Raw genomic sequence first — 113825 nt, 5'->3', positions numbered from 1 at the left:
CGTCCACGCGGTCGGCACCCACTTCTGGGCAGCGGTGACGGGGTATGCCGTGTCGCCGCCCCGCGGGGAAGAGGCCGAGTTCACGACGCTCCTGCCACCGGTCGGCGACCCCTACCTCAAGATCCAGCGCACCGGGTGCGACGACGCGTCCGCGGCGGGACCGGGGCTGCACCTCGACCTGCACGTCGCGTCGGCGGACCACTCGGCAGCGGGCGCGCAGGGACTGGGCGCCACGGTCCTGCACCGATCGGAGCACGGCTACGTCGTGCTCCGCTCCCCCGGTGGCTTCACGTTCTGCTTCGTCCACGAGCAGCTCTCCGATCGCCCCCTGCCCACCCGGTGGCCGCAGCAGCACGAGAGCATCGTCGACCAGGTGGCCCTCGACATCCCCGCGGACGACTACGAGACGGAGTGCGGCTTCTGGGCCGCGCTCACCGGCTGGCCGGTGCGCGGCTCGGTGAGCCGGCCCGAGCTGCGGCACCTCGTGCGCCCGGACGGCATACCGATCCGGCTGCTGCTGCAGCGGCTGGGCGGCGAGGCCGTGGGGCCTGTCACCGGGCACCTCGACCTGGCCTGCGACGACCGGCCCACCGAGGTGTCCCGCCACCTCGGGCTCGGCGCGACGCTCGTGGCCGACCATGGGGGCGGGTGGACGACCCTGCGCGACCCCACGGGCGCGCTCTACTGCGTGACCGACCGTGACCCCAGGAGTGGGCTCGGCCGCTGACGCGAGCCGCCACGGCCGTGAGAGAGTGCCCACTCGACGGGCGATGACGTCGAGTGGGCACTTCGCCTCACGCCTGTGGGAAGCGACCGGGCGGCCGGGTCACCAGTTCCGCTCGTGGCGCGGCGGCCTCGGCCGCCGGTGCCGCTCCGGGTGGATGACGTAGACGATGCCGCCGCTGTGCGGCACCCACGCGTTCTCGAACTGCTCCCGGTCGTAGACGACGCGCACCTGCGAGTTGTCGCGGACTAGATGGGAGGCCGGGTCGTTGCACACGACGTCGCCCTGACGGGTGAAGCCGGCGACGACCATGAGGTGCCCGTTCGTGCCGTAGCCCGCGCCGTTGAGCTCGCCCTTCTTGAACGACACCGAGGTGATCAGCGGGATGCCGGCGGCGATGAACTCCTCGGCCTCGGTGAGCGACCGCAGTCGGGTGACGAAGGCGCGCATCCGCGGACGCGTCGCGGCGTAGGCGGTGTTGAAGGGCCAGTTGCCGGCGCCGTCGTAGGTGTAGTCGTAGACGTTGCGGGCCGCGAAGTCGACCTGCGGGTCGGGCTCCCTCGGCAGCGCCTCGGTCACCCAGGCCGTCTCGTCGCGCCGGGGCCCGGACCCCCAGTACGCGAGCACCATCGAGGTCGAGGTCGGCGAGCACCACGCCTCGCCGCCGTTGTCCCACTGCGGGAAGTGGCCGATGTGGGTCTCCTGCGAGAACGTCGGCACGCGGAGAACCCGGCCGAGGGCCCGCCCGTTCGGGCTGCGCGGGACCCGGGTCGTGTCGGGCAGCGCCGAGGCCATGGCGCCGACGGAGCGCAGGCGCGGCGTGTGCCGGGTGCCGGTGGGGCGCATCAGCCGGACGACGAGCTGCCACTGCTCCAGGACGTGGCCGCTGCGCGTGGCGAGGGTGTCGGTGTAGACGGTGGCGACGGTGTCGCCCTGCCCCCGCACCGAGGTGCGGTGGATGCCGCCACCCTGCGCCGGGTCGTAGCGGCACCAGCGGCCCAGCACGTACTCCTTGGTGGCCACGCCGCCGCTGCGTCCCCGGACCGAGACCTCGACCCACGATGCGCCGGGGGTGTCGGCGTTCCAGGAGGCGACGAGCTCGGTCAGGCCGAAGCCGGGCCGCACGACGGGCGAGACCCAGGTGGCGACGTCGTAGGACCGGGACCTCGCCGTGGGGTCGAACGGGTCGACGTAGTGGCGCCGCCCCGAGAAGCGACCGACGTGCAGCTCCCGCCCGCTCCACTCGCGGTAGGAGACGTGGCGGTCAACGGTCCGCCTGGACGGCGATGACAGCGGCGAGGTGGCGGGCGCGGCGGCCGCGCCGGCGGAGCCCGCGATGCCGACGAGGGCGGCTCCGGCCGCGGAGCCGAGGAGGAGGCGTCGGCTCGGCGAGCCGAGGGAGGGGACGGGGGAATGCGACATGGGCACACCTTCCGGACGTGGCTGGGCGCGGTCAGTCAACACCGAGCCGCCCGGGCGTGGGGCCCCTTGCCGTGTAAAATCTTCGTCAGGTCGGCCGTTGGCGAAGGATATTTACGAGGGCTTGACCTGTCTGCGACGGTCACGCCCAGTTGGGCTCCGCGGGCGGAGCCGGCAGCGTGATGTCGCGCGGGTGCATGACGTATGCGAGTCCCCCGTCGGTGCCCAGCCACACCTTCTCGAACTGGTCGCGGCGGTAGACCGTGCGCACCTCGTCGTTGCTCGCCACCCGGTGGGAGTTGGGGTCGTTGGAGATGACGTCGCCCTCGTCGGTGAAGCCGACGACGGTGAGCAGGTGTCCCTTCGTCGAGTAGCCGGCGCCGTCGAGCTGGTCCTCGTCGAAGGTCACCGACACCACGAGCGGCACGCCTGCCGCGACGAACGCCTCGACCTCGGTCAGGTCGCGCAGCCGCGTGACGTAGGCGCGCAGGCCGCGACCACCGGCGTATGCCGTGTTGAACGACCAGTTGCCGGCGCCCCCGTAGGCCCGGTCGAAGACGCGGCGCACGCCGTGCACCACCTCGGGGTCGGTGTCGTGCCCCACCCACGCCGACTCGGTCGCGGTCGGTGCCAGCCCCCAGTGCGCCAGGACCATCGTGGTCGAGGTCGGCGAGCACCACGACTGGCCGCCGTTGTCCCAGTGCGGGAACGAGTCGACGTGCAGCCGCTGCGAGTGCGTCGGCACCGGCACCTCGTGCCCGCGACCGACGCCGGGGGCGCTCGTCGGCTCGTCGGGGTCGATGCTGATCCGGGAGGCCACGGCGCCCACGAGCGACACCTCGGGCCAGGGCTGTTCGTCGGCGCCGCCTGCCAGCGCGGTGAGGCGCAGCTGCCACCGGTCGAACTGGTGGCCCGTCGCCGCCAGCCACGTGTCGGCGTCCACGTGACCGGCCTCGAAGGCCTGGCCCGTGAGTGAGGTCCGGGTGATCGGCGACTCCCCTGCGACGTCGTCCTCGGCCCACCGGGCGAAGGTGAACCACGGCGTCCAGCCCGAACCGTCGGCGACGCGGGCCTCGACCTGCAGCCACGTCGCGGGCGGGGTCGAGGCGTTCCACGAGGGGATCAGCTCCCTTGCCGCCCACGGAAGCTCGACGACCGGGGACTCCCACCGGCGGGCGCGGTAGGCGACCTCCGGGGCGTGCTCGACATGCACGTCGGCGTAGCGCACCTCCGGCGCCGCGGCCCACTCGAAGCCGTTCTCCCACACCCTCAGGACCGCGTGTCGCTCACTCACGCGAGCAGCATGCCATCTGAGGGCGTATGCCGCGGGGCCGGGTCCCGCGCGGAAGCGGGGGGTCCCACGCGCAAGCCGACGGGCCCCGCACGCCGCGCGATGCGGCGTACGGGGCCCGTCTGGCCGAGTGGGCGAAGGTCAGGCGCTCACGAGCGAGCGCAGGACGTACTGCAGGATGCCGCCGTTGCGGTAGTAGTCGGCCTCACCGGGGGTGTCGATGCGCACCACCGCGTCGAACTCGACCGTCTCGCCGGACTCCTTGGTGGCCACGACCTTGACGGTCTTGGGCGTCGTGCCCTCGTTGAGGGCCGTGATGCCGGTGATCGAGAAGGTCTCGGTGCCGTCGAGGCCGAGCGAGTCGGCGTTCTGGCCGGCGGGGTACTGCAGCGGGATGACGCCCATGCCGATGAGGTTGGAGCGGTGGATCCGCTCGTAGCTCTCGGCGATGACGGCCTTGACGCCGAGCAGGCTCGTGCCCTTGGCGGCCCAGTCGCGCGAGGAGCCGGAGCCGTACTCCTTGCCCGAGAGGATCACGAGCGGTGTGCCGGCAGCGGCGTAGCTCTGGGCGGCGTCGTAGATCGTCGTCTGCTCGCCACCCTTGGTGAAGTCGCGCGTGAAGCCGCCCTCGACGCCGTCGAGGAGGAGGTTCTTCAGGCGGATGTTGGCGAACGTGCCACGGATCATGACCTCGTGGTTGCCGCGGCGCGAGCCGTAGGAGTTGAAGTCCTTGCGCTCGATGCCGTGCTCGGCGAGGTACTTGCCCGCCGGGCTGTCGTTCTTGATGGCTCCAGCGGGGCTGATGTGGTCGGTCGTGACCGAGTCGCCGAGCTTGGCGAGCACGCGGGCGCCCTCGATGTCGGCGACCGGGGTCGTCTCCATCGACATGCCGTCGAAGTACGGGGGCTTGCGCACGTAGGTCGACTCGGCGTCCCACGCGAAGGTGTCGCCCTCGGGCGTCGGCAGCGACTGCCAGCGCTCGTCACCGGCGAAGACGTCGGCGTAGTCCTCGGTGAACATCTCCTGGCTGATCGACGCGGCGATGGTGCGCTCGACGTCGGCGGGAGCCGGCCAGATGTCCTCGAGGAAGACGTCGTTGCCGTCGGCATCCTGGCCGAGCGGCTGCGAGTCGAAGTCGAAGTCCATCGTGCCGGCGAGGGCGTACGCGATGACGAGCGGCGGGCTCGCCAGGTAGTTCATCTTCACGTCGGGGTTGATGCGCCCCTCGAAGTTGCGGTTGCCCGAGAGGACCGACGTGACGGCGAGGTCGTTGTCGTTGATCGCCTTGGAGATCTCCTCGTTGAGCGGGCCCGAGTTGCCGATGCACGTCGTGCAGCCGTAGCCGACGAGGTGGAAGCCGAGCTTCTCGAGGTAGGGCCACATGCCGGCCTTGTCGTAGTAGCCGGTGACGACCTTGGAGCCCGGTGCCATCGACGTCTTGACCCAGGGTGCGACCGACAGGCCCTTCTCGACGGCGTTCTTGGCCAGCATCGCGGCCGCCATCATGACCGACGGGTTGGACGTGTTGGTGCAGCTGGTGATCGAGGCGATCGAGACGATGCCGTGGTCGATCTCGAACTCCCGGCCCTCGGCGTCGGTGACGCTGACCTTCTTGGACGGACGGCCGTTGGTGGCGCCGTCGGCCGGCTTCTCGCCGCCGTCGTCGAGGCCGGGGTCGCTCGCGGGGAAGGACTCGACCCGGTCGGTGTCACCCTCGTCGTGCGAGACGTAGGTGGGCAGGACCTTGCGGAAGGCCTCCTTGGCGTCGCTGAGGGCGATGCGGTCCTGGGGGCGCTTCGGGCCGGCGATGGAGGGCACGACCGTCGACAGGTCGAGCTCGAGGTACTCGCTGTAGCGGGACTCGGGCTGGTCGGGACCGGCCTTGAGCCACATGCCCTGCTCCTTGGCGTAGGCCTCGACGAGGGCGACCTGCTCGTCGGAGCGGCCCGTGAGGCGCAGGTACTCGAGCGTCACGTCGTCGATCGGGAAGATCGCGCAGGTGGAGCCGAACTCGGGGCTCATGTTGCCGATGGTGGCGCGGTTGGCGAGCGGCACCTGCGAGACGCCCTCGCCGTAGAACTCGACGAACTTGCCGACGACGCCGTGCTTGCGCAGCATCTCGGTGATGGTGAGGACGACGTCGGTGGCGGTCGCGGCGGTCGGGATGGCCCCGCTCAGCTTGAAGCCGACGACCCGCGGGATGAGCATCGAGACGGGCTGGCCGAGCATGGCGGCCTCGGCCTCGATGCCGCCGACGCCCCAGCCGAGGACGCCGAGGCCGTTGACCATCGTCGTGTGCGAGTCGGTGCCGACGCAGGTGTCGGGGTAGGCGACCCGCTCGCCGTCGACCTCGCGGACCATGACGGTGCGGGCCAGGTGCTCGATGTTGACCTGGTGGACGATGCCGGTGCCCGGCGGGACGACCTTGAAGTCGTCGAAGGCGGTCTGGCCCCAGCGCAGGAACTGGTAGCGCTCGCGGTTGCGCTGGTACTCGATCTCGACGTTGCGCTCGAAGGCGTCCGAGCGGCCGAAGACGTCGATGATGACCGAGTGGTCGATGACGAGCTCGGCCGGGGCGAGCGGGTTGATGCGGGCCGCGTCGCCACCGAGCTCGGCGACGGCCTCACGCATCGTGGCGAGGTCGACGACGCACGGGACACCGGTGAAGTCCTGCATGATCACGCGGCCGGGGGTGAACTGGATCTCCGTGGACGGCTCGGCGTTCTCGTCCCAGGAGCCGATGGCACGGATGTGGTCGGCGGTGATGTTCGCGCCGTCCTCGGTGCGCAGGAGGTTCTCGAGGAGCACCTTGAGGCTGTACGGGAGGGTCTCGTGACCCTCGACCCCTGCCAGCCGGTAGATCTCGTAGGACTGGTCACCCACCTCGAGGGTTCCCTTGGCCTTGAAGCTGTCAACACTGCCCACGACGGGCTCCTTCCAGCAACTCTGGTGTCACGGTGCGCGATTTATCTTGACGTCAAGATATCTAACCACACCCACCGGTCCTTGTCAGTCCACCCCTACCCGCCAATCCTTCACCGGACCCGGCCGTCTGTCTCCCCCGGTCCCGGCGGCCCCGAGAGCCTCGCGGAACCCCGGGTCGAGGGACGCCTTGGCGGCGGCTTCGGTGTCGAACCAGACGTAGGTGATGACGCACGTCGCGGTGAGCAGGGGCGCCTCGCCGCGGCGCCAGATCTCGTGGCGCAGGGTGAACGACGACGTGCCGATCCGCTCGACGACGACCCTGATGTCGGCGTGGTCCAGGGGCTTGAGGCTGGCCGTCCAGTCGATCTCGGCGTGTCGCACCAGCGCGAGGCGGCCGTGCTCGCTGAACCAGTACGGCCCGAAGCCGATGTCGTCGAGGAAGGCCATCTTCGCGTCCTCGCACCACGTCAGGTAGTGCGAGTTGAAGACGACACCGGCCAGGTCGATCTCGGAGAACTTCACGGCGACGGGGTAGCTGAAGGACATCCCGCCATCGTCCCGGGCACCCTTGCGTGACACGTCACCGGGGCCTGCCGACGCCCGGGCTCGGCGCTCCCCGGCGCTCCCGGTCAGGCCCGGTCGACCGGCTCGAGCACCGCGATGCACTCGACGTGGTGCGTCATGGGAAAGGCGTCCCACGCCTCGAGGGACACGAGGGAGTACCCGCTCTCCCTCGCCGCCCGGACGTCTCGCGCCAGCGCCGCCGGGTCGCAGGCCACGTAGACGACCCGCCGCGGACCGAGTGACGAGAGCAGCGCCATGACCTCCTTGCCGGCTCCGGTGCGCGGCGGGTCGAGCACTGCGAGATCGGCCGTCACCCCCTGCCCGACGAGCGAGCGAAGCTCCCGGTCAACGCGGTTGGCGCGCCACTCGACGTTGTCGAGGTGCTCGGTGTTGCGGGCGCCGTTGTCGACCGCACGCCGGTCCCCCTCGACACCGAGGACGAAGCCGTCGGGCGCCACGAGCTCGCCGAGCCGCATGGTGAACAGGCCCGACCCGGCATACAGGTCGACGACCTTGTCGCCCGGTCGGGCGCCGAGCAGCGTCTCCACCCGGGACAGGAAGGTGGAGGCCGCTCCCGGGTGCACCTGCCAGAAGCCGCGCGCCGCGACGACGTACTCGCCCTCCCAGTCGCCGGACCGCGCGAGCTCACCGACGAGACCACCGCTTCCATCGGCCCCCTCGGGGACCGGGAGCGGCACGAGCACCGGCTCGTCGGGGTGCGCCGCGTCGATGACGTCGACCGCCTCGACATCGGGCCACTCGGTGTCGAGCACGCCGGAGTCGAGCACGCCCTGCGTCGCGATGAGGCAGGTGTCGACCGGCAGGATGTCGCGGGAGCGGTGCCGCCGCAGGCCGGCACGTCCCGCGTCGTCCACGGCGAACTCGACGCGGGTGCGCCAGCGCAGCCCCTCCTCGTCGCCGGGCACGGGGCGCACCTCCACCTCGACGTCGAGCCCCGCGACGCGCGCGAACTGCTCGCGCACGACTGCGCCCTTCAGCGCGCGCTGCGTCTCGAGGGAGGCGTGCTGGAAGTCGCAGCCCCCGCAGAGGCCCGGGCCGGCATACGGGCACGGCGCCTCGACCCGTCCGGTGGCTGCGTCGAGCACCTCCACCGCGTCCGCGCGCACGAAGCTGTCCCCGACGTGCCCCTCGGTGACGTGGGCCACGACGCGCTCCCCCGGCAGGGTGTGCCGGACGAAGACGACCTGCCCCTCGTGGCGCGCCACGCAGTGCCCGCCGTGCGCCACCGGCCCGACGTCGAGCGTCCACCGCTCGCCGACGAGGGAGGGGCCGCGCTCGGCTCGCTCGCGCGTACGCCGACCGCTCACAGGGCGCCGCCGCGCACCGAGCCGCTGATCGGCGGCTCGTCGATCCAGTCGCGCTCGGCCCCCTCGGAGGACTGCAGCTGCCACGGGACGCTGACGACCATGACACCGGGGGTGAAGAGCAGCCGGGCCTTGAGGCGCAGGGCGCTCTGGTTGTGCAGCACCTGCTCCCACCACTTCCCGAGGACGTACTCGGGCAGGTAGACGGTGACGATGTCGCGCGGGTTGCCGCTGCGGATCGAGCGGACGTAGTCGAGCACCGGCTTGGTGATCTGACGGTAGGGCGAGGCGAGCACCTTCAGCGGCACCGGGATCTCGCGCCTGTCCCACTCGTCGAGCAGCGCCTGGGTCTCCTCCGGGTCGACGTCGACGGTGACGGCCTCGAGGTACGACGGCCGGCTGGCCCGGGCGTACGCGAGGGCACGCATCGTCGGCTTGTGCACCTTGGAGATGCAGACGATCGCGTGGACGTGGCTGGGAAGCATGGGACGCTCGATGCTCCAGTCGATCTCGAGCTCGTCCCGCACGCGGGCGTAGTGCTTCTTGATGCCGAGCATCAGGACGAAGAGCACGATCATCGCGAGGATCGCGTACTTCGCGCCCGCCTGGAACTTCGTCAGCAGCACGACGATGAGGACGATCGCCGACATCGCTGCGCCCACACCGTTGATGATGCGCGAGCGCTGCATGCGGGCCCGCTCCTTGGCGTCGCGCTCGAGCCGGAGGTGCCGGGTCCAGTGCCGCACCATGCCGATCTGCGACGTCGTGAACGAGACGAACACTCCGACGATGTAGAGCTGGATCAGGGCGGTGACCTCGGCCTTGAACACGATGACGAGCACGATGGCGGCGCTGGAGAGGATGAGGATGCCGTTGCTGAAGGCCAGTCGGTCGCCGCGGGTGTGCAGCTGGCGCGGCAGGTAGCCGTCGCGGGCGAGGATGGAGCCGAGCACCGGGAACCCGTTGAACGCGGTGTTGGCCGCGAGGACGAGGATCAGCCCAGTCACGATCGACACGAAGGCGACCCCGGCGGGGAAGCTGGCGAACACCGCGTTCGCCAGCTGGCCGATGGCGGTGTGCTGGACGTAGCTATCACCGACCGGCTGGCCGTTGCGGAGCAGCTGCGTGGCGGGGTCCTCGGCGACCTTGATCCCGGTCCACTGGCTCAGGGCGATGATCGAGCCGAGCATGCAGACCGAGATGGTCCCCATCAGCAGCAGGGTCGCGGCCGCGTTGTCGCTCTTGGGTTTCTTGAAGGCCGGCACCCCGTTGGAGATGGCCTCCACGCCGGTGAGCGCGGCACAGCCCGAGGAGAAGGCCCGCAGCAGCAGGAACGCCGCGGCGAGCCCGGTGACCCCCTGCCCCTCCTGCGGCTCCAGGGTCAGGGACGAGCTCTCGGCGGGGGCCAGCGTCCCGGTGAAGTGCTGGATGAAGCCGTAGATGCCCATGCCGATGATCGCCAGCATGAAGGCGTAGACGGGCACCGCGAAGGCCTTGCCGGACTCGCGGACACCGCGCAGGTTCATCGCCGTGAGGAAGATGATCAGCGCCACGGCGACGATGACCTCGTGCCCGCGGACGAAGCCCAGCACCGTCGCGGCGTTCTGCACGCCCGAGGAGATCGAGACGGCGACGGTGAGGACGTAGTCGACGAGCAGCGCGCTCGCCACGGTGAGCCCGGCCTTGGGTCCGAGGTTCTCGGTGGCCACCTCGTAGTCGCCGCCCCCCGACGGGTAGGCGTGCACGTTCTGCCGGTACGACGCGACGACGACGACCATGACCAGGACCACGGCGATGGTGATCTGCCAGCTGTGCGTGGCCACGAAGGCGCCGCCGGCGAGACCGAGCATGAGCAGGATCTCGTCGGGCGCGTACGCCACGGACGAGAGCGCGTCGCTGGCGAAGATGGGCAGCGCGAGCCGCTTGGGCAGCAGCGTCTCGCCGAGCTTGTCGCTGCGCATCGCGCGACCGAGGAGGAGGCGCTTGAACAGCGAACCGGTACCGGGCACGACGACAGAGTATGACGGATCCGCAAGGTGCCATCACAGCCCCGCGCGCCCGCCGAGGACGTATGCCGCCCGCCCCCTTTCCCACGCATTGCGGGGTGGACATGGGGTGGGGTTGTCACGGTGTAGCGTCGCGTCCGTGCACTTCGTCATCATGGGATGCGGCCGCGTCGGCTCGACCCTCGCGCGCACCCTCGGCCGCGGCGGTCACGACGTCGCGATCATCGACTCCGACGCCTCTGCCTTCCGCCGTCTCGGCACCTCCTTCGAGGGGCAGACGGTCACCGGCATCGGCTTCGACCGCGACACGCTCATCGCCGCCGGCATCCGCGACGCCTACGCGTTCGCCGCCGTGAGCAGCGGTGACAACTCCAACATCCTGGCCGCACGGGTGGCCCGCGAGACCTTCGGCGTGGAGCACGTCGCGGCCCGCATCTACGACCCGCAGCGCGCCATGGTCTACCAGCGGCTCGGGATCCCGACGGTCGCGACGGTCCGGTGGACCTCCGACCAGATGATCCAGCGCCTGCTCCCGCAGGGCGCCGTGCCGGAGCTGACCGACCCCAGCGGCAAGATCGTCATCGCCGAGGTCCCGCTCGCCGAGACCTGGGTCGGTCGACACCTCACCGACCTCGAGGAGCAGACCGGCGCGCGCGTCGCCTACGTGACCCGCCTCGGTGAGGGGACCCTCCCCCGTACCGACATGGTCGTCCAGCAGGGCGACCTCGTGCACCTGGCCGTCCCCCGTGACGACCTTGCCCGGGTCGAGCGCCTCTGCGACCAGGCACCCGCCCCCCACTGACCGGCATCCAGGAGAGAACCCCATGCGCGTCGTCATCGCCGGAGCGGGTAGCGTCGGCCGCTCCATCGCCCGCGAGCTGCTCGGCAACGGCCACCAGGTGCTGCTCATCGACAAGGACGCCGACGACGTCCAGGCCTCCCGCGTCCCGGAGGCCTCGTGGCTGCTCGCCGACGCGTGCGAGCTCGCCGCCCTCGAGGAGGCCCGGCTCGAGGAGTCGGACGTGTGCGTCGCCGCCACCGGTGACGACAAGGCCAACCTCGTCCTGTCGCTGCTGGCCAAGACCGAGTTCGGGGTGCCGCGCACGGTCGCGCGTGTCAACAACCCCAAGAACGAGTGGATGTTCGACGAGTCGTGGGGCGTCGACGTGGCGGTGTCCACGCCGCGCCTGATGACGGCCCTCATCGAGGAGGCCGTGAGCATCGGCGACCTCGTCCGGATCTTCGAGTTCCAGCAGGGGCGCGCCTCGATGGTGGAGATCACCCTGCCGGAGGGCAGCCCGTTCGCCGGCCGCCGGGTCGGCGACGTCGAGTGGCCCACCGACACCGTGCTGGTGGCCATCATCCGCGAGGAGCGCCCGCTCGCCCCCACCACCGACGACGCGATGGAGGCCGGCGACGAGCTGCTCTTCATCACCACGACCGAGCAGGAGGACCGGCTCCAGGACCTCGTGGCCCCGGCCGAGCGGCACCACCTGGCCGCCGAGGGCTGACCGCCGGCGCAGGAGACTGCCCTCTGCGCTCCCGGACCGGGGCGTCAGGCGACGCGGCTGGGGTCGATCGGGGTGCGCCCGCGCAGCAGGATGGCCCCCATGGCGGTGAGAGCCACGAGGTAGGCCGGCCAGCCGAGCACCACCTTGGCGATGCCCAGGGCCGCGACCTGCTCCGCGAAGTAGAGCGGGACCATGATCGCGAGGCGCACGACGTTGAGCGCGATGAGCACCCACGCGAGCCGCGCCGCGACCATCACGATGCCGGAGTGGCGACGCCACCACGTGGGGTTCTCGGCGAAGGCCTCCGGCTCGGCGACACCGACGACGAAGCCGAAGAGCGGCCACCGGGTCAGGTTCGTGACGAGGAGCAGCACGAGCAGCCCGGCGTTCTGCAGCATCCCCGGGAGGAAGGCGTCCTCCGCGCGACCCGAGCGGAGCGCGAAGAACGCCGAGATGCCGACCCCCGCGGCGGCATACGCGACGAAGCGGGCGTCCTGGCGCTGGACGAGCCGCACGAGCAGCAGCACGGCGACGCAGGCGCCGGCGACCACGAGGGCGGTGCGGAGGTTCTCGGTGCGGGCCCACACGAGCGCGAAGGCCAGCGTGGGGACGGCGGACTCGACGGCCCCGCGCCACCCGCCCAGGGCCTCGGACAGCTTGTCCCGGAGCAGCTCCTCCACGAAGTCGTAGCGGCGCAGGTCGGCCTCGGAGCGGGCCACCCCGTCGTCGGCGGGAGCGTCGGGCACGGCCTCCTCGCGAGGCGCGTCAGCCATGGGCCTGGCCCGTCCTGCCGATGATCTCGTAGGCGGGGTTGTACATCACCCTCAGCTTGCGCTGGGTCGTGATGCGGCCGGTGGCGCGCACCTTGATGCCCGGGACGATGCCGGCGATGCGGCGGCGGCCGAGCCACACGAGGTGCAGCGACTCCGTGCCGTCCCACACCTCGACGTCGAGGGCCGGGGTCTCCTCACGGGGACGAAGCGTCACGGACCGGACCTCGCCGCAGATCGTCACCTTGGTGCGCAGCCGCGCCTGCCCGATGTGCACGACGCCGAGCAGGTCGGACGACTCGCGCCGCAGCTCGGCGGCCTCGAGGTCGTGGGAGGAGCGGGTCAGCCGTTCGGTCAGCCGGCGCAGCGCACCGGGGTGGCCGGCGCTCACGAGCGCGCCCCTCCCGGACAGGGGGCGGCGGACACCGCCACCGACACGCCCCGGCCGGTCATCAGCGGACCTCGGTGATCTCGGGGCCGCGTTCGAAGGGCTTGAGGTCGGACACGTTGCCCGGACCCTCGGCACCCGGCTCCGCCGGCTGGTCGACGGGCTCGGCGCTCTCGGCTTCCGGCAGTCGCAGGGGCAGCAGCTCGCGCGGCGGCATGGCCTCGTTGCCCCGGTCGATGACGGTGGTGCGGATGACCTCGTGGACGGCCTCGGCGGCAGCGGGCTCGATAGACGCGCGGCCCGACACGACGGCGCGCAGGAACCAGCGCGGACCGTCGATGCCGACGAAGCGGGCGGGCATGAAGACGGTGCGCCCGTCGGGGCCGGCCTGCGGCATCCGGGTCAGCAGCTCCTCGCCGAACTCTCCGGTCATGACCTCCGCGGTGCCGCCGGCCTCCACGATGCTCGCGGCGATCTCGTTGCGGATGTCGACCCAGACGCCCTCGGTGCGCGGCGCCGCGAAGGCCTGCAGCTGCACGGCCGACTCGCCGAGGACGGCCGTCACACCGGTGATCTGCTGCTCCTGCTCGTTGACCTCCAGGCGCAGCTCCATGCCCTGCTGGCCGCGCAGCCAGATGGCCCCGAGGTTGAGGTAGTCGCTGTCGTCCGCGACCTGCGAGCGGTCAAGGGGGCCTGCGGTGCCGTCACCACTCGGGTTCCGGTCCGCGCCGTCGTGCTCGACCTCGGCGGCGTCGATGTCGCGGTCGATGCCATGCTCCACGGCGGAGTCGATGTCGTCGTTGAGGTCGTCCGCGCCGTCCGCGTCCACGGCACTGGTGTCCGGGCGGTCCTTCGACTTGCCCCGGCTGAAGAGTCCCACGTCATCCCGTCCTTTGAAGTTCTGCGGCCCGGCGGGCGCCATGCCCGTCCGTGGTCGTCGTGGCGCTGACGCAGCGCCCGGCGAACCGTATCCGATGATGTCGCCCGTCGAGCGCCTAGCCCGCTGTCGCGGCGGTGTCCCCGCGGCCGAACCCTCCGGTCGACCCATGTCCAGTGTCACCCCGACTGGTCTCGTCGAGCGACTCCACGTCGAGAAATCGCACCCGCTCGACGCGTTGCACGACCAGCTGCGCGATGCGGTCGCCGCGCCGGACGGCGAACGGCTCCCGGGGGTCGAGGTTGACCAGGTTGACGAGGATCTCGCCTCGATAGCCCTCGTCGACCGTCCCGGGGGCGTTGACGATAGAGATGCCGTGCCGGGCCGCGAGCCCGGAGCGGGGGTGGACGAAACCGGCGTGGCCGGCCGGGAGGGCCAGGGCCACGCCCGTCGGCACCAGCACCCGCTCCCCCGGCTGGATCGTCACGTCGATGCGAGAGCAGAGATCGGCGCCGGCATCCCCGGGGTGGGCGTAGGACGGCAGGGGCAGGTCCGGGTCCAGCCGGCGGACCGGGACAGCACAAGGGTCGGTCACGAGGACCGACCCTACTTGCTCCTGAACCTGCCGCCGACGCGACCGGAGTGCGGTCAGGCTGCGCACTCCGTGCAGATCATCACGCCGTTGCTCTCCTTGGCGAGCTGGCTGCGGTGGTGGACGAGGAAACACCGTCCACACGTGAACTCGTCGGCCTGCTTGGGCAGGACCCGGACCGACAGCTCCTCACCGGAGAGGTCGGCGCCCGGGAGCTCGAAGCCCTCGGCCTGCTCGGTCTCGTCGACATCCACGCTCGACGACGTCTTGTCGACGCGGCGCGACTTGAGCTCCTCGATGGAGTCTTCGCTGAGGTCGTCGTCGGTCTTGCGTGGCGCGTCGTAATCGGTTGCCATCTGGTTCTTCTCGCTTCTACTCGTGATGCGCCTGCGGCCTGTGACGCCAGAACGCTCGTGGACCCGCGCTTGTTCCCACGTGGTTTCCCGGTGGGACGCATGCGGCGGAGGCGCTCGGGAGGGGTCCGGAACATGTCCGCGTGCGCGCATGATGCCTGATCGACAGGCCGTTGTCACTTCGCTCCAGCCGAGGCCTGAGACGGCGCCCTCCCGATGCGCCACACACCTACCCTTTCCGGACCAAGCGAACACCTGGGCTTTGCACTCCCCCGACCGACGTTGGTGCACATTGGGGTCGCACGGCGCGGTAGGGTCTCCGGACCCGACCGAACGACAACCCGAGCCCCGGAGGTGCATCCAATGACCGAGTTCGTCGACCAGATCAGGCAACGTGTCAACGACACACTGGGCGAGCTCGCCGAGGCGCGGCAGGCCGGTGACGACTACCGGGTGCAGGTGTGCACCGGTGAGCTCGAGTCCTACGCCCGCCTCGCAGCCGAGAACGGCGTGCGAGTCCCCGAGCTGGCCCGCTACGAGGCCGCCTGAACCTGCCGGCCGGGAGCCGAGGGCGTATGCCGCCGGCCCCCTTCGGGACGCAGAGCCCCACCCAGCACGGCTGGATGGGGCTCTGTGCGCGTCCCGGTCGCCAGGCGCCGGCGGTCCGGCTCACTCCTCGTCGCTGTCCTCCTGAGCGGTGTCCTCGGCTGTGTCGTCGCCCGAGACGAACAGGGTGCGGACCTGCTCCACGAGCGCGTGCCCTGCGGCGACGGTGAGGATCTTGCCGGGCGCGCTGTCCCGGTCCTCGCCCACGACCACGCCCCCGGCCTCCTCGACGATGAGCCAGCCGGCCGCCAGGTCCCACGCGTTGAGCCCGGACTCGGCGTACGCGTCGACGGACCCCTCGGCCACGCGTACGAGGTCGAGCGCCGCGCTGCCGATCCTCCGGATGTCGCGCACGAGCGGGAGGACCCGGAGCATCACCTGCGCCTGACGTGCCCGGACGTGCGCGGCATAGCCGAAGCCGGTCGCGAGCAGCGTGCGGCCCAGCCGCTCCTCGGCCGACACGGACAGCCGCACCGGAGAGCGGTCGTCCGACGGGTCCTCCGGGCTCGTCCAGGCCCCGGTGCCGCGCCCCGCGTGGTGCACGACGCGCAGCGAGGGGTCGGCGACCGCACCGGCCACCGGCGACCAGCCGCCCTGCGCGTGCGGGTCACCGACCACCACGGCGACGGACACGGCATACGCCGGCACCTCGTAGAGGTAGTTGACCGTGCCGTCGATGGGGTCGACGACCCACGTGAGGCCCGAGGTGCCGGCGACGTCGGCACCCTCCTCGCCGAGGATCCCGTCGTCCGGCCGGGCCTGCTGGATCAGGGCGTGCAGCAGCTCCTCCGAGCGACGGTCCATGACGGTGACGACGTCGGTCTCGCTCGACTTCGTCGCGGACACGCCCATCCTCGGTGGCCGCTCGTCACGGATGAAGCGACCGGCCTCGGCGGCGAAGGCGACGCAGAGCCGCTCGAGCTCGGCGACGGTGACGCCGTCGGGCAGCGCAGGGACGGGACGCGTGGTCATCGCCGCCTCAGTCGCTGCCGCACAGCGCCGGACGCGCCTGGCGCAGGTTCGGGCAGCACCCCGGGCCGCACACGGAGGGCATGCGCCCCTCGAACTGCGGCACGGCCTCGCCCCGCGCCTCGGCGGCGCGCTCGAGCAGCGCGTCGACGAGGTCGCGCACGAAGACGGCGTCCGTCCCGACGGTGGGCACGCGCACGTGGGTCAGGCCGAGCTCGTCGGCGGTCTCCTGCGCCTCCGTGTCGAGGTCGTAGACGACCTCCATGTGGTCGCTGACGAACCCGATCGGTGCCGTGACGACCGTCCGTATGCCGTCGGCCGCGAGCTCGCGCATGCGGTCGTTCACGTCGGGCTCGAGCCACGGCTGGCTGGGCGGCCCGGAGCGGGAGCAGAAGACGAGCTCGCCGGTGAGGTCGCGGCCCAGGACCCGGTTGGCCTCCTGGGTCAGCTGCGAGGCCAGCGCCAGGTGCTGGCGTCGGTAGAGGTTGCCGTCGCCGTCGCCGGGACCCGACGTGTCGTCCATCGCGTCGGGGATGGAGTGGGTCACGAAGAGCAGGGCGATCTCCGAGTCCGGTGCGCCGTCGAGGGCCCGGAGCGAGCGGACGAGCACGCCTGCGTTGGCCTCGGCGAAGCCGGGCCGGCGGGCGTACTGCGACACCTTGTCGATCTGCAGGTCGATGCCCTCCTCGGCCACCGTGGCCACGGCGTCGGCGAGGTTCTCGCGGTACTGACGGCAGGAGGAGTAGCAGGAGTAGGCGCTCGTCGTCAGGGCGACGACCCGGCGGTGGCCTGCGGCGTGGCTCTCGCGCAGCGCGTCGTCGATGAAGGGGGCGCTGTTGCGGTTGCCCCACACGATCGGCGTGTCGATGCCGCGCGAGTCGAGCTCGGAGCGCAGGGCGGCGATGAGCGCCCGGTTCTGGTCGTTGATCGGGCTCCGGCCGCCGAAGTGGTGGTAGTGCTCGCCCACCGCCTCGAGCCGCTCGTCCGGGATTCCGCGGCCCGCGGTCACCCGGCGCAGGAACGGCATGACCTCCTCCGGAGCCTCCGGGCCGCCGAAGCCCAGCAGGAGGACGGCGTCGTAGGGCGCGAGCGGCGGCTGCGACGCCTCGGGTGTCGGGGTTGCTTCAGGTGTCATGTCTCCGCCTCGGTGGATGGGCTGGGGCTGGCGTGCACGGGGTTCGCGACCGGTCTCAGGTCACGTTGGAGCGCAAGGGAGTCGGGGCGTTGAGGTCGAGCCGGACGGCGAGCATGCGCAGGGCGAAGACCAGACCGGCCGCGGTCCACAGCACCCAGTCCTGCAGCGAGCCCAGCTGCGCCGCGACGACGACGAGGACGGCGCCGAGCATCGCCGGCACGGCATACAGCTCCCGGCGCAGGACCTCGGGCACCTGGCCGGCCAGCAGGTCGCGCACGACGCCACCGCCGACCGCCGTGATGATGCCGACGAGGACGGCGGCGACCGGCGAGACCCCGAGGGTCGTCACGGCCTTGAGGCTGCCCGCGACGGCGAAGGCTCCGAGCCCGGCGGCGTCGAGCACGCGTACGAAGCGGGTGATCCTCTCGACCCCCGGGTGGTAGACGAACGTGACGAGGCCGCCCAGCGCCGCCGCAGTGAGCAGCCGCCAGTCACTGATGCCCACGGGTGGGACGGCGCCGATCAGCAGGTCGCGCACGATGCCGCCGCCCAGGGCCGCTGCGCAGGCCAGGACGAGCACGCCGAACAGGTCGAACCGCTTCTTGACGGCGACCAGGCCGCCCGAGAGCGCGAAGACGAACACGCCGACGAGGTCGAGGGCGAGCTGCGCGGACGCGAAGGAGGTAGGCATGCCAGGGCAAACGCTACCTCTGCGGCGTGGTCGCTTTGGTGCGTGCCCATGCCGGTGGCATGCTCGACTGCACGGCCCGCCCACCCGAACTGAGTTCGGGCACAACAGGAGCCATGCACCACCAGGAAACCGTGCCGGACCGCACGCACCAGCACGGCAGGCCCGCAGACTCGCTACCGGGAGACCCACCCATGCAGCACCTCAGGCTCGTCGGCGTCCACGAGGACGGACTGCACCTGCTGCTGGCCGACGACCAGGGCAACCGCTACTCCCTCCCACTCGACGAGGCGCTGCGCGCCGCGGCGCGACGGGACCGTCCGCGGCTGGGTCAGCTGCAGATCGAGACCAACGGAGGTCTGCGCCCCAAGGACGTCCAGGCCATGATCCGGGCAGGCATGACCGCCGAGGACGTGGCCGAGCGCGCCGGCTGGTCGGTGGAGAAGGTCCACCGCTACGAAGGACCGATCCTCGCCGAGCGCGAGCACGTCGCCGGTCTCGCCCGCCAGGTGCGGCTGCGCCCCCGCGGTGGGTCGCACGGAGGCGCGCCCACCCTCGAGGCTCGGGTGACCGAGCGGCTCCGTGCCCGTGAGATCGACGCCGGCAGCGCGCAGTGGGACTCCCGACGCACCGACAAGGGGGCCTGGACGATCGTCCTGCTCTTCAACGCCGGCGGTCGCCGGCGTGAGGCCCTCTGGCAGTTCGACCCCCTGGCTCGCACGGTCTCGGCCGTCGACGACGAGGCGCGCTGGCTCAGCGAGGACGAGGACCAACAGGCTCCTGGCCCGATCCCGGCCCCGCACCTGAGCGCCTCCACCCGCCCGAGCCGTGTCTACGACGTGGAGGCCGAGGGTGGCGTCGCTGCCTCCGCGACCCGGCGGCGCCAGGGCGAGACCGTCGACCTCATGGCGGCCATCCGGGAGCGCAGCTCCCAGCGCGGTCGTCGGCGTCGCCCCAAGTCCGCCGAGGTCCCGGGTCTCGACGAGGCCCCCGAGGAGGCGCTGCCCCTTGAGGAGCTGGCACGCGACCACCGCGAGCAGCTCCCGCCCCCGGCGCACACCCACCCCGAGGACGACCCGGGGGTCACGAAGACCGGCACGGTCGAGGCGCGCGTCGGTGCCGAGGCGGCCCGCCGAAAGGCTCGCCGTACCGAGCCCACGCAGCCCGTGCGCCAGGCGCCGAAACCCTCGTCCGGCAAGGCGACACCCGAGCCCACGCCGGAGGTCACGACCGAGTCCATGCCCGAAGCCGCGGACGAGATCGCCGACGACACCCGCAGCAGGCCCGCCGAGGACGCCCTCCAGGGGCAGGGCTCCGACGCCGTCGAGGCTGTCGAGGCCTCGGGCGCGACCGGCGGGACCGAGCCGACCGACACCGCGATCGACGACTCCGCGATCGACGACACCATCGACGAGGCCGCCGTCGGTGCGACGAACGAGGCGACGGACGAGGCGACCGACGAGGCGACCGACGAGGCGACCGACGAGGCGACCGACGAGGCGACCGACGAGGCGACCGACGAGGCAGTCGACCAGGCGACCGACGACGGGCCGGCGCTGCGGCCGGCAGGCCGTCGCCGCGAGGGCTCCCGGCCACTGTCGGGGTTGCCCGACGAGCACGGCCAGGGCAGCAGTCCAGGTCGACGCGACGAGGGCAGCCAGGGCAGGCGAGGCGACCACGCCGACGGCGATGGTGAGGGCTACGACGTGGTCGAGCAGCGCCCCTCGGCCGCAGCTCCCAAGCCGGCGCCCCGACCGACTCCCCGACCGACTCCCCGACCCGCTCCCCCGGCTCGCAAGTCGGGACGCCCCAGCGTGCCGAGCTGGGACGACATCATGTTCGGCCGCAAGAACGACTGAGCCCAACCGGCCGAAGGAATGCGTCGGCTTCGAGACGCGCTCAGTCGGCCTGGGTGATGGGCAGCGGCGGCACCGGGCACACGTCGAGGTCGAACGGCAGCACCTCCGGCGAGATGGCTGCGGCGCGCGCGGCGTGCGAGGTCATCCGGCGCATGTAGTGCCGGCGGCACAGCACCTCGTACTCCACGAGCCCTGAGCTGCCGGGGTTGGTGTCGCCGACGACGACCTGCTCACCCTCGACGACCATGACGCCGTCCATGACACGGGCGTTGGTGGTCGCGCGGCGCCCGCACCAGCACAGGGCCTCGACCTGGAGCACCTGGACCCGGTCGGCGAGCTCGATGAGCCGCTTGCTGCCGGGGAACAGCTCGGTGCGGAAGTCCGCGGTGATGCCGAAGGCGAAGACATCGACGTCCATCTCGTCGACGATGCGGGCCAGCTGCTCCACCTGGTCGCAGGTGTAGAACTGGGCCTCGTCGCAGATGAGGTAGTCGATGCGGGTCCCGGCCGTCGCCCGGTCGACGATGGCGTCCCAGAAGTCGAGGTCGTCCCGGACCTCCAGCGCGCCGGTCGAGAGGCCGAGCCGGGAGCTGAGGACGTTGGTGCCGGCGCGGTCCATCTTGGTGAAGATGAGCCCGACGCGACCGCGGGCCCCGTGGTTGTGGTTCATCTGGAGGGCCAGGGTCGACTTGCCGCAGTCCATGGTCCCGGAGAAGAAGACGAGCTCAGCCACGAGGGACCACCCTAGGCGTCCCGGCGCGGTGGCACCACGACCACCGGCACGGCGAGTTCCGCGTCGCTCGTGGAGCCGTGCAGGCCGAGCAGGGCCACCAGCTGCGGGCGCATGAGCTCCGAGTGGACGACGGCGAAGGAGCCGCGGGTGATGACGACGAGGTCGCCGACGCGGGCCTCCACTCCGGGGCGCACCGGGCCGATCCACCCCTCGTCGACCACCTGCTCACGGGTCAGCAGCCGGATGCGGTCACCGAGACGCGATGCCCACGCCGACGCGACCTCATCCGCGGCCCCCGGCTCGGTGTAGAGCTGCAGGTTGCGCGGCTCGCCGCCGAGGTGGCGCACTCCGGCCATCAGGGCCGGCTCGGCCACCAGGTCGACCCGGTCCTCGAAAGGGACGTCGGTCATGCCGTGGTCCGCGGTCACGACGATCGACGTGTCGTCGGGCACCCGCGCGGCGAGCTGGCGCAGGGCGGCATCGACGGCCTCGACCTCCTCGCCCCACTGCCAGGACTGGCAGCCGTGGACGTGACCCACCTTGTCGACGTCGCCCCAGTAGAGGTAGACGAGCGATCGCGGCGCGGCCCGCACGGCCGCGACGGCGGCGTCGACGCGGTCGTCGAGCGAGCGCCCCGCCCGGAACCGTCCCCCGCGCAGCGCTGCCGTCGTCAGCCCCGAGCCGTCGAAGTAGTGCGGCCCGACCATCGTCACCGACACGCCCGCGTTCTCGGCGGCCTCGAAGACCGTCTCGTTGGGCTGCCAGGCGCGCGCGTCGGGGCCGTCCTCCCAGGACAGCTCGTTTAGGAGCCGGTCGGTGGCCGGGTCGAGCACCTGCATGCCGACCAGGCCGTGCGCTCCCGGCGGGAGCCCCGTGCCGAAGGTCCCCATGGACGTGGCGGTCGTCGTCGGGAAGCCGCAGGGGACCCGGCTGGCCGTGCCGAGCAGGCTGCGCAGGAAGGGCGCGTGGCCGCTGCGCTGGCGCAGCAGGTCGTAGCCGAGCCCGTCGACGAGCACGACGACCGTGCGCGGCACCGCGGGCAGCCCGAAGACGTCGCGGCCGGCATACCGCTGCACCCCGAGCCGGTCGGCGACCGAGGGCAGCACGGACGCGAGCGTGCCGGCGGACCAGTCGGTGGGGCGCAGCTCGCCGTCCTGGGGGGCGGTGGTCACGGCGTCAGTGTGCCGTGCCGCCGCCGATGTTCGCCGAGAGCACCCGGGCGAAGTGCATGGCTCGTCCGACGGCGTCCTCGCCGTCGGCGGCGGAGCTGATGCGCAGCGAGATGTCGTCGGAGGCGATGGTGCCCTCGAAGCCGTGGTCGACGGTGCAGTCGGGATCTCCGCACTGGGCCGGGATCATGTCGACGCGGCTCACGGCGCCCCAGCCGAGGGTGAGCGTGAGGTCACGGCCGTGCGTGCCCGGCGAGAACGAGTCGGGCTGGGCCACGACGTGGGTGAGCATCACGCCGCGGACGGCCGCCAGCGGCACCGTCTCGGTGGTGGCGGTGGCCATCATCCGGTCCTCGGACTCGGCGTGGTCGTCGGCGTGCGCGATGACGAGGCGCAGCGGCGTGACGACGAGGACGGTGACGTGACGACGCACCGTCTCGTGGTCGAAGGTCGTCTCCTGGTGCACCAGGTGGGCGACGACCTCGTCGTCGGCGACGGCCGACTCCACGACGTCGCACACGAGAGAGGGGTAGTACCCGGCACGGGTGATCGCCTCGGTGAGGTCGTCGGGAAGGGTGTGGCTGGTGCCCGGTGTGGCGCGTCGCATGCCACCATCCTTGCACTCAGCCCGGGCTGCGCCCGCCAGCCGACCCACAGCGGCCTGCTCTGGCCGGCTCAGGTCATCGAGCGCCGGCCCGGGTCCTTGCGCACGAGCGCCGGCCGCACCACGACGTCGGCCCCGAGCACGTCCACCCCGCCGGTCCAGGCGTTGACGGGGTTGAGCTCGACGGACGCGAGCTCCGGGTGGTTGTCGGCCATGACCGACAGCCGCGCGATGAGGTCGGCGAGCGCGGCGCGGTGCACGGGCGCCGAGCCGCGGTGGCCGCTCAGCAGGGGCGCTGCCTTGACGCCGTCGATGAGGTCGGTGACGTCGACGTCGGTCAGCGGCGGGATGCGGTGGGCCACGTCGCCGAGCAGCTCGGTCGGTGGTCCCGCCACCGAGAAGCTGACGACCGGGCCGAAGAGCGGGTCCTCGCTCGCGCGGATGACGCACGACACCCCGGGCACCGCCATCCGTTGGACGACGAACCGGTCGGCGCCGAGGGGACCGAGGCGCTGGGTGAGCGACGCGTGCGCGTCCCGGACCGCCTCGGCGTCCACGAGGTCCCCGCGCACGCCCACGAGGCCCGGCTGGTGGCGTACGACCGGGGAGGTCGACTTGAGGATGACGGGGTAGGTCAGCTCCTCGGCCGCTGCCACCGCCTGGTCCACGCCGGTGACCTCGACGGCCGGCCACACGCGTATGCCGTAGGTCCCGAGCAGCTCGCGCGCCTCCTCGCGCGTCAGCGCGCGCCCCTCGGGGCTGCCGGCGAGGAGGGCCTCGATGATGGACTCCGCCCGGAGCCGGTCGATGCCCACCGGGGACACCTGGGTGCCGCGGTCACGCTGGCGCCACAGGGCGTACCTGGTGACCGCGTTGAGGGCACGGATGCCGTCTTCGGGCATGGAGTAGGCCGGCACCGACCGGCGCACGCCGCCCTGCTCGTAGGAGAGGCCGTCCCCGACACCCCGCATCCCGAGGAAGGTTGCGACACAAGGCTTTTCGTGGTTGGCGACGACCTCACGCACGGCCGCGTGCACCTCCTCGTCCTGCGTGACGAGGGGCGGGATGAAGGCCGCGGCGACGCTGTCGACGTTCGGGTCGGCGAAGGCCGCGTCGAGGGCGGCGGCGAACTCCTCGGCGGACGCCTGCGGCGGCAGCGAGACCGGGCCGTGCGTCACCTTCAGGCCCCAGCTCAGGCACGCGCTCGCGCTCAGCGCGCCGAGTGCGTCCGAGTTGCCGACGATCGCGACCCGGTCGCCCTTGGGCAGGGGTTGGTGGAGCGTCAGCTGGGCGACGTCGAAGAGCTGGTGGACGTTCTCGACACGGATGACGCCCGCCTGGCGCAGCAGTGCGCGGAACGCCTGCGGCGGCACGTTGGTCACCCGCGTGCGGTGCCCGGGTGGCGCCGCGAAGCTCGACACCCCGGAGCTGACGACGATGACGGGCTTGACCGACGCGAGGTGGCGGGCGATCCGCGAGAACTTGCGGGGGTTGCCCATCGACTCGAGGTAGAGCCCGACGGTGTCGGTCTCCTGGTCGTCGATCCAGTACTGCATGAGGTCGTTGCCCGAGACGTCGACGCGGTTGCCCGCCGAGGCGAAGACGGAGATGCCCAGCCCGCGCCGGGCCGCCGACGCCAGGACCGCGACCCCCAGCGCACCACTCTGGGCGAAGAGGCCGAGCCGTCCCGGGCCTGGGATGACCGAGGCCAGCGTCGCGTTGAGGCGCACCGAGGGGTCGCTGTTGACCAGGCCGAAGCTGTTGGGCCCCACGATCCGCATGCCGGCCCTGCGGACCCGGCGGCGCAGCTTCTCCTGCAGGCGCACGCCCTCCTCGCCCGCCTCGGCGAAGCCGGCCGACATCACGAGCAGCGCCTTGACGCCGGCCTTGCCGCAGTCCTTGACGACGTCGACGGCCTGCGCGGCCGGCACGACGATGATCGCCAGGTCGACGGGCGCCGGGACGTCGTGGATGCTCGGGTAGGTCCTGACGCCCTGGATCTGCTCGGCCTCCCGGTGGATCGGGTAGAGCTCGCCCTGGTAGCCGGCGGCCAGGATGTTGCGCATCACCAGGGCGCCGATCGACTCCTCCCGTCGGCTGGCGCCGATGATGGCGACCCGCTCGGGGAAGAGGATCGTGCGCATGCTGAGCGACTCGGCGCGGTGCTCGCGCGAGAGCTGCACCGCCTTGCTCTTCTCCGTCGGCGAGATGTCGAAGGACACCTCGACGACGCCGTCCTCGATGTGGTGCTTGACCTCGTAGCCGGCCTCCTTGAAGACCGCGAGCATCTTGCGGTTCTGGGGCAGCACCTCGGCGACGAAGCGGTTGATCCCCAGCTCCTGCGCGATGGCGGCCAGGTGCTCGAGCATCACCGAGCCGATGCCCTTGCCCTGGTAGTGGTCCGAGATGTTGAAGGCGACCTCGGCCGAGGTGGGGTCGATGCGGTCGTAGCGCCCGATCCCGATGATCTCGCCGTCGAGGGTCGCGACGAGGGCCACCCGGTCGTGGTGGTCGACGTGGGTGAAGCGGTGGATGTCGCGCTCGCTCAGCTCGCGCAGCGGCGCGAAGAAGCGCAGGTAGATCGACTCCGCCGACTGCCGGCTGTGGAACTGGCGTATGCCGTCAGCGTCGTCGGGCGTGATCGGCCGCACGTGCGCGACGGTGCCGTCGCGCAGGACGACATCCGCCTCCCACTCGACCGGGGCCCCGGCCGACCGCGCGGCGACCCGCTCGAGGACGCCGCTGTCGTCGCTGGGCTCGCCGCGCTCCATGCGCTCATGGTGCCACGTCACGGCCCGGGCCCCTCGCCGATGGGAGGGTGGTCGCATGGAGTTCACCGACGTCGTCCGCGCCCGTCGCATGGTCCGCCGCTACGACCCCGACAGGCCGGTGCCGAAGGAGGTGGTCGAGCGCTGCCTCGACAACGCGGTGCGCTCCCCCAGCGCCGGCTTCAGCCAGGGCTGGGACTTCCTCGTGCTCGCGACTTCCGCCGAGCGGGACGCCTTCTGGGCGGCGACGACGGAGCCGGGCGCTGCCCCCGACCCCTGGCTGGACGGCATACGTGCCGCCCCGGTGCTGGTCCTGTGCCTCTCGCACAAGGACGCCTACCTCGACCGCTACGCCGCGCCCGACAAGGGTTGGACCGACCGCGACGAGGCGCGCTGGCCGGTGCCCTACTGGCACGTCGACACCGGGATGGCCTCGCTCCTGATCCTGCTGACCGCGACCGACAAGGGCCTCGGCAGCCTCTTCTTCGGCGTCCCGCCAGAGCGGCATGTAGCCGTCCACGAGGCGTTCGCCATCCCCGACAGCCGCACGATCGTCGGGGTCGTGTCCATCGGGTATGCCGTCCCCGGGCCCAGGAGCCCGAGCCTGCGCCGGCACCGCCGTACCGGTCGCGAGGTGGCCCACTGGGGCCGTTTCGGCGTGGCAGGTGAGAACGCCTGACCGGCCTGCGGGATGATGGGGCGTTGACCCGCTAGCGGCAAGGAGCACCACCCGGCATGGCCCGTGGAAAGACCACCCCGCCTCCCCCGGAGGACTTCGAGGAGAAGATCGTCGGCATCGACGTCGAGGAGGAGATGCAGAACGCCTTCCTCGAGTACTCCTACAGCGTCATCTACTCTCGGGCGCTGCCCGACGCTCGCGATGGCCTGAAGCCCGTGCAGCGGCGGATCCTCTACGGCGCCAACGAGCTGGGCCTGCGGCCCGACCGTGGGCACGTCAAGAGCCAGCGCGTGGTCGGAGAGGTGATGGGCAAGTACCACCCGCACGGCGACCAGGCGATCTACGACGCCCTCGTACGCATGGCCCAGCCCTTCACCCTGCGCCTGCCGCTCATCGACGGGCACGGCAACTTCGGCTCGCTCGACGACGGCCCCGCTGCCGCGCGTTACACCGAGGCGCGGATGGCCGACGCCGCGCTGCTCATGGTGGGCGGGCTCGACGAGGACACCGTCGACTTCGTCCCGAACTACGACGACACGCAGCTCCAGCCCGGCGTGCTGCCGGCGGCCTACCCCAACCTGCTCGTCAACGGCGCGTCCGGCATCGCCGTCGGCATGGCCACCAACATGCCGCCCCACAACCTCGTCGAGGTGATCGGTGCGGCCCGGCACCTCATCGCCAACCCCTCGTGCTCGCTCGAGGACCTCATGAAGTTCGTCCCCGGGCCCGATCTGCCGTGCGGCGGCAAGATCGTCGGGCTCGAGGGCATCCGCGATGCCTACCTCACGGGGCGCGGCAGCTTCCGCACCCGGGCCACGGCCCGGATCGAGTCGCTCACCCCCCGACGCAAGGGCATCATCGTCACCGAGCTGCCCTACCTCGTCGGCCCCGAGAAGGTCATCGACAAGGTCAAGGACCTCGTCCAGGGCAAGAAGCTGCAGGGCATCGCCGACCTCAAGGACCTCTCCGACCGTCAGCACGGCCTGCGCCTCGTCATCGAGGTCAAGAACGGCTTCAACCCCGACGCCGTGCTCGAGCAGCTCTACAAGCTGACGCCGATGGAGGAGAACTTCGGCATCAACAACGTCGCGCTCGTCGAGGGCCAGCCGCGCACGATGGGGCTCAAGGAGCTGCTGCGGGTCTACGTCGACTTCCGCACCGACGTCGTGCGCCGCCGCACCGCGCACCGCCTCGCCAAGCGCGAGGAGCGGCTGCACCTCGTCGAGGGACTGCTCATCGCGATCCTCGACATCGACGAGGTCATCCAGGTCATCCGCTCCTCCGACGACGCCGCCACCGCGCGCGGGCGCCTCATGGACGTGTTCGACCTGACCGAGGTCCAGGCGACCTACATCCTCGACCTGCAGCTGCGCCGGCTGACGAAGTTCTCCCGCCTCGAGCTGGAGAACGAGAAGGGCGAGCTCGAGCGCGCCATCGAGGAGCTGCGCGCCCTGCTCGAGAACGAGAAGCTGCTCATGAAGCTCGTCTCGACCGAGCTGGCCGAGGTCGCCAAGGCGCACGGCACCCCGCGCCGCACCGTGCTGCTCGAAAGCTCGGGGGCGAGCGCTGCGGCGTCGGCCACCTCCCCGCTCGAGGTCGCCGACGACCCCTGCTGGGTGCTGCTCTCCTCCACCGGGCTGCTCGCACGCACGGGCACGGCCGACCCGGTGACGGCGGAGGGCTCGCGCTCCAAGCACGACGTCGTGATCGGGGCCGTCCTGACGAGCGCCCGCGGCGAGTTCGGGCTCGTGACCTCCGCCGGGCGCATGGTCCGGCTCTCGGCGCTCGACCTGCCCACGCTGCCGCCGACCAACGGCGCACCGACGCTGTCCGGCGGGGCCCCGCTCGCGGCATACGTCGACCTCGGCAAGGGCGAGGAGCCCATCACGATCGTGCCGATCGGCGAGAAAGCGCCCGTGGTGGCGCTCGGCACCGCCGGCGGCGTGGTCAAGCGGGTGACGCCCGACGCGCCGAAGAGCAACGACTGGGGCCTCATCGGCCTCAAGGACGGCGACCGCGTCGTCGGTGCCGGCGTCGCCGACCGTGACGACCTCGACCTCGTCTTCGTGACGAGCGACGCGCAGCTGCTGCGTTTCCGGGCCGGCACCGTGCGGCCACAGGGCCGCAGCGCGGGCGGCATGGCCGGCATCAAGCTGGCCGCCGGCGCCCGCGCCGCGTTCTTCGGCGTGGTCGACGCGTCCCGCGAGGGCGTGGTCGTCACGTCCGCCGGCTCGTCGGGCGCCTTGCCCGGCACGCAGGGCGGCTCGCTCAAGGTGACGCCCTATGCCGAGTACCCCGCCAAGGGGCGCGCCACCGGGGGTGTGCGCTGCCACCGCTTCCTCAAGGGCGAGGACGCCTTGGTGCTGGCCTTCGCCGGCAACACCCCGGCCCGCGCAGCGGCTGCCAACGGCGTCGCCATCGAGCTGCCGGCGGCGGACGGTCGGCGGGACGGGTCCGGGCTTCCCACGACCACGGTCATCGCCCACGTCGCCGGGCCACCGCCACAGGGTGCTCCGGCGGTGGCTGAGGCCACGGACGGGGCCGCGCCCGACGACGCGACGCTCGATGAGGCGGCCCCGGACGACACGACCCCTGACGACGGTGGCAGCGAGTGAGCGGCGCGGCTGAGGGCAACGCCCCCACGAACGGCGAGAGCCCCGACGAGCGCTCCGCTCCCGCCGGCGCCGGCGCGGTCCGGCGGGTCGCCACGGCGGCCGCCGAGGTCGCGTCGGCGAAGGCCTCCGAGCTGGTCGGGTCGCTGAAGGATGCGCTGGGCGCGACGACGTCCGAGCCTGGCGCCACCACAGCGACCGGTGAGACCCCGACGACGGGCGAGATCTCAGCCACCGGCGAAGCCCCCGCCACCGGCGAAGCGCCGGCGTCGGAGCCGGAGCACGCGTCGCACCCCGCGACCACGGGATACGGCACACCGTCCTCCGACGCCTGCTCGGTCCTGTGGGACAACGACGGCACCAGCGCCTTCGGCACCGCGGCGACGGCGCTCTTCTTCATCGCCGTCGAGCAGCCGGGCCCATGGGGCCGCGACGCCGCGCGTGAGTCCAGCCTCGATCGCGACCTCGGGGCCGAGCTCGACGCCCGGGTCAGTGCGGCCGGTGGCCGGTTCATGCTGATCCGCCGCCCGGGTGGTCACCCGGCGAAGCCCGGTCCACGGCGCGTACTCGTCGCCTACGCGGGGGCTCGTCCAGAGGACGCATGGCTCCTCACCGCGCTCGTCCCCGACGTGGGAGAGCTGCTCGGCCTCGACTGGGGCGCGCTCGCTCGCGGTAGCCGCGCGCTGGTCCAGGCGTCACTGCTGGGCTCGGAGCCGGCCGAGCCGGCCCTGCTCGTGTGCACCAACGGACGGCGCGACGTCTGCTGCGCCGTGCGCGGGCGGCCTCTGGCCGCCCATGCCGCGCGGGTCGCACCCGGTCGTGCGTGGGAGGTGTCGCACACCGGCGGACATCGTTTCGCGCCGACCGCGGTGCTCCTTCCGTGGGGGCAGACGTTCGCGCGGCTCGACGACCGCAGCTGCGAGTCGGTCCTGGCGGCCAGCGAGTCCGGGAACCTCCCGGCCGAACTGCTCGGTCCGACGCACGACCGCGGCCGGTCGGCGGTTCCCGGAGCCGCGCAGAGCGCCGAGTCGCACATCCGCGTGGAGATCGGTGAGACCCGGCTCGGGGCCTTGTGGGCCGCGGAGCCGGAGCCCGTCGACGGCGGGTCGCAGGTCATCGTCACCCACACGGACGGCCGGCGGTGGCGAGTGAAGGTGACGCGAGAACCCGTCGGCCTCGCACGCCCCGAGTCGTGCGGCAAGAAGCCGGTCGAGGTCCTCGAGCACAGGGCGACCACCCTCGAGGCCTGGTTCTAGCACCCGCTCAGTCGATCAGCGCACGCTCCCGCAGCTCGCACGACAGCGCAGCGGCGCCGGTGAAGTGGACCGCATCCATGCCGGCCGCGCGGGCCGCGTCGACGTTGGGCAGGGAGTCGTCGACGAACAGCACGCCGTCGAGCGGGTGCCCCAGTCGGCGGCCCAGCACCAGGAAGATCGCCGGGTCCGGCTTGGCGACGCCTTCCACCCCGGAGACGATGACGTCGTCGAAGAGGGCGAACACCTCGGGGAAGCGCTGCGGCGCGTGGGGGAAGGTCTCGGCCGACCAGTTGGTGAGGGCGACCAGTCGGTGCCCGCGCGAGCGCAGCGCGCCCAGGATCTCCGACGTGCCCGGGACCAGCTCTGGCAGCGCGAGCGGGAAGTTGCGCCGGTAGGCCGAGATCTCCGCGGCGAGGTGGGGATGGGCCTCGATGGCCGCGGCCTCGGCGTCGTCCCACGAGCGTCCCGCGTCCTGGGCGCGGTTCCACGCGGCGAAGTCGAACTCCCCACCGTGCACGAAATGCTCTGCGCGCTCCGGGCCGACGGCTGCCGCGATGGGCGCCACGGGATCCCACACCACGACGACGCCGCCGAGGTCGAACACCAGCGACTTCACACCGACCTCCTCACGACTGCGACGACGGCTCCGCGAGCCGTTCCGACGCCGAGCCGCCATGGGGTCGACCGTACTGCTCCCTACCGCTGGAGGGGCTCGTCGAGCAGGTCATCTGTAGCGGCACGCAGCTGCAGCCTCGGTGTGCTCACTCGTCCGCCGAGCAGCGGGTAGTCCCGCATGGGGCTCATCACTCTTCGCACCCGCGAGGGGCATCGGCGCCAGCCGTCCCGGGTGGCTGCCCCGTCCTCGCGAGCGGCGGCGGCGCCTGCCACCGGGTTTCGGGGGCCCGCCGCTGACAGTGTCGCGGACGCCGACGCCCTTCGCCCGGAACGACTACCGGTCCTGGAGCTGGTGCTCCTCGACGGCCGCCTCTCGGGTCGTCTCGTCGATGTAGGCCTGCGCCCGGTCGTCCGGCAGGCGCATCCGGTACGCCATGACGTAGATCGCCAGCGACACGACGAAGAGCACCGGGATGGCCGTGCCGAACCCGATGACCCCGAGGCCTCCGTCGTAGTCACCGAGCCACGACACGAGCGTCAGGGCTCCGAGCCAGGGCAGCACCCAGAAGCCGGCGCGAAGGTCGAGCGACTGCCCACGGAGCACGCCCGTGGCCGAGAAGACTCCGAGGAGGACGAAGCCGATGAGCACCGCGACCATCAGCTTCCAGTCGGTCTGCCAACCGGACCAGTAGACGATGAGGTTCGAGCCCCAGAACGCGAGGAACGGCACCGCGTGGCCACCGGGCAGTCGGAAGGGACGCTCGGCGTCAGGCACCTGCTTGCGCAGTGCAGCGAGCACGAGCGGACCGGACGCGAAGGACAGCACGGTGGCCGAGGTGATGAAGCCGACGAGCTGCTGCCAGCTCGGGAACGGCAGGAACGCGATGAGCCCGATGACGAAGGCCAGGACAAGGCCGATCACCGGGGCACCGCGCTCGCTCGTGCGTCCCAGCGCCTTGGGCGCGTTGCCGTTGCGGGCCATCGCGAAGGAGATGCGCGAGGTGACGGTGGTGTAGATCAGGCCGGTGTCGCCGGGAGAGACGATGGCGTCGATGTAGAGCAGCACCGCCAGCCAGCCCATGCCGAGAAGGGTCGCGAGCGCAGCGAGCGGCCCGAAGTCGTTCTCGAACGCCAGCTTCGCCCAGCCGCCCGAGGACGTGAGCGTCGAGGGCTGCAGTGCGCCGATGAACGCGACCTGCAGCAGGATGTAGATCACGGCCGTGATGAGGACCGACCCGATGACCGCCAGGGGCACGTTGCGCCTGGGGTTGTCGGTCTCGCCGGCCAGCTCGATGCCCTGCCGGAAACCGAGGTAGGAGAAGACGATTCCGCTCGTCGCGATCGCGGTGAAGACCCCGTGCCAGCCGGACGGGGTGAACCCGTGGCTCGTGAAGTTCTCGCCGTGGAACGCCGAGAGGAAGAACGCGACGATGACGAGCACGATGATGAACAGCTTCCACGAGACGAGCGCGTTGTTGATGCGCGCGAACCAGCGGACGCCGTAGTAGTTGATGACGACGAAGACGGCCATGAGCACGACCGCGGCCGCATACCCGAGCGGCGTCAGCGTGTAGACCGGCTCGCCGTCGATCATGTGCTTCGTGGTGAAGTCGGCGTACTGCGTGCCGTACTGCAGGGCCGCCTCGACCTCGATGGGAGCCGTGGTGCCCACCGCGACATAGGTGATCCAGCCACTCGTGAAGCTGGCGAAGTTGCCGAACGCCATGTGCGGGAAGCGGACCACGCCCCCCGACAGCGGGAACATCGTGCCGAGCTCGGCGTAGCAGAGCGCGATGAGCAGGATGAGGACCGCCCCGAACACCCACGAGATGATCGCCGCCGGCCCGGCCTCCTGCGAGGCGTTGAGAGCGCCGAAGAGCCAGCCCGAGCCGATGATCGAGCCGACGCTGGCGAAGAGCAGCCCGACGACTCCGACGTGTCTCTTCAGGACCGGTGTCTCCTGCTGCTGCGGTTTGGTCTCGACCGTGGCCATCGGCTGCCTCTCGTCGTGGGTCAGGTCGTTGCGCCGGTGCAACGATGCCAGCGACCCACCTACCCGGACCCGGACGAACCCAACCAAAGCCCCCACGGGCACTGCTGCTCCACCCCTGGGTGGAGATCCGCGGATCAACCCGTCGGTCGACGCGGCGCCACTGCCCCGATCCCTACCGTCCTTCTCAGCGCTCGTCACCCCGGCGGCGCGGAGAGGAAGGTATGTCGCTCGCCCAGTACGCCCTCAATCTCGGGCTCCTCGTGTTCATCCTCGCCAGCAACCTCGGCACGCGTCCGGTGACCCGCCGCCGGCTGGTGCAGCCCCTCGTGCTCGTCGTCGTCGCCGCGGCCGTGTTCCTGCGGGACGTGCCCACGCTCGGCAACGACGGCCGCCTCGAGGTCGTCGGCCTCGTGGCCGGTCTGCTGCTCGGCGTCCTCGCGGGCCTGCTGGTGACGGTCCGGGAGCGTTCGGGAACGGTCGTCATGACGGCCGGCGTCGCGTACGCCCTCCTGTGGATCGTCGTCATCGTGGGCCGCATCCTGTTCGCCTACGGAGCGGACCACTGGTTCACCGCGTGGATCCGACGGTTCTCCGTAGAGAACCGCATCACCGGTGCCGACGCCTGGACCGCCGCCTTCATCCTCATGGCGCTCGCCATGGTGGTCGCCCGGGTCGCCGTCACCTGGGTCCGGGCCGCCCGCGTCCGGCGGAACGCCTCCCAGGCGCCCGTGGCGGTGGCGGCATGACGCCGCTGCGCCGAGCCCTTGCGCTCTGGGTCGCGGTCCTGACCCTCGTTGCCGCCGGGGGCGTCCTCACCCTGGTCCTCCTGCCGGACGTCGGGGCGACGATGCGGGCGCTGCTGGTGACCGAGGTGCTCTTCGCGGCGGTCCTGATCGCGCGGGCCCGGTGGTGGAGCTGGGAGCAGGTCGGGATGACGCGCCCGGCACTGCGCTCCCACCGCGGCGTGCTGGCCTTCCTGACCGTCGTCGCCCTGAGCCCGCTGGTCGGGGGCATCCGGACTCCGGCGGACGGCATCCTCGTCCTGCTCGTCGGCTACGCCCTCACCGGGTTCACCGAGGAGCTGCTGTGGCGCGGCATCGTGCAGCACGAGCTCCGCCCGCTCGGGCCCGTCCGCAGCGTGCTCCTCACCGCTGCCCTCTTCGGGGCCTCGCACCTGGCGAACGTCTTCTTCCGCGACGGTGTCGTGATCGTCCTGGCCCAGTGCTGGGGAGCGTTCTGCTTCGGTGTCGCCTACGGCGCCGTGCGCAACCGCATCGGCAGCATCGTCCCGCTCATGGTCCTGCACGCGGTCACGGATCTCGCGGCCGCCGTCGGTGCGCTGCCCAAGATCCCCGTGCTCGTCGCCGAGGACGTCGTCCTGCTGACCTTCGGCCTCGTGCTGCTGGCACGCGACCGACGTGTTCTACATGACCGGGACCGGCACGGGGAGCTGGCCGTAGGGTGACCTCACGATGAGCACAGCGATGCCCGGCAGAGGCGCTCCGGCGCCGGTCGCCACCTCCATCGACGACCGGCGCTGGCGCCGTGGAGTACGCGCCCTGGGAGTCGTCGCGGCAGCTGCGACGGTGGGCGCCACCGTGCAGGACCTGCCGGGTTCCACTGCCACCGCGCTCCTGCTCGCGGCGGCTGCACTGTGGCTCGTGGAGCTGCTCGCCACGCCACGGGACATCCGCTTCGAGGCCGCCCTGCTGGTCCTCGTCGGGCTCGCCGGTGCCGCCCTCAACGCCGTCGCGGCCGACTCGGCCGGCTTCCTCTTCGCCTACTTCGCCGCCGCTGCGATCGGGTTGCGACTGCCCACCCGCATCGCCGTCATCACGATCGGCACCGTCGTCGCCGCCATGGCGATCGCGATCGTCGCCCGCGGCGGCGGCCACACGGCCTCGTCCCTCGCCGCCGACCTGCTGGGCGTCGCCTTCGCCGGCTCGGTTGCCGCCGCCACGCGCAGCGCCCGGCAGGCGCACGCTCGATCCGCCGCGCTGGTGGCCGCGCTCGAGGAGTCGAGGGCTGCGCAGGCCGAGACGGCCGCCCTCGCCGAGCGTGCCCGGCTCGCCCGCGAGATCCACGACATCCTCGCGCACTCCCTGTCCGGGCAGGTGATGTCCCTCGAGGCCGCGTCGCTGCTCGCGCAGCGCACCGGCGCCGACGAACGCGTACGCGTCCAGATCGACCGTGCCCACCAGCTGGCGCGCGCCGGGCTGGTCGAGACGCGGCAGGCGATCCACGCCTTGCGTGGCCAGGAGCTCCCCGGCACGCGGCGCATCGCCGAGCTCGTCAGCGAGGCCTCGCGGACCCACGGCCTGGACATCGACCTGACGACGACCGGGACACCACGCGACCTGGCAGCCGAGGCCGGGCTCACCCTCTACCGCGCCGTCCAGGAGGCACTCACCAACACCGCCAAGCACGCCGGTGCCGGAGCCCGCAGCAGCGTCCGCATCGACTGGGGCGAGCACGAGGTCGAGCTCACCGTCACCGACCGGCGGAGCACCGCAGAGCCAGCTCCCGTGGGGGTACCCGGGAGTGGCTACGGCCTCACCGGCCTGCGCGAACGAGCCGAGCTCGCCGGCGGCCGGCTCGACGCCCACCCGACGGCTGACGGGTTCGTGCTGCACCTGACGCTCCCCTGCACCGACACTGCGGCCGGTGCCGACCGTGCCCACGGTGCCGACCGAGCCCACGGTGCCGACCGTGCCGACGGGGCGGCATCATGACCGCCACCGCTCCGGTCCGGGTCCTCGTCGTCGACGACCAGCGCATCGTCCGCGAGGGCCTCACGACGCTCCTCGGCCTGCTCGACAGCCTGGCTGTCGTCGGCTCCGCAGGAGACGGCTACGCGGCGCTCGACCTGGTCGAGCAGGACGCGCCTGACGTCGTGCTCATGGACCTCGACATGCCGCGCCTGGACGGCATCGAGGCGACGCGCGTCCTGGCCGACCGCCACCCGGACCTGCCTGTCGTGGTCCTCACGACCTACTCCGACGACGAGCGGCTCCTTGCAGCACTGCGGGCGGGGGCACGCGGTTTCCTCACCAAGGACGCGGGCTGTTCGGAGATCGAGGCGGCGGTGCTGGCCGCCGCGGGCGGGAAAGCGGCCCTGGCTCCCGACGTGCAGCTGCGCCTGCTCGACGCACTTCGCTCCGGAGCGCACGCCGGTGTCCCCGAGCGACCCTCGACACCGCCGGTCGGTGACCTGTCCGACGACGTCCTCGAGGGTCTGACCCAACGCGAGAGGGACATCGTCGGGCTCGTCGCCGAGGGACTGTCCAACAGCGAGGTCGCCGAGCGGCTCTTCGTCTCGACCGCGACCGTCAAGACACACATCAACCACATCTTCGCCAAGACCGGCGTACGCGACCGCGCCCAGCTCGTCGCGCAGGCCCTTCGCCACGGGCGAGGCTGAACGGCGAACGAGCGCGGTCCTCAGCCGATGAGCGGCCGGCGCGTGGCGCCGACCCGCACGATCTGCTTGCCCAGCGGCATGAGCGAGACGGGGATCAGCTTGAAGTTGGCGATGCCGAACGGGATGCCGATGACCGTGATGCAGAGCGCGATGCCGGTGACGACGTGCGCGATCGCCAGCCAGATGCCGGCGAGCAGGACCCAGATGACGTTGCCCAGGAGGGAGCCGACACCCGCCGTGCCCTTGTCGACGACGGTGCGGCCGAACGGCCACAGCGCGTAGACGCCGATGCGGAAGGAGGCCACCGCCCACGGGATCGTGATGATCGGGATGCAGAGCAGGACGCCCGCGGCGACGTAGCCCAGGAACAGCCAGAACCCCGCCAGCACGACCCAGACGAGATTGAGCAGCGTGCGCATGCCCTCATCCTCCCACTCGTCGCGCGGGCTCCCCCGCGGTCACCAGGGTTTCGGGTAGGTGGACGAGCCGTCCCCGGGGACCGTGTTGTCGTTCCCCTGCTGCTGGTTGCGCTCGATGGTGTTGCGGCGCTGCTGCTCCTTCAGGTAGTCCTGCTCCTCCTGGCTGGGCGTCTTGCCCGGGTCGGGGGTCGGCGCCGGCTGCGTCGGTGCCGGCTGCGGCGCCGGCTGGCCCTGTTGCTGCTGGTCCTGCGGCGGCGCGTCCGAGCGCTTGGTCTCGAGGCGCTGCTGCGCCTGCTTGAGCTGCTCGCCGGTCTGACCGCCCTCGGGTGCCTCGCAGAGCGGCGGTCGCTCCTTCGTGATGGCGATTCCCTTGTCGTAGAACTGCTTCCACTCGTCGGTGCGCTCGCGCGCCTTGGCGGCGTCCCCGAGTGCTTCGTACGTGAGCCCGAGGTTGACCCTCACCTTGCAGTCGTCGATCCCGCCCTTGGGGACCTCGGCGAACGCCTGCTCGAACCATGGCCGGGCCAGGTCGAAGTGCCCCGAGAGCACGTGCGCGTCGCCGATCGCGAAGGGCGACCGGAACTGCTCCACGACGTTGACCCACCCCTGCCGCTCGCCCCACATGAGGGTGCGGGGCTTGTCACCGGCCTGGTATGCCGCGAGCGTCTGGGCGTGGACGAGGTTGAGTGTCATCAGGCGCGCCGCCACGAGCACCAGCAGCGCCACGAGCGGAGCCGAGGCGAGCAGCAGCCGGCGGCGTCGCCGTCGAAGGTGGGGTGGGAGGGGGCGGCGGCGCGCGCGGCCGGCGCGCGGGCGCAGTGCCAGGCGGCGGCGTACGCCCGTCTCGGTGGCGCCGCCACGCGCCGGCCGGGGCTCGTCGAGCAGGGTCACGGGCGGGCCTCCCTCCGTCGCCGGGTCTGGAGCAGGGCCGTGACGGCGGCGCCGACCTCCCAGGCGGCGATGCCGGCCAGGCCCAGGAGCAGCGGCCAGTAGAGCTCGCGGCGGGCGAGGACCTTCTGCCTCTCGATCTGCTGGCTCGTGCCGAAGCGCTCGAGGTCGATCCCGTCGACCGCTGGGCTGATGTCGTCGCCCTGCTGCCGGTGCAGGTAGGGCACCCCGAGCTGTCCCGCGATCGACCTCAAGGTGTCTTCGCTGATGACCGAGCGGGCGTCCTCACCGGTGCTCGGATCCTTGATGTAGCTGCCGCTCGTGTCGAACCGCGAGCGGGTGGCCTTCATCCGGCCGCCGCTGCTCGTGCCGTAACCCAGCACGGCCCCGCCGTTGACGAGGCGCTTGTCGATGTCGAAGGGCGCCGGCGGCTCGGCCGCGGTCTGCTCTCCGTCGCCGAAGTAGTAGACGACGCGTCCTCGCTCCGGGGCACGCGCGTCGGACTGCTGCAGCAGGGTCTTGAGCCGCTCGTTGGCCTCGGTGACCGACGAACCGCGTGACACCTCGTAGGACTCGGGCAGGAGGGTCTCGACAGCGGCGTCGAGGGCCGTGGTGTCGGTCGTCAGCGGCAGGCGCACGCGGGTGTCCTGGTCGAAGGTGACGACGCTGTAGCGGGCGCCGGGCAGGGCCGCGGCGATGGCCGAGATGTCGGCGGCGACGCCCTCGATGCGGGGACGGTCGTTGCCGTAGTCCTGGGCGATGATGCTGCTGGTCGTGTCGACGACGAAGTAGACGTTGAGGTTGGCGGCCGTCGTGTCCACCCGCTCGCCTGCCACGGCGGGCCGCAGGGCGGCGGTCGCCAGCAGGACGACCGCGGCCGTCAGCCGCCAGTGGGTCGCCCGGGACTCCCCTGGGACAGACCGCGACGCCGGGTTCCACCAGACCGCCGCCAGGGCGGCGATGGTCAGCACGAGCAGGACCGGCCACGGCGCAACGGGCAGCAGGGTCATGATGCCCACCTCCGGCTGGCGCCGATGACCCCGAGGAGCCCGAGGCCCGCGAGGGCGATGGGCAGCGTCGGGTTGTCCGAGTACAGGGAGCGCGACGCGGCGTCGATCAGGGTGGCCTCCTGCGCCTCGACCGAGTCGACGATGCCCCTGATGGCGGTCTGGTCGCTCATCGGGAAGTAGTGCCCGCCCGTGTCCGTGACCAGCTCCCTCATCTGCACGGCTTCCTCGTCGGGCCCGTTCTCCTCCGGGTTGAGGCCGTAGACCCGCACCCCCTTGGCCTTGGCCAGCTCGGTCGCCTGCTCGACGTCGATGATCGGCCGGCCGGCCAGGTGGTTGTCGGTGGCGAAGACGACCGAGCGCGCGCGTTGGGTGTCGACCTTGTCGAAGCTGGACACGCAGGTGGCGAGGCCGTCGCCGATGAGGGAGGTGCCGCGGCCGTTGAAGGTGCCGGCGAAGAACGACTCCGACTCGGGGTCCCCACCGAGGGCGCGGGCGGCGGTGTCGAGCTCGTCGTTGATGAAGTCGTAGTCATCTGTGAGGGGGAAGACCGTCGCGGCGGAGCTGTTGAAGATCACCAGCCCGATGCGCTCGCCCTCGAACCTCTTGACGAGCGTCTTGAAGGTGGACACCAGGGTCGCGTCATAGGCGGCCATCGAGCCGGAGATGTCGAGGCACAGCATGATGTCGCGGCTGCGGGTCTGGGGCTTGTCGATTGTCGTGTCCAGCGGTCGAGCCGCACCGACCAGGGCCGCCCCGCCGAGAAGCACCGCGCTCAGCGCCAGCACCGCCATCCGGACACGGTGCAGCCGCAGGGCACGCTGGTACTCGGGCAGCGAGGTCAGGGCCTCGGAGTTGGCGACGGGCGCCGCCGCCCGGGCCGACCTGCGCGACAGGCGCCGGTGCACGGCATACGCGCCCAGGATCGCGACGACGGTGCCGACGGCGAGGACGGCGGGCCACTCGAGGTCAGGGCCGTTCAGCTCCACCGGGCCACCACCTGCTTCGCCACCGTGCCCGCGCCGACGAGCGTGGCCGTCTCACGCGGACCGAACTCGCCCGGGTAGAGCGCGCCGACGACCTCGGAGACGGGGGTCAGCCGGGGGCCCCTCTCGCTGAGCTCGGTCAGGGTCATCGTCGGGGCCTCGATGCCCGACACCTCCTGCACGAAGTGGCGCACGAGGACGCTCAGCTGCTGGTGGGCCCGGCGCTGGCTGACCTGGCCGGCCGCCGCGCGGACCAGCACGGCGTCGATCCGATGGGTGTACTCGGCCCGCAGCTCGGCGAGGCGGTCGGCCGCGACCGGGGTTGCCTGCGCGACCTTCCGCTCGCGTGTCGACCACCACACGAAGGCGTACCAGAGGGCGACGAGCGCGAGGACCGCGATGCCGACCCACAGCCACCGGCCGGCATACGGGTCGGGGGCGTAGAAGCCCGGCGGCGGCGCGTCACCGGCGTGCACGACGCTGCCGTTCGAGCAGGGCGAAGACCGTCGACACGACCTCGTCGGACGACCCGAGCCGCGCGTGGTTGATGCCCCGTCGGTCGAGCAGGGCCGTTGTGCGCTGCACGCGCTCGGCCACCGAGGTGGCGTACGCCGCCCGCACCCTCGGGTCGAGCCGCACGAGCGTCGGGAGGGTGTACGTGTCGGCGACGTCGTATGCCGTCCGGTCTCCCCCGATGGCCGTGGGATCGGCGTCCTCCACCGTGAGCCAGAGGATCTCGTGCTGCACGTGCAGGCGGCGCAGGAGGTCGTCGAGCGCCGGGTCGAGCTCCTTGTCGTCGGCGACGACCAGCAGCACCAGGCGACGACGGACGTTCCGCACGACCCACCGCAGCTGCGTGGCCAGGTTGCTCTGGTCCCCGTCCAGGACGGTGGCCGCGTCGATGGCACGCAGCAGCAGCTCGAGGTGCGCCTCGCTCCCCCGCAGCTCGTGGGCCACCGTCGAGGCTGCGGTGCCGCGGACGAGGCCCACGAGGTCGCCGTGGCGCTCAGCCAGGTAGCCGACCAGCCCGGCGGCGGCGATGGCCACCGACTTCTTCGGCTCGCCGCTGCGCGTCGCCGCCGCCATGCCGCGCCCGGTGTCGACGACGAGCAAGACGTTCTGCTTGCGGGTGGCGACGTAGCGCTTGACGAGCGGCGCCTGGTGGCGGGCCGTGGCGCGCCAGTCGATGTCGCGCACCTCGTCGCCGGGCACGTAGTCGCGCAGGTCGTCGTAGTCGAGGCTGCGGCCGTGGAAGACCGACGAGTACTCGCCCTCGAGGAGGCTGCGCGACCGGCGCCGGGCGTGCACGAAGAGCTTGCTCTTCACCCTCGTCAGCAGCATCGTCGTCATCTCGGGTCCTCGTCCGGTCGCCGGTCAGGGCGTGCGGATCCCGCCGATCATGGCGTCGATCACGGTCTCGACGGCCACGTCGTCGGCAACCGCCTCGAAGCCCAGCGTGACCCGGTGCCGCAGCACGCGGTGCGTCAGCGCCTTCACGTCGTCGGGGACGACGTGGTTGCGCCCGTCGATGAGGGCGCGGGCACGGGCGGCGCTCGAGAAGGCGATGCTCGCGCGCGGGCTCGCGCCGAACCCGACGTATGCCGCGAGGCGCGGCTCGATGTAGTCGCGCGGGTGACGCGTGACGTAGCCGATGCCGACGATGTAGTTGACGATGGCGGGGTCGACGTAGACGCGACCGACGAGGCCCTGCAGGCGTCTGACGTCCTCGATGGACACCACCGGCTCGGATGCCGCCACGAAGACGCCGGAGTCGATGCGCCGCAGCACCTCCGCCTCCTCCGCCGGCGACGGGTAGTCGAGGATGTCCTTGAGCATGAAGCGGTCCATCTGGGCCTCGGGCAGCGGGTAGGTGCCCTCCTGCTCGATGGGGTTCTGCGTGGCCAGGACGAGGAACGGGTCGGGCAGGGCGTAGCTCTTGTCGCCGATCGAGGTCTGGCGCTCCTGCATCGCCTCGAGCATGGCCGACTGGGTCTTGGCGCTGCTGCGGTTGATCTCGTCGAGCAGCACGAAGTTGGCGTGGACCGGTCCGAGCTGGGTCTCGAAGGTGCCGGCGTGCTGGTTGTAGACCTGGGTGCCGACGATGTCGCTCGGCAGGAGGTCAGGGGTGCACTGGATCCGGTGGAAGCGCCCGCCGACGGCCTGCGCGATGGTCTGCGCTGCCGTGGTCTTGGCCAGTCCCGGCACGCTCTCGAGGAGGACGTGCCCTCCGGTCAGCAGGGCGATCAGCAGCGTCTCCTGCAGTCGCGACTGTCCGACCACCTTGGCGGCGTAGGCCTCGGAGATGGCGCCGACGGTGTCCTTCGCCCAGGCCAGCTCGTCGGTGGTGAGATAGCGAGCCGGTGCGGGCAGCGCGTCAGGCGAACCGTCAGGCTGGCCCGACGGCTGGACAGACGGCTGGCCCGACGGCTCGGGGAGGTCGACGGGGAACGAGGGCCCGTCCGGTGGCGCTGCAGGCGCGGCCCCATCGGTGTTCTCCGGCACGGTGAAGTGGTCGTCCGCGACCGACTCCTCGGCGTTGACGTTGGCCACCATCGACTCCCCTTCTCGACGTGCCGGTGAGGTGAGTCGCTCCGGCAGGGACTCATCGTAAGCACGGACGCTGTGGCGCAGGGGTGGTGTCAACAGTCCCGGGCCCCCTGCAGAGCGGCTGCCCGGCCGCGGCACCCGGCGTCAGGCGTCGATGCGCTCGCGGTCGACCTCGGCCGCGGACTCGATGATGAAGTCCTTGCGGGGCGCGACCTCGTTGCCCATGAGAAGCTCGAAGACGCGCTCGGCGGCCTCCAGGTCGCGCATCGTCACCTTGCGCAGGGTGCGGTGTCGCGGGTCCATCGTCGTGTCGGCGAGCTGGTCGGCGTCCATCTCACCGAGACCCTTGTAGCGCTGCATCGGCTGCTTGATCCGCTTGCCCGACTTCTCGAGGCGCGTGAGGGTGCGGCGCATCTCGGTCTCGTTGTAGGTGTAGATCAGCTCGTTCTTCTTCGCGCCCGCGTTGATGACCTCGAGGCGGTGCAGCGGCGGCATCGCGGCGAAGACCCGACCTGCCTCGACGAGCGGGCGCATGTAGCGGAAGAAGAGCGTCAGCAGCAGCGTGCGGATGTGGGCGCCGTCGACGTCGGCGTCCGTCATGATGATGACCTTGCCGTAGCGCGCGGCCTCGAGGTCGAAGCTGCGGCCGGAGCCGGCGCCGATGACCTGGATGATCGAGGCGCACTCGGCGTTCTTGAGCATGTCGGAGACCGACGCCTTCTGGACGTTGAGGATCTTGCCGCGGATCGGCAGCAGCGCCTGGAACTCGGAGTTGCGTGCCTCCTTGGCCGTGCCCATGGCCGAGTCGCCCTCGACGATGAACAGCTCGGAGCGCTCGACGTCGGAGGTACGGCAGTCGCGCAGCTTCGACGGCAGAGTCGAGCTCTCGAGGGCGTTCTTGCGACGCTGGGTCTCCTTGTGCAGGCGCGCGCTGATGCGCGACTTCATCTCCGAGACGACCTTCTCGAGCAGCAGCGCGGCCTGCGCCTTGTCGCCGCGCTTGGTCGAGGTGAGCCGCTCGGTGAGCTCCGTCTCGACGACCTTGGCGACGATGGCGCGCACCGCGTTGGTGCCGAGCACCTCCTTGGTCTGCCCCTCGAACTGGGGCTCGGCCAGGCGCACGGTCACGACTGCCGTCATGCCGGCGAGGATGTCGTCCTTCTCCGGCTTGTCGTTGCCGACCTTGAGCCGTCGGGCGTTGACCTCGAGCTGCTTGCGGAAGACCTTGAGGACGGCCTGCTCGAACCCGGTGACGTGGGTGCCGCCCTTGGGCGTGGTGATGATGTTGACGAAGGACTGGACCTTCGTGTCGTAGCCCTGGCCCCAGCGCAGCGCGACCTCGACACCGCACTCCCGCTCCAGCTCGGTCGGAGTCATGTGGCCGTTGACGTCGAGGACCGGGACCGTCTCGGTGAACGTGCCGGAGCCCTCGAGCCGCCACACGTCGGTGATCGGGGTATCGGGCGCGAGGAACTCGACGAAGTCGGTGATGCCGCCGTCGTGCTGGAAGACCTCCTCGATGGGTGCCTCCTCGCCGGGCGTGCCCTTGAGGCGCCGCTCGTCACGGATCGCGAGGCGCAGGCCGGGGACGAGGAACGAGGTCTGGCGGGCGCGGCCGAGGATGGCGTCGTAGTCGAGCTCGGCGTCCTTGAGGAAGATCTGGCGATCGGGCCAGAAGCGCACGCGCGAGCCGGTGATGCCGCGCTTGGCCTTGCCGACGACGGGCAGCGCGCTCTTGCGCTCGTAGGGGGTGAAGGGCGCCTCGGGCGAGTGCGGCCGGCCGGCGGCGTCGGCGAAGGTGCCGGGCTCGCCGCGGCGGAAGCTCATGCCGTACGTCTTGCCGGCGCGGTCGACCTCGACGTCGAGCCGGGCCGAGAGCGCGTTGACCACCGAGGCGCCGACGCCGTGGAGGCCACCCGTGGCGGCATACGACGCCCCGCCGAACTTGCCGCCCGCGTGCAGCTTGGTGAAGACGACCTCGACACCGGACAGCCCGGTGCGCGGCTCGATGTCGACCGGGATGCCGCGGCCGTTGTCGCGCACCTCGATGGAGCCGTCGCTGCTCAGGATCACCTGGATGTCGGTGCAGACGCCGGCGAGGGCCTCGTCGACGGCGTTGTCGATGATCTCCCAGAGGCAGTGCATGAGGCCGCGCTGGTCGGTCGACCCGATGTACATGCCGGGGCGCTTCCGGACCGCCTCGAGGCCCTCGAGGACCTGGAGATGGCGCGCGGTGTAGTCGCCGTTGCCGGAGGGAGCAGGTCGGGAGGCGGAGGCCACGGTATGTCGATCTCTTTCGGTCGGGAAGCGGCCAGCGGTCGGGCTGTGGAAGGGCTGGCAGGGGAAGCCTAGCCATGCGCACCGACGGCCTCGGTCAGGCTCGCGGCCGCGGGGTCCGGCGAGCCGGTGCCAGCCGGTGTGAGCCGGTGTCAGCCGGTGGACGTGGGTACGTTCGTCTCACTCAACGGGTACGAACAATCCAGACGGACCAGCGCCGCGAATCACCGACGCGTAACGATGTTGGTATGAGCGGCGTCTCAGCGACCGAGCCTGCTCTGCGGGAAGGTTTCAACATGGTTCACTGTTGGAACGTCCGCGAAGCGCGAAGGGTCCACCCACTGGACCGATCGAGCGTCGTAGGTACATGACAGGGTCTCTCGCGAGGAGGCCCCTGAGGGAGGAAAGAGGCGAAACACGATGACGACAGCACTGGCACCCGAGCTGACTGTTGCCGACCGCTGCGACCGATGTGGGGCCCAGGCCTACATCCGCGCCCGCCTCGTTTCCGGCGGAGAGCTGCTCTTCTGCGCACACCACGGTCGGGAGCACCTCCCGGCGCTGAAGGACAAGGCTCTCGACATCCGCGACGAGACGGACCGACTCAACGAAGTCCCGGGATCAGCTCCCGCCGACGAACGCTGAGTCCAGCAGACGACTCCGACCCGGCCCTTTCCTGACCTCACCCCGATCCTGACGCCACCGACGGCTACCCCGTGACCACCGCGACGGACGCTCTCGTCCTGCTCGCGATGCTCGTGGGGACCGTCGGTGTCGTTGTCCCGGTCCTGCCGGGACTGGTCGTGGTGTGGGGCGCGACGCTCGCGTGGGCGCTCGTGCGACAGGACGGGCCGGGTTGGCTCGTCTTCGGGGTCGCCACCGTGCTGTATGCCGTGGGCCTCGTGGCGAAGTACCTCCTGCCCGGGCGCCGGATGAAGAACGCCGGCGTCGACGGGGCCGTCGTCGCCGTCGCGCTCGCCGTGGCGGTCGTCGGCTTCTTCGTCGTTCCCGTCGTCGGCGCTCCGCTGGGGTTCGTCCTCACCGTCTACGTGCTCGAGCAGCTCAAGCACCGTGAGCACGCGGCGGCCTGGCGCGCGACGAGCCAGGCGATCCGCGCGGTCCTGCTCAATGTCGGGATCGAGCTCGGGACGGCGTTCGCGATCATCGCCGCATGGGGTGTCGGGGTCCTGGCGACCCGGTCGTGATCCCGTGATCGGCGCTGGCGATCCGGCGCCTTGAGCTCGGGTCGTCGACTCTGTCGTTGTCGAGCCCCGCGAGGGCCAGCCGCTCATGACGACACCGCATACGCGGAAGGACCCTGACGGCATCCGTCCGGGTCCTTCTCCGCTCGTGCTCGCGACTGCGCGTCAGCGCACGGTCACCACTGGTCGCGGCGCCGCTTGTCCCAGCGCTCCTCCAACCGCTCCATGAACGTGGCGGGCTTGCGGGTGCTGGCTGCCTTGGCCTTGCCGGGGCGTGGCTTGGGCTTGCCGTCCGCACCGACGGCGGCGAGCTTGGCCTTCGAGGGCGTGATGGCGTAGACGATGCCGGCGACCATGATCGCGAAGCCCACGGCACCGAGCCAGATGGAGCTGCTCATCGCTGAGAACACGACGAGGGCGAGACCTGCCACACCCGCAACGACACCGGCCACGACGCGGCCGCGGCCGAGGCCGCGCGACTTCGTCTTCTCGATGCGCGATGCGAATCGAGGGTCTTCGGCGTAGAGGGCTTCCTCCATCTGCTGGAGGAGTGCTTCCTCGTGTTCCGAGAGTGCCACCGGGCACCTCCCTGGTGCGAAATCGACTGTGCCCGAATCGTATGTCGGAACCGGTCTACGCGGACTTCTTTCCCTCAGGATAAGTCCCGCCGAGCACGTTGGGAACCCGAGGGGGGATCAGCCATGAGTGACGCTGGACGCACTGACCCGGCACCGAAACGCGCACTCGCCCGGTCGACGGCCCGGTCGGCCTCGCGCCACCCGTGCTCCGGCTCGTCGAGGGTTGCCTGGATGGGGGCGACGGCGGACGGGACGAGCCCTTCGAGCCGGACGCCGACGAGCCGGATGCGGGCGCGCTGGAGCCCCAGACGGTCGTAGAGCTCTCGGGCGGTGGCGAAGATGTCGCGTGAGACGTCGGTGTGGTGGCGCAGGGTCTTGGCTCGGGTGATCGTCGTGAAGTCGGCGAAGCGGACCTTGATGGAGACCGTGCGCCCCATCATCCCGGCGGACCGCGCGCGGGCGGCGGTGCGGTCCGAGAGCCGCAGCAGCTCGCGGTGGATGCGCTCGGGGTCGTCGATGTCGTAGGCGAAGGTCTCGTCGGCGCCGATGGACTTCTCCCGGCGCTCGGGTTTGACAGGCCGGGGGTCACGGCCCCAGGCGAGGTCGTGCAGGCTGCGACCCGCGACGTCGCCGAGGGCGCGCTGGAGCGTCTCGACCGGCGTGTGGGCGAGGTCGGCGACGGTGCGCAGGCCGAGCCGGTGCAGGTGCTCCTCGGTGCGGTCGCCCACCCCCCAGATGGCGCCGACGGGCAGCTGGTGCAGGAACGAGACCACCTCCTCGCGCGGCACGACGAGCAGGCCGTCGGGCTTGGCGAGGTTGGAGGCGAGCTTGGCCACGAACTTCGTCGAGGCGACCCCCACCGAGCAGGTGATGCCCTGCTCGTCGGCGATGGTGTCACGCAGCTGCGCGGCGATCCGGGTGGGACGGCCGAGCCGGCGTACGGCTCCGGACACGTCGAGGAACGCCTCGTCGAGCGAGAGCGGCTCGACGCTGTCGGTGATCGTCGCGAAGGTCGCCATGACGGCCTCGGAGATGGCGGCGTAGCGGCGGTGGTCCGGCTCGATGATGACCGCCTGCGGGCACAGCCGCTGCGCCCGCGCCATCGGCATGGCGGAGGTGACGCCGAAGGCGCGAGCCTCGTAGGTCGCCGACAGCACGACCGAGCGGCCGCTCGCACCGCCGATGATGACGGGCCGCCCGCGCAGCTCGGGCCGCGAGATGAGGGAGGCCGACGCGTAGAAGGCGTCCATGTCGACGTGGAGGACGGTGCAGCCGGTGTCGTCGGGAGGCTCGGCGCTCCCCCGTGTGGGTGCGGTGAACTGGCGGCGGCTCATCGCTGGGCCGCCTGTCGGGTCCGCGCCCGAGACGGCACGAGCTCGTCCGCCGCGAGCTCGTCCGTAGCGGGCTCAGCCCCGGCGCGCGACGACGTGCAGGGCACTGCCCAGGCTCCGGAGGAACTCACGCCCCGGACCGGTGACGAGCAGCTCGTCGAGCTCGGCCAGGGCGGCCCGGTCCGCGTCGGAGTCGACGAGCGAGGCCGGCACGAGGTGCCCGAGGATGTTGGTGCCCCGCACGTGGACGTCGGTGAAGCCGGCCTCGGTGAGGAGTGCCTCGAGCTGCTCGACGTCGAAGCGGCGCGGCAGGGGGTCGGTGCTCCCCCACCGGCCGAACGGGTCGACGAGGGCGGCGCGGGCCTGGCCGAACTCTCCGGCGATGGCCTTGGCGAAGACGACGGACAGCCGTCCCGAGACCAGGAGCGAGAGCATGCCGCCCTCGCCGAGCGCCCTTGCGATGGCGTGGAGGGTGGCGGCGGGGTCGTCGACGAACTCGAGGGTGCCGTGGCAGCAGGCGAGGTCGACGTGGCGGCCGGCGAGGATGGCATCGAGCGAGTCGCCGTCGCCCTGCACCCCGGTGACGCGGTCGACGATATCGGCCTCGCGAGCTCGGCGGGCCAACGAGGCGAGGGCGTCGGGACTCGGGTCGACGACGGTGACGCGGTGGCCGGCCTCGGCGAGCGGGACGGCGACGCCTCCTGTGCCTCCTCCGAGGTCGAGGACCTCGAGCGGTCGGCCGAGCCGGGCCCCGTAGTCGTCGGCGATGCGGCCCACCGCCGCGACGACGGCCGACGGGCGATGCCCTCCACGTCGCTGGGGGCGCTGCTCGTCGGGCACGGGATCCTCCGTCGGGGGGCGTGGTGCGCGTGGTGCTGCGCGTGGGTCATGTGGACGACTTTCACCCTAGTGCCCCGAGCTTCCCGGGCTGGCGTGCCACAGCTTGCGTGGCGGGCCGCCCAGGGTGTGGGTAGGCGTGTCGGTGGGCACCAGCCCGCTCGTGCCACGCGGCCCCCTGACGTCGTCGCCGGCCGGCTTGATGTCGGCGTACGGCGACTGCTTGAACCCGGAGGCGTGGACGAGCACCCGGCGCCCGTCCGGTCCCTCGCCGACCCCGGTCCTCGTGGTCCCGTCGGGCCCGGCCAGCGCGGTGGCCCGCTCCCAGGCTGCCCGGTCGGCCGCGTCGAGGGCGTCGCGGACGGCGGTGATGCCGCCGGAGGTCCACGCGTCCTGCAGTGCGGACAGCTCCCACGCCCCCGTGGCTCGGACGGAGACACCTCGGGGGCCGGTGCGGCGCACGACCCCTCGGCACAGCAGCAGCCACGAGTGGAAGACGGTGGCGGCATACGGGCCCTGGACATCCTCGAAGAAGGTGAGGTCGGCCGGGCCGGTGGCGTCGTCGAGGGTGAGGAAGACGACCCGGCGCCCGGTGCGGATCGGCGGGGTCTGGGTGGCGACCTTGACGCCGGCGACGAGGACCTCGCGGCCGCTGCGCCCGGAGAGCAGGTCACGCGCCCGGGTGACGCCGAGCGCGTCGAGCAGTGGGCGGTAGAACTCGACGACGTGACCGCTCGCGTCGAGCCCGAGCACCTCGAGCTCGGCCCGGACCCGTTCGGGGCCGGTCATCTCGGGCAGGCCGCTCGTCGCGGAGAGCCGTGGCGTGTCGCCGAGGTCGAGCGTCAGCTGGGTGGCGACGTGGGCGGGCGCGCCGGCGGAGGCCTGGGACTGGGCGGCCGCGAGCGCCCTGATGTCGCCGGTGGCCGAGACCGACGTGACCCGCCCCCGCATGGTGCCCGACCCGGAGGAGCGGCTCGCCGCGGACACTCGCCGGCGGGTCGAGCGCTGGGAGGCGGACCACCGGTCGAGCTCGGCGACGTGGAGCAGCAGGTCACGCCGGGTGACCTGCCCACGACGGCCGAGTCCGCCCCGGGTGCGGGCCACGACGCCGGTGGCGCCCTCGTCGAGCCGGGTGGGACCACCGAGGTCGATGCCGTGCAGGGAGTCGAAGGCCCCGGCGAGCACCAGCTTCTCGGCGACGGGCCGCGACACGTGCGCCCGCTGCCAGAAGTCGGACAGGCTCGAGTAGGGCTGTCCGGCGACGATCTGGGCGACCTCGGCCTCGCTGATGCCGTGGACGTCGGCGAGCGAGAGCCGGATCGCCTCGCCGCCGTCCTCGGTGCGCTCGAAGCGGTAGGCCCCGGTCGAGACGTTGACGTCGAGCCCGAGGATCGCGATGCCGAAGGTGCGTGCGTCGTCGAGGATGAGCCGCTTGGGGTACATGCCGGGGTCGTGGGTCAGCACCCCGGCGAGGAAGGCCGCCGGATGGTGGGTCTTGAGCCAGGCCGACTGGTAGGTCGGGAGCGCGAACGCGGCGGCGTGGGCCTTGCAGAAGCCGAACGACGCGAAGGCCTTGAGGACCTCCCAGATCTTGTCGGCGACCTCGGGGGCGTAGCCGCGAGCCTTCGCCGCCGGCCGCCACCACGCCTCGATCCGTTGCTGCCCGTCGGGGGTGCCGAGGGCGCGGCGCACCTCGTCGGCCTGGGCCAGCGTCACACCGGTCGTCTCGGCGACGATCATGAGCACCTGCTCGTGGAAGACGACGACCCCTTCGGTCTGCTCCAGCGCCGGCACGAGCGACGGGTGCAGGTAGGACGGGTCGTCCCAGCCCTGCCGCGCGTTGAGGAACGGGATGATCATGTCGCTCTTGACCGGGCCGGGCCGGAAGAGCGAGATGTCGATGATGAGGTCGTCGAAGCTGCGCGGCCCGAACTTGCCGATCAGCTCGCGCTGGCCCGGGCTCTCGATCTGGAAGCAGCCGAGGGTCTTGGTCGAGCGCACCAGCTCGAAGGTGGGCTCGTCGTCGAAGGGCACCTGGGACTCGTCGTCGAGGTCGACGTGCTCGCCGTCGACGCGCTCGACCTCGGCGACGGCGTGCGCCATCGCCGACTGCATGCGGATGCCGAGGACGTCGAGCTTGAGCAGCCCCATCTCCTCGACGTCGTCCTTGTCGAACTGGCTCATCGGGAAGCCGAGCCAGCTCGCCTCGACGGGGGTGCGGTCGAGCAGGACGGAGTCGGAGAGGACCACGCCGCACGGATGCAGGGCGATGTGCCGGGGCAGCCCGTCGAGCCGCTCGACGATGTCGAACATCAGCTGCAGGCGCGGCACGTCGAGGCCGCTGGCCCTCAGCTCCGGCAGCTCGGCGAGCGCGGCCCGCACGTTGCGCGCGGCGATGTGCGGGAAGGCCTTGGCCATCGCATCGATCTCGGGCGGCGGCAGCCCCAGGGCGGCGCCGGCGTCGCGGATCGCGTGGCGCACCCGGTAGGTGTCCATCATCGAGACGCAGGTGACGCGCTCGCCGCCGAAGTGGTCGAGGATGCGTTCGTAGATCTCGGTGCGGCGGGCCGACTCGACGTCGATGTCGATGTCGGGCAGCTCGGCCCGCAACGGCGAGCAGAAGCGCTCCATGAGCAGGCCGTGACGCATCGGGTCGACGCCGGAGATGCCGAGGAGGTAGTTGACGAGCGACCCCGCCCCGGAGCCTCGGGCCGCGACCCGCACCCGCATCTCCCGGATGAGGTCGCAGACCTGCGCGACGGTGAGGAAGTACGTCGCGTAGCCGAGGGTCTCGATGACGCCGAGCTCGTCCTCGAGACGGTCGCTGACGGCCGTGAGCTCGAGCTCGGAGCGCCCGGGGTAACGGGACGGGATGGCCTCGCGACACCGGCGGGCGAGGACGTGGTGGGGGTTGGTGCCGGGCCGGATGCCGAGGACGCCGGGCTCGGGAAGGTGCACCGAGCCGATGCCGAGGTCGGAGCGGGGATCCTGGACGCACTCGGCGGCAAGGGCCGTGGTGCGCGCCAGCAGCTCTCGGGCCTGCTCCCGGGCCAGCGACCCGCCACCGACGAGACCCGGCCCGGACACCTGCACGACGTCGAGGGCCAGTGCGTGCATCAGCGGCGTCGGCGAGAGGTGCCCGGCGGTGGTGACCCGGTCGAGGTGCCGGGCGTCGAGGGCGACGAGCCGCCGCGCCGCGTCGAGGACGTCGACGATGGCGGCGTCCTGAGGGTCGGTGTGGCGCACCGCGGCCGTGATGACGCTCGGCACGCCGACCTCTCGCGCGAGCGCGAGCATGCGCGCGGCCTGACCGAGGCTGCCGGGCTGGTGCTCCGGACCGCCGTGGCACACCACCTCGACCACGACGGCACCGCGCGGGAGCAGCGCGACCCATCGCTCGAGGGCTGCACGGGCGCGGTCGCGCCGCTTGGCGAGCACCGCACGGCCCACGTCGGAGTCGGGCCCGAGCAGCACGACGAGGCGCGAGGGACCGCCGTCGGTCACCGAGGGCGTATGCCGTCCCGGCCCTCCCCGCGCTGCGCTCCGTCCGCCCGCCGCGCCTGTCCGGGCGAGCGAGGTGGCCTCTGGCGAGCCGGGCTCGGGTCGGGCGCTCGCGTGCTCGGCGACGAGGCGGGCGGTGGTGACGGGATTGCCGCGCTCGCCGCGCAGGTGGGTCGCGGTCACGAGCCGGCAGAGCGCCGCCCATCCCTCGCCGGGTGCGAGGCCGCTGCCGCTGCCCCGGGCCAGCACCGTGACGCGAGGCAACCGCGGGTCGACGAGCGCCCCCCCGCGCACCGGCGTGCGCACCGGACGGGCGCGCTCGGGCTCTTCGGGCCCGAGGGCGAGGTCGACGCCGAGGATCGGGGCGACGTCGTGCTCCATGCACGAGCGTACGAACTTGACTGCGCCGTAGAGCCCGTCGCGGTCGGTCAGGGCGAGGGCCGGCTGACCGAACGCCGCGGCCCGCTCCACGAGCTCGTGCGGCTTGGCCGTGCCGTAGCGCATGGAGTAGCCCGAGGCGACGTGCAGGTGCACGAAGCTCTCACCGGAGGCACCGCCTGAGTTCATGGCTGCGGCGCCGGCCGTCTTCATGGCTGTGGTGATGGCTGTGGTGATGGCTGCGGTGATGGGTGTGGTGCTGGTGGTGGTCATGCCGGTCGTCACGCTCCGCTCGCCCGGCTCCTCGAGACGGGCGTGATCGACTGCGGCAGCGGCACCGTCAGCGGGATCCCGAGCAGGTCCTGGACGATCTCGAGGAACATCTCGGCCTGGCGCAGCAGGTCGTCGGACTCACGCGCGCCGACGAGCTCACCGCGGTCGATGGCCGACCGGTGGGCCGAGCAGGCCGCGAAGAAGGCGGCCCACTCCCCCAGCTCGGGCGCGACGCCGGGCAGGACCTGCCAGACGCTGCGCGGGCGCGCTCGCGGGGTGGGGATGGTTCGGGCCGCCACGAGTGCCGCGGCTGCACGGAGCGCCCCGAGGTGGGCGTCGCGGTAGCGCTCGGAGGCGTCACTGGTGTGGCAGGCGGACTCGAGCGTCGCGCGGGACCGCGCGAGCAGGTCGAGCACGGCGACCGAGATGGGCGGGCGCGAGACGGGTGCGCGCGAGACTGATGAGCGTGGCTGTGCGGCGGTCACGGTGGTCTCCTCTTCTCAGGACGGTCGGGCTGGGTCAGTCGGGCGCGGTCAGTCGGCGACCCGCACGAGCGACCACCGGTCGCCGCGCGGAGACTCGTCGTGGGCAAGGTCGTAGACCCCGGACGCGAACGACCATCCCGGGCTGGCCTCGACGCGCCAGACGTGCTGCTCGCTCGCTGCCGCGACGAGCGTCTCGCCGGGGCGAACCTGCCCCTCGTCCGCCTCGAGCGCGTCGTGCCACCAGGCGCGCCGCTCCCGCCACTGGGCGAGCACTCGACGCACGACGTAGAGCCGGCCACGCCAGATGAACGCCTCCGGCGGTGGTCCGGCGAGCCCGCCCTCGAAGGCCTCGGCCACACCAGCGCCGGGCGGCCCGACTCGACCGGCTGAGCCGAGCTGACCGGCCGGACCAACCGAACCGGCCGAACCGACGTGCTGGGTCACCCCGCACTGCTGACGCTCCCGCAGCCTCACCTGCACGGAGTCACTGAACCTACGCACCACGACACGTCTCCCTCGGACACGTCGAGGCCGACATCACGACCCAGGCCACCCGCGCCCCACACGGGCGGCCCGACACCAACCGACGACTGAACTGACAACCTGACTGTCTTCGAACATTTGTTCGATACTCAAAGCGTAACCCCTGCCGCCGACAGGCTGTCAAGAAGCCCCGAACTGCCCCGGACCTCAACCGACTCGCCCGCCTGAGACGAACTGAGTAGTGGTGCTCAGGTGTCCCGTCGGCGAGCGCCGGCAGAGTGGGCCTCGCGGGTTCGGTCCGCGAACGGAGGGGTGCAGGGGTCCCATCCGCTCGCGGATCGGGCCCGTACCGCTGCCCGTAGGAGGACCGCTCGAGAACGTCCCCCGGGCCGAGGGGCCGCAGGAGGAACGCTGCCAGCCCCGCCGACACCGGCTCCCAGCGCGCCCCGTTGCGCCGACCGGGGTAATGAGACAGCGTCAGGACATCCGAAACCCCTGCCCGGCCGTCGTCCGGGCACCATGCGCACCGGCGCACCAGCGGCGGAGCCGACCGAAGGAGCGCTCGTGGGCGCCGAGCTCATCCCCCTGGCCTTCACCTCCGGGTGGGGCAGCGGAATCAACGCGTACGCGGTCGTGCTCGTCCTCGGCCTCGCCGACCGGATCTTCGGCATCAGCCAGATCCCCGACGCCCTGGCCCGGACCGACGTGCTGGTCGGCGCCGCCCTCCTCTTCGTCGTCGAGATGGTCGCCGACAAGATCCCCTACGTCGACTCGGTCTGGGACTCCGTCCACACGGTCGTGCGGCCGGCCGTCGGGGCGACCATCGGCTACCTCATCGGCCACGAGACGGCCGGTCTCGACGCCGCCGTCGGTGCAGCCACCGGCGGTGTCACGGCGCTCGTCTCGCACGGCATCAAGGCCGGCCTGCGCGCCGCCGTCAACACCTCCCCCGAGCCGGCCAGCAACGTCGTCGTCAGCACCGCCGAGGACGTCACCGTCACGGGGGTCACCGCCCTTGCGATCGCCCATCCGTGGTGGGCGGCCTCCATCGCCCTGGTCCTGCTCGCGGCGGGTGCCTTCCTCGTCTACAAGGTCGCCGGCCGCATCCGTCGTCTCAAGCGGCGCTACGACGTCTGGGGTGAGCGCGTCGGCATCGCGAGTCCCGGCCGCCGCAGGTCTCCCGACCCCTCGGCACCTCTACCCCCACGACGCCGAAGGGTGGGAGCCGACGAGGTGCCCGACACCCCCTTCGACCAGGAGGCGTGAGGCCGGCCCGACCTCCACAGGTCTCCCCTGCTCTCAGCTCTCACCGGGCCTGCCGCGCAGCGGCTGAGCCGAAAGTGCCGGCCAGGCCGCCGGGTCGGAGGTTGCCGGGTCAGAGGCTGCCGGGTCAGAGGTTGCCGTAGACCTCGAGCGTGGCCGAGGAGCGGTTCATGGTGATGAAGTGGATGCCCGGCGCCCCCTCGTCGAGCAGCCGGCGCGACGACTCGGTGGCGATCGCCAGGCCCTCGGCGCGCACCGCGGCCTGGTCGTCGCCGTGGCGGTCGAGCCGCTCGGTGACGGCGGTCGGCATGGGCTGGCCCGCGAGCTGCGCCATGCGTATCACCTGGCGTGCGTTGGTGATCGGCATGATCGCCGGCACGACCGGCAGCCGCGAGCCGCGGCGCGCGAGCTCGTCGCGCAGGCGCAGGTAGTTGTCGACGTCGAAGACCATCTGGGTGATGGCGAACTCAGCGCCCGCCCGCTCCTTGCGGATCAGCGTCTCGGCGTCCTCGCCGACGCCGCGGGACTCGGGGTGCCCGTCGGGGAACGCCGCCACCCCGACGGTGAAGTCGCCGAGGCTGCGCACGAGGGCGACGAGCTCGTCGGCATGGTCCAGGCCTTCGGGGTGCGCGACCCACGGCTCGCCCAGCCCGCCCTGGGGGTCGCCGCGCAGGGCCAGGATGTTGCGGACTCCCGCGGCGGCATACGACCCGACGATGCCGCGCAGCTCGGTGACGGAGTGCCCGACGCACGTCAGGTGCGCCATCGGCGTGAGCGAGGTCTCCTCGAGTACGCGCTGCGTCAGGCGCACGGTGCGGTCGCGGGTGCCGCCCCCGGCGCCGTAGGTGATCGAGACAAAGCTCGGCGACAGCTTCTCCAGGCTGCGGATCGCGTTCCACAGCTGGGTCGCGGCGGCGTCGTCCTTCGGTGGGAAGAACTCGAAGCTGAAGGTGGGGGTGTCGGCCTCGATCATCGCGGGGATGGAGCGCGTGAACCGTTCCGCCCGCGCCATCGAGGATGCCGTGCCGTATGCCATGGGCAACACCCTAGGCGGACCACCGTCCACGGTGTGCGGGCTGCTCACGGGCCACACCTCGCGCCGCGTAGGCTGACCACGATTCCCGCGACTCGATGGAGGACCCCGTGCAGACCCCCACCGACCTGGACGTGCTGCGCCGTCGGGTGCAGCAGGCGATCGACGGGCAGATCTCCGGGGCCACGCAGTCGCTCGCCGCGATCGGTGAGGAGACCGCTCCCCTCGTCTCGGCCGTGTCCGGGCTCCTGACCGGCGGGAAGGGCCTGCGTGCCGGCTTCCTCTACTGGGGCTACCGCGCCGCCGGCGGCCCGGACTCCGACGAGCTGGTCCGCCTGGCCGCCAGCATGGAGTTCTTCCAGGCGGCCGCGCTGCTCCACGACGACGTGATGGACCGCAGCGACACCAGACGCGGTATGCCGTCCGCGCACCGGGCCGTCGCCTCGCTGCACCAGCAGCGTGGTTGGGCGGGCGACGCCGACCGTTTCGGCGAGGGCACCGCGATCCTCGCCGGCGACCTGTGCCTCACCTGGTGCGACGAGCTGTACGCGACGTGTGGCCTTCCCGGAGAGCAGCTCTCGCGCGGTCGCGGGCTCTTCGACGCCATGCGCACGCAGCTGATGGGCGGCCAGTTCCTGGACCTGCTCGAGTCGGCCCGCGGCTGGGACGGCCTGGACCTCGACGCCCGGATCGCCTCGGCCCGCAAGGTGATCCGCTTCAAGAGCGCCAAGTACACCATCGAGCACCCACTGCTCATCGGCGCCCTCGTGGGAGGAGCCTCCGAGGGGTCCCTGGCGCCGCTGTCCGACTACGGCCTCGCCCTGGGCGAGGCGTTCCAGCTGCGCGACGACCTCCTCGGCGTCTTCGGCGACCCCGAGGCCACGGGCAAGCCCGCCGGTGACGACCTGCGCGAGGGCAAGCGCACGGTGCTGGTGGCCCATGCCCTCGACGCCGCCTCCGACGACGACCGCAAGAGCGTCGAGGGCCTGCTCGGCCGTGACGACCTCGATCTCGTGGGGGTCGAGTCGATCCGCCAGGTGCTCGTCGACACCGGCGCCGTCGACCGCGTCGAGTCGCTCATCGAGGCTCTCGCGCTCGAGGCGCGGGAGGCGGTGGAGCGAGCGCGCGCGACGGGGTCCTACGACCCGTCGGCGCTCGACGTCCTCGAGGCGCTCGTCGCGGTCTCGACCGCGCGCCGCGCCTGACGCGAGCGCCTGCCCGGCAGGCGTGACCGCGAGCCTGACCGCAGTCACGCGACGAAGCGCACGGCATACGGCAACGGCATACGGCAAAGGCGCTGTTGGAGCGCCCCCTCGTCGAGGCGTCAGAAGGCGAGCTCCTGGGCGCGCCTCCTGATCTCGGTCTTGTGCCCGGCCCGGATGGCGTCGATCGGGGCGCCCTCGACGGGCAGCGTCGGGTCAGGCGTGAAGAGCCAGGCGATGATCTCCTCGTCGTCCATGCCCCCGTCGGCGAGCACGGTGAAGGTCCCCCGCAGCTCGGGTCGGGGACCCGACTGCTCGAAGAACTTGGCCGGGATGGCCGGAACGCGGCGCTCGCCGATACGAACGGCGAGGACCTCTCGGTCGGCGATCAGCTGGCGCACCCGCGTCAGCGGGACACCGAGCTGCTCTGCGGCGTCGGGCACCGTCAGCCACTGCCCCACCAGTGACTCGAGGGACTGGTGCGAGTCGGTGGGTTCGACGTCGCTGGTGGTCGGCTCGGCGGACTGCGGCACGGGGTTCTCGCTCACAGCACCAGAGTGTGCCACCGCCGCGGCGCGGCGGTGGACGGGACGCACCCGTCAGGTCGGCTCCGAAGACCCTCGCTCCTCGTCGCGAGAACCGGACAAAGGCCGCGAAATTACAGGGATGTAGTTATTCTTTAGTGCTCAAATTGTGCGCTATCGTCACAGCAGTCCCTCAACTCACAACCGTCACACAGCACTTCGCCCGTCACATCGCACCTTCCCCGAAGGCCCCTCCACGGCTCTGCTCAGCACCAGCTCGGGCTCCAGGAAAGGACTCCACCCCATGCCCCTCGCCGACGTCGCCGCGCTCGCCCTGCCCGCCCACGCGGCTGTTGCGCCAGTAGCCGCGACCTCCTGGAAGACCGTCTCGGTCCGGCCCGGCGACACCATCTGGGACCTCGCGATCGCCCACCGCACGACCGTCAGGGCGATCGTCGAGAAGAACCGGCTGGTCCGCGGTGGCGCCGTCATCAGGCCGGGACAGAAGCTGCTGGTGCCCGCCCCCGCGGCCGCACGTCCGAAGGCTGCTCCCCACCCCGTCCGCTCCGTCGCGCCGCACCGCACGACTGCCAGGGCGTCGGCGGGCGACCGCGTGCACGTGGTGGGCGCCGGTGACACCATGAGCGGCATCGCGCAGCGCTACGGCGTCTCACTGACGAAGCTGCTGGCCGCCAACCGGCTGCGCCACGCGGACATGATCTACGGAGGGCAGAAGATCATCGTGCCCGGCGTGGGATCCTCGACGAAGCCCGTGACCCCCGCGCCCAGGGCGACGCCCCCGACCGGCTACAGGTACCCCGACAAGACCGCCCGGGCGGTCGCCGCGAGCAAGGCAGCACTCGCCGCGAGGAGCGTGCCCTCCCGCACGGCGACCTCCGCCATGGTCCGTGCCACGGCGATCCGTCACGGGGTCGACCCCAAGCTGGCACTCGCGATCAGCTACCTGGAGTCCGGCTGGTACCAGCGTGCCGTCTCCTTCACCGACGCCGTGGGCGTCATGCAGATCATGCCGACGTCGCAGACCTGGGCGTCCGAGCTCGCCGGCCGCCGGCTCGACCGCCACGACACCCAGGACAACATCACCGCGGGGGTGCTGATCATCCGCGCCCTGCAGGCGGGCGCGGACTCGCGCGAGCAGGCCATCGCCGGCTACTACCAAGGCCTCTACTCCGTCCGCACCAAGGGCATGTACGACGACACGAAGGCCTACGTCGCCAGCGTCATGGCGATCTACAACCGCATGTGACCGCGTCGCGGTCGGCCTTTCACAGGTCCTCGCCGCAGTGCTCTTCGCGGTGAGGTGGACTCCCCCGCTCACGGGACACCGAACCGCATGCCGGGCGGCCTGCGCCGGATGAGCGGGAGCTGCCCGTAGACTCCGTGCGGTGACGTCCAGTGTGGCGGACGCCCTCGTCGGTCGCGTGATCGACGGCCGGTACCGCATCCTCTCCCACCTCGCGGACGGTGGCATGGCCTCCGTCTACGTGGCGCTGGACGGACGCCTCGACCGGGAGGTTGCGCTGAAGATCATGCGTCCCGGGCTGGCCGCCGACGAGGTCTTCGTCAACCGGTTCCGCGCCGAGGCCCGCTCGGCCGCCCGCCTCAGCCACCCCAACGTCGTGGCCGTCTTCGACCAGGGCGAGGACGCCGGTGAGGTCTTCCTCGCGATGGAGCTCGTCGAGGGCAAGACGCTGCGAGAGGTGATCCACGAGGAGGCGCCCCTCACCGCGCGGGAGGCGCTCGCCGTCCTGGAGCCGATCCTGCTCGCGCTGCGCGCCGCCCACGTGGCCGGCATGATCCACCGCGACGTCAAGCCCGAGAACGTCATCGTCCGTGGCGACGGCGAGGTCAAGGTCGCCGACTTCGGGCTCGCCAGGGCCATCACCAACCAGACCACCACGAGCCAGACCGGCGTGCTGCTCGGCACGGTCTCCTACCTCTCCCCCGAGCAGGTCGAGCGCGGAGTCGCCGACCCTCGCAGCGACGTGTACGCCGCAGGCCTGCTCCTGTTCGAGATGCTCACCGGGCGCAAGGCCGTCACCGGCGAGACCCCGATCCAGATCGCGTACAACCACGTCCACGGCAGCATCCCGGCCCCCTCCTCGGTCGTGCCCACGGTCCCGGACGCGCTGGACGAGCTCGTCGCCCGCGCGACGGCACCGCGGCCGGACGACCGGTTCGAGTCCGCGGCGGAGTTCGTGACGGCGCTGCGCGGAGTGCGGCGCGGCCTCTCCGGGGCGGAGCTGGACCGGCGTGGCCCGGCCGTCGTGCCCGACCCCGCCACGACCTCGGGACGGCGTCCGCTCGAACCGACCCAGCAGCACTCCGGCGTGTCCCGGCCCTCCCCCGATCGAGCCACGGAGGCGCGACGCGCCGCGCTCGCCGGCCTGCCCGTTCACGACGAGCCGGTCCTCGAGCACACCGCGGCCATGCCGGTCGCACACGACCGTCGCCGCGGTGCGCCAAGGCGCTGGCCGCTGTGGTTGGCAGCGACGCTGCTCGTCCTCTCGGGCGGGGCGGGAGGCTGGTGGTTCACCGCGGGGCCCGGTGGCTCGACGACGGTGCCCGGCGTCGTCGGGCAGCCGCTCGCCCAGGCCCGCGCGGCGCTCACGCGGGCCTCGCTGGAGGCGCAGGAGACCGAGCAGTTCTCGGAGACGAAGGCCAAGGGGGTCGTGCTCGCGGTCGACCCTGGCGCCGGCACGGAGCTGGGCAAGCAGTCGACCGTCCGCCTCGTCGTGTCCAAGGGCAAGGAGCGGTATGCCGTGCCCCAGCTCGTCGGGACCAAGGAGGGCGACCTCGGGGCAGCGCTGTCGCCGTTGACGCTGCGACTGGGTGAGACCTCCCGGGCCTGGAGCGAGACAGTTCCCGCAGGAGCCGTCGTCTCGCAGGACCCGGCGCCCGGGACCTCCGTCAAGCGCGGCTCCAGCGTGGCGGTGGTGGTCTCCAAGGGCCGCCAGCCGATCGAGGTACCCACGGTCACGGGCACCTCGTTCGACGCCGCGTCCGCCGCCGTCACCAAGGCCGGGCTGGTGGTCCGGCGCGGCGCCGACGTCAACAGCGACACCGTTCCGGCCGGTCAGGTCGTCTCGCAGTCCCCTGACAAGGGCACCCTGTACCGCGGCGACGCCGTCACGCTGGTCGTGTCCAAGGGTCCGGTCATGGTGCAGGTGCCCAACGTCGTGGGGCGCGCCTCGGGCAACGCGGAGAAGGCGCTCACCGACCTGGGGTTCGCGGTCAAGAAGGAGGCGGGCCTCTTCGGTCCCGTCTTCGACCTCGTCCAGCACCAGAGCGTCAAGGGCGGCGACTCGGCACCCAAGGGCAGCACCATCGTCCTGACCGTCGTCTGAGCCGCCCGTGGACCACTCGGCGCGCTCGCGCCTCGCGACGATCCTGCTCGTGTCCCTGACCGCGGTCTGGGGTTCGACGTTCTTCCTCATCCGCGACCTGGTGGTCCACGTCCCGCCCATCGACTTCCTCGCGGTGCGGTTCGCCATCGCCGCCGTCATCATGCTGGCGTTGTTCTGGCGCCCCGTCCGCGCGCTCACCTCGCGCCAGGTCCTCGTCGGCGTCGGACTCGGGGCGCTCTACGGCCTGGCCCAGATCGCCCAGACCGTCGGCCTCGCCACCACTCCGGCATCGGTGTCGGGCTTCATCACCGGGACCTACGTCGTGCTGACCCCGCTGCTCACGGCCCTGCTGCTGCGCGAGCGCGTCGCCGGCTCGACCTGGCTCGCCGTCGGCCTCGCCACGGCCGGGCTCGCCCTGCTCTCGCTGCGCGGCCTGTCGGTCGGTCCGGGCGAGGCGGTCACCCTCGTGTCGGCCCTGCTCTATGCCCTGCACATCGTCGGTCTCGGTCGCTACAGCGCCTCCGAGGTCGCCGTGGGGCTGTCGGTGGTGCAGATGGTCGTCATTGCCGTGCTGTGCGGCATCGGCGCCGTGCCGGACGGGATCGTGCTGCCCCAGACGGCCGGTCAGTGGGCCACCGTCCTCTACATGGTGCTCTTCGCCAGCATCCTCGCGCTCTGGGCCCAGACGTGGGCGCAGGCCCACCTGCCCGCGACCCGCGCCGCGATCGTCATGACGATGGAACCGGTCTTCGCCGCCTTCTTCGCCGTGGTCTTCGGCGGTGAGTCGCCGACGTGGCGCATGGTCGCTGGCGGCGCGATGGTGCTCACCGCGATGTATGCCGTCGAGCTCGTCGCGACGCGCCGCCGTCCCCGCGAGCTGCCGGCCGAGGCCCTCCACCACGAGGTCTGAGCCCCGTCGTCCTCGGGCGACGTCGGGAAGGAGACTGCCGGTCGCAGCCCGAGGGTCAGGCGGCCGGGCCCGACCGCAGCAGCGCGGTGAGGACGTCGACGGCGACGTCGGTGCCCGCGTCGTCGACGTCGAGGTGCCAGACGAGGCGCACGGCACCCGGCCCGACGGCATACGTGCGCACCCCACCGGCGAGGGCCGCCTCGACGAAGGCCGCCGAGGTCCACCCCGCTGCCGCGACGTCGGCGATGACGATGTTGGTCTCGACGGTTGCGAGATCGACCACCCCGGGAGCGGCCTCCGCCAGTGCCTCGGCCGCCCGACGCGCGCGAGCATGGTCCTCGGCGAGCCGCTCGACGTTGTGCTCGAGGGCGTAGAGCCCTGCGGCGGCGAGGATCCCGGCCTGGCGCATACCCCCGCCGAAGCGCTTGCGCCACACGCGCGACTCGGCCATGGCCTCGGCCGAGCCCACGAGCACACTCCCCACGGGCGCCCCGAGACCCTTGCTGAGGCAGACCGAGACGGTGTCGAACTCGCGGCCGTAGTCCCCGACCGGCACACCGGACGCCACGTGGGCGTTGAAGAGGCGCGCGCCGTCGAGGTGCATCGCGACGCCCCGCTCGCGGGTGAGAGCGCGGGCGCGTCGGATCTCCTCGAGCGACTGGACGGTGCCACCACCGAAGTTGTGGGTGTTCTCGACGACCACCAGCGAGGTGCACACCTGGTACGGACCGACGCCGGTGACCATCAGGGACGCGGCGTCGTCCGCACGGAAGCGCCCGCGCTCGGACGCCCACGTGCGCGACGAGATGCCGGACAGCACGGCGGCAGCGCCCAGCTCGGCGCGCACGACGTGCGCCAGCGAGTCGCCGATGAGCTCCTCACCCGGCTTGACGTGCAGACGCACGCCGAGCTGGTTGGCCATCGAGCCGGACGGCGTGAAGAGCCCTGCCTCGTGGCCGAGCAGGTCGGCGAGGCGCTCCTCGAGCGCGCGCAGCGTCGGGTCCTCGCCGAAGACGTCGTCGCCCACCTCGGCCCCGGCCATGGCTTCGCGCATCGCCTCGGACGGCCGCGTCAGGGTGTCGCTGAGCAGGTCCGCCTTGTACGGGCTGCCGGTGCCCGACGCCACCTCAGGCCTGGCCGAGCATCTCGGCGACGACGAACGCGAGCTCGAGCGACTGCTGGTGGTTCAGGCGCGGGTCGCACACCGACTCGTAGCGCTTCTCGAGGTCGGAGTCGATGATCTTCTCGGCGCCGCCGAGGCACTCGGTGACGTCGTTGCCGGTCAGCTCGACGTGGATGCCGCCGGGGATCGTGCCGAGCGACTGGTGCACCTCGAAGAAGCCGCGGACCTCCTCGACGATGTCCTCGAAGTCGCGTGTCTTGTAGCCGGAGGGGCTCTCGAAGGTGTTGCCGTGCATCGGGTCGCAGATCCACGTCACCGTCGCGCCGGACGCGGTCACCTTGTCGACGATGGCCGGCAGCGCGTCGCGGATCGTGCCCGCCCCCATCCGCGTGATGAAGGTGAGGCGTCCCGGGGTGCGGTTGGGGTCGACCTTGTCGATGAGCCGCAGCACCTCGTCGATGTCGGCCTTGGGGCCGAGCTTGACGCCGATCGGGTTGCTGATGCGCGAGACGAAGTCGACGTGGGCGCCGTCGAGCTGGCGGGTGCGCTCGCCGACCCACACGAAGTGGCCGGAGGTGTCGTAGAGGCGCCCGGAGCGCGAGTCGATGCGAGTCAGCGGCCGCTCGTAGTCCAGGAGCAGCGCCTCGTGCGCGGCGTAGAACTCGACGGTGCGCATGGCGTCGAAGTCGGCGCCACAGGCCCACATGAAGCGCATCGCCTTGTCGATGTCCTTGGCGATCTTCTCGTAGCGCTGGTTGGCCGAGTTGGCGACGAACCCGCGGTTCCAGTCGTGCACGTGGCGCAGGTCGGCGAATCCGCCTGTCGTGAAGGCGCGTACGAGGTTCAGGGTCGCCGAGCTCGCGTGGTAGGCGCGGACGAGGCGCTGCGGGTCGGGGACGCGCGCCGTCTCGTGGAAGGCGAAGTCGTTGACCATGTCGCCGCGGAAGGCGGGTAGCGTCACGCCCTCGCGGGTCTCGACGGTGGAGCTGCGGGGCTTGGCGTACTGGCCCGCCATCCGCCCGATCTTGACGACCGGCACGGAGGCGCCGTAGGTCAGGACCGCGGCCATCTGCAGGATGGTCTTGATGCGGTCGCGGATGTTGTCGGCCGTCGCGGACGCGAACGTCTCGGCGCAGTCTCCGCCCTGGAGCACGAACGCCTCGCCGACGGCAGCCTTGGCCATCCGGTCGGTGAGGATGTCGCACTCGCCGGCGAAGACGAGCGGCGGGTACGACGCGAGCGTCTCGATCACCTCGGCCAGGGCGGCCGTGTCGGGCCAGGCAGGCTGCTGCGCGGCCTCGAGCTCGCTGGCCGCAGCCGTGAGGGCGGCGAGGGCCTCGGACCCGTCACCGGGTGCAAGGCCGACATCGGCGGTGACAGACCTCGTGTTCACCCCGCAAGCGTAGACGCCGCAGGCGGCCGCCCCCGCCGGGGTCCGCATCCCGAAACCTCGAGCGACCCGAGGGCGTATGCCGCCCGGCCCGGTCGCGGGGGGCGCCGTCTCGTCCACGCGCCGGCGGGCCCAGGACAGCGGAGTCGCTCAGGAGGGGTCGGCGAGGTCGAGGCCGCGCTCCATCGCGAACCGGGCGAGCTCGACCCGGTTGTGCATCTGGAGCTTGCCGAAGATGTTCTGGACATGGTTCTGCACGGTGCGGTGCGAGAGGAAGAGGGTGGCCGCGATGTCCTTGTAGCCCATGCCGGTCGCGACGTACTTGAGGATCTCGGTCTCGCGGTCGGTGAGCTCGGGGATGGGGCGCTCGGGCGTGCCGCCGCCGGCCGCCTTGACGCGCCGGAACTCGCCGAGCACCAGCCCCGCGAGGCCCGCGGTGAAGACGGGCTCGCCGACGGCCGTGGCGCGCACAGCAGCGAGGAACTCCTCGCGGCCGGCCGACTTCACGAGGTAGCCGAGCGCTCCTGCCTTGACGGCGTCGAGGACGTCCTGGTGGTCGCCGCTCGCGGACAGGATGAGGATGCGGGTCGGCACCCCCGCCGCGGCCAGGGCGGCGCAGACCTGCGCGCCGCCGAGACCCGGGAGGTTGAGGTCCAGGACGAGCACGTCGGGCGTGGTCGCGCGGGTGCGGGCCAGCGCCGAGCGCCCGTCGTCCGCGGTCGCGACGACCTCGAAGCCGGCGTCGGCGAGGTCGCGGGCCACCGCGTCGCGCCACATGGGGTGGTCGTCGGCGACCACGACGCGGATCTGCTCCGCGCGGGCGAGCGGCTGCGGCGGGAGGGCGTCCTGCTGTCTCGTCACGATGCTCCTGGGACGTGGGTGCCGGGGTGGGGATGGGCAAGGCCGGGACGGCGGGCCGCCCCGGGTGCCCGGTGGTGGGGGACGCGCATCTCCACCGTGGTGCCACCGGTCGGCCCGGAGGTGACGGTGGCGGTCCCGCCGAGGTCGGCCAGCCGTCCCAGGATGCTCGAGGAGACGCCGAGACGGCCCTGGTCGGCCGCCTCCTCCAGACGCCCGGGAGGAACGCCGGCACCTGAGTCGCGCACCGTGACGGCCACCTCGTCGTCGTCCGCGTCGACGAGCACCCACGCCCGCGCCTCGGTGCCGGCGTGCTGGCGCACGTTGTCGAGCGCCGCCTCGACGGCGGCGACGAGCTCGTCGGCGACGCGCCGCGGCAGGAGCACCGGGTCGGCGGGCGAGACGAGCTGGACGCCCTCCCCCTCGACGTGGCGCAGCAGCGCCCGCAGGTCGGCGTCGCCGCTCACGGCCCGCCCCACCTCGGCGAGGTCCGTCTGGCTCACCAGCGTGCGCAGGATCCGCTCCTGCTCGCCGGCCATCGCCCCGAGCCTCGCCGCCTCGCCGCCGAGGTCGCCGGCGCGGCGGTTGATGAACGCGAGCGTCTGGAGCACGCCGTCGTGGACGGTCCGGGCCAGGCGGTCCCGCTCCGCCCGGGCGGCGTCGAGCCGCATCGACTCCGCGAGCGCCGCATGGCTCGCCCGTGCGAGGTCGACGCAGTAGCCAAGGCAGCCGCCGAGCATCAGGCCGAAGATCGAGTTGGTGACGGTGTTGGGCGTCGGCTCCACCACCTCGACGAAGGAGCACGCCGCCACCACGGCCGCCGCGACGAGCCCGCCGCGCCAGCCGCGGAGCACCGCGAAGCCGACGACAGCGGCCGTCGGCCAGATGGACGGGATGGTCTTGGCGCCCCCCGTGATGACGGTGGGGTCGTCGACCAGCCGCGTCGCGAGGATGGCGGCGCACCCGATCGCGAGCTCGACCGTGTAGGCCCGCACCTCCCGCACCGGGCGGAGGGTGACCGCCAGGGTCCAAGCGGCCAGGACCGCGAGGACCGCGACCGCCGCGGCGGGGTGCGCGATGCGGTCGTGCCGCTCCCAGGCCGCCCACACGGCATACGCGAGGGCCAGCCAGCGGAAGACGTCGATGACCCTCCACAGCCCCCGGACGACGGCGTGCTCGTCGGCCAGGACGCGGCCTGCCGACGAGGCGAGGACCTCGGGCTCAGCCCGGCCACCCGGCCCGGCGGAGCCGCGGCTGGGCGCCATGCCTCAGGAGGCCGCCACGACGGGGGTGTCCCCCTCGTCGTCGCGGTCGTCGGCCGCGCGCCCCTTGCCCTCGTCGGCTCGGGACTTGCCCTCGGCCGCGTCGAGAGCCGCCTCGAGCTCGGGCGCGGCCGTGCCCGGCTTGGCAGCCTCCTGCAGCTCCCGCGCCTTGGCCCGGGCGGCCGACATGAGCCGGTCCTTCATCGACGTCGCATACATGTCGACGTACTCCTGGCCCGAGAGGAGCATCAGCTCGTACATGATCTCGTCGGTGATCGAGCGCAGCACGAACCGGTCGTCCTCCATGCCCTCGTAACGCGAGAAGTCGAGCGGCTTGCCGACCCGCACCCCGACCCGCATGATCCGCGGGATGACCTTGCCCGTGGGCTGCGCCTTGTCCGTGCCGATCATGGCGACGGGGATGACGGGGACCTTGCCCTCGAGCGCCATCCGGGCGACGCCCGTGCGGCCGCGGTAGAGCCGTCCGTCGGGCGATCGGGTGCCCTCGGGGTAGATGCCGAGCAGCTCACCGCGGCGGAGGACCTTCAGGCCCGAGTTCAGGGCGGCGTTGCTCGCCTTGCCGCCGGAGCGGTCCACGGGCAGCTGCCCGACGCCCTTGAAGAAGGCCGCGGTCAGCCGGCCCTTGACGCCGCGGCCGGTGAAGTAGTCGCTCTTGGCCAGGAAGGTCACCCGGCGTGAGACGACCAGCGGCAGGAAGATGGAGTCGGAGAACGACAGGTGGTTGCTCGCGAAGATCGCGGCACCCTCATCGGGGATGTTCTCGTCGCCCTCGACCCACGGACGGAACAGGAGCTTGATGATCGGCCCGATGACGATCGTCTTGAGGAACCAGTAGAACAACCGTGTCCGCCTTCCGTCTGTGACCGGTCGAACTCTACGTCACTCGCGCGGGCCGGGCGCCGCATGCGAGGATCATCAAAACCAGTCGTTTCGCCCCAGGAGCCGTCGTGAGTGATCGTGACCTCGACGCCGAGTTCGCTCGCATCATCGCCGGCTGGGACGAGGAGGCGCCGGACCCGCAACCGCGCGCGCCGCGCCAGGCCGAGACGGAGGTCGCCGAACCCGATCAGGGCGACGCCACAGACCCCCACCCCGCGGGTGACGAGGGCGACGCAGACCAGCAGCCGCCGACCGCATCCGCGGTGCCGGAGACATCGGGCGCACCGGTTGCTCCGAGTGCTCCGAGCGCTCCGGGTGCTCCGGCTGCTCCCGGCTCCCCCACCTCCGCCGCCCCGTCCGCCCAGCTGGGGCTGCCCATCGCGCCGACGACGTCGCACTCCTGGCGCGGCAGCACCGCGCGCGACGGCGTCGACGGCACCGACGGCGCCCTCGACGCGGCAGACGCGGTCGACGACGACGAGCACTTCGTCCCGCCCTCGGAGATCGACCTGCCCTCCGCCGAGACCGACCCGATGTTCTGGGCCATCGTCGGCGGCCTCGTGGGCGGTCCGCTCCTGCTCCTCTACCTGCTCTTCTTCGACCGGGACGGCAGTGGCTGGTGGATCGCCACCGCGCTCGCCATGGTCGTCGTCGGCTTCGTCCTGCTCGTGCTGCGCGGCGGGACCGAGCGCGACCCGTTCGACGACGGCACCCGGCTCTAGCCGGTCGGCGGCTCGGGCGGCCAAGAGGTCGTATGCCGTCCCGCCGGCTCCGCGAAGGGCGGGACCTAGCTGCGTCGTCAGCCTCCTCGGCACCTCCTGCAGGCACAGCACGTCGGGGTCCACGGCGCGGATGACGCGTGCCACCGCAGCCCGGTCGTCCTGGAGGTCGCGCAGGTTCCAGCTCATCACCCGCAGGAGGTGCGGCGGAGTGCGCCGCACCATCGTCAGTGGCCGGCGCGGGCGAGCTCGGCCGCGCCGATCAGGCCGGCGTCACTGCCCAGCACGGCACGCACGATGCGCGCCTCGGGACGGTAGCCACGGCCCGGGAGCTGGCGGCGGAAGGCCTCGCGGGCCGGGCCGATCAGCATCTCGTCGGCCGCGCTGACACCACCGCCGATGACGAACAGCCCGGGGTCGAACGCCGACGCGAGGTTGGCCAGGCCCACGCCCAGCCACTCACCGATGTCGGCGAGCAGCTCCCGGGCGGTCGCGTCACCCTCCCGGGCCGCCTCGGTGATGAACGGGCCGGTGAGGCCGTTCGCGTCGCCGCGGAGGCGTGAGAGCAGGTCGGCCACGACCGGCGACCCCGCCTCGATCATGGCGCGGGCCTCGCGCACGAGGGCGTTGCCGCTCGCGTACTGCTCCCAGCAGCCGCGGTTGCCGCACTCGCAGCGCACCCCGCCCGGCATGATCTGCATGTGGCCGAACTCGCCGGCGATGCCGTAGCGGCCACGCTGGACCTTGCCGTCGATGATGAGCGCGCCACCGATCCCCGTGCCGAGGGTGATCACCACGACGTGCGACTCGCCCCGCGCCGCCCCGAAGGTCGCCTCGGCCCACGCCGCCGCGTTGGCGTCGTTGTCGACGGTGATCGGCAGGTCGATGCGCTGCGAGAGCGCCTCGCGCAGGGGTTCGTTGCGCCACGAGAGGTGCGGGGCGAACACGACGGTCGCCCGGTCCTCGGCGACGAAGCCGGCTGCCCCGATGCCGACGGCGACCACGTCACCGGGCTCGACCTGGCACAGCAGCTCCTCGACCGACTCGACGATCGTGTCCTCGACGACCGAGGGCGACGTCGACCGGTGCGGGGTGTCCCGACGGGTGCGGTGGACGATGACCCCCGACTCGTCGACGACACCACCGGCGACCTTCGTGCCGCCGATGTCGATGCCGATGGCAAGTCGCCTGCTCATGCCCTGCCTTCCGGTCCGGTCCCGTCGTCCTCGCCGGGTGATGCCTGCCGTTCGCGTTGCGCCGCAGCCAGCTCGCGCAGCGCGCCGGCCGCGAAGCCGACGAAGTCGGCCACTCTCTCGATCGTGTCCGGGCTCACCTGCTGGACGAGCGCGATCACCTGGCAGACCGGGCACACGCGGCAGGCGGCAGGCGTGGTCCCTCCGCAGGTGCACTCTCCCGGCCCCGCGTTCCCCGCCTGCTCGGCCTGCGCCGCCGGCCCGGCGCGCCCCGTGCCGTCCGAGCCCTCGGGACCGGGCGGGCTGCCGGCCGGCGCCGCCCTGCCCGACCCCGCTGCGTCACCGCGGCCTGCAGAGCTGCCGGACGGCATACCCGAGGACGCGGGCCAGCCGCGACGCGACAGCAGCTCGACGAGCTTGGCCGCCTCCTCCGCCACGCTGGCGTGCGGCGGCGCGTCGGCGCCTCCTCCTGCGGCGGGCGGGGGCGTGGGCTCGTCCGGCTGCGGGGGCTGCTCGGACCGGTCGGTGGGCGTCACGTGCGGTCGGAGGCCTCGACGCGCTTCTTCAGCTCCTTGAGGGCCGTGTCGACGATGACCTTCTCGGCCCGACGCTTGAGCAGCCCGATCATCGGGATCTTGACGTCGACGGCGAGACGGTAGGTCACCTTCGTACCGGTCCCGTCGGCCACCAGGGTGTAGGAGCCGTTCATCGTCTTGAGCACCTGGGCCGACACCAGCGACCAGGACACGACACCGGTGCCGTCCTCCACGACGTCCCAGTCGTAGTCGAGGACGTAGGTGTCCTTGATGGCGCCGGCGTCGAGGGTGAACTGCACCTGGTCGGCCCAGCCGTCGCCCTCCTCGGCGAGCACCGTCACGTCCTTGACCTCGCCGGCCCAACGGGGATATGCCTCGAAGTCCGCGATGACGTCGAGCACCTCGCCCGGGGGTGCGTCGATGACGATGGAGGACTCCGTGCGATCGGCCATGCGCGGAAGGCTATCGCGTCAGCGGCGCACCACACGTCGCGTCCCCGGCCCGCGCCGCAGTCACGCCGGGGGGCCGTCCCGCCCGCCCGTCTGCCGCGTCACGCCCGCGTCCACCGGCCACCGCCACCGCCGGTCCGCTGCGTGCCAAGATGGGGACGACGGCAGCCCTGCGCCGACGGACCCGTCTGCACCGGGACCCGACTGTGACCTTGCTGACGTGGCCCATGTGGGTTACCCGTCGGTATGGTGCAGCCCAGTTCCCGCCCCACGAGGAGTGACAGTTGAAGGACAACGTCGTCGCACCGCTTGCCCCGGTCACCACGGAGGGCAGCCTCGCGGACCTGCCCGCGCGCAACGCGGCCGAGGCACCGACCGAGACCGCGTTCTCGCGCAAGACGCCGTCGGGCGGGTGGACACACCTGACCTGGTCGCAGTTCGCCGAGGACGTGGCAGCCGTCGCCAAGGGCCTCGTCGCGGAGGGCGTCCAGCCCGGCGACCGGGTCGGCCTCATGTCGCGCACCCGCTACGAGTGGACGCTGGTCGACTTCGCCGCGTGGACGGCAGGGGCCGTGGTCGTTCCGATCTACGAGACTTCCTCCCCGGAGCAGGTCCAGTGGATCCTGTCCGACTCCGACGCCCAGCTCGTCGTCGTCGAGACACCCTCACACCGTGGTGTGGTCGACCAGCTCCGCGGCGACCTCCCCTCGCTGCGCCACGTCGTCACGATCGAGGACGGCGGGCTCGACGGGCTGCGGGAGAAGGGTCGAGCCGTGTCCGACGAGGAGCTCGCGTCCCGCAAGGCCGGCCTCGACCGCCGCTCGGTCGCCACGATCATCTACACCTCCGGCACCACCGGACGGCCCAAGGGCTGCGAGCTGACGCACGGCAACTTCCTCGACCTGGCCGAGAACGCCATCGAGAAGCTGGGACAGGTCGTCCTGACCGAGAACGCCTCGACCCTGCTCTTCCTGCCCCTGGCCCACGTCTTCGCCCGCTTCATCGAGGTGCTCTGCGTGACCGGCAAGGCGCGGATGGGCCACTCGGCCGACATCAAGACGCTCCTCGACGACTTCGCCGGGTTCCAGCCGACCTTCGTGCTCGCCGTGCCCCGCGTCTTCGAGAAGATCTTCAACTCCGCGGAGGCCAAGGCCTCGGCCGAGGGCAAGGGCAAGATCTTCCTCCGGGCCGCCACCGTGGCGATCGCCTACAGCGAGGCACTCGACGCGGGGGGTCCCGGCCTCTCGCTGCGCCTGCAGCACGCCCTCTTCGACCGGCTCGTCTACGGCAAGCTGCGGGCGGCCATGGGCGGCAAGGTGCGCTACGCCGTGTCGGGCGGCGCGCCCCTGGGCACCCGCCTGGGCCACTTCTACCGGGGCATCGGCGTGGTCATCCTCGAGGGCTACGGCCTGACGGAGACCACCGCCCCCGTCGCGGTCAACACCCCCGACAAGATCAAGATCGGAACCGTGGGGCCGCCGCTGCCGGGCACCGGCATCCGGATCGCCGACGACGGCGAGGTCCTGCTCAAGGGCGTCGGGGTCTTCACGAGCTACCACGGCAACGCGAGCGCCACCGCCGACGCCATCGTCGACGGCTGGTTCCACACCGGCGACGTCGGGGAGCTCGACGACGACGGCTACCTGCGGATCACCGGGCGCAAGAAGGAGATCCTCGTGACGGCCGGCGGCAAGAACGTCGCACCGGCCGTGCTCGAGGACCGCCTGCGTGCTCACCCCCTCGTCTCCCAGTGCATCGTCGTCGGCGACCAGAAGCCCTTCGTCGGCGTGCTGGTCACGCTCGACGAGGAGATGTGGCCGCTGTGGGCCAAGAGCCACGGGCTGGAGGGTGTGACGCTCGAGCAGGCGCGGACGCACCCGCACGTGCTCGAGGCGCTGCAGGAGGCGGTCGACCGCGCCAACGAGGCGGTGTCCAAGGCCGAGTCGATCCGCAAGTTCTCCGTGCTCTCCGGTGACTTCACCGAGGCCAACGGCTACCTCACGCCCTCGCTGAAGCTCAAGCGCAACGTGGTCATGAAGGACTTCAGCGACGAGGTCGACAAGCTCTACGCCTGAGGCGGGCGCCTGAGGGGTCAGCGCAGCAGCCGCTCGAGGCGCTGCTGCCACCTGCTGACCACCGCGGCGCGGCTCGTGTGCAGGACGCTCCCGAGCGCGTCGTCCACCGCTGCCTCGCTGTCGCCCAGGCGAGCGGTGGGCATGTCGCTCCCTCCTGCCGCCGCCCGGTAGAGGCGCACGACGGCCGGGGTGCCATGGACGTCGGCCAGGGTGCGCAGGGCCAGCAGGGAGAGCCCGTATGCCGCCGGGAGCGAGGCGGTGCCCGGCTCGAAGTCGGCGTCGGCGGGCAACCCAGACGGGAGCCGCGATGCGCGTACCTGCTGCAGGGCCGGGGCGACGATCGTCGCCTCGGGCAGGTCGATCGGCTCGTACGCGACGAGCTCAGCGAAGCCCTCCGAGAGCCAGAGCGGGACGGCTCGCGTCGTCGAGGCCCGGACCGTGACGTGGGTCAGCTCGTGCGTCATGACGACGTCCCGTCCTGCGGGGCGCAGGGCGGCCCAGGCGCCGGGGACGAGGACGATCCGGTCCGCACCCGCGCGCTGGCCGGGCGTCAGCGGGCCGTCGGTGGCGGCCGCCACCTCGCCGAGCCCGTCCGTGGTCCGCCCGAGCAGCGCGGCGGCGTCCGTGTCGGTCGCGGGCGCGACCCACACGGCCGGCCGTGCCGACCCCCAGACCGCGGCCACCCGGGTCGCGGCCGTGCGTGCGCGCGCGACGACCTCGTCGACCCGTGACGACCCACCGACGGCGAGCACGAGCGAGGTGGGCGACCTGCGCACGACCAGATCGGCGAGGTCCCAGGGCTGGGGGCGCCCTGAGGGGCTTGATCCCGACACCACGAGCCGGGCGGGGGCACCAGAGGGGGCCTTCAACGTCAGGTCGAGGTCGAAGGCTCGGGGTTGCGTGTCGAACCCACGCAGCCTGTAGGTGAGGCTCACCCTGGCGTCCCATTCCACGGGGACACCGGCGGGGGCGGGCACCGGCGGTGTCGTCTCGCGCAGGCCGGCCACGTGGAAGTCGCCGGCCCCCATCCGGGCCATGCGGTCGAACACGGCCGCCTGCGTCCCGCTCATGGACGCGTCAGGACGGTCGCCGAGGGCTCCCAACCAGCCGGCGCGGTCGGATCGTCCGACGGCGGTGTACCGGCGCTGCACCAGGTCCGTGACGGAGCGAATCCGCGCTCCCGCCCACTGCTCGGGAGCCACGGCGACGCTCGTGCCCGTGTCGTCGAGCGACGAGGAGGAACCGGCTCCGTCCGGGGCTGCGGCGGCGTGCCCGTCATGGGCGGAGGGCTGTGGGGACGGGTCTGCGGCGGTGCAGCCCGTCAGTGCGACGACGGTTGCGGCGGCAGCGAGTGCGCGCCGAGCCATTGAACGACGCGTCCGACTCCACACCGCGTCATGGTGTCACGCGACCTCGTTGGTGTTCCCATCGTCCCGTGGCCGGCGCGGCCTGCTGTCACACTGCGCGACGGGTCCGTGCGCGTCCGGCGCCGTGACCTGCGGCCGGTGCAAGCTCCGCTCGAGCCGCGTTGGCGGTGGCGGTGGTGACCAGCCCTGCCGCGAGCAGTGCGGAGACCGCACGCCGCTCGGCGCGGTCGAGCGGCGCCGTCAGCGTCTCCGGCGCCTCGGGTTCGTGAGCGTGGGAACCGGGCACGGAGGCGCCCGGCCGCAGCGGAATCGACGCCAGTGCGGTGACCACGCACTCAGCGCAGTGGACGTCCCGCACGGGGCAGGTCTGGCAGTCGACGAGCATCATCCTGGGTCCACCTCTCATCTCTCCTTGCGATCTGTCAGGAAAGACGCTAGGTCCCGCCACCGACAGTGGACGTCGGCTCTCCCGGGGTCCGGCCTGCTGCGGGGGTGGCGGGTGCCGGAGCCGTGGCCGCCGCCCGCCGCGCCTTCGCGCCGTTGTCGGCGGCGCGGCATACGGTCCAGGTCATGCAAGCGATCCAGGCCACGTTCGACGATCTCGGCACCCCTCTCGCCGACGTCACGTTCGTCGTCGTGGACCTCGAGACCACCGGCGGCACTCCCGCCCAGTGCGGCATCACCGAGATCGGCGCGGTCAAGGTCCGAGCCGGGGAGGTACTCGGCGAGTTCCAGACGCTGGTCAACCCGGCGGAGCCCATCCCGGCCTTCATCTCCGTGCTGACCGGCATCACCGACGCCATGGTCCGCGACGCCCCTCGCATCGAGAGCGCCCTGCCCGCCTTCCTCGAGTTTGCCGCCGGCAGCGTCCTCGTGGCGCACAACGCCGGCTTCGACATCGGCTTCCTCAAGGCCGCTGCAGCGCGGGTCGGCGCTTCCTGGCCGGGTTTCCCGGTCCTGGACACCCTGCACCTTGCTCGCCAGCTCGTCGTGCGCGACGAGTCGCCCAACCACCGGCTGTCCTCGCTCGCGCAGGTCTTCGGATCGTCGACGACGCCCGACCACCGCGCCCTGCACGACGCCCGCGCCACCGTGGACGTCCTCCACGGGCTCATCGAACGAGTGGGCAACCTCGGGGTGCACACCCTCGAGGAGCTCCGCAGCTACAGCTCCAGGGTGACGCCGTCCCAGCGACGCAAGCGGTTCCTGGCCGACCCCCTGCCCAGCGCCCCGGGCGTCTACCTCTTCAAGGACGGCAGCGACCGGGTCCTCTACGTCGGCACCAGCCGCGACATCCGCACGCGCGTGCGCACCTACTTCACCGCGTCCGAGCAGCGCAGCCGGATGGCCGAGATGGTGCGGCTCGCCCACGTCGTCCACCCGATCGTCTGCCAGACCTCGCTCGAGGCGCAGGTGCGCGAGCTGCGGCTCATCGACGAGCACAAGCCACGCTTCAACCGCCGCTCCAAGCACGGGCGGACAGGTGTGTGGGTCAGGCTGACGCAGGAACGCTTCCCGCGGCTGTCCATCGTCAAGAAGGTCAGCGACGACGGCGCCCATCACATCGGGCCATTTCGCTCCCGGGCCACCGCGCAGGCCGCGATCGACGCCGTCCACGAGGTCGTCCCGCTGCGGCAGTGCACCGGGCGGGTCACCGGCCGTGGCACGGCCTGCGCCCTGGCAGACATGGGCCGGTGCGGCGCCCCGTGCACCGGCGCGCAGAGCGAGGGTGACTACGCCGCCGTCGTCGAGGACTGCCGCGCCATCTTCTCCGGGGACGCGCGGCCGACGGCCGGACTGCTGCACGCGCGCCTCGAGGAGCTCGCCTCGCAGGAGCGTTTCGAGGACGCCTCCCGCGTGCGCGACCGCTTCCTGCAGCTCGTGCGCGGGGCCGCCCGGGCACAGCGACTGGCACCGCTGCTCCGCACCTCGGAGATCGTGGCCGCGCGCCGCAGCGACCTGGGCGGGTGGGAGCTGGTGTCCATCCGTCACGGCCGGCTCGCCGGCACCGTCGTGAGTCCCCGCGGGGCCGATCCGATGCCCTACGTGCACGCGATGCAGGCCACCGCCGAGGTCGTCCCGCCGCCCAGGCCCGGACACCCGGCGGCCCTGACCGAGGAGACCGAGATCCTGCTGCGCTGGCTCGAGTCCCCCGGCGTGCGCATCGTCGAGCTCGACGGGACGTGGACCTGCCCGGTCGGCGGCGCCGGGCTGATCCGCAGCCGGCTCGAGCCCGCCGTGGCCTCTGCGCAGGAGGTCGTCGGGTTCGACAACGACGTGCCTGCCGGTCGGGGCGCCACCCGCAAGCCGGTCGGGGGCCTGACGCGCACCGGCAACGGCCTGCGCCGAGCCGTGTAGGCACGGCTAGGGTGGCCTCGTGATCACCGCCATCGTCATGATCCGCTGCGAGGTCGACCGCATCCCCGAGGTCGCCGAGGCCGTCGCCGACATCCCCGCCGTCTCGGAGGTCTACTCCGTGACCGGTGACGCCGACCTCATCGCCATGGTGCGGGTGAAGGCCCACGAGGAGTTCGCCGACGTCATCGCCGACCGGCTCAACAAGGTCCAGGGGATCGTCGGGACCTCCACGCACATCGCCTTCCGCACCTACTCCTCGCACGACCTCGAGGCCGCCTTCAGCCTGGGTCTCGAGGGCGACTAGCGGGCACGACGGTCACGGGGGCACGCAGGCGCGACGAGACCGAGGCCTCGCGCAGGGAAGTTCGGTCGAGACGCCGGCGTTTCCAGCGGGAGAAAGCGGCGGTCAGCGACGGGTGGCCTCGACCCAGCGGTCGACGAGTCCGGTGGCCGCGCCGCTGTCGATGGCGTGGGCGGCTCGGTCCATCCCCGCCCGCACGTCCGCCTCGAAGTCCGCCTGGGTCGGCCCGGAGTCCGGCTGGGTCACCGCCAGCGCGATGCCGGCGTTGAGCAGCACTGCATCACGGACGGCACCGGTCGCCCCCGCGAAGACGTCGCGGACGACACCGGCGTTGTGCGCGGCGTCTCCCCCTCGCAGCGCCTCCACCGGGTGCAGGGACAGCCCGAGACGTGTCGGGTCGAGCGACCGCTCGGTCACGACCCCACCGCGCACCCACCAGACGTGCGTCGTCGTCGAGACCGTCACCTCGTCAAGGCCGTCGTCACCGCGGAAGACGGCGGCGTCCTTCCCGCGGTCCGCGAAGACCCCGGCCAGCAGCGGCGCCATGCGTGCGTCGGCGCAGCCCACGGCGGCATACGTCGGCTGGGCCGGGTTGGTGAGCGGACCGAGGAAGTTGAAGGCGGTCCCGATGCCGAGATCCCGGCGGGGCACCGCCGTGTGGCGGAAGGACGGGTGGAAGGTCTGGGCGAAGCAGAAGGTGATTCCCGCCTCGGACGCAACCTCGACCACCCGCTCGGGCGGCAGGGACAGGTCGACTCCCAGGGCCTCCAGCACGTCCGCGGAGCCCGAGGAGGAGGAGGCGGCGCGGTTGCCGTGCTTGACCAGGCGGACGCCCGCCGCGGCGGCCACCATCGAGGACATCGTGGAGATGTTGACGGTGTGTGCCCGGTCACCGCCGGTGCCGACGATGTCGAGGCTCGGCCCCGGCACCTCGATGCGGCGGGCGTGCGCCAGCATCTGCTCGGCGAGCCCCCGCATCTCCTCGACACTCTCCCCCTTCGCGCGAAGCGCCACGAGGAAACCCGAGACCTGGGAGGGCGTCGCCTCCCCGGTCATGATCTGGGCCATCGCCCACTCGGCCGTCCCCTGGTCGAGGTCGTGACCGGCGATCAGGGCGGTGAGGACGGCAGGCCAGGTCGCGGTTGCGTCCGCCGGCATGCTCAGGCCGTCGGCACGCCCGGGCGCGCGAGCGTGGCAACCGCCGACGTCAGCGCGATCGGGTCGAGCGGGTGCGGCACGGCGAGGTCCGCCTGGGACCAGGCGGCCAGCCAGCTGTCCTGCGGGCGGCCGGTCAGCACGATGATCGACGGGCACTCGAAGATCTCGTTCTTCAGCTGACGGGCGAGTCCGAGACCACCCACCTTGGCGGCCTCGCCGTCGAGGATCAGGATGTCGAACCGGTCGCTCTCGACGGAGCTGATGACGGCGTCTGCCGTGGCGCACTCGTGCCAGCGGACGACCTCGACGTCGCGAGCGGGGCGACGGCCGACCGCGGCACGGACGGCGTCGCGGGTGGTGAAGTCGTCGCTGTAGAGCAGCACGCTGACCCGGGCCACCGGGCGTCGCGACCCGGTCGAGCCGGTCGTCGCGAGGGTGGTGGACGTGCCCTGCGCTGCGCTGTCGTTCGAGGCGGTCATGCCGCCGATGCTACCGGGGTGCGCAGCGGCCTCCACACGCACCTCGCCGCTCGGACACCCGGGGCTTCGGCAGGCGTCCTCCTGCCCCGCCGCCGAGTTCAGGACTCCCGGGGTACGGGCTCGGACGGGCATGGGAGGGTTGGTCCTGGACGGCCTCGGCGGCTGTTCAGGGTTCGTGTCGAAACGGTCACGAACCCTCTACACCTGCGCGAGGAGCCGATCCCCCCGGGGGGGCGCTCGCGTAGCCGGACCTGAATGTGGGAATAATGTCCAACGTGGCGACAGCATCGGCAGTTCCTTCAAGCGCAGTGGCAAACCCGGCCCATCACGGGCCTGCGACCCGCCCCAACATGGTCGCCGTCGGCACCATCGTGTGGCTCTCCAGCGAGCTCATGTTCTTCGCGGGTCTCTTCGCCGTCTACTTCCAGCTGAAGTCGGTCCGTCCCGACCTCTGGGCGACGCACACCGAGAAGCTCAACGTGACCTTCGCGAGCATCAACACGCTCGTGCTCGTCATCTCCTCGGTGTGGTGCCAGCTGGGTGTCTGGAAGGCCGAGCGCGGCCAGAAGGCGCGCACCGGTGGCCTGCTCGACATCAAGGGCTGGGGCATGCGCGAGTGGTACGTCCTGACCTACCTCTTCGGCGCGTTCTTCATCGCCGGCCAGGTCATGGAGTACTCCGAGCTGACCCGCGACAACATCACGCTGAGCTCCGACGCGTACGGCTCGGTCTTCTACATGGCGACCGGCTTCCACGGTCTGCACGTGACCGGTGGCCTGATCGCCTTCCTCCTCATCATCGCCCGCACCTTCACCACGCGGCGCTACACCCACGCCAACGCCACCGGCGCTGTCGTGACCTCGTACTACTGGCACTTCGTCGACGTCGTGTGGATCGCGCTCTTCGCGACGATCTACATCCTGCGCTGAGCCGGCGCATGAGCAACCGGACGAACCCGAACCACCTCTCCATGGACGACAGGAACCAACAGTGAACGCCTTGGCCGCCCGACGCCGACACCCCGCCGCCATCGCGGTGCTGCTGCTGCTCGGCCTGCTCGTGACCGGTGGCGCCTACTCCTTCCTCGCCCCGAAGGACGCCAACGCCGCTGCTCCGACTGCGACGGCCGACGCCGTCGCGCAGGGCAAGGACCTCTTCGTCGCCAACTGCGCCTCCTGCCACGGCGTCCAGGCCCAGGGCACCAAGTCGGGCCCCTCGCTCGTCGGTGTCGGTGCCGCGTCGGTCGACTTCCAGGTCGGCACCGGCCGTATGCCGCTGGCGGGCCCGAACGTCCAGGCCCCCAAGAACGAGATCAAGTTCGACGACCAGCAGATCGCCGCGCTGGCCGCGTACGTCGCCTCGCTGGGCCCCGGCCCCTCGGTCCCGGACGAGAAGTACACGAAGGTGCTCGAGCCGGGTACCCCGGAGAACAACAAGGCGATCGCCGAGGGCGGCCAGATCTTCCGCGTCAACTGCGCCATGTGCCACAACTTCGCCGGTGCCGGCGGCGCGCTGACGCGCGGCAAGTACGCCCCGTCGCTGCAGGAGACCACGCCGAAGCACATCTACGAGGCCATGGTCACCGGGCCGCAGTCGATGCCCGTCTTCAACGACATGAACATCTCGCCCGAGGCGAAGCAGAAGGTCATCTCCTACCTCAAGGCGCAGGAGGGGGAGACCAACGTCGGCGGCCTCACGCTGGGCAACCTCGGCCCCGTCTCCGAGGGCCTGTTCGCGTGGGTGTTCGGCCTCGGCATCCTCATCGGCTGCGCCGTGTGGCTCGGCAAGAAGGCCGCATGAGCCCCCGCTGCGACGGCCCGCTCACGAACGACGACAGGACCACTTCCCGATGAACGACCACGAGACCACGGACCCGACACAGGGCACCTCCCTCGTCCCGGCGAGCAGCCACGACCAGGAGGTCCTGCCGGCGTCGCTGCTGCCCGGCCCCGACCACTTCGAGAACCCCGGGCTGCCGCCGCACGTCCACCGCGCCGCCGACGACGACCCGGCCGCCGCCCGGCGCGCCGAGCGCCAGGTCGCAACCATGTTCGGCCTGTCGATGCTGGCCACGGTCGTCTTCCTCGTGAGCTACTTCGCGATCCCGGACGAGGCGACCTTCTTCTTCCCGGGCATCGGCGTGGCCAAGACGCAGAACGTCGTACTGGGCCTCTCGCTCGGCATCGCCATCTTCCTCATCGGCATCGGCGCGGTCCACTGGGCCAAGACGCTCATGTCCGACGTCGAGGTGGTCGAGGAGCGTCACGCGCAGGCGTCCACGCCCGAGCAGCGCGCGAAGGCCGTCGCCACCGTCAGCGACGGTGTCGCCTCCACGCAGATCTCCCGTCGCCCGCTCATCAAGTACTCCCTGGGCGGGGCCCTCGGCCTGTTCGCCCTCCCCCTTGGCCTGCAGGTCGTCGGTTCGCTCGGTCCTGTCAACGTCGAGGAGCTGAGGGAGACGATCTGGGACCCCATCAAGTACAACAACGGCAAGCCGGTCCGCCTCATGCGTGACCCGGAGATGACGCCGATCCGCCTCGACGAGGTCACCAACGGGTCCGTCTTCCACGTCATGCCCGAGACGCTGCAGAAGTTCATGGACGAGGGCAAGGGCGTGCTCGAGGCCAAAGCCAAGGCCGCCGTCATCCTGATGCGCCTCGACCCCAGCCTGATCACCGTGCAGAAGGCCAAGGACTGGGGCGTCGACGGCACCCTCGCCTACTCGAAGATCTGCACGCACGTCGGGTGTGCCGTGGGCCTCTACGAGCAGCAGACGCACCACCTGCTGTGCCCGTGCCACCAGTCGACCTTCGACGTCACTGAGGACTGCAAGGTCATCTTCGGCCCGGCCCGACGGCCGCTGCCGCAACTCAAGATCACCGTCGACGACGCGGGCTACCTCGTCGCCCCCCAGGGCTTCTTGGAGCCCGTGGGACCGAGTTTCTGGGAGCGTGCCCGATGAGCACCATTCACGAGTCCCGACCTGCCGACGCCCTGCGCGCCGGCGACCGCCAGGCCGACGAACGAGCCTCAGCCCAGAAGCCCCTCGGTGGCATCGCGGGTTGGATGGACGACCGTCTGGGGGCCGCCAAGGGCGTCTCCTTCCTGGCCAAGAAGGTCTTCCCCGACCACTGGTCGTTCATGCTCGGCGAGATCGCGATGTACTCTATGATCGTCTGCCTGCTGACCGGTGCGTTCCTCACCTTCTGGTTCGTCCCGAGCGCCACCCCGGTGGTCTACGACGGGTCCTACGTCCCCCTGCAGGGCGTGACCATGTCGGACGCCTACCGCTCCACCCTCGGGATCTCCTTCGACATCCGCGGCGGTCTGCTCATCCGGCAGATCCACCACTGGGCGGCCCTGATCTTCATCGTCTCGGTCTTCGTCCACATGGCCCGCGTGTTCTTCACCGGAGCCTTCCGCAAGCCGCGCGAGATCAACTGGGTGTTCGGCACCATCCTGTCGATGCTCGCCTGCATCGAGGGCTTCGCCGGCTACTCGCTCCCCGACGACCTGCTCTCGGGCACCGGCATCCGCGCCATGAACGGCTTCGTCCAGTCGGTGCCGATCATCGGCTCGTACATGGCCTACTTCATCTTCGGCGGCGCCTTCCCGGGCGAGGCGATCATCCCGCGCCTCTACTCGGCGCACGTGCTGCTCATCCCGGCCATCCTCGTGGGCCTCTTCACGGCGCACATCCTGCTGGTGTTCGTGCACAAGCACACCCAGTTCCCCGGACCGGGCCGCACCAACCGCAACGTCGTCGGCTACCCGCTGCTCCCCGTCTACATCGCCAAGGCCGGTGGCTTCTTCTTCATCGTCTTCGGTGTCATCGCGCTGATCTCCGCCGTCGTGACGATCAACCCGATCTGGGCGTACGGCCCGTACGACCCGTCGGCCATCACCGCCGGCTCCCAGCCTGACTGGTACATGGGCTTCGCCGACGGTGCGCTGCGCCTGCTGCCGGGGTGGCTCGAGTTCGAGACGTTCGGCTTCACGTGGAGCATGAACATCTTCCCGGGCTCGATCCTGCTCCTGCCGATCATGTGGGGCATCATCGGCGCCTACCCGTTCGTGGAGTCCTGGGTCACCGGTGACAAGCGCGAGCACCACCTGCTCGACCGCCCGCGCAACGCACCCACGCGCACCGCGATCGGCGTGGCCGGCATCTCGATGTACCTCGTGCTCTTCATGGCGGCCGGCAACGACCTCATGGCGATCAAGCTGCACCTGTCGATCAACGACATCACCCAGGTGCTGCGGCTGCTCTTCTTCATCGCGCCCCCGATCAGCTTCTGGATCACCAAGCGCATCTGCCTGAGCCTGCAGCGCGCGGACCGCAACAAGGTCCTGCACGGCCGCGAGACCGGCACCATCTGGCGCTACGCCGACGGCCGGTTCGAGGAGATCCACGCTCCGCTCACCCCCGAGGAGCGCTGGGTCCTCGTGCAGCACGAGGCGCCCGCTCCCCTGCAGCTGTCGGCGTCCAAGGACGCCAACGGGGTCGACAACCCGGTCGCACGCAAGCAGCGGCTGCGCGCGAAGTTCTCGCACTTCTACTTCGCCGACCGCGTCCCCCCCGCGACGCCAGCCGAGCTGGAGGCCGCTCACCACGAGCACGACCACACGGCTGCTCCCACGGGAGAGCACGAGGCGATCGAGGCGGCCGGTGCCGGCCAGGAGCGCGAGACCATCAAGGCCGACAAGCACCACGGCTGACGCGGCACCTGCCTTCGACAGCACGAGAGGGACTCCCTGGAAGGGGGGTCCCTCTCGTCGTTCCGCAGGTGCGGCGGCGGTTTCGGCGGCCTTTGTGAGAAGTGTCTGGGACGCGCCCGCCGGCCTCGGCCGAGACGTCTCTCGACCCCTCGACAGGCGGGTGGCCGTGTGCCACGCCATCCTCGGCCTGCCGGCCCACCAGCGCCTGCTGCCCCGGGGCATCGGCCCCGGCCGTCGTGGCCGTGGCGCTGTGTGCCGCCGGCGTGAACGGGTCGGACCCCGTGTCGCAGACGCCCGCCCCGACGCCCGCGGGCGGAGACGGCGACAGCAGGTGAGCTCGCCGCGCCGGGCCGTCTCGCATGACACACTCGCCCCATGCAGCACCTGTCCGATGCCGAGTTCGAGGAGGCTGTGGGCGATGCCCTCGACTCCATCCCGGCGGACCTGGCCCGGGCGATGGACAACGTCGTGGTGCTCGTCGAGCAGGAGCCCCCGGGCGACGAGCCGGACCTGCTCGGCGTCTATGACGGGACCCCGTTGACCGACCGTGACGGCTGGTGGAGCGCGGGGGCCCTTCCGGACCGCATCACGATCTTCCGGGGACCGCTCGAACGGATGTGCGCCACCGTCGAGGAGCTGCGCGAGGAGATCGCCATCACCGTGGTCCACGAGGTGGCGCACCACTTCGGGATCGACGACGCGCACCTGCACGAGCTGGGTTGGGGTTGAGGGGCCGTTGTCTCCGATTCGGGACGGTTTCGACACTCCGGTCGTCGCACCTCTTCCCATCGCCCGCGGCGAGGGTTAACGTCGAAGAACCGTCAACCGATCGGATGGAGGTGCGCGAAGATGTTCTCTCCCACACGATCGCACTGTGAGCCGCTCGGCCCGTGAAGGTACACGACTGATCGAAGGGGAAGGCCAGTGGGCCTTCCCCTTCGCGTTGCCGGCGCCTCGGTTCGGGGCCACTGCGCGCTGTGCAGGCGCCTCCCTCGGGCTGTGGCTGCGGGCGCCACTAGGGTTCTGGGATGACGACTTCCTCCGACAAGATCGTGGTGACCGGTGCGGCCGGGAAGGCGGGCCGCGCCGCCGTCACCGAGCTGCTCGAGCACGGCTACGACGTGACGGCCACGGATGTGAGTGCTGCCCCCGCAGGCCTGGGCGCCCCCTTCCTGCGCGCCGACCTGACGGACCACGGCCAGGTCGTCGACGTCCTCGACGGCGCGGACGCCGTGGTCCACCTGGCCAACATCCCGGCCCCCGGGCTGCGGCCGGCCGCGCGCACGCTCACCGACAACACGACCATGAACGCGCACGTCTTCCTGGCCGCCCGGACGCTCGGGCTCCGAAAGGTGGTCTGGGCCTCCAGCGAGACCACGCTGGGGCTCGCGTTCGGACCGGAGACTCCCCCGCGCTACGTGCCGGTGGACGAGGACCACTACCCGCACCCCGAGTCGACGTACGCCCTCTCGAAGGTGCTCTCCGAGACCATGGCAGCGCACATCAGCGCCTGGAGCGGCATCCCGTTCATCGGCCTGCGGTTCAGCAACATCTTCACGGACGAGGACTACCGCGCGGTCCCCACGTTCCAGTCGGACGCGACGAGCCGGATGTGGAACCTGTGGGGCTACATCGACGTGCGTGACGCCGCGGCCTCCTGCCGCAACGCGCTCGAGGCCGAGGCCACCGGCTCCGTCAACGTCATCATCGCCAATGACGACACCATCATGGAGCGGCCGAGCGCCGAGCTGCTCGCCGAGGTCTTCCCCGGCGTCGAGATCAGGGGCCGGCTCACCGGTCACGAGACCCTGCTGTCGAACGCGCTGGCCCGTCAGGTCCTCGGCTTCGAGCCCCGGCACAGCTGGCGGCGCGGTCTATCGGCCTGACGCAGGTCGCCGGACACGCAGAAGGGCCCGGTCGTCGACCGGGCCCTTCCAGGCCATGTGTGCCGCGGAGCGCTCAGATGGAGTACTCGCCGGAGAAGGACTCGAAGACCCACAGGCAGACGGCGACGATGCCGACGAAGGCGCCGATGATGAAGAGCCACCAGCCGACCGCGAGGCCGGCGAACATGATGGCGCCGGAACCGGCGAGCCACAGCGGCGTCCAGGAGCTGGCGACGAAGTAGCCGTAGTTGCCCTCGGCGTCCTCGATCTCGCCACTTGCGTTGTCCTCGGGGCGCAGCGGCAGCTTCTTGCCCGTCATGTACAGGTAGAAGCCCGTGAGTGCGAAGAGCAACGCGCTGAGGGTCAGCGCCGTGGTGCCGATCGGCTCCCACTTCGACCAGAAGCCGTAGATGAGGGTGACCGGGACGAAGAACCCGAGGAGGTAGAGGAAGAGCTTGGTCTCGATGCGCATCGGGTCAGTGCTCCCGCTTCTCGTTCTCGGAGGTGGCACGGTGCGCACCGCTTGCTTCATGCTCCCCGCGGACGTCGGCCGGCCCCATGACCTGCACGAGGGTGCCCTGGTCGGCGACCGGCGCCTGTCCTGCGGCTGACTCCGGGTGGTGCAGGTCGAAGGCGGGCCGCTCGGAGCGGATCCGCGGCAGCGAGGTGAAGTTGTGCCGCGGCGGCGGGCAGGAGGTGGCCCACTCGAGCGAGGCGCCGTAGCCCCACGGGTCGTCGGACTCGACGAGCGGGGCGTGCCGCCAGGTCTTCCACACGTTGTACATGAACGGGATCATCGAGGCGCCGAGCAGGAAGGCACCGAGGCTCGAGACGATGTTGGCCGCCTGGAACCCCTCCTCCGGCAGGTAGTCGGCGTAACGACGGGCCATGCCCTCGACGCCCAGCCAGTGCTGGATGAGGAAGGTGGTGTGGAAGCCGATGAACAGCATCCAGAAGTGGATCTTGCCGAGCTTCTCGTCGAGCATCCGACCGGTCAGCTTGGGCCACCAGAAGTAGAAGCCGGAGAACATCGCGAACACCACGGTCCCGAAGACGGTGTAGTGGAAGTGCGCGACGACGAAGTAGCTGTCGTTGAGGTGGAAGTCCAGGGCCGGGCTGGACAGGATGATGCCGGTCAGGCCACCGAAGAGGAAGGTCACGAGGAAGCCGATCGCCCACAGCATCGGGGTCGCCAGGACGACCTTGCCGCCCCACATCGTGCCGATCCAGTTGAAGAACTTCACACCGGTGGGCACGGCGATGAGCATCGTCATGACGGCGAAGAAGGGTAGGAGCACCTGCCCGGTCGCGTACATGTGGTGGGCCCAGACGCTGGCCGAGAGCGCTGCGATGGCGATCGTGGCGAAGACGAGGGTCTTGTAGCCGAAGATCGGCTTGCGGGAGAAGACCGGCATGACCTCGCTGATGATCCCGAAGAACGGCAGCGCGATGATGTAGACCTCCGGGTGCCCGAAGAACCAGAACAGGTGCTGCCAGAGCATCGCCCCGTTGTTCTGCGGGTCGAAGATGTGCATCCCGAACCGCCGGTCGCCGCCGAGGGCGAACAGGGCCGCTGCGAGGATCGGGAAGACGAGGATCGCCAGCAGCGAGGTGACGAGCACGGTCCACGTGAAGACCGGCATGCGGAACATCGTCATGCCGGGGGCGCGCAGGCAGATGATCGTGGTGATGAAGTTGACGGCGCCGAGGATGGTGCCGAAGCCGGCGAGCGCGAGGCCGAAGACCCACAGGTCACCGCCGAGACCCGGCGTGTAGCTCGCGTCGGACAGCGGCGCGTAGGCGTACCAGCCGAACGACGCCGCACCCTGCGGCGTCAGGAAGCCGGCAGAGGCGATGAGGCCGCCGAAGAGGTAGAGCCAGTACGCGAGCATGTTGAGCCGCGGGAACGCGACGTCGGGCGCCCCGATCTGCAGCGGCATGACGGCGTTGGCGAACCCGGCGAACAGCGGCGTCGCGAAGAGCAGCAGCATGATCGTGCCGTGCATCGTGAACAGCTGGTTGTACTGGTCGACGTTGTCGACGACCTGGAGCCCGGGCGACATGAGCTCGGCCCGGATGAGCAGGGCCAGGACGCCGCCGAACAGGAAGAAGACGAACGAGGTGATGAAGTAGAGGTTGCCGATGACCTTGTGGTCGGTCGTGGTCACCCACTTGACGAAGGTCTGGCCCTTGGACAGGCGCGGCCGGGCAGGCCGCACGCCCGTGACGGTGGCCTCGCGGTTGAGGGTTGCTGATGTCATCGGTTGCTCTCAGTCCGGGCAGGTGCGGGGATCTTCTGGATGTCGCCGGAGACCATCGACTCACGGCTGACGTCGACGGGGATGAGGCCTTCCTGGCCGATGGACCGGAGGCGCGCCATCTCCTGGTCGTACTCGTTCTGCGGGACGACCTTGACCATGAACAGCATCTGCGAGTGGTAGGCACCGCAGAACTCGGCGCACTTGCCCTGGAAGGTGCCGACCTGGGTGGGCGTGACCTGGAAGCCGTTGGTCTTGCCCGGGATGATGTCCATCTTCATGATGAAGGCGGGGATCCAGAAGCTGTGGACCACGTCGCGGGAGTTGAGCACGAACTGCACCCGCTTGTTGACCGGCAGGTAGAGGACCGGCATCTGGGCCCGCTTGCCGGTGGTGCCGTCGAGCTCGGTGTGGACGCCGGTCTCGTGGACGTTGGAGTCGACGTAGTTGAAGTCCCAGCTCCACTGCTTGGCGACGACGCTGACCGTCAGGTCCTTCTTCGTGTTCGTGTCCACGAGGGCGGCCTCGTCACGGGCCGTGTACCAGAAGAACACGGCGATCATGAAGACCGGGATGACGGTGTAGAGCAGCTCGAGCGGGACGTTGTAGCGAAGCTGGACGGGCAGCGAGCCGTCGTCGTCCTTGCGCCTGCGATAGCGCACGGCGGCGAAGATGATGAGGCCCCACGTCAGCGCACCCACAGCGAGCACCGCGATCCAGCTCGGGATCCAGAGTGAGGTGACGAGCCGTCCGGTGTCGGAGACCGCCGGTGGCAGGAAGCCGTCGGACGCCTGCGTCTGGCAGCCCCCGAGGGCGAGCGTCGCGAGTCCAGCGATGCCGGCGGTGCCGACCAGGCGGCGGCGCCCGGTCCGTGCCACCACCGACGTCACCACGGGCGTGGCCGCTGGGGTGTCTTCGTGCTCAGGCACCAGGTGCACCTTTCGTTCAAGTACATGGGCGCGCGTGGCGCGCAACGAGCTAGTTCACGTCAATCCGTAGGGCCGGCAAGGCCCACGGCGCAACCCTACCGCCCCATTCGTGACGCTGTCCGTAGGGGGCGGCTAACGTTGCGGGGTGGCCAGTCACGATCCGGGAACGAACCTTGGACCCGCTGTGCCGGCCTCCACGCAGACCCCCTTACCCACGCCGGGAGCGCCGCCGCATCCATCGGCTGACGGGTCCGCGCAGCAGTCCCGCCGCCTCCTCGACGCGGCCGCCGGACCGCTGCACCCGGTCGCTCGCGAGACCCTGCGCGCCGCCGTCGAGGTCGGCTGGGCGGACCCCGACCGCCTGCACGCGGAGGGGCGCCGTGCCCGCTCGCTGCTCGACCGCTCACGCGAGGTCCTAGCCGCTGGGCTGGGGGTCCGTCCCGCGGAGGTGAGCTTCCTGCCCAGCGGCCCCGCGGCGCTGGCTCGGGCCGTGGACGGGGTGGCGTATGCCGCCCGCCACCGCGGAGCGAGGATCGTGGCCTCCGCGGTGGAGCACTCCGCCGTGCTCGTGCCCGCCCGTGCGGGCGCTGCCCGGGCTGACGACCCCTCGCTGCTCGCCGAGGTGCGCGTCGACGGGACGGGACGGCTCGACCTCGACGCCTGGCGCGAGGCTCTGGCCGTGCCCGGGACGGTCGTGGCCGCACTGCAGAGCGCCAACGGCGAGGTGGGCACCCGCCAGCCGCTCGCCGCGGCCCGGGATCTGTCCGCAGCCCACGGCATACCCCTGGTCGTCGACGCCATGGCCTCCCTCGGGCGCGACGACGTCCCGACCGACTGGGACGTGCTGGTCGGCGACGCCCGCTCGTGGGGCGGACCGCCGCTCGGCGTCCTCGTCGTCCGCGAGGGCGTCCGGTGGCAGTGGGCCGACGCGAGGGCCCACGTGGAGCACGGGCGGGCGGACGTCACGCCGTGGGTGCCGCTCGCCCTCGCCGCGGCGGAGGCCTGGCAGCAGGCCGCCGCCAGCCGGCCCGACGACGCACGCACGACACGGGCGCTCGTGGCGTCGATCCGCGAGGCCGCCTCTGCTGTGCCCGACACCCAGGTCGTCGGGGACCCCGACGACCGTCTCCCCCACGTCGTGACGTTCTCGAGCCTCTACGTCGACGGCGAGGCCGTCGTCGGTGCGTTCGACCGGCGCGGTTTCGCCGTCGCCAGCGGGTCGGCCTGCACGTCCAGCACCCTGGAGCCGAGCCACGTCCTCGCCGCCATGGGGGTGCTGACCCACGGCAACGTCCGCGTCACGCTGCCCCTGCCCGCTGTCTCCCCCACCGTCGCCGAGGACGTCGCGGCGTTCACGACCGCTCTGGCGCCCACCGTCGCCGGCGTGCGCGCCGAGCTGGGCGTGGCGGGGCTGTGACCGCCGAGACCGTGGTCGACGCGCGCGGCGAGCGGTGCCCGCTGCCGGTGATCCGCCTGGCCCGGCTCGTGCAGGAGACGCCCGACGTGGGTGTCGTCGTCCTGCTCGCCACCGACCCGGCCGCCGCGCACGACGTGCCCGCCTGGTGCCGGATGCGGGGGCACCGCTACGTCGGCGCGCGTCCGCACGCCGACCACACGGCCTACGTCGTCGAGGTGGTCACGCCCAGCACGCCGGAAGAGGCGCGCTGAGCACCGTCGGCAGGATCGCGAGGTACTCGTCCCTCGGGACCTCGCGGACCCCGAGGGTGGCCAGGTGCGGCGTCTGCCACTGGACGTCGACGAGGCGACGCGGGTCGCCGTCGGCCAGCAGCAGGTCGCGCAGGCCCACGAGGGCGACCTTGGAGGCGTCGCGCACGTGGTGGAACATCGACTCGCCGGCGAAGAGACCGCCGATCGCGACGCCGTAGAGCCCGCCGACGAGCGTGCCGTCCTGCCACGCCTCGACCGAGTGCGCCCACCCGGCCCGGTGCAGCTCGACGTAGGCGTCGATGATCGCCGGGGTGATCCAGCGACCGTCCCGGTCCGGTGCCGCGCACCCCTCGATGACGCCGAGGAAGTCGGTGTCGACCCGCACCTCGAAGTGCCGGAGCGTCTTGCGCAGCGAACGACTCACGTTGAGCTCGCGCGGGCGCAGCACCCCGCGCGGGTCGGGCGACCACCACCCGATCGGCTCCGACCCGTGGTCGCCGATGCCCATGGGGAACACCCCGACCGAGTACGCCTCGAAGAGCGTGGCGACCTCGAGGTCCGCACCGATGCCCACGAGGTCCTCCCCCGCGGGGACGCGGTCGAGCGCGAAGTCCCACGACGTCGACGGCGGTGGTGTGGGCACTGGCGGGCTCCCGGCTCTCGTCACGGCTGCTTCACGCGGTGGTGCGCGTCCCCGGTGGTCGTGGGGACCTCAGGGCCGAGGGCAGGAGATGTGCGGCTCGATCTCGTCGGCGGACTCGGGGCCGTACGCCTCTGCCAGGCGCTCGAGGAAGCGCTTCTTGCCGAGGGCGTACTCCTGGGTGCCCACCGTCTCGATGACGTAGGTGGCGAGCATGGAACCGAGCTCGGCGCAGCGCTGGACGGGAAGCCCGACGGCCAGGCCGGTGAGGTAGCCGGCCCGGAACGCGTCGCCGACCCCCGTGGGGTCGGCCTTGCGCACCTCGCGCGCCACCTTGACCTCGACGGGCTCCTCGCCGCGCACGCGTACCGTCACGCCGTCCTTGCCGCGGGTCTTGACCTGGACGCGTACGCGCTCGGCGAGCTCCTCCTCGCTCCAGCCGGTCTTCTGGCAGGCGAGGTGGCTCTCGTACTCGTTGGTGAAGAGGTAGTCGGCGCCGTCGATGAGCCGCTCGATGGTCGGTCCGTCGCAGAAGGCCAGCTGCTGCGACGGGTCGGCCGCGAAGGGGATGTCCCGGGAGCGGCACTCGTCGGTGTGGCGCAGCATCGCCTCCGGGTCGTTGGCCCCGATGACGACGAGGTCGAGGCCTCCGACGCGCTCGGCGACCGGGGCCAGCTCGATGTCACGCGCCTCGGTCATGGCGCCCGCGTAGAACGTCGCGATCTGTGCCATGTCACGATCGGTCGTGCAGATGAAGCGGGCGGTGTGCTGGGACTCGGAGTAGTGGACGGCACCGCAGTCGACCCCGTGCCGCTCGAGCCAGCTGCGGTAGTCGGTGAAGTCCTCGCCGACCGCGCCGACCAGCAGTGGCCGTTGCCCCAGGTTGGCCATGCCGAAGGCGATGTTCGCCGCCACGCCCCCACGCCGGACCTGCAGGTCGGAGGTGAGGAACGACAGGGAGATCTTGTCGAGCTGCTCGACCACGAGCGAGTCGGCGAAGAGACCGTCGAAGGTCATGAGGTGGTCGGTGGCTATGGAACCGGTGATCGCGATCTGCACGGGACGAACCTACCCGTCCCAGGGGCAGCCCCGACCACCGCGCGACCGGGGAGGGCGGCCGGGCACGCAGAAGGGCCCGACCATGGTGGTCGGGCCCTCCCGGACGTGCTGGAGGCCAGGCGGCTCAGCTGAAGGAGTCACCGCACGCGCAGCTGCTGCCGGCGTTCGGGTTGTCGATCGTGAAGCCCTGCTTCTCGATCGTGTCGGCGAAGTCGATCGTGGCGCCCTCGAGGTAGGGGGAGCTCATCCGGTCGACGACGACCTCGACACCGTCGAAGTCGCGGACGAGGTCACCGTCGAGGCTGCGCTCGTCGAAGTAGAGCTGGTAGATCAGGCCCGAGCAGCCGCCGGGCTGGACGCCCACACGCAGGCGCAGGTCGTCGCGACCCTCCTGCTCGAGCAGGCTCTTGACCTTCGCGGCCGCGACGTCCGTCAGGACGACGCCGTGGGCGGGAGCCTCGGTCTGAGCCTCGGCGGGAGATGCGTTCGTCTCGACACTCATGTGTTGGTCCTTCACGTCGTGGAGCATGGGTCTGGAGTGACAACCCATGCGGCGCCGGATGTGTTCCCGGACGCCTTACCACCATACGTCCGGGGTGGGGGTCAGGAGTGCACCTCCCCTCCGGGAAGCGCAGCCGGCGTCACGAGGCGGACGGCGACCAGGTGCGTGCGACGCGGGCGCTCCGGTCGGCGAGCCGTGCGGCGGGGTCGGTTAGCGCGGCCGCCACCTGCTCCGGGCGCTCCGCGACGGCATACACCCCCGAGAGCCCGGCCGACATGGCTTCGCGGCGGCCGACGAGCGACTGGCCCGGCACCGCGATGACCGGGACGCCGACGCGCCCTGCCGCCTCCGCGACCCCGACGACCACCTTGCCGCGGAGGGACTGCCAGTCGAAGCTGCCCTCCCCCGTGACGACCAGGTCGGCGGAGGCGACGAGGTCGGTGAACCCGACGGCATCGAGCACCGCCTCCACTCCCGAGACCCGCCGCGCACCGAGCAGGTGCAGCGCGTAGCCGAGGCCCCCGGCGGCGCCGGCTCCCGGCTCCCGCTCGGGCCTGAGCAGGGTGCCGGTCAGCAGGTCCTTGGCCGGCGGCCGGACGCGGGCCACGACGCTCGCGAAGTGCCCGAGCGCGTTCTCGAGCCGCTGCGCGTCCTCCTCGGACGCGCCCTTCTGCGGGCCGAAGACGGCGCTCGCCCCCTTGAGCCCCAGCAGGGGGGAGTCGACGTCGCTCGCGATGACGAGGTCGATCCCCCGCAGGCGGTCGCGAGCGGCGTCGAGGCCGGCGACGTCGGCCGGCGTGGTGGCGCCGAGCGCCAGGCCCCCGCGGCCGAGCCGTTCCGCAGGCCCGACCCCGAGCGTGGCCAGCAGTCCCGCCCCCGCGTCGTTGGTGCCGGAGCCGCCGAGGCCGATGACGACGCGCCGGGCGCCGGCGTCCAGCGCCGCCACCACGAGCGTGCCCACGCCCGTGGTCGTGGTCCGGGTGGGGTCGCGCTCGTCGGGAGCGAGCAGGTGCAGGCCCGCGGCCTGGGCGGACTCCACGTATGCCGTCCGCCCCCCGGCGCCGGTCGTCAGCAGGATCGACCCGGGCACCTCGCGGCCCAGCGGGTCGGTGGTCACGACCGCGTGCACCTCTCCCTCGAGGTTCTCGGCCAGGACGTCGATGAAGCCGGGACCGCCGTCGGAGAGGGGCACCAGGGTGAGCCGGTCGGCCGGCGCGGTGCGGCGCCATCCCTCGGCGATCGCCGCGGCGGCCTGGCCCGCCGTGAGGGTGCCGGTGTAGCAGTCGGGGGCGATGATGACGTGCACGGCCGCATCCTGCCACTGCCGGTCGGGGCAGTCGGTGCGGCGGCATACGATTTGGCCATGACCACCGACATGGCAGCGGCGGCTCCCGCCCCGCTCCCCCTCCTCGTGCTCGGCCACGGCAGCGACCTGCACACCGAGCGTGGCGTCGAGTGCCCGGGCGAGCTGCCCTCGCCCTCCGACCCAGACCTCGTCGAGCGGGCCCGTGCCGCCAAGGCCGCGCTCGGTGACCGGGTCTTCGTCCTCGGGCACCACTACCAGCGCGACGAGGTGATCGAGTTCGCCGACGTCACCGGCGACTCGTTCAAGCTGGCCCGCGACGCCGCGGCGCGTCCCGACGCGCCCTTCATCGTCTTCTGCGGCGTCCACTTCATGGCCGAGTCCGCCGACATCCTCACGAGCGACGAGCAGACCGTGATCCTGCCGGACCTCGCCGCCGGGTGCTCGATGGCCGACATGGCCGCCATCGCGCAGGTCGAGGACTGCTGGGAGCAGCTCTCCGCGGCCGGCGTCGCCGAGCAGACCGTCCCGGTCACCTACATGAACTCCTCGGCCGCCATCAAGGCGTTCACCGGGCGCCACGGCGGCACCATCTGCACGTCGTCCAACGCCCGCACGGCCCTCGACTGGGCCTTCGAGCAGGTCGGCGGCATCGGCCTGGACGGAACCGGCACCGGCAAGGTGCTCTTCCTGCCCGACCAGCACCTCGGCCGCAACACCGCCGTGCGCGAGCTCGGCCTCTCGCTCGACGACTGCGTCGTGTGGGACCCGCACCGCCCGGGCGGTGGCCTGACCCGTGAGCAGCTCGAGCGCGCCCGGATGATCCTGTGGCGCGGGCACTGCTCCGTGCACGGCCGCTTCTCCGTCGAGGCCGTCGAGGCGGCACGCCGCGAGATCCCGGGCGTGAAGGTGATCGTGCACCCCGAGTGCCGCTACGAGGTCGTCGAGCTGGCCGACGAGGTCGGGTCCACCGAGAAGATCATCCAGACGATCGCCGCCGCACCCGCCGGCACCTCCTGGGTCGTGGGCACCGAGCTCAACCTCGTGCGCCGCCTCGCGCGGGAGTTCCCCGAGCAGCGCATCGCCTTCCTCGAGAAGAACGTCTGCTACTGCTCGACGATGAACCGCATCGACCTGCCCCACCTCGTCTGGGCCCTCGAGTCTCTGGTCGAGGGGCGCGTCGTCAACCCGATCCACGTCGACCCCACCGTCGCGGCCCAGGCCCGGGCGGCGCTCGACCGGATGCTCGCCCTGCCCGGCAAGACCCACAAGGACTGACACCGGGTGCCCCAGCCCGGTCGCAGCCCGCACCTTCCGGACCGCGTGGCCGTCATTTCCGACGTGCACGGCAACGTCACGGCCCTGCGCGCCGTCCTCGCCGACATCGAGGCGTGCGGGATCGAGCGCGTCGTCAACCTCGGCGACGTCGTGGGCAAGGGCCCGCGGGGGGCCGAGGCGGTCAAGCTGTGTCGCGAGGCGTGCGAGGCCACCGTGCGCGGCAACTGGGACACCTTCATCTCCGCGAAGGAACGGCAGCCCTGGGAGCACGGCCAGTGGGTCCGTGACTCGCTCGGCGACAACGAGATCGCCTGGCTCGCAGGGCTGCCGGGCACCCACGAGCTGGTGATGAGCGGGCGCCGCATCCGGCTCTTCCACGCCTCGCAGACGAGCGAGTTCCACCGCGTCCACGTCCACCACACGCACGAGCAGTTCCGAGGAATGTTCACCAACACCGACTTCACCGGCGACTTCTCGGCCGGGAGGCAGGAGCCCGGGGCCACCCCGGACGTCGTCGGCTACGGCGACATCCACAGCGCGTACCTGGAGGTCGACGAGGGCCTGACCCTCTTCAACGCGGGAGCCGTCGGCAACCACCTCGACGCCCCGACCGCACCGTACGCCGTCCTCGAGGGCCGGCTCGACACCGCCGAGCCGGCGCCCTTCTCGGTCTCGTTCCGCCGGGTGCCCTACGACATCGAGGCCGAGGTGGCGGTGGCGCACGAGCTGGGCATGCCCGAGGCCGACGCCTACGCGCTCGAGCTGCGCGACGGCGTCTTCCGGGGGTCGGCGAAGAAGCCCGACTGACCGGGGCTCCGTCGCGCCCGAGGTGCGATTTCAGCCGTTTCGCCCTAGTTTCTACGGGCCGGGGGGCTGACGAAACGGAGGACCTCGATGACCACCGAGACGAACTCGGGCCCGGGCCACGCCGGCGCCGTCGCCGACGAGGCGGCGCCACGGACCGCACGCACCGGCACGAGCGAGACGGGCTCCGACCTCTCCACGGGGCTCAAGAACCGCCACCTGACGATGATCTCGATCGCGGGCGTCATCGGCGCCGGCCTCTTCGTGGGCTCGGCCACCGCCATCGCGGACGCCGGGCCGGCGGTGCTGCTCAGCTACCTCGCAGCGGGCACGCTCGTCGTCCTCGTCATGCGGATGCTCGGCGAGATGGCGACCGCCAACCCCGACACCGGCTCGTTCTCCACGTATGCCGACCGCGCCCTGGGCCGCTGGGCCGGATTCTCCGTCGGCTGGCTCTACTGGTGGTTCTGGGTGCTGGTCATCCCGTGGGAGTCCATCGTCGCCGGGCGCGTCGCCCACGGGTTCTTCCCCGGAGTGCCCGAGTGGGCCTTCGCCGCCGGCATCCTCGTCGTCCTCGTGGCCACCAACCTCGCCTCGGTGAAGAACTACGGGGAGTTCGAGTTCTGGTTCGCGCTCATCAAGGCGGCGGCCATCGCGGTCTTCATCGTCGTCGGCGTCCTCGCCATCGCAGGCGTGCTCCCCGGCAACGGCGCGAGCGGGCTGCGCCAGCTGACCGCCGAGGGTTTCGCGCCCAACGGCTGGAGCGCCGTCATCACGGCGATCGCCATCACGATGTTCTCGTTCATGGGGACCGAGATCGTCACGATCGCGGCCACGGAGTCCAAGGACCCGGTGCAGGGCATCCACCGAGCGACCAACAGCGTCATCTGGCGCATCGGCACGTTCTACCTCGCGTCGATCTTCATCGTCGTCTCGCTCGTGCCGCACTCGGTCTTCGCCTCCGGCAAGGGAGCCGGCGGCCACGAGATCGGCACCTACGGCGAGGCGCTGACCGCCATGGGCCTCGCCCCCGACACCGCCTACACGGTCGTCAACATCATCGTCCTCACCGCCGTGTCCAGCTGCCTGAACTCCGCCCTCTACACCGCTTCGCGGATGGCGTTCTCCCTGGCCGTGCGCGGTGATGCGCCGACGTCCTGGGCGCGGGTCAGCGGCTCGAAGGTGCCCTCCCGCGCGGTCCTCGCCTCGAGCGCGGTGGCGGTGGCGTGCCTGGTGCTGCACTACGGCTTCTCCGACACCGGCCTGTTCGACTTCCTGCTGCTCACCTCCGGTGGGGTCGCCCTCGTCATCTACCTCGTCATCGCGCTGTCGCAGCTGGTGGAGCGACGCCGCTCCGACTCGGCCGGCCACCGGCCGCCGGTGCGCATGTGGCTCTACCCCGGCCTGACCTGGGCGACGATCGCCTTCATCGTCGTCGTCATGGCCGTGATGGCGTTCGGCCCGTCGAGGCTCGAGCTCTACTGGACCCTCGCCCTGGCCGCCGTCACCGTGACCGCGGGCGTGGTCGTGCAGCGCCGGCACCGCGGCGAGCTCGGCCGGCTCGACGAGCGCGAGGCCGCCCGCACGGGCGCGGGACGCGGCGGTCACTGACACCCGCGAGGCGGCGTGACGGCATACGCGACGCCCGGGAGCCAGAGCGGCCCCCGGGCGTCTCGTGTTCGTATGCCGTCGGCTCAGTGGGCGGTTCGCAGCGCTCCCAGCCGGGCGAGGAAGACCGCCTCGGCGACGCAGACCTTCTCGAACTCGCCCAGGTGGAGCGACTCGTTCGCGCCGTGCGCCCGCGTGTCGGGGTCCTCGACGCCCGTCACGATGATCGAGGCGTCGGGGAAGCGGGCCACGAAGTCGGAGATGAACGGGATGGACCCGCCGACGCCCATGTCGACCGGCGCGGTGCCCCAGGCGTCGGCGAAGGACGCGCGCGCCTCGTCGTAGATCGGCCCGTCGGCGTCGGCTGCGAAGCCGGAGCCGTGCTCCTCGAGCTCGACGGTCACCTTGGCTCCCCACGGCGCGTGGTCGAGCAGGTGCTGCTTCAGCAGCTCGAAGGCCGCGCCCGGGTCCTGGGTCGGGGCGAGGCGCATGGACACCTTCGCGGCGGCGCGCGCGGCGAGCGTGTTCGACGCCTTGTCGACCGACGTGACGTCCATGCCGATCGTCGTGATGGACGGCTTGTTCCAGAGGCGGGTCAGGATCGAGCCGGTGCCGATGAGGTCGACACCGTCGAGCAGCCCGGACTCCTCGCGGAACCGCGCCTCGTCGTAGTCGAGGTCGGCGGCCGTTCCCTCGTCGAGGCCCTTGACGGCCACGCTGCCGTCGTCGTCGTGCAGGCTGGCGAGGAGGCGGTTGAGGGCCGTGACCGCGTCCGGTGCTGCGCCGCCGTACATCCCCGAGTGCACGGAGTGGTCCAGGGTCTGCACCCGGACCACGGCTCGCACCCCGCCGCGCAGCGTCGTCGTGAGCGCCGGCTCGCCGATGGCCCAGTTGCCCGAGTCGGCGATGACGATGGCGTCGGCCGAGAGCCGGTGCCCGTGCTTCTCGAGGATCTGCGGCAGCGAGGCCGACCCGAACTCCTCCTCGCCCTCGACGAAGACCGTGACACCGACCGGCAGGTTGCCGGAGTGGGCGCGCAGGGCGGCGACGTGCGCCATGACGCCCGCCTTGTCGTCGGCGGCGCCGCGGCCGTAGAGGCGGCCACCGCGCTCCTCGGGCTCGAACGGGGCACTGTCCCAGTCGGTCTCGTCGCCGGGCGGCTGTACGTCGTGGTGCGCATAGAGCGTGACCGTGGGCGCGCCCTCGGGCCCGTCGATGTGCCCGATGACAGCCGGACGGCCGCCCTCGACGACGATCTCGACGTCGAGGCCCTCGCGGCGGAGCAGATCGGCGACCGCCTCCGCGCTGCGCGCCACCTGGCTCTGGTCGAAGGAGGACGCCGAGACGCTCGGGATGCGCACGAGCTGCTCGAGGTCGGCCCGGACCTGGGGCATGAGGCCTGCCACACGGTCGCGGATCTGCTGGATCTGGTCGGGGGTGAGCGCGTCGTCAGTCACCTGCCCGACCCTACCGACGCGCTGCGCCAGGGCGTGGCTCCGGTTCGCTCGGATGGTGACCTGGACCGTGGGGGCGTGCTTGGCTCGACGCATGGACGGGTCCGACAGGGTGCGCGAGGCCCTCGAGGCCGTCCCCCGAGCGGGGTTCCTGCCCCGGGGCGCCCGCTCGCGGGCCCTCGACGACGTACCGATCCTGATCGGACACGGGCAGACCAGCTCGCAGCCGAGCACCGTGTCGGACATGCTGCGCCTGCTGGACGTCCGGCACGGCCACCGGGTGCTCGACATCGGGTCCGGCTCGGGCTGGACGACCGCACTCCTCGCGTACCTCACCGGGCCCGCCGGGGAGGTGCTCGGTCTCGAGCTCGAGCCGTCGCTCGCCCAGTGGGGCGCCGCAAACCTCGCCGACACGCGTATGCCGTGGGCGACGATCCGCGAGCCGGTGCCGGGCGTGCTCGGTGACCCCGAACACGCTCCGTGGGACCGCATCCTCGTCTCCGCGGGCGCAGAGGTCCTGCCCCGCACCCTCGTGGACCAGCTGACGCCCGACGGCGTCCTCGTGATCCCCGTCCAGGGACGGATGACACGTGTGGCGCTCGAGGCAGGACGGCCCCGGACCACCGAGCACGGCACCTACCGGTTCGTCCCCCTGCGCTGACCGGCGCAGCGTCGGGGTGTGAACCGTCATTCGCCGGCAAACCCGTTCCCAGTGACCCAAACCCGGGCCAAAGTGACTCTCCGACTTTCGAATTCGCTGTGCCGAGTTCGGGAATACCCTGAACCTCAGGTGCCAGCAATGGGGTGGTTGTATGGACGTCTCCGCGGTTGCTACGACTGGGCGCAGGACGGGTGCACAGACCTCCTGTGAGGGCCGTGCCGCGCGCACCGGATCCGTGGCGTCGACCACCCCGTCAACAGTGGCAGGAGGTCGGCACGATGAACCACGTCCCTGAACCGGCGGCCGGCAGCCGGACCGAGATACTCGCCGCCGAGGACCTGCGGAAGACCTACGGTGAACGAGTGGCCCTCAAGGGCCTCACTTTCTCCCTCGACGCCGGCAAGGTCCTGGGCTTCCTGGGCCCGAACGGCGCCGGCAAGACCACCTCGATCCGGATCCTCACCACCATTCTCCGCCCGTCATCCGGCCGCTTCGTCGTGGACGGCATCAGCTCGGAGCATCCCGTGGCGATTCGTCGGCGCATCGGCGTCCTGCCCGAAGGGCTGGGATTCCCCAGGCAGATGACGGCACACGGCTACCTGACGTACTTCGCCCAGCTCTACGGCCGACCAGCTGCCGAGGCCCGACGCGTCGCCTCGGACCTGCTCGAGGACGTGGGCCTGCAGAACCGGATGGACTCGAGCATCGGCTCCTTCAGCCACGGCATGCGTCAGCGGCTCGGCATCGCACGGGCGCTCGTGAATGATCCTGCCGTGGTCTTCCTGGACGAGCCCACGCTGGGACTCGATCCGCGCGGGCAGCGAGAGCTGTTGCGGCTGATCCAGCGGATTGCCAGGGAGCGCGGGACGGGCGTCGTGCTGTGCAGCCACCTCCTGTCCGAGATCGAGGGGGTCTGCGACGAGGTGGTGATCCTGAGTGCTGGGACGGTCGTCGCCAAGGGCACCGTTGCGGAGGTCGTCGGAGCCTCCCGTCCGGAGCTCGACCACGTCGTGCGGATCCGTGTCCCGGCTGAGTCGCTCGCCAAGACCCAGTCGCTCCTGGAGGTGCTGCCCGGCATCGAGAACGCAGCGCTCGCCGAGGAGTCGCCTGGATGGCTCGACGTGAAGCTGCAGGCCTCCAACGGATCCGGACCGCAGGAGTCGCAGGTCAGGAACAACCTCCTCGAGACCCTCATCCGTGCGGACGTGCCCATCCTGGGTTTCGACACCGGTGGTGGGCGGCTGGAGGACGTCTTCCTCAGGTTGACCGCGGAGGCCATCCGATGAGCCAGGACCTCACACTGGCCGGCAGGAGCGCGATGGCGTCCGGTCGAACCGCTGCCCCATGGTGGCTGATCTTCAAGCAGGAGTGCGTGGAGATGTGGGCAGGAGGACGCGTCCTGAGGTTCCTCGCGCTCTACGCGGTCCTCATGTCGGTCACGGCCTACCTGCTGGCCACGAACAACGACCTGAAGCTCGTCACCATGAAGGCGTCCGTCGTGGTCGCGGTCACGTCGACCATCACCTTCGGGCTGTTCATGGGCCTGGTCATCGGCGCGGAGAGCATCAGCGGCGAGCGGGAACGCGCCACGCTGGAGCCGCTGCTCCTCACTCCGTCCGGTTCCCGGCAGATCGTGTTGGGCAAGTTCCTGGCCGCCCTCTCCCCCTGGCCCGCTGCATTTGTCCTCTCGGTGCCGTACCTTGCGACGCTCTCGCACTGGGACCCCGTGCTGTGGACCGCCCTCTTCTGGTGTGCGGTGCTGGGCAGCCTGCTGGCCGTGGCCTTCGTGGGTTTCGGCATGCTGGTGAGCATCTGGTCCGACTCGAGCAAGGTCAGCCTCTTCATCTGCCTGCTCGTCTACGCCGGGTTGCTCATCCCGGCTCAGCTCCCCACGGAGTTCCTCAACTCATCCGGTGGCGTGGTCGTCTCGGCCATCGATCCCCTGGAGTCGGCGAGCCGGCTGCTGACCATGGTGGTGGACGAGAACAGGCCGCTGAGCCAGGCCTGGGTCTACCTCGTCGCCCCTGCTGTGATGACAGCGGTCATCGTGGGCGTCCTCTTCCTCCACTCCGCGCGGCGCGTTCGTCTCGCGGCGGAGTGACACGGCCGCCGCCTCGCGACGGCACACCGCATCAGGCACCAGCCAGGAAAGGCATTGTCATGAGCGTGGCACAGGAGCGACGCAGTGAGCGGGTCAAGGTGGCGGAGCGTCACGGGATCGCTCCCCCGGTGTGGTGGTTGGTCTTCAGGCGCGAGTTCATCGACCTGTGGACCGGCGGGCGCGTGATGCTGCTGCTGATCCTCTTCAGCCTCGTGATGTCCGTGACCTCGGCACTGCGGCAGTTCGAGAGCGAGCTCAGCCTGATCCCGCCGGTGGAGATGGCGTTCCTGACCATCCTCAGCGGCATCTCCTTCGGGCTCTTCGTCGGACTGGTCATCGGAGCGGACAGCATCAGCGGTGAGCGGGAGCGAGCAACCCTGGAGCCGCTGCTGCTGACGCCGGCCCGCCCCCGGCAGGTCGTGTTCGGCAAGTTCCTCGCCGCGATGTCCCCGTGGCCGGTGACCTTCCTGCTCACGATCCCCTACGTCGTAGTCCTCGCCCAGGGGAACGACGTCGTGAAGGAGGGTCTCCTGCTCGGGGCACTCCTCGGCGGTCTGCTCGCCATCGCGTTCACCGGGTTCGCGATGATCCTCAGCATCTGGGCCAGGTCGAACAGGGCGAGCCTCTTCGCCAGCCTGGTCGTCTATCTCGTCTTCCTCATCCCCACCCAGTGGCCGGGCAGCGCCCAGAAGGGCGACCTCGGCTACCTGATCCAGCAGTTCAACCCCCTGCAGGCCTCGAGCGAGTTCCTGGAGAAGGTCCTCGTGAACAACCGGACCGTCGCGGAGAAGATGCCCTACCTGCTGGCGGCCATCTTCGCCGCCGTCGGTGCGCTGGCCGTGCTCTTCCTGTACGCCGCCCCCCGGCTGCGTCTCGACCGGGACGGCACCCGGTCGGCCCTTGCCAGACCCGGGCGCCTGGCGGGCCTCCTTCTCGTGGGCGGCATCGCGGCAGCGCTGGTCGCCATGCCCGCCGGTCGGGCACAGGCGGCGTCCACGGTAGCCGGGCAGGGGCTGCAGATCTCTGTCAACCTGCAGTACAAGACGGTCAACGCCGGTGACGAGGTCGAGTTCACCACGGTCACGACCAACACAGGTGGGGCGGCGACGGCGCCGCTCAACGTGGCGATGAACATCGTCAAGACGGGCAAGGGCGACCCGGTCGACCCCGAGGACTGGTCGCCGGAGCGGACCCAGCAGGTCGCCTCCCTCGCCCCCGGTGAGTCCAGCGAGCAGTCGTGGACGGTGGAGGCGATCCTGGAGGGCGACTACATGGTCTACATGACGGTCCTGCCCCAGCCAAGTGGACGGAACGCGACATCCCAACCGGTCTCCAGCTCGGGCATTCACCTCACCGTCAGGGCCTTCGAGAAGGCGAACCCGGGCGGGGTACTTCCCGTGGCCATCGCGACCCCGGTCGCTCTGATGCTGATCGCCGTCGTGCCGATAGTGCGCCGCCGACGGGCGGACAGCACGGCGCCTCCGGACGACATGTGACGGTCGCCGCCCGGACACCCTCGAGGCCACCCTTCGCGACCACCTGCAGACGAGGAGAGGAAGGTCCACATGGCCACTGCACGCTGTTCGATCCTGACGCGACGGCGTCTCCCCCTGATGACGGGCATCGCCGCCTGCAGCCTCCTGCTGGCTGCGTGCAGCGGCACCGCACAGCAGACCGCGCCCCCCGGGGACGCATCGGCGGCCGCCTCGTCGACCGGTCCGGCCGCCCCCGGCGAGGTCGGGACGGCGACGCAGAACCCGGGTGCCGCCCCGGCGGCCACCGCCGGAACGATCACGCTCGAGGTCGGCTCGGCCACGGGAGCCAAGGAGTTCCACTACGACAAGACGACCATAACGGAGCCCGCGGGCCACAAGATCAAGCTGAAGTTCGTCAACCACACCGACCCCAAGGACGAGGTCGGTCACAACTGGGTCCTCGTCAAGGCCGGCCAGGAAGCCGCCGTGGTCGCCAGTGGCCAAGCGGCCGGTGACGACAAGGACTGGCTGAACGTGGACGACCCGCACATCGTCGCGCACACCCAGCTGATCGAGGGAAACCAGAGCAACACGGTCACCTTCACCGCCGCACCGGGCACCTACACCTACCTGTGCACCTTCCCCGGGCACTACGCGGCGGGCGAGAAGGGCACGCTCGTCATCAAGTAGGCGGGGAGCCGACGGGGTCACGGTCGGGGACGTCTCCCCTACCGCCACCTTCGCCGGTGCTCGGTCTGAGGTGGTCCCGCGTCCCCTTAGACTGGCCGGGTGTTCGGACGCAAGAAGACCCTCAACGACGAGCTCGCCCCCACGGCGCCGGCGGACCCGGCCCGCCCGGGCGCGAAGAACCGGCCCACGCCGAAGCGGCGCGAGCAGGAGGCCCTCAACAAGCGTCCGCTCATCGTCACCGACCGCAAGGCAGCGAGCGCGCAGGACAAGGCGGCTCGACGTGAGGCGATGGCCAAGCAGCGCGCCGGCATGATGACCGGCAACGAGAAGTACCTGCCGGAGCGCGACAAGGGCCCGCGTCGCCGGTTCATCCGCGACTCGGTCGACTCCCGCTGGAACATCGGCGAGTTCATGCTCCCCGTCATGCTCATCGTGCTGCTGCTCAGCTTCGTCCGGCAGAGCTGGGCGCTGCTGCTCGTCTTCGTGATGGTCTACGGCCTCATCCTCGTGGCCATCGGCGACGCCCTCCTGATGTGGCGACGCACGCGACGCAAGGTCGAGGACAAGTTCGGCTCGGCCGAGCGCGGCGACGCGTGGTACGCGATCATGCGCGCCTTCCAGATGCGCCGCACGCGGATGCCGAAGCCGCAGGTCGCCCGCGGCGAGCACCCGGCCTGACCGACCGCCCGACACCCGGGCCGGTCCTCCGACCGGCCCGGACCAGCCTGGCCGGCCAGTGGGCCGCCCACTGCCCCGGCCAGGCTTCTCCCTGCTCAGGCCTGCAGGTCGGCGAAGGCGAGCGGCGCCCGCGTGACGGCATACGTGGCGAAGTACAGCTTGTCCACCGACCCGTCCGCGTCCCGCACGACCTCGAGAAGCTCCCCGCGCTCGCGCCCCTCGACGGCACGGAACCGGTCGGCGCCCTCGGCTGCGTACCGCGTCTCGGACAGTGGGTCGTCCTCGGACAGACGTGACCACAGCTGCCCGTCGCGAACGTAGAACGTGATGGGCGACCCCTCGGACCACCACAGGCCGAGCAGCTCCGTGAGCTCGGGCTGCGGAGCCTCCGGGACCCACGGCGCAGCCAGGGACGGCTCGGCGCCGAGGACCGCCTCCACGAGGTCGGTGGCGAGCTTGAGCGTGAGGGCCCCCGAAGTGGCGTTGGCGAGGACGACGGCACCGACGCCCTCCTTGCGGCGCACCCGCAGCCCGGTCAGGAAGCCCGGCATGGCCCCGCCGTGACCGACGTAGACCCGGTCGCCGCGGCGGCCCATGCCGAAGCCGAGGCCGTAGGCGCCGCTCCACCCGTCGACGTCGGTCATGATGATCGGCCTGCACATCTCCTCGACGGTCTCGGGACGGACCACCCGGTCGTCGGGCGCAGCGACGTAGGCGGCGTAACGGCCGAGGTCGGCCACAGTCGACCACAGCCCACCGAACGGTGCCGTCGCGCCGAGCGCGAAGAGCGGCTCCTCGCGGGCGGTCCCGGCGTAGGGGTCTACTTGGTAGCCGAGGGCCCGGTCCTCGGCCGGCGTCAGACCGGTCCGGGTCATGCCGAGCGGCGTGAGCACCCGCTCGCGCACGACCTGCTCCCAGTCCTTGCCCGTGACGCGCTTGACGACCTCGCCGAGCAGGCCGTACGCGAGGTTGGAGTAGTGGAAGGCGTGGTGCGGCGGGAGCACCTGCTCGGCCTTCTCGACACCGGCGAGGAACTCCTCGCGCTCCGGCGCGGCCAGGCTCTCCCAGATGTTGCCCACCGGCTCGCGCTGCAGGCCGGAGGCGTGCGCCAGCATCTGGCGCAGCGGGACTCGTGCGTGCGTGGTGCCCGGCAGGTACGTCTCGAGGGTGTCGTCGAGCGAGAGCAGGCCCTCGTCGCGCAGCGACATGACCGCCAGCGCGGTGAACGTCTTCGTGACCGAGCCGATCATGAACTGGGTGTCGTCGTCGGCAGGCACCGCCGCCGGCGCCAGGCGCGCCGAGCCGACGTGCGCGGACCAGACGAGGCGGCCGTCCCGGACGACCCCGACGCTCACGCCGGGGGCGCGCCACGAGCGCTGCGCGGCGACGACGCGGCCGAGGAGGTCCCGCGCCAGCCCCGCCGACAGGCCCTCCTGGTCTCCTGCGGTGCTGGGACCCGGCCCGCCGCTCACTCCGCCGCCCGCAGGCTCATCGGGCCGTAGACGACGGAGTCGTTCTGGCGCAGGGTGACCGCCTCGACCCCGGCCGCGAGCAGCTCACGCCAGGACTCGCCGAGGTAGCTCTCGGCATCGCTCTGGGTGGGGAAGCCCGCAGTCGCGAGTCCCTCCCCCTGCATCGGGTTCCCGTGGGCGTCGAGGAAGAGCCAGGACCAGTCAGCACTCATGCCCGCCACCCTAGTTGGCGGCGCGTTTGACGCGCGGCGGGCGCGCGTGCGACGGTTCGCCTTAACCGAAGGACGATGGGGCAAGCCGGTGAGAATCCGGCGCTGACCCGCAACCGTTACTCCTCCCGAGACGCCGGTCGTCTCGAGTGGCAAGCCGGAAAACCCGCGTCCGAACGGCTCCTTTGTCAGTCTGTCGTGGAATGCGGACCGGAGTCACCCCGCCGGGCCGGCTCCAGCCAGCGACCCGACATGGTGTCCGACCGCGAGGAGGGAACCATGTCCACCGTTCGTCGTGCCCCCATCCGGGTGCTGCTCGCCGCCGTCGTCGCGGCCTGTCTCTCGGCCCTGACGCTCGCGCCGGCCCAGGCCGCCGCCTACCGCTACTGGGGCTTCTTCCAGCTCACCGGCACGACCTGGGCCTTCGCCCAGAAAGGCCCGGACCAGACGGTCCCCAAGGACGGCACCGTCGAGGGCTGGCGCTTCGCCGTCGCCGACGAGTCCTCGACGCGCTTCCCGCGTGCGGTCCTGACCTTCGACCAGCTGTGCGGCGCGACGCCGGCCCAGGCCGGCAAGAAGCGCGTCGGCCTCGTCCTCGACTTCGGCCGTCCGGCCGACGCGGCCGACGGCGCCACCCCGCCCCAGCCCAAGGCCTCGTGTGCCGTCGTGCCCACCGACGCGACCAGCTCGGCCGTGCTCGCGACGGCGGGCGAGGTGCGGGCCGAGAAGGGCCTGGTCTGCGCGATCGCCGGCTACCCGGCCACCGACTGCGGTGGCGCGGTCAAGGAGGTCAGCCCCGAGGCGAAGGCCAAGGACCAGCCCATCTCCATCGCCGGCCCGGCGGCCAGCGCCTCCACCCCGTCAGCCACGCCCGGTGCCTCCGACATCGCGTCGTCCTCCACGTCGGCGACGTCCTCGACGTCAGGGGCCAACGTGGCGGCCTACGTCATCGTCGGTCTGCTCCTGCTCGCCCTCGTCGGCTACCTGCTGGTGCGCTCGCGCGCCCGCCGGAACGCCTGAGGGGGCGACGCCGGGCGTGCGCCAGCTCCGTGCGAGGCTCCAGCACCCCGCAGCCTGGTGGCTGTGGGGGCTGGGCCTTGCCACGGCGGCCTCCCGCACCACCAACCCGCTGCTGCTGCTCCTCGTGATCGGCGTGTGCGTCCTCGTGGTCAGTGAGCGCCGGGACACGGCCACACCCAACCCGCTGCCCGCCTTCCTCGCCATCGGCGCCGTCGTGGTGGCCTTCCGCGTGGTCGTCACGGCCGTGCTCGGCAACGGCGTCGCCGGCACCACGGTGGTCGTGACCCTGCCCAGCGTGCCGCTACCGGGGTGGGCCGCGGGCATCCGCCTCGGCGGCCCGGTGACGCTCGAGTCGCTGCTGTATGCCGCCTACGACGCCCTGCGCCTCGCTGCAGTCCTCGCGTGCCTCGGCGCCGCCAACGCGCTCGCGAGCCCTCGACGGCTGCTGCGCTACCTACCCGCGACCCTTTACGACGTCGGCACCGCGGTCGTCGTCGGCCTGACGTTCGCTCCCCAGCTGCTCAGCGACGCCCGGGACGTCCGCGCCGCGCGCACGCTGCGCGGGCGGGACAGCCGGGGACTGCGCGAGATGGCGCGGCTGGCGGTGCCGGTGCTCGAGACGGCGTTCGAGCGCTCCCTCGGCCTGGCGGCGTCCATGGAGTCGCGTGGCTACGGCCGAGCGGTGACCTCGACCCCGACGAGCCGGCGCGCCGCCACCAGCTTGGCGCTGGCCGGCCTCGTCGGCGTGCTCGCCGGGCTCTACGGCCTGCTCGACGCGTCGGCCGGTGGTGTGCTCGGGCTGCCCGTCCTCGTCCTCGGGGCCCTCCTCGCGGCGGCCAGCCTCGTCGTCGGGGCCTCGCGCGACCCGCGCTCGCGGCACCGGCGCGACCGCTGGACCTGGACCGAGACCGTCACCGTCGTCACCGGCGCCGTGCCGGCCGCCGTCCTCCTCGTGGCCTCCGCGCGAGGCTGGGCGGGAGTGACCCCGGCCCAGCGCGCCGAGCTGCCCGTGGTGCCCCTGGTCGCCGTTCTCGCCATCGCCCTTGCGGCCGTGCCCGCCTGGGTCACGCCGCGTCCCCGGGAGACCACCGCATGATCACCTTCGAGCACGTCTCGGTGCAGTATGCCGACGCCCCGGCAGCCAGCCTCCACGACGTCAGCCTCGAGATCCCCGAGGGCGAGCTCGTCCTCGTCGTGGGCCCGACCGGGAGCGGCAAGTCGACGCTGCTGCGCACGATCAACGGCCTGGTGCCCCACTTCAGCGGGGGCACCCTCAGCGGTCGAGTCCTCGTCGACGGCCTCGACACCGCCGAGCACCGTCCCCGCGACCTCGCCACCGTCGTGGGCCTGGTCGAGCAGAACCCCTCGTCCACCTTCGTCACGGACGTCGTCGAGGACGAGGTCGCGTACGGCATGGAGACGATGGGCCTGGACCCCACGACGATCCGCCGACGCGTCGAGGAGACCCTCGACCTCTTCGGCCTGACGCCCTTGCGGGCACGGTCGCTGCGCGCGCTGTCGGGAGGCCAGCAGCAGCGCGTCGCCATCGCGGCGCTGTTCGCCGCCGGGCCTCGGGTGCTCGTCCTCGACGAGCCCACCTCCGCCCTGGACCCCGTCGCCGCGGAGGAGGTGCTCGCGTCACTGCACCGCATCGTCCACGACCTGGGCGTCACGGTCGTGCTCGCCGAGCACCGCCTCGAGCGCGTCGTGCACCACGCCGACCGCGTCCTGCTCATCGACGACGGACACGTCTCCGACCTGCTCGACCCGTCGGACGCCATGCTGAGCTCGCAGATCTACCCGCCGGTCGTGGGCCTCTCGCGGCTCGTGGGGTGGTCGCCGACACCCCTGTCGATCCGCGACGCCCGGCGACGGGCCGCGGGCCTGCGAGAGGCGCTGGGCGCCACCGCCCCCGGCGCCGTGGCCGGCGGACGGGCCATCGGACCCGACGACGCGGTCAGCATCTCGGGCATCCGGGTGTCGCGAGGCGGCCGCGTGGTGGTCGAGGGACTCGACCTGACGGTCGCCCGCGGCTCGGTCACCACGCTGATGGGCCGCAACGGGGCCGGCAAGTCGACTCTCCTCGGCGCCATCACCGCCCAGCTCCCGCTCGCGGGCGGCAACGTGCGCGTCGGGAGCGACCGCGTGGACCCGCACGCCACGCCTGCCCGCCAGCGGGTCCACCGGGTGGGACTGGTGCCGCAGCACCCGGAGCTGCTCCTCTACACCGACTCGGTGGGCGCCGAGTGCGCCGCCGCCGACGCAGACTTCGGGGCCGCACCCGGAACCGCCAGGACGTTGCTCGACCGCATCTCCGGGGGCATCCCTGCAGCCACACACCCGCGTGACCTCTCGGAGGGACAGCGCCTGGAGCTGGCCCTGGCCGTCATCCTGGCCGGCTCCCCCGAGGTGCTCCTGCTCGACGAGCCGACCCGCGGCCTCGACTACGGCGCCAAGAAGCGGCTCGGCGAGCTGCTCGTCGCCCTCGCGCAGGACGGCACGACGGTCGTCCTGGCCACCCACGACGTCGAGCTGGCCGCCGAGGTCGCCGACCGGGTCGTCATCCTTGCCGACGGTGAGGTGGTGACCGACGGCCCGGCACGCGAGGTCCTCGCCTCGTCCCCGGCCTTCGCGCCACAGGTGACGAAGGTGCTCCTCCCCCAGACGTGGCTCACCGTCGCCGAGGTGGCCGGAGCGCTGGAGAGGATCGCGTGACCGCGCGGCGCGTCATCCCGCTGCGGTGGCCGGCCGTCGTGTCGGTGGCCGTCGTGGGCCTGGTGGGTCTCGTCGCCTTCACCTGGCCGTTCTTCGTCAGCGGCGAGGTCGCCCGCGACCACGGCAACGACGCACCGTGGCTCTTCGCCGTCCTGCTCGGCCTGCTCGCGATCGTGTGCCTGGCCGAGGTCACGGCCGGCCGCCTCGAGCCCAAGACCATCGCCGTCCTCGGGGTGGCCGCCGCCGCGGGCGGCGGGCTGCGGCTGCTGAGCGCCGGCACCGCCGGCCTCGAGCCGATGTTCTTCATCGTCATCGTCGCCGGCTGCGTGCTCGGCCCGGGGGTCGGCTTCGTCGCAGGGGCCCTGGCCGTCACGACGGGCGCCCTGCTCACCGGCGGCGTGGGCCCCTGGCTGCCCTTCCAGATGATCTGCGCCGGAGGCATCGGTCTCGGGGCCGGGCTGCTGCCGGTCCGGCCGGGCAGCCGGGCCGAGCGTTGGGTGATCGCCGGCTACGCCCTCGTGACGGGCCTCGCCTTCGGGATCTTCATGAACCTGTGGTTCTGGCCCTTCGTCGGCGCCGGCGGACCGGAGGGGATGAGCTTCGTGCCCGGCGCCCCGCTCTCGGAGAACCTCGCCCACTACGCCGTGTTCTACCTCGCGACCTCGCTCGGTTGGGACCTGCCGCGGGGATTCCTGAACGCCCTGCTCGTCCTGCTCGCCGGTCCGGCGCTGCTGCGGGTGTTCCGCCGCGGGGCCCGGCGCGCGGCCTTCGGCGTGCCGGTCGTGTTCGGGCCCGCCGCCCCCGAGACCACGCCCGGCAGCCCCGAGGGCACCCGCGGGCGCACCCCCGACAGCACTGCGGCGTCCTCCGTGCCGCGAGGCCGCCGATGAGCGACGAGCCGGAGCACCAGGCCACCGGAGGCTCCCTGGCGGCGACGACGACGCTCGTGACCGGACCCGTGCGCAGCGGCAAGAGCCGGCACGCCGAGGACCTCCTCTCCCACCATTCCGACGTCACGTACGTGGCCACCGGGCCCTCCGTCGACGACCCCGTCTCACCGCTCCCGGCCGACGTCGGCGACGCGGAGTGGCGACGCCGGGTCGAGGGCCATCGGGAACGCCGCCCTTCGTCCTGGCGGACCCTCGAGACCACCGACGTGGCAGGCGTCCTCGCCGCAGCGAAGGGGCCTGTCCTCGTCGACTGCCTGGGCACGTGGCTCACGGCTGTCGTCGACGCCACCGGCTGGGACGACCTCGAGACCGCCGCCGCGGCGGCGCGCCAGGAGTCCGACCGCTTGGTCGAGTCGCTCTGCCGCGCAACGGTCCCGGTCGTGGTCGTCACCAACGAGGTCGGCTGGTCACTGGTGCCCCTGACCGCGTCCGGTCGGCTCTTCCAGGACGAGCTCGGGCGCCTCAACGCCCGCGTCTCCGCCGTGGCCCGGCACGTGCATCTCGTCGTCGCCGGCCGCGTCCTCGACCTCGACGACGCGCCCGTCGTCCCACGGGACCCCGGCCCTCGGACGCCGGATGCGTGAGGCCTGGCGTCTGGCCGTCGGCACGTTCACGGCGCTACCGGTCCGCCACCCGCAGCGGGTCGAGCGACGTGTCGCCGGCCTGGCGATGCTCCTCGCACCGGCCACGACCCTGCCGGCCGCGCTGGCCTGGTGCGCCGTCGCGGCCGCCGTGGCCGTCGAACTGGTCCCCGCTGGAGTGGGTGCCGTCGTCGCCTTGCTCGTCACCGCTCTGGTGTCCCGGGCCCTGCACCTCGACGGCCTTGCCGACCTGGCCGACGGCCTCACGTCCGGCCACGACCGCGACCGGTCCCTGGACGTCATGCGCCGAGGGAACACCGGACCGGCCGGCGCTGCGGCCCTGGTCCTCGTCCTGCTCCTCGACGCCGCCTGTCTCACAGTGCTGCTCGGTGACCCCGCGGGGACCGCGCTGGCCGTCGTGGCGCTCGCCGCGAGCCGTCTCGCGTGCGCCGTCTGCGCGCGGGACGGCATACCACCCGCTCGTGCCCAAGGTCTCGGTCAGGGCGTCGCCGGGACGGTCAGCCGAGCGGCTCTCGCCTCCGTGGCTGTCGTCGTGCCGGCGCTCGCCGCCGCGCTCGGGCTGCTGGCGCACCGGCTGACGGGCGACGGCAGCGGTGTCACCTGGCTGCCGGCGACGGCCTACCCGGCGGCGGTCGTGCTCGTGGCGCTTGGGGCGGCACTGGCAACGCGTCGACATGCCGTGCGCCGGCTGGGCGGGATCACCGGCGACGTCATCGGTGCGGCGATCGAGGTCTCCCTCGCTGCCGCCCTGGTCGCGTCGACGATCGCCCTGCCCCACGTCTGAGGGCGGGCGTCAGCCGCCCCGGCGCCATCGGGAACGCCGGGGCGACACACCGCTCAGGGCTGGCGGACCTGCACCTGCACGAACGGCGGCTTGACGACCGTGGCCTCCAGCGCGCGACCGCGCACGTCGACCTGGACGGTCTCCCCGTCGGCGATCTCGGGGGCGAGCAGCGCCAGGGCGATGCCCTGCTTGAGCGTCGGCGAGAAGGTGCCCGAGGTGACCTCGCCGGCCGCGGCGCCCTCGAAGGACACCGTGCAGTGGGCACGCGGGATGCCCCGGCCGGTCACGAGCAGGCCGCGCATGAGGCGCGTCGGGTTGGCGCGCTCGGACTCGAGGGCAGCCTTGCCCCAGAAGGTGTCCTTCTTCCAGCCGACGGCCCAGCCGGCGCGCGCCTGCACGGGCGAGATCTGCAGCGAGAGGTCCTGGCCGTGGAGCGGGTAGCCCATCTCGGTGCGAAGGGTGTCGCGGGCACCGAGGCCGCACGGCTTGCCGTCGAAGGGCGCCATCGCCTCGAGGAGGGCGTCCCAGAGCGCCGGGGCGTCGTCCCACCGCGGCACCAGTTCGTAGCCGCGCTCGCCGGTGTAGCCGGTGCGGCACACGATGACCGGCCGCCCCTGCCAGTCCGCCTCCACGAAGGACATGTAGTCGTGACCCGTCGGCAGGCCGAGCGACTGCAGCACCTCGTCGCTCCGACGGCCCTGGACGGCGATGACGCCGTAGTCTCGGTGCAGGTTGGTGACCGTGATCCCCTCCGGCGCTGCCTCCTGCAGCCGGCGCACGACCTCGGCCGTGTTGGCAGCGTTCGGGATGAGGAAGACGTCGTCGTCGGACTTGAGGTAGACGATGAGGTCGTCGACCACGCCGCCGGACTCGTCGCAGCAGAGGGTGTACTGCGCCGAGCCGGGCTGGATGCGGCGCACGTCGTTGGTGAAGCAGGAGTTGACGAAGTCGGCCGCGCCCGGGCCCGTCACCGACGCCTTGCCGAGGTGGCTGACGTCGAAGACGCCCACCCGCTCACGCACGGCCGTGTGCTCGGCGACGACGCCCCCGCCGGGGTACTCGATCGGCATGTCCCAGCCGCCGAAGTCGGCCATCTTGGCGCCGAGGGCGACGTGGCGGTCGTGCAGAGGTGAGGTCAGCGGGGAGGTCGTCCCCGACGTCGCTGTCGTCATGGCCGTCAACCTACCGCCACCGGGTATGCCGTTCGCGCTCGTTAGTATCGAACGCCGGCACCCGCGCCACCCCGCACCACCCCGCACCACCCGCACTGCGGACGCGCTGCGACGTGCGCCCGGAAGCACCTGACACCCAAGGAGTCCTTCGTGGCCAACCTCACCATCTCCAACCGCTCGGCTGCGGACACTGCCGCCGACGCACTCGTCGTGGCGGTCGTCGCCGCCGACCCGACCGGTGGCGGCACCGCCGCCCTGGCGCCCGGTCACGACCTGCCGCGCAAGGCGCTCTCGCACCTGACGTCCGTCATCGCCGACCTCGAGCTGGCCGGCAAGATCGGCGAGGTGACGACCCTGGCGGCGGTGCCCGACGTGGCTGCCCGGCTCGTCGTGCTGGCCGGTGTGGGCGAGCTGGCGACCGACCCCTCGGGCCTCGAGAACGTCCGCAAGGGCATCGGCGCGGCGATCCGCTCGCTGAGCAAGAAGAAGAAGGTCGCCGTCGTGGTGCCCGGCACCTCGGTCGAGCTCGTCTCGGCCGTGGCGGACGGTGCGGCGCTCGGGGCGTACGCCGTCTCCAAGGCAGGCACGACGAGCACCGACGCGGTCGAGACCGTCACCCTCGTCGGTCCTGCCGACTCGGCCTCGCGCAAGGCGGTCAAGCGGGCCGCCGCCATCGGCGAGGCCGTCGCCTACACCCGCGACCTCGTCAACCTGCCCCCGAACCTGCTCTACCCCGAGACGTTCGTCGAGTCGCTCACCGCCCGGGTCAAGGGCACGAAGGTCAAGCTCAAGTCCTACGACATGAAGGCGCTGCGCGCCGGCGGCTTCGGCGGCACGGTGGGCGTCGGCCAGGGATCGGCCAACGAGCCGCGGATCGCCGTCCTCAGCTACGCCCCCTCGCGCCCGAAGGCCTCGATCGCCTTCGTGGGCAAGGGGATCACCTTCGACTCGGGCGGCCTGTGCATCAAGCCCGCCAACGGCATGCTCACGATGAAGTGCGACATGGCCGGTGCGGCGGCCGTCGCCGGCGCCGTCCTCGCCATCGCCGAGCTCGGCCTGCCCATCGCCGTCACCGGCTACCTCGGCCTGGCCGAGAACATGCCGAGCGCGACGGCGCAGCGCCCGAGCGACGTGGTCACGATGCGCGGCGGCAAGACGGTCGAGGTCCTCAACACCGACGCCGAGGGTCGCATGGTCCTCGGCGACTGCATCGCCCTGGCCTCCGAGTCGTCGCCCGACGCCATCGTCGACGTCGCCACGCTGACCGGAGCGCAGGTCGTGGCGCTCGCCAACACCGCTGCCGTCATGGGCAACGACGACGCCTTCCGCACGCGGGTGCTCGAGGCCGCCTCCACGGTCGGTGAGGCGATGTGGCCGATGCCGCTGCCCAAGGAGCTGCGGCCGACCCTCGAGTCGATCAACGCCGACATCGCCCACAAGGGCGGCGCCGAGGGCGGCATGCTGACGGCCGGCATCTTCCTCAGCGAGTTCGTCGGCGAGGGCATCCCGTGGAGTCACCTCGACATCGCGGGTCCGGCCTTCAACGACAAGGCGCCGACAGGCTACTGGCCCAAGGGCGGCACCGGCTTCGGTGTGCGCACCCTCGTGGGGCTCGCCGAGTCCTACGCCTGAGACCTACGCCTGGGTCCCACGCCTGGCTGCCACGCCTGGGGCCA

General features: G+C 71.8%; 106 protein-coding genes, 1 pseudogene and 1 riboswitch (1 of these 108 only partly in view). Of the genes and pseudogenes, 47 read left to right on the top strand and 60 right to left on the bottom strand.

Going from position 1 to position 113825, the window contains the following annotated elements; all coding sequences use genetic code 11:
* Positions 1-727: the 3' portion of a VOC family protein gene (locus ABD241_RS05960; protein ID WP_344059396.1), read on the top strand. Its footprint begins 47 nt before the window's first position; the window shows 727 of its 774 coding nt (coding positions 48-774); its start codon lies off the left edge, out of view; the stop codon is at positions 725-727.
* A 99-nt stretch (positions 728-826) separates the two neighbouring features.
* Here ABD241_RS05960 and ABD241_RS05955 read toward each other — a convergent pair whose 3' ends face one another.
* The 6 genes from ABD241_RS05955 to ABD241_RS05930 all read right to left on the bottom strand — a co-directional run bounded on the left by ABD241_RS05955 (position 827) and on the right by ABD241_RS05930 (position 10209).
* Positions 827-2146 carry a peptidase C39 family protein gene (locus ABD241_RS05955; RefSeq protein WP_344059394.1) on the bottom strand — a complete coding sequence of 440 codons (1320 nt, stop codon included), beginning with the start codon at positions 2144-2146 and terminating at the stop codon, positions 827-829.
* A gap of 139 nt (positions 2147-2285) precedes the next feature.
* Positions 2286-3437, bottom strand: coding sequence for a peptidase C39 family protein (locus tag ABD241_RS05950; RefSeq protein ID WP_344059392.1), 1152 nt, complete (start codon positions 3435-3437; stop codon positions 2286-2288).
* Between the two features lie 138 nt (positions 3438-3575).
* Positions 3576-6359: an aconitate hydratase AcnA gene (gene acnA / locus ABD241_RS05945; protein ID WP_344059391.1), complete on the bottom strand. Its 2784-nt coding sequence runs from the start codon at positions 6357-6359 to the stop codon at positions 3576-3578.
* Between the two features lie 84 nt (positions 6360-6443).
* A complete protein-coding gene (locus ABD241_RS05940; protein ID WP_344059389.1) occupies positions 6444-6905 on the bottom strand; it encodes an acyl-CoA thioesterase in 462 nt (153 codons plus the stop codon).
* 83 nt (positions 6906-6988) lie between these two features.
* A complete protein-coding gene (locus ABD241_RS05935) occupies positions 6989-8251 on the bottom strand; it encodes a class I SAM-dependent RNA methyltransferase (protein WP_344059387.1) in 1263 nt (420 codons plus the stop codon).
* Positions 8248-10209, bottom strand: a complete 1962-nt coding sequence (locus ABD241_RS05930) for an APC family permease (RefSeq protein ID WP_344059542.1) — start codon at positions 10207-10209, stop codon at positions 8248-8250. Before ABD241_RS05930 ends, ABD241_RS05935 begins: the two co-directional genes overlap by 4 nt.
* 184 nt (positions 10210-10393) lie before the next feature.
* On the opposite strand from ABD241_RS05930, the gene ABD241_RS05925 reads away from it, so the two are divergent.
* Both ABD241_RS05925 and ABD241_RS05920 read left to right on the top strand, forming a co-directional pair.
* Positions 10394-11056: a potassium channel family protein gene (locus ABD241_RS05925; protein ID WP_344059385.1), complete on the top strand. Its 663-nt coding sequence runs from the start codon at positions 10394-10396 to the stop codon at positions 11054-11056.
* A gap of 22 nt (positions 11057-11078) precedes the next feature.
* Positions 11079-11765, top strand: a complete 687-nt coding sequence (locus ABD241_RS05920) for an NAD-binding protein (protein ID WP_142222822.1) — start codon at positions 11079-11081, stop codon at positions 11763-11765.
* Positions 11766-11809: 44 nt separating this feature from the next.
* Here ABD241_RS05920 and ABD241_RS05915 read toward each other — a convergent pair whose 3' ends face one another.
* From ABD241_RS05915 to ABD241_RS05895, 5 genes are all read right to left on the bottom strand, one after another.
* Entirely contained in the window at positions 11810-12538 is a 729-nt protein-coding gene (locus tag ABD241_RS05915) for a DUF3159 domain-containing protein (protein ID WP_344059381.1), read from the bottom strand.
* Positions 12531-12926: a single stranded DNA-binding domain-containing protein gene (locus ABD241_RS05910; RefSeq protein WP_221627722.1), complete on the bottom strand. Its 396-nt coding sequence runs from the start codon at positions 12924-12926 to the stop codon at positions 12531-12533. The genes ABD241_RS05915 and ABD241_RS05910 overlap by 8 nt, the downstream gene beginning before the upstream one ends.
* 61 nt (positions 12927-12987) lie before the next feature.
* Positions 12988-13803: a DUF3710 domain-containing protein gene (locus ABD241_RS05905; RefSeq protein ID WP_344059376.1), complete on the bottom strand. Its 816-nt coding sequence runs from the start codon at positions 13801-13803 to the stop codon at positions 12988-12990.
* A gap of 115 nt (positions 13804-13918) precedes the next feature.
* Positions 13919-14395, bottom strand: coding sequence for a dUTP diphosphatase (gene dut / locus ABD241_RS05900; RefSeq protein WP_344059374.1), 477 nt, complete (start codon positions 14393-14395; stop codon positions 13919-13921).
* Positions 14396-14448: 53 nt separating this feature from the next.
* Positions 14449-14748: a DUF4193 family protein gene (locus tag ABD241_RS05895; protein ID WP_142186733.1), complete on the bottom strand. Its 300-nt coding sequence runs from the start codon at positions 14746-14748 to the stop codon at positions 14449-14451.
* A gap of 360 nt (positions 14749-15108) precedes the next feature.
* Between ABD241_RS05895 and ABD241_RS05890 the strand changes: the two genes are divergently transcribed.
* The gene (locus ABD241_RS05890; protein WP_142186735.1) at positions 15109-15294 is read left to right on the top strand and encodes a hypothetical protein; all 186 of its coding nucleotides are present in this window, start codon (positions 15109-15111) and stop codon (positions 15292-15294) included.
* A gap of 120 nt (positions 15295-15414) precedes the next feature.
* On the opposite strand, the gene ABD241_RS05885 is transcribed toward ABD241_RS05890, so the two are convergent.
* From ABD241_RS05885 to ABD241_RS05875, 3 genes are read right to left on the bottom strand one after another with little or no spacing between them, the layout of a single operon-like run.
* Positions 15415-16323 (bottom strand): inositol monophosphatase family protein, encoded by a 909-nt coding sequence (locus ABD241_RS05885; RefSeq protein WP_344059372.1) that lies wholly within the window; start codon positions 16321-16323, stop codon positions 15415-15417.
* A gap of 7 nt (positions 16324-16330) precedes the next feature.
* Complete coding sequence (locus tag ABD241_RS05880; protein ID WP_344059370.1) at positions 16331-17455, bottom strand: ferrochelatase; 1125 nt, start codon at positions 17453-17455, stop codon at positions 16331-16333.
* Positions 17456-17510: 55 nt separating this feature from the next.
* Positions 17511-18146: a trimeric intracellular cation channel family protein gene (locus ABD241_RS05875; RefSeq protein WP_344059368.1), complete on the bottom strand. Its 636-nt coding sequence runs from the start codon at positions 18144-18146 to the stop codon at positions 17511-17513.
* Positions 18147-18337: 191 nt separating this feature from the next.
* On the opposite strand from ABD241_RS05875, the gene sepH reads away from it, so the two are divergent.
* Positions 18338-20002, top strand: coding sequence for a septation protein SepH (gene sepH / locus ABD241_RS05870; RefSeq protein ID WP_344059366.1), 1665 nt, complete (start codon positions 18338-18340; stop codon positions 20000-20002).
* Positions 20003-20042: 40 nt separating this feature from the next.
* On the opposite strand, the gene ABD241_RS05865 is transcribed toward sepH, so the two are convergent.
* The 4 genes from ABD241_RS05865 to ABD241_RS05850 all read right to left on the bottom strand — a co-directional run bounded on the left by ABD241_RS05865 (position 20043) and on the right by ABD241_RS05850 (position 25279).
* Complete coding sequence (locus ABD241_RS05865; protein ID WP_142186746.1) at positions 20043-20735, bottom strand: thymidine kinase; 693 nt, start codon at positions 20733-20735, stop codon at positions 20043-20045.
* 11 nt (positions 20736-20746) lie between these two features.
* Positions 20747-21907 carry an alkaline phosphatase family protein gene (locus ABD241_RS05860; protein WP_344059364.1) on the bottom strand — a complete coding sequence of 387 codons (1161 nt, stop codon included), beginning with the start codon at positions 21905-21907 and terminating at the stop codon, positions 20747-20749.
* A 4-nt stretch (positions 21908-21911) separates the two neighbouring features.
* The gene (locus ABD241_RS05855; protein WP_344059362.1) at positions 21912-22511 is read right to left on the bottom strand and encodes a DUF5998 family protein; all 600 of its coding nucleotides are present in this window, start codon (positions 22509-22511) and stop codon (positions 21912-21914) included.
* Positions 22512-22579: 68 nt separating this feature from the next.
* Entirely contained in the window at positions 22580-25279 is a 2700-nt protein-coding gene (locus tag ABD241_RS05850; RefSeq protein WP_344059360.1) for a bifunctional acetate--CoA ligase family protein/GNAT family N-acetyltransferase, read from the bottom strand.
* A gap of 55 nt (positions 25280-25334) precedes the next feature.
* Here ABD241_RS05850 and ABD241_RS05845 point away from each other — a divergent pair, with 55 nt between their 5' ends.
* From ABD241_RS05845 to ABD241_RS05835, 3 genes are read left to right on the top strand one after another with little or no spacing between them, the layout of a single operon-like run.
* Positions 25335-25955, top strand: a complete 621-nt coding sequence (locus tag ABD241_RS05845) for a nitroreductase family protein (protein WP_344059358.1) — start codon at positions 25335-25337, stop codon at positions 25953-25955.
* Between the two features lie 56 nt (positions 25956-26011).
* A complete protein-coding gene (locus ABD241_RS05840; RefSeq protein WP_344059357.1) occupies positions 26012-28570 on the top strand; it encodes a DNA gyrase/topoisomerase IV subunit A in 2559 nt (852 codons plus the stop codon).
* Positions 28567-29823, top strand: coding sequence for a ferredoxin family protein (locus tag ABD241_RS05835; protein WP_344059355.1), 1257 nt, complete (start codon positions 28567-28569; stop codon positions 29821-29823). Before ABD241_RS05840 ends, ABD241_RS05835 begins: the two co-directional genes overlap by 4 nt.
* A gap of 7 nt (positions 29824-29830) precedes the next feature.
* Here the strand turns inward: ABD241_RS05835 and ABD241_RS05830 are convergent, their stop codons facing one another.
* The gene (locus tag ABD241_RS05830; RefSeq protein ID WP_344059353.1) at positions 29831-30439 is read right to left on the bottom strand and encodes an HAD family hydrolase; all 609 of its coding nucleotides are present in this window, start codon (positions 30437-30439) and stop codon (positions 29831-29833) included.
* 333 nt (positions 30440-30772) lie between these two features.
* On the bottom strand, positions 30773-32431 hold the full coding sequence (locus ABD241_RS05825; RefSeq protein ID WP_344059351.1) for an APC family permease: 1659 nt from the start codon (positions 32429-32431) through the stop codon (positions 30773-30775).
* Between the two features lie 221 nt (positions 32432-32652).
* Between ABD241_RS05825 and ABD241_RS05820 the strand changes: the two genes are divergently transcribed.
* The 4 genes from ABD241_RS05820 to ABD241_RS05805 are packed head-to-tail and all read left to right on the top strand — an operon-like array spanning position 32653 to position 35852.
* Positions 32653-33177, top strand: coding sequence for a hypothetical protein (locus ABD241_RS05820; protein WP_344059349.1), 525 nt, complete (start codon positions 32653-32655; stop codon positions 33175-33177).
* Positions 33174-33896: a CPBP family intramembrane glutamic endopeptidase gene (locus ABD241_RS05815; protein ID WP_344059347.1), complete on the top strand. Its 723-nt coding sequence runs from the start codon at positions 33174-33176 to the stop codon at positions 33894-33896. Before ABD241_RS05820 ends, ABD241_RS05815 begins: the two co-directional genes overlap by 4 nt.
* 7 nt (positions 33897-33903) lie before the next feature.
* On the top strand, positions 33904-35163 hold the full coding sequence (locus tag ABD241_RS05810) for a sensor histidine kinase (RefSeq protein ID WP_344059345.1): 1260 nt from the start codon (positions 33904-33906) through the stop codon (positions 35161-35163).
* Entirely contained in the window at positions 35160-35852 is a 693-nt protein-coding gene (locus tag ABD241_RS05805; RefSeq protein WP_344059343.1) for a response regulator transcription factor, read from the top strand. The genes ABD241_RS05810 and ABD241_RS05805 overlap by 4 nt, the downstream gene beginning before the upstream one ends.
* A 20-nt stretch (positions 35853-35872) precedes the next feature.
* On the opposite strand, the gene ABD241_RS05800 is transcribed toward ABD241_RS05805, so the two are convergent.
* From ABD241_RS05800 to ABD241_RS05765, 8 genes are all read right to left on the bottom strand, one after another.
* Positions 35873-36271: a YccF domain-containing protein gene (locus ABD241_RS05800; RefSeq protein ID WP_344059341.1), complete on the bottom strand. Its 399-nt coding sequence runs from the start codon at positions 36269-36271 to the stop codon at positions 35873-35875.
* A gap of 39 nt (positions 36272-36310) precedes the next feature.
* Positions 36311-37162 carry a tetratricopeptide repeat protein gene (locus ABD241_RS05795; protein ID WP_344059339.1) on the bottom strand — a complete coding sequence of 284 codons (852 nt, stop codon included), beginning with the start codon at positions 37160-37162 and terminating at the stop codon, positions 36311-36313.
* Complete coding sequence (locus ABD241_RS05790; protein WP_344059337.1) at positions 37159-38169, bottom strand: VWA domain-containing protein; 1011 nt, start codon at positions 38167-38169, stop codon at positions 37159-37161. The genes ABD241_RS05795 and ABD241_RS05790 overlap by 4 nt, the downstream gene beginning before the upstream one ends.
* Positions 38166-39155, bottom strand: coding sequence for a VWA domain-containing protein (locus ABD241_RS05785; RefSeq protein ID WP_344059334.1), 990 nt, complete (start codon positions 39153-39155; stop codon positions 38166-38168). Before ABD241_RS05785 ends, ABD241_RS05790 begins: the two co-directional genes overlap by 4 nt.
* Positions 39146-39628, bottom strand: coding sequence for a hypothetical protein (locus ABD241_RS05780; protein ID WP_344059332.1), 483 nt, complete (start codon positions 39626-39628; stop codon positions 39146-39148). Before ABD241_RS05780 ends, ABD241_RS05785 begins: the two co-directional genes overlap by 10 nt.
* On the bottom strand, positions 39615-40502 hold the full coding sequence (locus ABD241_RS05775; RefSeq protein ID WP_344059330.1) for a DUF58 domain-containing protein: 888 nt from the start codon (positions 40500-40502) through the stop codon (positions 39615-39617). Before ABD241_RS05775 ends, ABD241_RS05780 begins: the two co-directional genes overlap by 14 nt.
* Before the next feature lie 24 nt (positions 40503-40526).
* The gene (locus tag ABD241_RS05770) at positions 40527-41705 is read right to left on the bottom strand and encodes an AAA family ATPase (protein ID WP_344059328.1); all 1179 of its coding nucleotides are present in this window, start codon (positions 41703-41705) and stop codon (positions 40527-40529) included.
* Between the two features lie 138 nt (positions 41706-41843).
* The gene (locus tag ABD241_RS05765; protein ID WP_344059326.1) at positions 41844-43979 is read right to left on the bottom strand and encodes a DNA gyrase/topoisomerase IV subunit B; all 2136 of its coding nucleotides are present in this window, start codon (positions 43977-43979) and stop codon (positions 41844-41846) included.
* A gap of 417 nt (positions 43980-44396) precedes the next feature.
* Here ABD241_RS05765 and ABD241_RS05760 point away from each other — a divergent pair, with 417 nt between their 5' ends.
* Entirely contained in the window at positions 44397-44621 is a 225-nt protein-coding gene (locus tag ABD241_RS05760; RefSeq protein WP_344059324.1) for a DUF7455 domain-containing protein, read from the top strand.
* A gap of 71 nt (positions 44622-44692) precedes the next feature.
* Entirely contained in the window at positions 44693-45181 is a 489-nt protein-coding gene (locus ABD241_RS05755) for a DUF456 domain-containing protein (protein ID WP_344059322.1), read from the top strand.
* Between the two features lie 173 nt (positions 45182-45354).
* Here the strand turns inward: ABD241_RS05755 and ABD241_RS05750 are convergent, their stop codons facing one another.
* The 6 genes from ABD241_RS05750 to ABD241_RS05725 all read right to left on the bottom strand — a co-directional run bounded on the left by ABD241_RS05750 (position 45355) and on the right by ABD241_RS05725 (position 53005).
* On the bottom strand, positions 45355-45756 hold the full coding sequence (locus ABD241_RS05750) for a DUF3040 domain-containing protein (protein ID WP_142186777.1): 402 nt from the start codon (positions 45754-45756) through the stop codon (positions 45355-45357).
* A gap of 74 nt (positions 45757-45830) precedes the next feature.
* The gene (gene dinB, locus ABD241_RS05745; RefSeq protein ID WP_344059319.1) at positions 45831-47090 is read right to left on the bottom strand and encodes a DNA polymerase IV; all 1260 of its coding nucleotides are present in this window, start codon (positions 47088-47090) and stop codon (positions 45831-45833) included.
* A gap of 72 nt (positions 47091-47162) precedes the next feature.
* A complete protein-coding gene (locus ABD241_RS05740) occupies positions 47163-47927 on the bottom strand; it encodes a class I SAM-dependent methyltransferase (RefSeq protein ID WP_344059317.1) in 765 nt (254 codons plus the stop codon).
* Positions 47928-47993: 66 nt separating this feature from the next.
* Positions 47994-51992, bottom strand: coding sequence for a DNA polymerase III subunit alpha (locus tag ABD241_RS05735; RefSeq protein ID WP_344059540.1), 3999 nt, complete (start codon positions 51990-51992; stop codon positions 47994-47996).
* 92 nt (positions 51993-52084) lie between these two features.
* Positions 52085-52561 (bottom strand): SAV_6107 family HEPN domain-containing protein, encoded by a 477-nt coding sequence (locus ABD241_RS05730; protein WP_142186783.1) that lies wholly within the window; start codon positions 52559-52561, stop codon positions 52085-52087.
* Between the two features lie 48 nt (positions 52562-52609).
* Entirely contained in the window at positions 52610-53005 is a 396-nt protein-coding gene (locus ABD241_RS05725) for a DUF6504 family protein (RefSeq protein ID WP_344059313.1), read from the bottom strand.
* Between the two features lie 603 nt (positions 53006-53608).
* Here ABD241_RS05725 and ABD241_RS05720 point away from each other — a divergent pair.
* Positions 53609-54310 carry a DUF4126 domain-containing protein gene (locus ABD241_RS05720; RefSeq protein ID WP_344059311.1) on the top strand — a complete coding sequence of 234 codons (702 nt, stop codon included), beginning with the start codon at positions 53609-53611 and terminating at the stop codon, positions 54308-54310.
* A 124-nt stretch (positions 54311-54434) separates the two neighbouring features.
* On the opposite strand, the gene metF is transcribed toward ABD241_RS05720, so the two are convergent.
* Positions 54435-55343 carry a methylenetetrahydrofolate reductase [NAD(P)H] gene (gene metF, locus ABD241_RS05715; RefSeq protein WP_344059309.1) on the bottom strand — a complete coding sequence of 303 codons (909 nt, stop codon included), beginning with the start codon at positions 55341-55343 and terminating at the stop codon, positions 54435-54437.
* Positions 55344-55450: 107 nt separating this feature from the next.
* On the opposite strand from metF, the gene ABD241_RS05710 reads away from it, so the two are divergent.
* Entirely contained in the window at positions 55451-56545 is a 1095-nt protein-coding gene (locus ABD241_RS05710; protein ID WP_344059307.1) for a polyprenyl synthetase family protein, read from the top strand.
* A 119-nt stretch (positions 56546-56664) separates the two neighbouring features.
* On the opposite strand, the gene ABD241_RS05705 is transcribed toward ABD241_RS05710, so the two are convergent.
* Positions 56665-57090, bottom strand: coding sequence for an Rv2175c family DNA-binding protein (locus ABD241_RS05705; protein WP_425580697.1), 426 nt, complete (start codon positions 57088-57090; stop codon positions 56665-56667).
* Positions 57091-57370: 280 nt separating this feature from the next.
* On the opposite strand from ABD241_RS05705, the gene ABD241_RS05700 reads away from it, so the two are divergent.
* The 3 genes from ABD241_RS05700 (at position 57371) to ABD241_RS05690 (ending at position 61344) form a co-directional block, all read left to right on the top strand.
* Complete coding sequence (locus ABD241_RS05700; protein ID WP_344059305.1) at positions 57371-58333, top strand: lytic transglycosylase; 963 nt, start codon at positions 57371-57373, stop codon at positions 58331-58333.
* Between the two features lie 139 nt (positions 58334-58472).
* Entirely contained in the window at positions 58473-60434 is a 1962-nt protein-coding gene (gene pknB / locus ABD241_RS05695) for a Stk1 family PASTA domain-containing Ser/Thr kinase (protein ID WP_344059303.1), read from the top strand.
* A gap of 7 nt (positions 60435-60441) precedes the next feature.
* The gene (locus ABD241_RS05690; RefSeq protein ID WP_344059301.1) at positions 60442-61344 is read left to right on the top strand and encodes a DMT family transporter; all 903 of its coding nucleotides are present in this window, start codon (positions 60442-60444) and stop codon (positions 61342-61344) included.
* 55 nt (positions 61345-61399) lie between these two features.
* On the opposite strand, the gene ABD241_RS05685 is transcribed toward ABD241_RS05690, so the two are convergent.
* The 5 genes from ABD241_RS05685 to ABD241_RS05665 form a co-directional block, all read right to left on the bottom strand.
* The gene (locus ABD241_RS05685; RefSeq protein WP_344059299.1) at positions 61400-62470 is read right to left on the bottom strand and encodes a threonine aldolase family protein; all 1071 of its coding nucleotides are present in this window, start codon (positions 62468-62470) and stop codon (positions 61400-61402) included.
* A 1-nt stretch (position 62471) separates the two neighbouring features.
* Positions 62472-63908, bottom strand: coding sequence for a class II 3-deoxy-7-phosphoheptulonate synthase (locus ABD241_RS05680; RefSeq protein ID WP_344059297.1), 1437 nt, complete (start codon positions 63906-63908; stop codon positions 62472-62474).
* Positions 63909-64007: 99 nt separating this feature from the next.
* Positions 64008-64718 (bottom strand): response regulator, encoded by a 711-nt coding sequence (locus tag ABD241_RS05675; protein WP_344059295.1) that lies wholly within the window; start codon positions 64716-64718, stop codon positions 64008-64010.
* Positions 64715-65980, bottom strand: coding sequence for a MacS family sensor histidine kinase (gene macS / locus ABD241_RS05670; protein ID WP_344059293.1), 1266 nt, complete (start codon positions 65978-65980; stop codon positions 64715-64717). The genes ABD241_RS05675 and macS overlap by 4 nt, the downstream gene beginning before the upstream one ends.
* A 3-nt stretch (positions 65981-65983) precedes the next feature.
* Positions 65984-66838, bottom strand: coding sequence for a lysophospholipid acyltransferase family protein (locus ABD241_RS05665; protein ID WP_344059291.1), 855 nt, complete (start codon positions 66836-66838; stop codon positions 65984-65986).
* Between the two features lie 107 nt (positions 66839-66945).
* Between ABD241_RS05665 and ABD241_RS05660 the strand changes: the two genes are divergently transcribed.
* Positions 66946-67599, top strand: coding sequence for a hypothetical protein (locus ABD241_RS05660; protein ID WP_344059289.1), 654 nt, complete (start codon positions 66946-66948; stop codon positions 67597-67599).
* Here the strand turns inward: ABD241_RS05660 and ABD241_RS05655 are convergent.
* The 4 genes and pseudogenes from ABD241_RS05655 to ABD241_RS05640 form a co-directional block, all read right to left on the bottom strand.
* Positions 67537-67785, bottom strand: a pseudogene (locus ABD241_RS05655) (endonuclease/exonuclease/phosphatase family protein); the annotation flags it as partial. The gene ABD241_RS05660 and the pseudogene ABD241_RS05655 sit on opposite strands and share 63 nt — an antisense overlap.
* A 38-nt stretch (positions 67786-67823) precedes the next feature.
* Entirely contained in the window at positions 67824-68792 is a 969-nt protein-coding gene (locus ABD241_RS05650; RefSeq protein WP_344059287.1) for an ROK family glucokinase, read from the bottom strand.
* Positions 68789-69325, bottom strand: coding sequence for a hypothetical protein (locus tag ABD241_RS05645; RefSeq protein WP_344059285.1), 537 nt, complete (start codon positions 69323-69325; stop codon positions 68789-68791). Before ABD241_RS05645 ends, ABD241_RS05650 begins: the two co-directional genes overlap by 4 nt.
* The gene (locus tag ABD241_RS05640; RefSeq protein WP_344059283.1) at positions 69322-69777 is read right to left on the bottom strand and encodes an SRPBCC family protein; all 456 of its coding nucleotides are present in this window, start codon (positions 69775-69777) and stop codon (positions 69322-69324) included. The genes ABD241_RS05645 and ABD241_RS05640 overlap by 4 nt, the downstream gene beginning before the upstream one ends.
* A gap of 281 nt (positions 69778-70058) precedes the next feature.
* On the opposite strand from ABD241_RS05640, the gene ABD241_RS05635 reads away from it, so the two are divergent.
* Entirely contained in the window at positions 70059-71849 is a 1791-nt protein-coding gene (locus ABD241_RS05635) for an AMP-dependent synthetase/ligase (protein WP_344059281.1), read from the top strand.
* A gap of 17 nt (positions 71850-71866) precedes the next feature.
* Here the strand turns inward: ABD241_RS05635 and ABD241_RS05630 are convergent, their stop codons facing one another.
* Complete coding sequence (locus ABD241_RS05630) at positions 71867-73216, bottom strand: hypothetical protein (protein ID WP_344059278.1); 1350 nt, start codon at positions 73214-73216, stop codon at positions 71867-71869.
* A gap of 88 nt (positions 73217-73304) precedes the next feature.
* Positions 73305-73604: a hypothetical protein gene (locus ABD241_RS05625; protein WP_344059276.1), complete on the bottom strand. Its 300-nt coding sequence runs from the start codon at positions 73602-73604 to the stop codon at positions 73305-73307.
* Between the two features lie 152 nt (positions 73605-73756).
* On the opposite strand from ABD241_RS05625, the gene ABD241_RS05620 reads away from it, so the two are divergent.
* Positions 73757-75574 (top strand): DEDD exonuclease domain-containing protein, encoded by a 1818-nt coding sequence (locus ABD241_RS05620; RefSeq protein ID WP_344059536.1) that lies wholly within the window; start codon positions 73757-73759, stop codon positions 75572-75574.
* 19 nt (positions 75575-75593) lie between these two features.
* Positions 75594-75878: an Lrp/AsnC family transcriptional regulator gene (locus tag ABD241_RS05615; RefSeq protein ID WP_344059274.1), complete on the top strand. Its 285-nt coding sequence runs from the start codon at positions 75594-75596 to the stop codon at positions 75876-75878.
* 102 nt (positions 75879-75980) lie between these two features.
* Here ABD241_RS05615 and trpD read toward each other — a convergent pair whose 3' ends face one another.
* Both trpD and ABD241_RS05605 read right to left on the bottom strand, forming a co-directional pair.
* Positions 75981-77033 carry an anthranilate phosphoribosyltransferase gene (gene trpD, locus ABD241_RS05610; RefSeq protein WP_344059272.1) on the bottom strand — a complete coding sequence of 351 codons (1053 nt, stop codon included), beginning with the start codon at positions 77031-77033 and terminating at the stop codon, positions 75981-75983.
* A gap of 2 nt (positions 77034-77035) precedes the next feature.
* Positions 77036-77512, bottom strand: coding sequence for a response regulator (locus ABD241_RS05605; protein WP_344059270.1), 477 nt, complete (start codon positions 77510-77512; stop codon positions 77036-77038).
* Between the two features lie 266 nt (positions 77513-77778).
* On the opposite strand from ABD241_RS05605, the gene ctaE reads away from it, so the two are divergent.
* The 6 genes from ctaE (at position 77779) to ABD241_RS05575 (ending at position 84117) form a co-directional block, all read left to right on the top strand.
* Complete coding sequence (gene ctaE, locus ABD241_RS05600; protein WP_425580695.1) at positions 77779-78441, top strand: aa3-type cytochrome oxidase subunit III; 663 nt, start codon at positions 77779-77781, stop codon at positions 78439-78441.
* Between the two features lie 61 nt (positions 78442-78502).
* Complete coding sequence (gene qcrC, locus ABD241_RS05595; RefSeq protein ID WP_344059266.1) at positions 78503-79312, top strand: cytochrome bc1 complex diheme cytochrome c subunit; 810 nt, start codon at positions 78503-78505, stop codon at positions 79310-79312.
* 49 nt (positions 79313-79361) lie between these two features.
* The gene (gene qcrA, locus ABD241_RS05590) at positions 79362-80474 is read left to right on the top strand and encodes a cytochrome bc1 complex Rieske iron-sulfur subunit (RefSeq protein ID WP_344059264.1); all 1113 of its coding nucleotides are present in this window, start codon (positions 79362-79364) and stop codon (positions 80472-80474) included.
* The gene (qcrB, locus tag ABD241_RS05585; RefSeq protein WP_344059262.1) at positions 80471-82231 is read left to right on the top strand and encodes a cytochrome bc1 complex cytochrome b subunit; all 1761 of its coding nucleotides are present in this window, start codon (positions 80471-80473) and stop codon (positions 82229-82231) included. The genes qcrA and qcrB overlap by 4 nt, the downstream gene beginning before the upstream one ends.
* A 375-nt stretch (positions 82232-82606) precedes the next feature.
* A complete protein-coding gene (locus tag ABD241_RS05580; protein WP_344059260.1) occupies positions 82607-82960 on the top strand; it encodes a metallopeptidase family protein in 354 nt (117 codons plus the stop codon).
* A 299-nt stretch (positions 82961-83259) separates the two neighbouring features.
* The gene (locus ABD241_RS05575) at positions 83260-84117 is read left to right on the top strand and encodes an NAD-dependent epimerase/dehydratase family protein (RefSeq protein ID WP_344059258.1); all 858 of its coding nucleotides are present in this window, start codon (positions 83260-83262) and stop codon (positions 84115-84117) included.
* A gap of 73 nt (positions 84118-84190) precedes the next feature.
* Here the strand turns inward: ABD241_RS05575 and ABD241_RS05570 are convergent, their stop codons facing one another.
* Genes ABD241_RS05570 through ctaC form a run of 3 tightly spaced genes read right to left on the bottom strand, consistent with a single transcriptional unit; the run spans position 84191 to position 87304 of the window.
* Complete coding sequence (locus ABD241_RS05570) at positions 84191-84589, bottom strand: cytochrome c oxidase subunit 4 (protein ID WP_344059256.1); 399 nt, start codon at positions 84587-84589, stop codon at positions 84191-84193.
* A 4-nt stretch (positions 84590-84593) separates the two neighbouring features.
* The gene (gene ctaD, locus ABD241_RS05565; RefSeq protein ID WP_344059254.1) at positions 84594-86378 is read right to left on the bottom strand and encodes an aa3-type cytochrome oxidase subunit I; all 1785 of its coding nucleotides are present in this window, start codon (positions 86376-86378) and stop codon (positions 84594-84596) included.
* The gene (ctaC, locus tag ABD241_RS05560; protein ID WP_344059252.1) at positions 86375-87304 is read right to left on the bottom strand and encodes an aa3-type cytochrome oxidase subunit II; all 930 of its coding nucleotides are present in this window, start codon (positions 87302-87304) and stop codon (positions 86375-86377) included. Before ctaC ends, ctaD begins: the two co-directional genes overlap by 4 nt.
* A 184-nt stretch (positions 87305-87488) precedes the next feature.
* Here ctaC and ABD241_RS05555 point away from each other — a divergent pair, with 184 nt between their 5' ends.
* The gene (locus ABD241_RS05555) at positions 87489-88721 is read left to right on the top strand and encodes a cysteine desulfurase family protein (RefSeq protein ID WP_344059250.1); all 1233 of its coding nucleotides are present in this window, start codon (positions 87489-87491) and stop codon (positions 88719-88721) included.
* Positions 88718-88972, top strand: a complete 255-nt coding sequence (locus tag ABD241_RS05550; protein WP_344059248.1) for a sulfurtransferase TusA family protein — start codon at positions 88718-88720, stop codon at positions 88970-88972. Before ABD241_RS05555 ends, ABD241_RS05550 begins: the two co-directional genes overlap by 4 nt.
* Here the strand turns inward: ABD241_RS05550 and aat are convergent.
* The 4 genes from aat to ABD241_RS05530 form a co-directional block, all read right to left on the bottom strand.
* Entirely contained in the window at positions 88941-89615 is a 675-nt protein-coding gene (gene aat, locus ABD241_RS05545; RefSeq protein ID WP_344059246.1) for a leucyl/phenylalanyl-tRNA--protein transferase, read from the bottom strand. The two genes, ABD241_RS05550 and aat, sit on opposite strands and share 32 nt — an antisense overlap.
* Before the next feature lie 69 nt (positions 89616-89684).
* Positions 89685-90671 (bottom strand): carbohydrate kinase family protein, encoded by a 987-nt coding sequence (locus tag ABD241_RS05540; protein ID WP_344059244.1) that lies wholly within the window; start codon positions 90669-90671, stop codon positions 89685-89687.
* A gap of 124 nt (positions 90672-90795) precedes the next feature.
* Positions 90796-91173: an iron-sulfur cluster insertion protein ErpA gene (gene erpA / locus ABD241_RS05535; protein ID WP_142186853.1), complete on the bottom strand. Its 378-nt coding sequence runs from the start codon at positions 91171-91173 to the stop codon at positions 90796-90798.
* Positions 91174-91312: 139 nt separating this feature from the next.
* On the bottom strand, positions 91313-92479 hold the full coding sequence (locus ABD241_RS05530; RefSeq protein WP_344059242.1) for a glycerate kinase family protein: 1167 nt from the start codon (positions 92477-92479) through the stop codon (positions 91313-91315).
* Between the two features lie 57 nt (positions 92480-92536).
* Between ABD241_RS05530 and nadA the strand changes: the two genes are divergently transcribed.
* The 3 genes from nadA to ABD241_RS05515 all read left to right on the top strand — a co-directional run bounded on the left by nadA (position 92537) and on the right by ABD241_RS05515 (position 96169).
* Positions 92537-93754, top strand: a complete 1218-nt coding sequence (nadA, locus tag ABD241_RS05525; protein ID WP_344059240.1) for a quinolinate synthase NadA — start codon at positions 92537-92539, stop codon at positions 93752-93754.
* A 45-nt stretch (positions 93755-93799) separates the two neighbouring features.
* A complete protein-coding gene (locus ABD241_RS05520) occupies positions 93800-94561 on the top strand; it encodes a metallophosphoesterase family protein (protein WP_344059238.1) in 762 nt (253 codons plus the stop codon).
* Positions 94562-94648: 87 nt separating this feature from the next.
* Positions 94649-96169 carry an amino acid permease gene (locus tag ABD241_RS05515; protein ID WP_344059236.1) on the top strand — a complete coding sequence of 507 codons (1521 nt, stop codon included), beginning with the start codon at positions 94649-94651 and terminating at the stop codon, positions 96167-96169.
* Between the two features lie 83 nt (positions 96170-96252).
* On the opposite strand, the gene ABD241_RS05510 is transcribed toward ABD241_RS05515, so the two are convergent.
* Positions 96253-97623 carry a dipeptidase gene (locus ABD241_RS05510; protein WP_344059234.1) on the bottom strand — a complete coding sequence of 457 codons (1371 nt, stop codon included), beginning with the start codon at positions 97621-97623 and terminating at the stop codon, positions 96253-96255.
* A gap of 91 nt (positions 97624-97714) precedes the next feature.
* On the opposite strand from ABD241_RS05510, the gene ABD241_RS05505 reads away from it, so the two are divergent.
* The 6 genes from ABD241_RS05505 (at position 97715) to ABD241_RS05480 (ending at position 103225) form a co-directional block, all read left to right on the top strand.
* Positions 97715-98281, top strand: a complete 567-nt coding sequence (locus tag ABD241_RS05505) for a protein-L-isoaspartate O-methyltransferase family protein (protein ID WP_344059232.1) — start codon at positions 97715-97717, stop codon at positions 98279-98281.
* 278 nt (positions 98282-98559) lie between these two features.
* Positions 98560-99567, top strand: a complete 1008-nt coding sequence (locus ABD241_RS05500; RefSeq protein ID WP_344059229.1) for an ABC transporter ATP-binding protein — start codon at positions 98560-98562, stop codon at positions 99565-99567.
* Positions 99564-100382 (top strand): ABC transporter permease, encoded by an 819-nt coding sequence (locus tag ABD241_RS05495; RefSeq protein ID WP_344059227.1) that lies wholly within the window; start codon positions 99564-99566, stop codon positions 100380-100382. Before ABD241_RS05500 ends, ABD241_RS05495 begins: the two co-directional genes overlap by 4 nt.
* 59 nt (positions 100383-100441) lie before the next feature.
* On the top strand, positions 100442-101878 hold the full coding sequence (locus ABD241_RS05490) for an ABC transporter permease subunit (protein ID WP_344059225.1): 1437 nt from the start codon (positions 100442-100444) through the stop codon (positions 101876-101878).
* A 69-nt stretch (positions 101879-101947) separates the two neighbouring features.
* The gene (locus tag ABD241_RS05485; protein WP_344059223.1) at positions 101948-102547 is read left to right on the top strand and encodes a plastocyanin/azurin family copper-binding protein; all 600 of its coding nucleotides are present in this window, start codon (positions 101948-101950) and stop codon (positions 102545-102547) included.
* A 99-nt stretch (positions 102548-102646) separates the two neighbouring features.
* On the top strand, positions 102647-103225 hold the full coding sequence (locus tag ABD241_RS05480; RefSeq protein WP_344059221.1) for a DUF3043 domain-containing protein: 579 nt from the start codon (positions 102647-102649) through the stop codon (positions 103223-103225).
* 95 nt (positions 103226-103320) lie between these two features.
* Here the strand turns inward: ABD241_RS05480 and ABD241_RS05475 are convergent, their stop codons facing one another.
* Positions 103321-104697, bottom strand: coding sequence for a serine hydrolase domain-containing protein (locus ABD241_RS05475; RefSeq protein ID WP_344059219.1), 1377 nt, complete (start codon positions 104695-104697; stop codon positions 103321-103323).
* Complete coding sequence (locus ABD241_RS05470; protein ID WP_344059217.1) at positions 104694-104909, bottom strand: hypothetical protein; 216 nt, start codon at positions 104907-104909, stop codon at positions 104694-104696. The genes ABD241_RS05475 and ABD241_RS05470 overlap by 4 nt, the downstream gene beginning before the upstream one ends.
* A gap of 27 nt (positions 104910-104936) precedes the next feature.
* A riboswitch (cobalamin riboswitch) is annotated at positions 104937-105094 on the top strand.
* A gap of 91 nt (positions 105095-105185) precedes the next feature.
* Between ABD241_RS05470 and ABD241_RS05465 the strand changes: the two genes are divergently transcribed.
* Genes ABD241_RS05465 through ABD241_RS05440 form a run of 6 tightly spaced genes read left to right on the top strand, consistent with a single transcriptional unit; the run spans position 105186 to position 110977 of the window.
* Positions 105186-105926, top strand: coding sequence for an SCO2322 family protein (locus ABD241_RS05465; protein WP_344059215.1), 741 nt, complete (start codon positions 105186-105188; stop codon positions 105924-105926).
* A 16-nt stretch (positions 105927-105942) separates the two neighbouring features.
* The gene (locus ABD241_RS05460; RefSeq protein ID WP_344059213.1) at positions 105943-107022 is read left to right on the top strand and encodes an energy-coupling factor transporter transmembrane component T; all 1080 of its coding nucleotides are present in this window, start codon (positions 105943-105945) and stop codon (positions 107020-107022) included.
* On the top strand, positions 107019-108641 hold the full coding sequence (locus tag ABD241_RS05455; RefSeq protein ID WP_344059211.1) for an ABC transporter ATP-binding protein: 1623 nt from the start codon (positions 107019-107021) through the stop codon (positions 108639-108641). The genes ABD241_RS05460 and ABD241_RS05455 overlap by 4 nt, the downstream gene beginning before the upstream one ends.
* Positions 108638-109531, top strand: a complete 894-nt coding sequence (locus tag ABD241_RS05450; RefSeq protein WP_344059209.1) for an ECF transporter S component — start codon at positions 108638-108640, stop codon at positions 109529-109531. Before ABD241_RS05455 ends, ABD241_RS05450 begins: the two co-directional genes overlap by 4 nt.
* On the top strand, positions 109528-110175 hold the full coding sequence (locus ABD241_RS05445) for a bifunctional adenosylcobinamide kinase/adenosylcobinamide-phosphate guanylyltransferase (RefSeq protein ID WP_344059206.1): 648 nt from the start codon (positions 109528-109530) through the stop codon (positions 110173-110175). The genes ABD241_RS05450 and ABD241_RS05445 overlap by 4 nt, the downstream gene beginning before the upstream one ends.
* A complete protein-coding gene (locus ABD241_RS05440; RefSeq protein ID WP_344059204.1) occupies positions 110168-110977 on the top strand; it encodes an adenosylcobinamide-GDP ribazoletransferase in 810 nt (269 codons plus the stop codon). Before ABD241_RS05445 ends, ABD241_RS05440 begins: the two co-directional genes overlap by 8 nt.
* Before the next feature lie 53 nt (positions 110978-111030).
* Here the strand turns inward: ABD241_RS05440 and gcvT are convergent, their stop codons facing one another.
* The gene (gene gcvT / locus ABD241_RS05435; RefSeq protein ID WP_344059202.1) at positions 111031-112149 is read right to left on the bottom strand and encodes a glycine cleavage system aminomethyltransferase GcvT; all 1119 of its coding nucleotides are present in this window, start codon (positions 112147-112149) and stop codon (positions 111031-111033) included.
* Between the two features lie 150 nt (positions 112150-112299).
* On the opposite strand from gcvT, the gene ABD241_RS05430 reads away from it, so the two are divergent.
* Complete coding sequence (locus ABD241_RS05430) at positions 112300-113781, top strand: leucyl aminopeptidase (RefSeq protein ID WP_344059200.1); 1482 nt, start codon at positions 112300-112302, stop codon at positions 113779-113781.
* The last annotated feature ends 44 nt before the right edge of the window (positions 113782-113825 follow it).

It is taken from the genome of Terrabacter lapilli, assembly GCF_039531305.1.
Lineage (GTDB): Bacteria > Actinomycetota > Actinomycetes > Actinomycetales > Dermatophilaceae > Terrabacter > Terrabacter lapilli.
The sequence above is the reverse complement of the archived record's forward strand: the minus strand, read 5'-3'. Positions and strand labels throughout refer to the sequence as shown.

What these genes read in the sequence shown, in the direction of transcription:
- ABD241_RS05955 (WP_344059394.1), bottom strand. Translation starts at nt 2,146, where the DNA reads ATGTCGCATTCCCCCGTCCCCTCCCTCGGCTCGCCGAGCCGACGCCTC.
- ABD241_RS05940 (WP_344059389.1), bottom strand. Translation starts at nt 6,905, where the DNA reads ATGTCCTTCAGCTACCCCGTCGCCGTGAAGTTCTCCGAGATCGACCTG.
- ABD241_RS05930 (WP_344059542.1), bottom strand. Translation starts at nt 10,209, where the DNA reads ATGCGCAGCGACAAGCTCGGCGAGACGCTGCTGCCCAAGCGGCTCGCG.
- ABD241_RS05920 (WP_142222822.1), top strand. Translation starts at nt 11,079, where the DNA reads ATGCGCGTCGTCATCGCCGGAGCGGGTAGCGTCGGCCGCTCCATCGCC.
- ABD241_RS05915 (WP_344059381.1), bottom strand. Translation starts at nt 12,538, where the DNA reads ATGGCTGACGCGCCTCGCGAGGAGGCCGTGCCCGACGCTCCCGCCGAC.
- ABD241_RS05895 (WP_142186733.1), bottom strand. Translation starts at nt 14,748, where the DNA reads ATGGCAACCGATTACGACGCGCCACGCAAGACCGACGACGACCTCAGC.
- ABD241_RS05890 (WP_142186735.1), top strand. Translation starts at nt 15,109, where the DNA reads ATGACCGAGTTCGTCGACCAGATCAGGCAACGTGTCAACGACACACTG.
- ABD241_RS05885 (WP_344059372.1), bottom strand. Translation starts at nt 16,323, where the DNA reads ATGACCACGCGTCCCGTCCCTGCGCTGCCCGACGGCGTCACCGTCGCC.
- ABD241_RS05880 (WP_344059370.1), bottom strand. Translation starts at nt 17,455, where the DNA reads ATGACACCTGAAGCAACCCCGACACCCGAGGCGTCGCAGCCGCCGCTC.
- ABD241_RS05875 (WP_344059368.1), bottom strand. Translation starts at nt 18,146, where the DNA reads ATGCCTACCTCCTTCGCGTCCGCGCAGCTCGCCCTCGACCTCGTCGGC.
- sepH (WP_344059366.1), top strand. Translation starts at nt 18,338, where the DNA reads ATGCAGCACCTCAGGCTCGTCGGCGTCCACGAGGACGGACTGCACCTG.
- ABD241_RS05855 (WP_344059362.1), bottom strand. Translation starts at nt 22,511, where the DNA reads ATGCGACGCGCCACACCGGGCACCAGCCACACCCTTCCCGACGACCTC.
- ABD241_RS05850 (WP_344059360.1), bottom strand. Translation starts at nt 25,279, where the DNA reads ATGGAGCGCGGCGAGCCCAGCGACGACAGCGGCGTCCTCGAGCGGGTC.
- ABD241_RS05845 (WP_344059358.1), top strand. Translation starts at nt 25,335, where the DNA reads ATGGAGTTCACCGACGTCGTCCGCGCCCGTCGCATGGTCCGCCGCTAC.
- ABD241_RS05840 (WP_344059357.1), top strand. Translation starts at nt 26,012, where the DNA reads ATGGCCCGTGGAAAGACCACCCCGCCTCCCCCGGAGGACTTCGAGGAG.
- ABD241_RS05825 (WP_344059351.1), bottom strand. Translation starts at nt 32,431, where the DNA reads ATGGCCACGGTCGAGACCAAACCGCAGCAGCAGGAGACACCGGTCCTG.
- ABD241_RS05820 (WP_344059349.1), top strand. Translation starts at nt 32,653, where the DNA reads ATGTCGCTCGCCCAGTACGCCCTCAATCTCGGGCTCCTCGTGTTCATC.
- ABD241_RS05815 (WP_344059347.1), top strand. Translation starts at nt 33,174, where the DNA reads ATGACGCCGCTGCGCCGAGCCCTTGCGCTCTGGGTCGCGGTCCTGACC.
- ABD241_RS05810 (WP_344059345.1), top strand. Translation starts at nt 33,904, where the DNA reads ATGAGCACAGCGATGCCCGGCAGAGGCGCTCCGGCGCCGGTCGCCACC.
- ABD241_RS05805 (WP_344059343.1), top strand. Translation starts at nt 35,160, where the DNA reads ATGACCGCCACCGCTCCGGTCCGGGTCCTCGTCGTCGACGACCAGCGC.
- ABD241_RS05800 (WP_344059341.1), bottom strand. Translation starts at nt 36,271, where the DNA reads ATGCGCACGCTGCTCAATCTCGTCTGGGTCGTGCTGGCGGGGTTCTGG.
- ABD241_RS05790 (WP_344059337.1), bottom strand. Translation starts at nt 38,169, where the DNA reads ATGACCCTGCTGCCCGTTGCGCCGTGGCCGGTCCTGCTCGTGCTGACC.
- ABD241_RS05775 (WP_344059330.1), bottom strand. Translation starts at nt 40,502, where the DNA reads ATGACGACGATGCTGCTGACGAGGGTGAAGAGCAAGCTCTTCGTGCAC.
- ABD241_RS05770 (WP_344059328.1), bottom strand. Translation starts at nt 41,705, where the DNA reads ATGGTGGCCAACGTCAACGCCGAGGAGTCGGTCGCGGACGACCACTTC.
- ABD241_RS05760 (WP_344059324.1), top strand. Translation starts at nt 44,397, where the DNA reads ATGACGACAGCACTGGCACCCGAGCTGACTGTTGCCGACCGCTGCGAC.
- dinB (WP_344059319.1), bottom strand. Translation starts at nt 47,090, where the DNA reads ATGAGCCGCCGCCAGTTCACCGCACCCACACGGGGGAGCGCCGAGCCT.
- ABD241_RS05735 (WP_344059540.1), bottom strand. Translation starts at nt 51,992, where the DNA reads ATGAACTCAGGCGGTGCCTCCGGTGAGAGCTTCGTGCACCTGCACGTC.
- metF (WP_344059309.1), bottom strand. Translation starts at nt 55,343, where the DNA reads ATGGCATACGGCACGGCATCCTCGATGGCGCGGGCGGAACGGTTCACG.
- ABD241_RS05700 (WP_344059305.1), top strand. Translation starts at nt 57,371, where the DNA reads ATGCCCCTCGCCGACGTCGCCGCGCTCGCCCTGCCCGCCCACGCGGCT.
- ABD241_RS05680 (WP_344059297.1), bottom strand. Translation starts at nt 63,908, where the DNA reads ATGCGGACCCCGGCGGGGGCGGCCGCCTGCGGCGTCTACGCTTGCGGG.
- macS (WP_344059293.1), bottom strand. Translation starts at nt 65,980, where the DNA reads ATGGCGCCCAGCCGCGGCTCCGCCGGGCCGGGTGGCCGGGCTGAGCCC.
- ABD241_RS05650 (WP_344059287.1), bottom strand. Translation starts at nt 68,792, where the DNA reads ATGAGCAGGCGACTTGCCATCGGCATCGACATCGGCGGCACGAAGGTC.
- ABD241_RS05640 (WP_344059283.1), bottom strand. Translation starts at nt 69,777, where the DNA reads ATGGCCGATCGCACGGAGTCCTCCATCGTCATCGACGCACCCCCGGGC.
- ABD241_RS05630 (WP_344059278.1), bottom strand. Translation starts at nt 73,216, where the DNA reads ATGGCTCGGCGCGCACTCGCTGCCGCCGCAACCGTCGTCGCACTGACG.
- ABD241_RS05625 (WP_344059276.1), bottom strand. Translation starts at nt 73,604, where the DNA reads ATGATGCTCGTCGACTGCCAGACCTGCCCCGTGCGGGACGTCCACTGC.
- trpD (WP_344059272.1), bottom strand. Translation starts at nt 77,033, where the DNA reads ATGCCGGCGGACGCAACCGCGACCTGGCCTGCCGTCCTCACCGCCCTG.
- ABD241_RS05605 (WP_344059270.1), bottom strand. Translation starts at nt 77,512, where the DNA reads ATGACCGCCTCGAACGACAGCGCAGCGCAGGGCACGTCCACCACCCTC.
- ctaE (WP_425580695.1), top strand. Translation starts at nt 77,779, where the DNA reads ATGTCCAACGTGGCGACAGCATCGGCAGTTCCTTCAAGCGCAGTGGCA.
- qcrA (WP_344059264.1), top strand. Translation starts at nt 79,362, where the DNA reads ATGAACGACCACGAGACCACGGACCCGACACAGGGCACCTCCCTCGTC.
- qcrB (WP_344059262.1), top strand. Translation starts at nt 80,471, where the DNA reads ATGAGCACCATTCACGAGTCCCGACCTGCCGACGCCCTGCGCGCCGGC.
- ABD241_RS05580 (WP_344059260.1), top strand. Translation starts at nt 82,607, where the DNA reads ATGCAGCACCTGTCCGATGCCGAGTTCGAGGAGGCTGTGGGCGATGCC.
- ABD241_RS05575 (WP_344059258.1), top strand. Translation starts at nt 83,260, where the DNA reads ATGACGACTTCCTCCGACAAGATCGTGGTGACCGGTGCGGCCGGGAAG.
- ABD241_RS05570 (WP_344059256.1), bottom strand. Translation starts at nt 84,589, where the DNA reads ATGCGCATCGAGACCAAGCTCTTCCTCTACCTCCTCGGGTTCTTCGTC.
- ctaD (WP_344059254.1), bottom strand. Translation starts at nt 86,378, where the DNA reads ATGACATCAGCAACCCTCAACCGCGAGGCCACCGTCACGGGCGTGCGG.
- erpA (WP_142186853.1), bottom strand. Translation starts at nt 91,173, where the DNA reads ATGAGTGTCGAGACGAACGCATCTCCCGCCGAGGCTCAGACCGAGGCT.
- nadA (WP_344059240.1), top strand. Translation starts at nt 92,537, where the DNA reads ATGACCACCGACATGGCAGCGGCGGCTCCCGCCCCGCTCCCCCTCCTC.
- ABD241_RS05515 (WP_344059236.1), top strand. Translation starts at nt 94,649, where the DNA reads ATGACCACCGAGACGAACTCGGGCCCGGGCCACGCCGGCGCCGTCGCC.
- ABD241_RS05505 (WP_344059232.1), top strand. Translation starts at nt 97,715, where the DNA reads ATGGACGGGTCCGACAGGGTGCGCGAGGCCCTCGAGGCCGTCCCCCGA.
- ABD241_RS05500 (WP_344059229.1), top strand. Translation starts at nt 98,560, where the DNA reads ATGAACCACGTCCCTGAACCGGCGGCCGGCAGCCGGACCGAGATACTC.
- ABD241_RS05495 (WP_344059227.1), top strand. Translation starts at nt 99,564, where the DNA reads ATGAGCCAGGACCTCACACTGGCCGGCAGGAGCGCGATGGCGTCCGGT.
- ABD241_RS05490 (WP_344059225.1), top strand. Translation starts at nt 100,442, where the DNA reads ATGAGCGTGGCACAGGAGCGACGCAGTGAGCGGGTCAAGGTGGCGGAG.
- ABD241_RS05485 (WP_344059223.1), top strand. Translation starts at nt 101,948, where the DNA reads ATGGCCACTGCACGCTGTTCGATCCTGACGCGACGGCGTCTCCCCCTG.
- ABD241_RS05470 (WP_344059217.1), bottom strand. Translation starts at nt 104,909, where the DNA reads ATGAGTGCTGACTGGTCCTGGCTCTTCCTCGACGCCCACGGGAACCCG.
- ABD241_RS05465 (WP_344059215.1), top strand. Translation starts at nt 105,186, where the DNA reads ATGTCCACCGTTCGTCGTGCCCCCATCCGGGTGCTGCTCGCCGCCGTC.
- ABD241_RS05455 (WP_344059211.1), top strand. Translation starts at nt 107,019, where the DNA reads ATGATCACCTTCGAGCACGTCTCGGTGCAGTATGCCGACGCCCCGGCA.
- ABD241_RS05445 (WP_344059206.1), top strand. Translation starts at nt 109,528, where the DNA reads ATGAGCGACGAGCCGGAGCACCAGGCCACCGGAGGCTCCCTGGCGGCG.
- ABD241_RS05440 (WP_344059204.1), top strand. Translation starts at nt 110,168, where the DNA reads ATGCGTGAGGCCTGGCGTCTGGCCGTCGGCACGTTCACGGCGCTACCG.
- gcvT (WP_344059202.1), bottom strand. Translation starts at nt 112,149, where the DNA reads ATGACGACAGCGACGTCGGGGACGACCTCCCCGCTGACCTCACCTCTG.